The 115,343-nt window shown below is 66.0% G+C and carries 103 protein-coding genes and 2 tRNA genes (2 of these 105 cut by a window edge); 51 read left to right on the top strand and 54 right to left on the bottom strand.

Annotated features, from left to right (window positions below):
- On the top strand, positions 1–97 hold the end of the coding sequence (pknB, locus tag ERC79_RS11670) for a Stk1 family PASTA domain-containing Ser/Thr kinase (RefSeq protein ID WP_131578327.1). The gene continues 1,817 nt to the left of window position 1, outside the view; only the last 97 of its 1,914 coding nucleotides appear in the window; its start codon lies beyond the left edge, outside the window; its stop codon occupies positions 95–97.
- Between the two features lie 24 nt (positions 98–121).
- On the opposite strand, the gene ERC79_RS11665 is transcribed toward pknB, so the two are convergent.
- Both ERC79_RS11665 and ERC79_RS11660 read right to left on the bottom strand, forming a co-directional pair.
- Positions 122–787 (bottom strand): aminodeoxychorismate/anthranilate synthase component II, encoded by a 666-nt coding sequence (locus ERC79_RS11665; protein WP_131578326.1) that lies wholly within the window; start codon positions 785–787, stop codon positions 122–124.
- Between the two features lie 33 nt (positions 788–820).
- Positions 821–1,585: a DUF881 domain-containing protein gene (locus tag ERC79_RS11660; RefSeq protein WP_131578324.1), complete on the bottom strand. Its 765-nt coding sequence runs from the start codon at positions 1,583–1,585 to the stop codon at positions 821–823.
- A 173-nt stretch (positions 1,586–1,758) separates the two neighbouring features.
- Here ERC79_RS11660 and crgA point away from each other — a divergent pair, with 173 nt between their 5' ends.
- Together crgA and ERC79_RS11650 are read left to right on the top strand one after the other, a co-directional pair.
- Entirely contained in the window at positions 1,759–2,022 is a 264-nt protein-coding gene (crgA, locus tag ERC79_RS11655) for a cell division protein CrgA (protein WP_131578323.1), read from the top strand.
- Between the two features lie 108 nt (positions 2,023–2,130).
- Positions 2,131–2,613 (top strand): PH domain-containing protein, encoded by a 483-nt coding sequence (locus ERC79_RS11650; RefSeq protein ID WP_131578322.1) that lies wholly within the window; start codon positions 2,131–2,133, stop codon positions 2,611–2,613.
- Here ERC79_RS11650 and ERC79_RS11645 read toward each other — a convergent pair.
- Positions 2,610–3,575, bottom strand: coding sequence for a rhomboid family intramembrane serine protease (locus ERC79_RS11645; protein ID WP_131578320.1), 966 nt, complete (start codon positions 3,573–3,575; stop codon positions 2,610–2,612). The two genes, ERC79_RS11650 and ERC79_RS11645, sit on opposite strands and share 4 nt — an antisense overlap.
- Positions 3,576–3,604: 29 nt before the next feature.
- Positions 3,605–4,126 (bottom strand): peptidylprolyl isomerase, encoded by a 522-nt coding sequence (locus ERC79_RS11640; RefSeq protein ID WP_131578319.1) that lies wholly within the window; start codon positions 4,124–4,126, stop codon positions 3,605–3,607.
- 94 nt (positions 4,127–4,220) lie between these two features.
- Here ERC79_RS11640 and ERC79_RS11635 point away from each other — a divergent pair, with 94 nt between their 5' ends.
- Complete coding sequence (locus ERC79_RS11635; RefSeq protein WP_131578318.1) at positions 4,221–4,406, top strand: hypothetical protein; 186 nt, start codon at positions 4,221–4,223, stop codon at positions 4,404–4,406.
- Positions 4,407–4,414: 8 nt separating this feature from the next.
- Here the strand turns inward: ERC79_RS11635 and ERC79_RS11630 are convergent, their stop codons facing one another.
- Together ERC79_RS11630 and ERC79_RS11625 are read right to left on the bottom strand one after the other, a co-directional pair.
- Positions 4,415–5,674 (bottom strand): lipase family protein, encoded by a 1,260-nt coding sequence (locus tag ERC79_RS11630; protein WP_131578317.1) that lies wholly within the window; start codon positions 5,672–5,674, stop codon positions 4,415–4,417.
- 27 nt (positions 5,675–5,701) lie between these two features.
- A complete protein-coding gene (locus ERC79_RS11625; RefSeq protein WP_242676532.1) occupies positions 5,702–6,964 on the bottom strand; it encodes a TetR/AcrR family transcriptional regulator in 1,263 nt (420 codons plus the stop codon).
- A 566-nt stretch (positions 6,965–7,530) separates the two neighbouring features.
- Here ERC79_RS11625 and ERC79_RS11620 point away from each other — a divergent pair.
- Entirely contained in the window at positions 7,531–7,905 is a 375-nt protein-coding gene (locus tag ERC79_RS11620) for a nuclear transport factor 2 family protein (RefSeq protein WP_131578314.1), read from the top strand.
- A gap of 180 nt (positions 7,906–8,085) precedes the next feature.
- On the opposite strand, the gene ERC79_RS11615 is transcribed toward ERC79_RS11620, so the two are convergent.
- The 12 genes from ERC79_RS11615 to dnaA all read right to left on the bottom strand — a co-directional run bounded on the left by ERC79_RS11615 (position 8,086) and on the right by dnaA (position 22,926).
- Positions 8,086–8,158: transfer RNA gene (locus ERC79_RS11615), tRNA-Ala, on the bottom strand.
- 164 nt (positions 8,159–8,322) lie between these two features.
- Positions 8,323–8,396, bottom strand: a tRNA-Ile gene (locus ERC79_RS11610).
- Positions 8,397–8,471: 75 nt separating this feature from the next.
- Complete coding sequence (locus ERC79_RS11605) at positions 8,472–9,563, bottom strand: DUF3566 domain-containing protein (RefSeq protein ID WP_131578312.1); 1,092 nt, start codon at positions 9,561–9,563, stop codon at positions 8,472–8,474.
- A complete protein-coding gene (gene gyrA / locus ERC79_RS11600; RefSeq protein ID WP_131578311.1) occupies positions 9,564–12,077 on the bottom strand; it encodes a DNA gyrase subunit A in 2,514 nt (837 codons plus the stop codon). It lies immediately after the preceding gene.
- Positions 12,078–12,183: 106 nt separating this feature from the next.
- Positions 12,184–14,217, bottom strand: a complete 2,034-nt coding sequence (gyrB, locus tag ERC79_RS11595; protein WP_131578308.1) for a DNA topoisomerase (ATP-hydrolyzing) subunit B — start codon at positions 14,215–14,217, stop codon at positions 12,184–12,186.
- A 231-nt stretch (positions 14,218–14,448) separates the two neighbouring features.
- A complete protein-coding gene (locus ERC79_RS11590) occupies positions 14,449–15,387 on the bottom strand; it encodes an alpha/beta fold hydrolase (RefSeq protein ID WP_131578306.1) in 939 nt (312 codons plus the stop codon).
- Positions 15,388–15,427: 40 nt separating this feature from the next.
- Positions 15,428–16,549 (bottom strand): PDR/VanB family oxidoreductase, encoded by a 1,122-nt coding sequence (locus tag ERC79_RS11585; RefSeq protein WP_131578304.1) that lies wholly within the window; start codon positions 16,547–16,549, stop codon positions 15,428–15,430.
- On the bottom strand, positions 16,546–17,448 hold the full coding sequence (locus ERC79_RS11580; protein WP_131578302.1) for a metal-dependent hydrolase: 903 nt from the start codon (positions 17,446–17,448) through the stop codon (positions 16,546–16,548). The genes ERC79_RS11585 and ERC79_RS11580 overlap by 4 nt, the downstream gene beginning before the upstream one ends.
- A gap of 127 nt (positions 17,449–17,575) precedes the next feature.
- Positions 17,576–18,145 (bottom strand): DUF721 family protein, encoded by a 570-nt coding sequence (locus ERC79_RS11575; protein ID WP_131578300.1) that lies wholly within the window; start codon positions 18,143–18,145, stop codon positions 17,576–17,578.
- Complete coding sequence (gene recF, locus ERC79_RS11570) at positions 18,142–19,368, bottom strand: DNA replication/repair protein RecF (protein ID WP_131578298.1); 1,227 nt, start codon at positions 19,366–19,368, stop codon at positions 18,142–18,144. The genes ERC79_RS11575 and recF overlap by 4 nt, the downstream gene beginning before the upstream one ends.
- Positions 19,369–19,605: 237 nt before the next feature.
- Positions 19,606–20,790, bottom strand: a complete 1,185-nt coding sequence (gene dnaN, locus ERC79_RS11565) for a DNA polymerase III subunit beta (RefSeq protein ID WP_131578296.1) — start codon at positions 20,788–20,790, stop codon at positions 19,606–19,608.
- 537 nt (positions 20,791–21,327) lie between these two features.
- Positions 21,328–22,926 (bottom strand): chromosomal replication initiator protein DnaA, encoded by a 1,599-nt coding sequence (dnaA, locus tag ERC79_RS11560; protein ID WP_131578294.1) that lies wholly within the window; start codon positions 22,924–22,926, stop codon positions 21,328–21,330.
- 696 nt (positions 22,927–23,622) lie between these two features.
- Between dnaA and rpmH the strand changes: the two genes are divergently transcribed.
- The 6 genes from rpmH to rsmG (ERC79_RS11530) all read left to right on the top strand — a co-directional run bounded on the left by rpmH (position 23,623) and on the right by rsmG (ERC79_RS11530) (position 27,015).
- Positions 23,623–23,766 carry a 50S ribosomal protein L34 gene (gene rpmH / locus ERC79_RS11555; RefSeq protein ID WP_081880771.1) on the top strand — a complete coding sequence of 48 codons (144 nt, stop codon included), beginning with the start codon at positions 23,623–23,625 and terminating at the stop codon, positions 23,764–23,766.
- A 26-nt stretch (positions 23,767–23,792) separates the two neighbouring features.
- On the top strand, positions 23,793–24,170 hold the full coding sequence (gene rnpA, locus ERC79_RS11550) for a ribonuclease P protein component (RefSeq protein WP_131578292.1): 378 nt from the start codon (positions 23,793–23,795) through the stop codon (positions 24,168–24,170).
- Positions 24,171–24,238: 68 nt separating this feature from the next.
- The gene (yidD, locus tag ERC79_RS11545; protein ID WP_242676878.1) at positions 24,239–24,505 is read left to right on the top strand and encodes a membrane protein insertion efficiency factor YidD; all 267 of its coding nucleotides are present in this window, start codon (positions 24,239–24,241) and stop codon (positions 24,503–24,505) included.
- Positions 24,506–24,580: 75 nt separating this feature from the next.
- The gene (gene yidC, locus ERC79_RS11540; protein ID WP_131578288.1) at positions 24,581–25,660 is read left to right on the top strand and encodes a membrane protein insertase YidC; all 1,080 of its coding nucleotides are present in this window, start codon (positions 24,581–24,583) and stop codon (positions 25,658–25,660) included.
- A gap of 21 nt (positions 25,661–25,681) precedes the next feature.
- On the top strand, positions 25,682–26,233 hold the full coding sequence (locus ERC79_RS11535; protein ID WP_131578286.1) for a protein jag: 552 nt from the start codon (positions 25,682–25,684) through the stop codon (positions 26,231–26,233).
- A 95-nt stretch (positions 26,234–26,328) separates the two neighbouring features.
- Positions 26,329–27,015: a 16S rRNA (guanine(527)-N(7))-methyltransferase RsmG gene (gene rsmG / locus ERC79_RS11530; RefSeq protein WP_131578284.1), complete on the top strand. Its 687-nt coding sequence runs from the start codon at positions 26,329–26,331 to the stop codon at positions 27,013–27,015.
- Between the two features lie 94 nt (positions 27,016–27,109).
- Here rsmG (ERC79_RS11530) and ERC79_RS11525 read toward each other — a convergent pair whose 3' ends face one another.
- The gene (locus ERC79_RS11525; protein WP_242676531.1) at positions 27,110–27,949 is read right to left on the bottom strand and encodes an alpha/beta fold hydrolase; all 840 of its coding nucleotides are present in this window, start codon (positions 27,947–27,949) and stop codon (positions 27,110–27,112) included.
- A 1,318-nt stretch (positions 27,950–29,267) separates the two neighbouring features.
- Between ERC79_RS11525 and rsmG (ERC79_RS11520) the strand changes: the two genes are divergently transcribed.
- The 4 genes from rsmG (ERC79_RS11520) (at position 29,268) to ERC79_RS11505 (ending at position 33,062) form a co-directional block, all read left to right on the top strand.
- Positions 29,268–29,948 (top strand): 16S rRNA (guanine(527)-N(7))-methyltransferase RsmG, encoded by a 681-nt coding sequence (gene rsmG, locus ERC79_RS11520; RefSeq protein WP_131578282.1) that lies wholly within the window; start codon positions 29,268–29,270, stop codon positions 29,946–29,948.
- Between the two features lie 70 nt (positions 29,949–30,018).
- Entirely contained in the window at positions 30,019–31,026 is a 1,008-nt protein-coding gene (locus ERC79_RS11515) for a ParA family protein (protein ID WP_131578279.1), read from the top strand.
- A 2-nt stretch (positions 31,027–31,028) separates the two neighbouring features.
- Positions 31,029–32,138 carry a ParB/RepB/Spo0J family partition protein gene (locus tag ERC79_RS11510; RefSeq protein ID WP_131578277.1) on the top strand — a complete coding sequence of 370 codons (1,110 nt, stop codon included), beginning with the start codon at positions 31,029–31,031 and terminating at the stop codon, positions 32,136–32,138.
- Positions 32,139–32,375: 237 nt separating this feature from the next.
- Complete coding sequence (locus tag ERC79_RS11505) at positions 32,376–33,062, top strand: GNAT family N-acetyltransferase (protein ID WP_131578275.1); 687 nt, start codon at positions 32,376–32,378, stop codon at positions 33,060–33,062.
- A gap of 56 nt (positions 33,063–33,118) precedes the next feature.
- Here the strand turns inward: ERC79_RS11505 and ERC79_RS11500 are convergent, their stop codons facing one another.
- The 7 genes from ERC79_RS11500 to ERC79_RS11470 form a co-directional block, all read right to left on the bottom strand.
- On the bottom strand, positions 33,119–34,306 hold the full coding sequence (locus ERC79_RS11500; RefSeq protein WP_131578273.1) for an N-acetylmuramoyl-L-alanine amidase: 1,188 nt from the start codon (positions 34,304–34,306) through the stop codon (positions 33,119–33,121).
- A 143-nt stretch (positions 34,307–34,449) separates the two neighbouring features.
- Complete coding sequence (gene trxA, locus ERC79_RS11495) at positions 34,450–34,773, bottom strand: thioredoxin (protein ID WP_131578271.1); 324 nt, start codon at positions 34,771–34,773, stop codon at positions 34,450–34,452.
- A gap of 68 nt (positions 34,774–34,841) precedes the next feature.
- Complete coding sequence (gene trxB, locus ERC79_RS11490) at positions 34,842–35,831, bottom strand: thioredoxin-disulfide reductase (protein WP_131578269.1); 990 nt, start codon at positions 35,829–35,831, stop codon at positions 34,842–34,844.
- A gap of 176 nt (positions 35,832–36,007) precedes the next feature.
- Positions 36,008–36,601 carry a TetR/AcrR family transcriptional regulator gene (locus tag ERC79_RS11485; protein ID WP_131578267.1) on the bottom strand — a complete coding sequence of 198 codons (594 nt, stop codon included), beginning with the start codon at positions 36,599–36,601 and terminating at the stop codon, positions 36,008–36,010.
- Positions 36,602–36,631: 30 nt separating this feature from the next.
- Positions 36,632–37,363, bottom strand: coding sequence for an ABC transporter ATP-binding protein (locus ERC79_RS11480; RefSeq protein WP_131578265.1), 732 nt, complete (start codon positions 37,361–37,363; stop codon positions 36,632–36,634).
- Complete coding sequence (locus ERC79_RS11475) at positions 37,360–38,487, bottom strand: ABC transporter permease (protein ID WP_131578263.1); 1,128 nt, start codon at positions 38,485–38,487, stop codon at positions 37,360–37,362. The genes ERC79_RS11480 and ERC79_RS11475 overlap by 4 nt, the downstream gene beginning before the upstream one ends.
- A 189-nt stretch (positions 38,488–38,676) precedes the next feature.
- Positions 38,677–39,672, bottom strand: coding sequence for an NAD-dependent epimerase/dehydratase family protein (locus ERC79_RS11470; protein WP_131578261.1), 996 nt, complete (start codon positions 39,670–39,672; stop codon positions 38,677–38,679).
- Positions 39,673–39,768: 96 nt separating this feature from the next.
- On the opposite strand from ERC79_RS11470, the gene ERC79_RS11465 reads away from it, so the two are divergent.
- On the top strand, positions 39,769–40,383 hold the full coding sequence (locus ERC79_RS11465; RefSeq protein ID WP_131578259.1) for a TetR/AcrR family transcriptional regulator: 615 nt from the start codon (positions 39,769–39,771) through the stop codon (positions 40,381–40,383).
- A gap of 6 nt (positions 40,384–40,389) precedes the next feature.
- On the opposite strand, the gene ERC79_RS11460 is transcribed toward ERC79_RS11465, so the two are convergent.
- The 5 genes from ERC79_RS11460 to ERC79_RS11435 form a co-directional block, all read right to left on the bottom strand.
- A complete protein-coding gene (locus tag ERC79_RS11460) occupies positions 40,390–41,148 on the bottom strand; it encodes a hypothetical protein (RefSeq protein ID WP_131578257.1) in 759 nt (252 codons plus the stop codon).
- Positions 41,149–41,212: 64 nt separating this feature from the next.
- A complete protein-coding gene (sigM, locus tag ERC79_RS11455; RefSeq protein WP_131578255.1) occupies positions 41,213–41,794 on the bottom strand; it encodes an RNA polymerase sigma factor SigM in 582 nt (193 codons plus the stop codon).
- Between the two features lie 60 nt (positions 41,795–41,854).
- Positions 41,855–45,559: a murein biosynthesis integral membrane protein MurJ gene (locus ERC79_RS11450; RefSeq protein WP_131578254.1), complete on the bottom strand. Its 3,705-nt coding sequence runs from the start codon at positions 45,557–45,559 to the stop codon at positions 41,855–41,857.
- Positions 45,560–45,810: 251 nt separating this feature from the next.
- Positions 45,811–48,270, bottom strand: a complete 2,460-nt coding sequence (locus ERC79_RS11440) for a DUF6049 family protein (RefSeq protein WP_131578251.1) — start codon at positions 48,268–48,270, stop codon at positions 45,811–45,813.
- Positions 48,267–48,821: an NUDIX hydrolase gene (locus tag ERC79_RS11435; protein ID WP_131578249.1), complete on the bottom strand. Its 555-nt coding sequence runs from the start codon at positions 48,819–48,821 to the stop codon at positions 48,267–48,269. Before ERC79_RS11435 ends, ERC79_RS11440 begins: the two co-directional genes overlap by 4 nt.
- Positions 48,822–48,933: 112 nt before the next feature.
- On the opposite strand from ERC79_RS11435, the gene ERC79_RS11430 reads away from it, so the two are divergent.
- The 16 genes from ERC79_RS11430 (at position 48,934) to ERC79_RS11355 (ending at position 66,417) form a co-directional block, all read left to right on the top strand.
- On the top strand, positions 48,934–50,403 hold the full coding sequence (locus ERC79_RS11430) for a CCA tRNA nucleotidyltransferase (protein ID WP_131578248.1): 1,470 nt from the start codon (positions 48,934–48,936) through the stop codon (positions 50,401–50,403).
- Between the two features lie 263 nt (positions 50,404–50,666).
- Positions 50,667–52,706 (top strand): putative Ig domain-containing protein, encoded by a 2,040-nt coding sequence (locus tag ERC79_RS11425; RefSeq protein WP_131578246.1) that lies wholly within the window; start codon positions 50,667–50,669, stop codon positions 52,704–52,706.
- A gap of 213 nt (positions 52,707–52,919) precedes the next feature.
- Positions 52,920–53,327: a helix-turn-helix transcriptional regulator gene (locus ERC79_RS11420; protein ID WP_131578245.1), complete on the top strand. Its 408-nt coding sequence runs from the start codon at positions 52,920–52,922 to the stop codon at positions 53,325–53,327.
- Positions 53,324–54,097 (top strand): molybdate ABC transporter substrate-binding protein, encoded by a 774-nt coding sequence (gene modA, locus ERC79_RS11415; protein ID WP_242676529.1) that lies wholly within the window; start codon positions 53,324–53,326, stop codon positions 54,095–54,097. Before ERC79_RS11420 ends, modA begins: the two co-directional genes overlap by 4 nt.
- The gene (locus ERC79_RS11410; protein ID WP_131578244.1) at positions 54,094–54,903 is read left to right on the top strand and encodes an ABC transporter permease; all 810 of its coding nucleotides are present in this window, start codon (positions 54,094–54,096) and stop codon (positions 54,901–54,903) included. The genes modA and ERC79_RS11410 overlap by 4 nt, the downstream gene beginning before the upstream one ends.
- Complete coding sequence (locus tag ERC79_RS11405; RefSeq protein WP_131578242.1) at positions 54,900–55,994, top strand: ATP-binding cassette domain-containing protein; 1,095 nt, start codon at positions 54,900–54,902, stop codon at positions 55,992–55,994. Before ERC79_RS11410 ends, ERC79_RS11405 begins: the two co-directional genes overlap by 4 nt.
- Before the next feature lie 231 nt (positions 55,995–56,225).
- Positions 56,226–57,167, top strand: a complete 942-nt coding sequence (locus tag ERC79_RS11400; protein WP_131578241.1) for a sugar ABC transporter permease — start codon at positions 56,226–56,228, stop codon at positions 57,165–57,167.
- Positions 57,164–58,072, top strand: a complete 909-nt coding sequence (locus ERC79_RS11395) for a carbohydrate ABC transporter permease (protein WP_242676528.1) — start codon at positions 57,164–57,166, stop codon at positions 58,070–58,072. Before ERC79_RS11400 ends, ERC79_RS11395 begins: the two co-directional genes overlap by 4 nt.
- A 73-nt stretch (positions 58,073–58,145) precedes the next feature.
- Entirely contained in the window at positions 58,146–59,531 is a 1,386-nt protein-coding gene (locus ERC79_RS11390; protein WP_131578238.1) for an ABC transporter substrate-binding protein, read from the top strand.
- Entirely contained in the window at positions 59,528–60,259 is a 732-nt protein-coding gene (locus tag ERC79_RS11385) for a glycerophosphodiester phosphodiesterase family protein (protein WP_131578236.1), read from the top strand. Before ERC79_RS11390 ends, ERC79_RS11385 begins: the two co-directional genes overlap by 4 nt.
- 331 nt (positions 60,260–60,590) lie before the next feature.
- A complete protein-coding gene (locus ERC79_RS11380; RefSeq protein WP_131578235.1) occupies positions 60,591–61,157 on the top strand; it encodes a hypothetical protein in 567 nt (188 codons plus the stop codon).
- 547 nt (positions 61,158–61,704) lie between these two features.
- Positions 61,705–62,604: an alpha/beta hydrolase gene (locus tag ERC79_RS11375; RefSeq protein WP_131578233.1), complete on the top strand. Its 900-nt coding sequence runs from the start codon at positions 61,705–61,707 to the stop codon at positions 62,602–62,604.
- 67 nt (positions 62,605–62,671) lie between these two features.
- On the top strand, positions 62,672–64,141 hold the full coding sequence (locus ERC79_RS11370; protein ID WP_131578232.1) for a 2-hydroxymuconic semialdehyde dehydrogenase: 1,470 nt from the start codon (positions 62,672–62,674) through the stop codon (positions 64,139–64,141).
- 52 nt (positions 64,142–64,193) lie between these two features.
- Positions 64,194–64,625: a RidA family protein gene (locus ERC79_RS11365; RefSeq protein WP_131578230.1), complete on the top strand. Its 432-nt coding sequence runs from the start codon at positions 64,194–64,196 to the stop codon at positions 64,623–64,625.
- A 56-nt stretch (positions 64,626–64,681) separates the two neighbouring features.
- Complete coding sequence (locus ERC79_RS11360; RefSeq protein WP_131578229.1) at positions 64,682–65,602, top strand: tRNA U-34 5-methylaminomethyl-2-thiouridine biosynthesis protein; 921 nt, start codon at positions 64,682–64,684, stop codon at positions 65,600–65,602.
- Positions 65,599–66,417: a tRNA U-34 5-methylaminomethyl-2-thiouridine biosynthesis protein gene (locus ERC79_RS11355; protein ID WP_131578227.1), complete on the top strand. Its 819-nt coding sequence runs from the start codon at positions 65,599–65,601 to the stop codon at positions 66,415–66,417. The genes ERC79_RS11360 and ERC79_RS11355 overlap by 4 nt, the downstream gene beginning before the upstream one ends.
- 129 nt (positions 66,418–66,546) lie before the next feature.
- On the opposite strand, the gene ERC79_RS11350 is transcribed toward ERC79_RS11355, so the two are convergent.
- Positions 66,547–68,034: a glutamine synthetase family protein gene (locus tag ERC79_RS11350; protein ID WP_131578225.1), complete on the bottom strand. Its 1,488-nt coding sequence runs from the start codon at positions 68,032–68,034 to the stop codon at positions 66,547–66,549.
- 293 nt (positions 68,035–68,327) lie between these two features.
- Here ERC79_RS11350 and ERC79_RS11345 point away from each other — a divergent pair, with 293 nt between their 5' ends.
- Positions 68,328–69,224: a MurR/RpiR family transcriptional regulator gene (locus ERC79_RS11345; RefSeq protein WP_131578223.1), complete on the top strand. Its 897-nt coding sequence runs from the start codon at positions 68,328–68,330 to the stop codon at positions 69,222–69,224.
- Between the two features lie 59 nt (positions 69,225–69,283).
- Here the strand turns inward: ERC79_RS11345 and ERC79_RS11340 are convergent, their stop codons facing one another.
- Positions 69,284–70,063 (bottom strand): IclR family transcriptional regulator, encoded by a 780-nt coding sequence (locus ERC79_RS11340; protein ID WP_131578221.1) that lies wholly within the window; start codon positions 70,061–70,063, stop codon positions 69,284–69,286.
- 250 nt (positions 70,064–70,313) lie between these two features.
- Between ERC79_RS11340 and ERC79_RS11335 the strand changes: the two genes are divergently transcribed.
- On the top strand, positions 70,314–71,108 hold the full coding sequence (locus ERC79_RS11335; RefSeq protein ID WP_131578219.1) for a fumarylacetoacetate hydrolase family protein: 795 nt from the start codon (positions 70,314–70,316) through the stop codon (positions 71,106–71,108).
- A gap of 13 nt (positions 71,109–71,121) precedes the next feature.
- On the opposite strand, the gene ERC79_RS11330 is transcribed toward ERC79_RS11335, so the two are convergent.
- Together ERC79_RS11330 and ERC79_RS11325 are read right to left on the bottom strand one after the other, a co-directional pair.
- Positions 71,122–72,444, bottom strand: coding sequence for an MFS transporter (locus ERC79_RS11330; RefSeq protein WP_131578217.1), 1,323 nt, complete (start codon positions 72,442–72,444; stop codon positions 71,122–71,124).
- Between the two features lie 9 nt (positions 72,445–72,453).
- A complete protein-coding gene (locus ERC79_RS11325) occupies positions 72,454–73,401 on the bottom strand; it encodes an NAD-dependent epimerase/dehydratase family protein (protein ID WP_131578215.1) in 948 nt (315 codons plus the stop codon).
- Between the two features lie 140 nt (positions 73,402–73,541).
- On the opposite strand from ERC79_RS11325, the gene ERC79_RS11320 reads away from it, so the two are divergent.
- From ERC79_RS11320 to ERC79_RS11305, 4 genes are read left to right on the top strand one after another with little or no spacing between them, the layout of a single operon-like run.
- Positions 73,542–74,234, top strand: coding sequence for a TetR/AcrR family transcriptional regulator (locus tag ERC79_RS11320; protein ID WP_131578213.1), 693 nt, complete (start codon positions 73,542–73,544; stop codon positions 74,232–74,234).
- 60 nt (positions 74,235–74,294) lie between these two features.
- Positions 74,295–74,684: a rhodanese-like domain-containing protein gene (locus tag ERC79_RS11315; protein ID WP_131578211.1), complete on the top strand. Its 390-nt coding sequence runs from the start codon at positions 74,295–74,297 to the stop codon at positions 74,682–74,684.
- A gap of 23 nt (positions 74,685–74,707) precedes the next feature.
- Positions 74,708–74,992, top strand: a complete 285-nt coding sequence (locus ERC79_RS11310) for a DUF2892 domain-containing protein (RefSeq protein ID WP_131578209.1) — start codon at positions 74,708–74,710, stop codon at positions 74,990–74,992.
- Positions 74,993–75,045: 53 nt separating this feature from the next.
- On the top strand, positions 75,046–75,651 hold the full coding sequence (locus ERC79_RS11305) for a YqgE/AlgH family protein (RefSeq protein ID WP_131578207.1): 606 nt from the start codon (positions 75,046–75,048) through the stop codon (positions 75,649–75,651).
- A 57-nt stretch (positions 75,652–75,708) separates the two neighbouring features.
- Here the strand turns inward: ERC79_RS11305 and ERC79_RS11300 are convergent, their stop codons facing one another.
- The 5 genes from ERC79_RS11300 to ERC79_RS11280 form a co-directional block, all read right to left on the bottom strand.
- The gene (locus ERC79_RS11300) at positions 75,709–77,238 is read right to left on the bottom strand and encodes a long-chain fatty acid--CoA ligase (RefSeq protein WP_131578206.1); all 1,530 of its coding nucleotides are present in this window, start codon (positions 77,236–77,238) and stop codon (positions 75,709–75,711) included.
- A 30-nt stretch (positions 77,239–77,268) separates the two neighbouring features.
- The gene (locus ERC79_RS11295) at positions 77,269–78,027 is read right to left on the bottom strand and encodes an enoyl-CoA hydratase (protein ID WP_131578204.1); all 759 of its coding nucleotides are present in this window, start codon (positions 78,025–78,027) and stop codon (positions 77,269–77,271) included.
- Positions 78,024–78,518 carry a MaoC/PaaZ C-terminal domain-containing protein gene (locus ERC79_RS11290; protein ID WP_131578202.1) on the bottom strand — a complete coding sequence of 165 codons (495 nt, stop codon included), beginning with the start codon at positions 78,516–78,518 and terminating at the stop codon, positions 78,024–78,026. Before ERC79_RS11290 ends, ERC79_RS11295 begins: the two co-directional genes overlap by 4 nt.
- 137 nt (positions 78,519–78,655) lie before the next feature.
- Positions 78,656–79,816, bottom strand: coding sequence for an acyl-CoA dehydrogenase family protein (locus ERC79_RS11285; protein ID WP_131578200.1), 1,161 nt, complete (start codon positions 79,814–79,816; stop codon positions 78,656–78,658).
- Between the two features lie 104 nt (positions 79,817–79,920).
- Positions 79,921–80,772, bottom strand: coding sequence for a CoA transferase (locus ERC79_RS11280; protein ID WP_131578198.1), 852 nt, complete (start codon positions 80,770–80,772; stop codon positions 79,921–79,923).
- A 94-nt stretch (positions 80,773–80,866) separates the two neighbouring features.
- Between ERC79_RS11280 and ERC79_RS11275 the strand changes: the two genes are divergently transcribed.
- A complete protein-coding gene (locus ERC79_RS11275) occupies positions 80,867–81,499 on the top strand; it encodes a TetR/AcrR family transcriptional regulator (RefSeq protein WP_131578196.1) in 633 nt (210 codons plus the stop codon).
- Positions 81,500–82,304: 805 nt separating this feature from the next.
- A complete protein-coding gene (locus ERC79_RS11265) occupies positions 82,305–83,900 on the top strand; it encodes a hypothetical protein (protein WP_242676527.1) in 1,596 nt (531 codons plus the stop codon).
- Positions 83,901–84,365: 465 nt separating this feature from the next.
- Here the strand turns inward: ERC79_RS11265 and ERC79_RS11260 are convergent, their stop codons facing one another.
- Positions 84,366–85,751, bottom strand: coding sequence for a glutamate decarboxylase (locus tag ERC79_RS11260; RefSeq protein WP_131578192.1), 1,386 nt, complete (start codon positions 85,749–85,751; stop codon positions 84,366–84,368).
- Between the two features lie 107 nt (positions 85,752–85,858).
- Positions 85,859–86,845 carry a bile acid:sodium symporter family protein gene (locus ERC79_RS11255; protein ID WP_131578189.1) on the bottom strand — a complete coding sequence of 329 codons (987 nt, stop codon included), beginning with the start codon at positions 86,843–86,845 and terminating at the stop codon, positions 85,859–85,861.
- Positions 86,846–86,929: 84 nt separating this feature from the next.
- Here ERC79_RS11255 and ERC79_RS11250 point away from each other — a divergent pair, with 84 nt between their 5' ends.
- Positions 86,930–87,772, top strand: coding sequence for a LysR substrate-binding domain-containing protein (locus tag ERC79_RS11250; RefSeq protein ID WP_131578187.1), 843 nt, complete (start codon positions 86,930–86,932; stop codon positions 87,770–87,772).
- Positions 87,773–87,823: 51 nt separating this feature from the next.
- Here ERC79_RS11250 and ERC79_RS11245 read toward each other — a convergent pair whose 3' ends face one another.
- Together ERC79_RS11245 and ERC79_RS11240 are read right to left on the bottom strand one after the other, a co-directional pair.
- Positions 87,824–88,777 (bottom strand): DUF1648 domain-containing protein, encoded by a 954-nt coding sequence (locus ERC79_RS11245; RefSeq protein ID WP_131581021.1) that lies wholly within the window; start codon positions 88,775–88,777, stop codon positions 87,824–87,826.
- A 62-nt stretch (positions 88,778–88,839) separates the two neighbouring features.
- Positions 88,840–89,235 (bottom strand): SdpI family protein, encoded by a 396-nt coding sequence (locus ERC79_RS11240; RefSeq protein ID WP_131578185.1) that lies wholly within the window; start codon positions 89,233–89,235, stop codon positions 88,840–88,842.
- A 123-nt stretch (positions 89,236–89,358) separates the two neighbouring features.
- On the opposite strand from ERC79_RS11240, the gene leuS reads away from it, so the two are divergent.
- Positions 89,359–92,229 carry a leucine--tRNA ligase gene (gene leuS, locus ERC79_RS11235; RefSeq protein WP_131578183.1) on the top strand — a complete coding sequence of 957 codons (2,871 nt, stop codon included), beginning with the start codon at positions 89,359–89,361 and terminating at the stop codon, positions 92,227–92,229.
- 69 nt (positions 92,230–92,298) lie between these two features.
- On the opposite strand, the gene ERC79_RS11230 is transcribed toward leuS, so the two are convergent.
- From ERC79_RS11230 to ERC79_RS11220, 3 genes are all read right to left on the bottom strand, one after another.
- Positions 92,299–93,810, bottom strand: coding sequence for a lipase family protein (locus ERC79_RS11230; RefSeq protein WP_131578180.1), 1,512 nt, complete (start codon positions 93,808–93,810; stop codon positions 92,299–92,301).
- Positions 93,811–94,000: 190 nt separating this feature from the next.
- A complete protein-coding gene (locus ERC79_RS11225) occupies positions 94,001–94,684 on the bottom strand; it encodes an SDR family oxidoreductase (protein ID WP_131578178.1) in 684 nt (227 codons plus the stop codon).
- A gap of 22 nt (positions 94,685–94,706) precedes the next feature.
- Complete coding sequence (locus ERC79_RS11220; protein WP_242676526.1) at positions 94,707–95,069, bottom strand: hypothetical protein; 363 nt, start codon at positions 95,067–95,069, stop codon at positions 94,707–94,709.
- A 173-nt stretch (positions 95,070–95,242) separates the two neighbouring features.
- Between ERC79_RS11220 and ERC79_RS11215 the strand changes: the two genes are divergently transcribed.
- Together ERC79_RS11215 and ERC79_RS11210 are read left to right on the top strand one after the other, a co-directional pair.
- Positions 95,243–96,580, top strand: coding sequence for a glycogen debranching protein (locus ERC79_RS11215; RefSeq protein ID WP_131578176.1), 1,338 nt, complete (start codon positions 95,243–95,245; stop codon positions 96,578–96,580).
- 74 nt (positions 96,581–96,654) lie between these two features.
- The gene (locus ERC79_RS11210) at positions 96,655–97,389 is read left to right on the top strand and encodes a glycoside hydrolase family 25 protein (protein WP_131578174.1); all 735 of its coding nucleotides are present in this window, start codon (positions 96,655–96,657) and stop codon (positions 97,387–97,389) included.
- Positions 97,390–97,406: 17 nt separating this feature from the next.
- Here the strand turns inward: ERC79_RS11210 and ERC79_RS11205 are convergent, their stop codons facing one another.
- From ERC79_RS11205 to ERC79_RS11195, 3 genes are all read right to left on the bottom strand, one after another.
- Complete coding sequence (locus ERC79_RS11205) at positions 97,407–99,503, bottom strand: PhoX family phosphatase (protein ID WP_131578172.1); 2,097 nt, start codon at positions 99,501–99,503, stop codon at positions 97,407–97,409.
- Positions 99,504–99,638: 135 nt separating this feature from the next.
- The gene (locus ERC79_RS11200; protein WP_131581019.1) at positions 99,639–101,240 is read right to left on the bottom strand and encodes a glycosyltransferase family 39 protein; all 1,602 of its coding nucleotides are present in this window, start codon (positions 101,238–101,240) and stop codon (positions 99,639–99,641) included.
- Positions 101,241–101,374: 134 nt separating this feature from the next.
- Positions 101,375–103,168: a hypothetical protein gene (locus ERC79_RS11195; protein ID WP_242676821.1), complete on the bottom strand. Its 1,794-nt coding sequence runs from the start codon at positions 103,166–103,168 to the stop codon at positions 101,375–101,377.
- Between the two features lie 581 nt (positions 103,169–103,749).
- Between ERC79_RS11195 and ERC79_RS11190 the strand changes: the two genes are divergently transcribed.
- Positions 103,750–105,342, top strand: coding sequence for a hypothetical protein (locus ERC79_RS11190; protein WP_131578168.1), 1,593 nt, complete (start codon positions 103,750–103,752; stop codon positions 105,340–105,342).
- On the top strand, positions 105,339–106,901 hold the full coding sequence (locus ERC79_RS11185) for a glycosyltransferase (protein WP_131578166.1): 1,563 nt from the start codon (positions 105,339–105,341) through the stop codon (positions 106,899–106,901). Before ERC79_RS11190 ends, ERC79_RS11185 begins: the two co-directional genes overlap by 4 nt.
- A gap of 81 nt (positions 106,902–106,982) precedes the next feature.
- Here ERC79_RS11185 and ERC79_RS11180 read toward each other — a convergent pair whose 3' ends face one another.
- The 4 genes from ERC79_RS11180 to ERC79_RS11165 form a co-directional block, all read right to left on the bottom strand.
- Positions 106,983–108,041, bottom strand: coding sequence for a cellulase family glycosylhydrolase (locus tag ERC79_RS11180; RefSeq protein WP_131581017.1), 1,059 nt, complete (start codon positions 108,039–108,041; stop codon positions 106,983–106,985).
- Positions 108,042–108,185: 144 nt separating this feature from the next.
- Entirely contained in the window at positions 108,186–108,917 is a 732-nt protein-coding gene (locus ERC79_RS11175; RefSeq protein ID WP_131578164.1) for an amino acid ABC transporter ATP-binding protein, read from the bottom strand.
- Between the two features lie 4 nt (positions 108,918–108,921).
- On the bottom strand, positions 108,922–110,724 hold the full coding sequence (locus tag ERC79_RS11170) for an ABC transporter substrate-binding protein/permease (RefSeq protein WP_131578163.1): 1,803 nt from the start codon (positions 110,722–110,724) through the stop codon (positions 108,922–108,924).
- 14 nt (positions 110,725–110,738) lie between these two features.
- Positions 110,739–111,533 carry an LLM class F420-dependent oxidoreductase gene (locus tag ERC79_RS11165; RefSeq protein WP_131578161.1) on the bottom strand — a complete coding sequence of 265 codons (795 nt, stop codon included), beginning with the start codon at positions 111,531–111,533 and terminating at the stop codon, positions 110,739–110,741.
- A gap of 140 nt (positions 111,534–111,673) precedes the next feature.
- Here ERC79_RS11165 and ERC79_RS11160 point away from each other — a divergent pair, with 140 nt between their 5' ends.
- The 5 genes in view from ERC79_RS11160 to ERC79_RS11140 are tightly spaced (at most 1 nt apart) and all read left to right on the top strand, a layout consistent with a single transcriptional unit that may run on beyond the window.
- On the top strand, positions 111,674–112,438 hold the full coding sequence (locus ERC79_RS11160; protein WP_131578160.1) for a GntR family transcriptional regulator: 765 nt from the start codon (positions 111,674–111,676) through the stop codon (positions 112,436–112,438).
- The gene (locus ERC79_RS11155; protein WP_131578158.1) at positions 112,435–112,872 is read left to right on the top strand and encodes a phosphonate C-P lyase system protein PhnG; all 438 of its coding nucleotides are present in this window, start codon (positions 112,435–112,437) and stop codon (positions 112,870–112,872) included. The genes ERC79_RS11160 and ERC79_RS11155 overlap by 4 nt, the downstream gene beginning before the upstream one ends.
- Complete coding sequence (gene phnH, locus ERC79_RS11150; RefSeq protein WP_131578157.1) at positions 112,872–113,456, top strand: phosphonate C-P lyase system protein PhnH; 585 nt, start codon at positions 112,872–112,874, stop codon at positions 113,454–113,456. The genes ERC79_RS11155 and phnH overlap by 1 nt, the downstream gene beginning before the upstream one ends.
- 1 nt (position 113,457) lies before the next feature.
- Positions 113,458–114,582 (top strand): carbon-phosphorus lyase complex subunit PhnI, encoded by a 1,125-nt coding sequence (locus tag ERC79_RS11145; protein WP_131578155.1) that lies wholly within the window; start codon positions 113,458–113,460, stop codon positions 114,580–114,582.
- On the top strand, positions 114,582–115,343 hold the 5' end (the start) of the coding sequence (locus tag ERC79_RS11140) for an alpha-D-ribose 1-methylphosphonate 5-phosphate C-P-lyase PhnJ (RefSeq protein ID WP_131578154.1). 1,086 nt of this gene lie beyond the right edge of the window; 762 of the gene's 1,848 nt are visible here — the first part of the coding sequence; the start codon lies at positions 114,582–114,584; its stop codon lies off the right edge, out of view. Before ERC79_RS11145 ends, ERC79_RS11140 begins: the two co-directional genes overlap by 1 nt.

Raw genomic sequence — 115,343 nt, 5'->3', positions numbered from 1 at the left:
CGGGAAGGTCCTGAGCCAGCAGCAGCAGGCCGGATCGGACGTGGCGAAGAATTCGCCGCTGTCGGTGAGCGTCGGCGCGTTCGGCATCCCCCGCTGAGGCCCGCCGAGACCCAGCCGGAGGTCAGCGCGTGAGTGCGTCCCCCAGCGAGCGGGCGACCTCGTCCTCGAGCGTCGCGACCAGTGTCTCGGCGGGCGCCTCACCGCACACCCCGAGCCAGTTCGCGAGCATTCTGTGACCGCCCTGCGTGAGCACAGACTCCGGGTGGAACTGAACGCCGTGGATCGGCAGCTCGCGATGGCGCATCGCCATGACGATGCCGCTGTCGGTGTGGGCGGTGACCTCGAGTTCCTCGGGAATCGTGTCCTCGCGAACGGTCAGCGAGTGGTAGCGGGTGGCGGTGAACGGGTCCGGCAGCCCGGCGAGCACGCCGACGCCGCCGTGATGGACGAGGCTGGTCTTACCGTGTAGCAATTCCGGCGCCCGATCGACGGTGGCACCGAACGCGGCGCCGATCGCCTGATGCCCGAGGCACACACCCAGCAGCGGCGTCTTCGCTGCGGCACACGCGCCAACCAGCGGCATCGTCGCGCCGGCGCGCTGCGGCGTCCCGGGACCGGGGCTGAGCAGAATACCGTCGAACTCGGCCGCAGCGGACGCGATCGCATCATCCCCGGTCAGTCGGGGGTCGTCGTTGCGCCACACGTCCGCCCGCGTCCCGAGCTGGCCCAGATACTGCACCAGGTTGAACACGAAGCTGTCGTAGTTGTCGACGACCAGGATGCGCATGCAAGCAGCGTAATGCGCAGTACTGTGCAGTCGTTACGCGACTGGGCGCGCGAACTCGGTATGCAGCTGCCCCGTGTATGCCGGAACCGACAGATGGTCCGACTCCTGCTGCGCGTAACCGAGCCCGTACCGCACCGCATACTGCTTGAACGTCCTGATGCCGGGCTCGTTCGCCAGCGTCGCGGCCAGCCGGGTCGGATTGCCGAGCGCGGTCACCACGTACGGCGGGCTGTACGTGCGCCCGTGCAGCAGCAGCGTATTACCAATGCAGCGCGGCGCGGACGTGCTCACAATTCGCTGGTCCTGCATCGCGACCGCCTCCGCACCACCGGCCCACAACGCATTGAGCACGCTCTGCACGTCCTGCTGGTGGACCACCAGATCGTCCGGTGCGGCACCAGCCGGGTACCTGCCGTCCGCATCACGGGGCGCATCCGTGAGGGTGACCACGACACCGGGCCCGCTGAGCGCGGTCAGACCGGCTGCCTCCGCCGGCCCACGGCTCTCCCCGAGCACTTCCGCAACCCGGGTATCGGTGCCGGCAGCGCTCTCCTGCAGATTCAGGACCTGCGCCGCAAGGCGATCACGGGTGCTGGCGGCGGCGTCGACCTCGGTTTGCGCTCGACGCACCAGATCGGAAAGCCGGGCCGAGTCCGCGGCCCGCAACTCGTTGCCATGGGACACCTGCCGGGTCGTCGCGAGCAGTAGGCCTGCCACCAGGCAGACCACCAGGACGGCGACCGGCCAGAAGCCGAACCTCAGGCGTCCACCCCGCGGCTCTTCCTCGACGTCGGGCACCCTCGACCACCACTCCCCACCATGGACGATTCGGCGCGGGACCGGTCCTGGCTGTGCTTGTTTGAGTTAGCGTGTATTACACAACAGGTAGTGCCGAATGTACCCTGTCCGCCCGGGCGGATCCGGATACCTGAGGTCCGCCGCGTTTGTCCATCCACACGAATAAGGACGCCATGCCGAAGTCGAAGGTCCGCAAGAAGACCGACTACACGATCAATCCCGCGAACCGCACTCCGGTGAAGGTCAAGGCGGGTCCGTCGAGCGCTCTGTATGTGTCGGTGATGCTCGGTGTCATGCTCGTCGGACTGGCATGGCTGATTGTGTATTACCTGGCCGGTGAAGACCTCACATGGATGAACAACCTCGGCGCGTACAACTTCCTGATCGGCTTCGGGTTCATGGTGGTCGGCCTGATCATGACCATGAAATGGCGTTGACCAGCAAATTCACCACACCCATCGAGTTATCCACAGCTTCACAATTACGCGGATGTTATTCATCCCCAGTGTGGATAAACCCTGTGGATAACGAGGGTAGTTGTGCACATGCCTGAGGATGAACTCGATCTCGAACCTCCGCTGGAGTGGTCCACGCCATTGGCCGCGGTGGGCGCATTGATCGTCGGCGCGACGGTACTGGTGGGCGGCACGTTCCTGACGGGCGTCGATGCGCCCGGCCGTTTCCTTGCCGCAGTGGCCGCAGTGGGGATGCTCGTCCTCGCCGGGCTGGGTGCCCGGCAGCGACCCAAGCTGGCGGTCGTGTCGCTCGATGGCGAGTCTGCGGTTGCCGCGACCCGGCTGACCGGGCGTCGCGTGTACCGGCGCGCTGACATCCTGCGAATCCGCATCGTGCGCTATCCGCGGCTGGGGCGCCGGGTGCCGATGCTCGAGATCGACGCGGTGGACCCGGACGGCGCCGAACGGCTACTGATCTTCGGACGCTGGGACTTGGGGGCCGATCCGAACGTCGTGTTCGATGCCCTGACGGTGCACGGGCTGGTGCCCCCGGAGGCTCGGGCGTCGGACTAGGCGAGGCCCATCTGATCACGCAACCCGACGACACGCAGCGCGATCAGACCCGCCACCAGCACGCCTACCGCGGCAAGGCCCACCCAGCCGAGAGTTCGGGACCGGGCAAGATCGGCGGCGGTGCGCTGACCGGTCGGCGCGTACACCAGCACGGCGGTCGCGGCGGCGCCCACCACGAGTCCACCGATGTGCCCCCACAGGGAGATGCCTGGGACCGTGAGGCTGATCACGATGTTGAGGCCGATCACCGCCAGGATCGGATTGGCGCTTCGGCGCATTCGCAGCAACAACACCGCTTGAGCGCCCATGATCCCGAAGATCGCGCCGGACGCTCCGGCGGTGAACGCACCGAGCGACTCGAACGTCAGAGCCGAGGCCGACCCGCCGAAGAGTGCGAGCAGGTAGACCGCCAGGTATCGACTCCGCCCGAGCACGAACTCGGTGTCCCGGCCGAGCACCCACAGCGCAAACATGTTCACGGCCAGGTGGACGAGGCCGAAGTGCAGGAATCCGCTGCCGAGCAGCCGGATCCATTCGCCCTGGGCCACCAGGTCGGGCGCGAGCACCAACCGGCCGAACAGCGGCGAATCGAACGTCGCGACACCGGTGAACCGGTTGATGACCCCGCCGCCGTTGTCCATCAGAGACTTGGCCTGCAGCGCGGTGATCGCGAAGATCAGCACGTTCAGCGCCATCAGCGCATACGTGACGACGGGCGTCGGGTTCTGTGTGCGGATCTGCGCGCCGGAGACGGTGCGGGCCTGCGGCATCTCCCGCTGACCGGCGGCGACACAGTCGACGCACTGATGCCCGACAGACGCGGCACGCAGGCAGTCAGGGCACGCCGGGCGGCCACAACGGGTGCAGGACAGCGCGGTGGGGCGATCGGGGTGGCGCACGCACCTCGGCTGAGGTGGCGGGGTGCCCTCGCTCGCCGCACCACCCCAGCCGGGGTTCGTCATCTGTGAATCCTTCGCTCTGTGCGGTGGTACTACGCGACGGTGATGCTGTTGATCACGACCTCGTCGACCGGGCGGTCGGAGCGATCGACGGCGGTGGTGGCGATGGCGTCGACGACCTTCTTCGACTCCTCGTCCAGCACCTCACCGAAGATGGTGTGACGACGGTTCAGGTGCGGGGTGGGACCCACGGTGATGAAGAACTGCGAGCCGTTGGTACCCGGACCGGCGTTCGCCATGGCGAGCAGGTAACCACGGTCGAACTGCAGCTCCGGGTGGAACTCGTCGCCGAACTTGTAGCCCGGGCCGCCGCGGCCGGTGCCGGTCGGGTCGCCGCCCTGGATCATGAAGCCGTCGATGACGCGGTGGAACACGGCACCGTCGTAGAACGGGCCGGAAGCCTCGCCCTTGGCGTTCTGCGTCGAGTACTCCTTGGAACCATCGGCCAGGCCGACGAAGTTCTCGACGGTCTTCGGCGCGTGGTTACCGAACAGGGAGATCTTGATGTCGCCACGGTTGGTGTGCAGCGTTGCGGTAGCAGTCTGTGAAGTCACCCCCCTATCGTGCCATTACCGCGCTTGCGGCGACCACGAACACCGCGGCGACGACACGACGGCATCGGCACGGCGGCTGTGCGACAGTGGAGCCATGACGCGTGCGACCAAGACAACCTCCGCCCCGACGCCCCCGACCGGGCGCCGCATGCTGATCGGCCTCGGTGTTGCCGTCGCGGCAGCCGGTGCTGTCGCGAGGGCGCTCACCCGGCGTCGCGAGATGCCCCCCGTGGCCGCCGAGCCGCCATCACTTACCGATTCGCGGCCCGCTTCCGCCTAGCCCGGTCATCATGCCGAGCAGTTGTTCGGCGCGGGTCTGCCGGCGAATCGGTCGGTAAGCCACGTCACCGACTCCGGCGCCCCGAGCACGTAGGGCAGTCCGTGATTGACCGCAAGTCCGGGCGTGACCGGGGGTAACCCGTTCTCGGAGAACTGGACTGTCGTGCCCCTCGCACACCAGTCTGCGGCGAGCTGCCTGGCCTGGTCGAACGGGACGATGTCGTCATTGGTGGCGGCCTGAATCAGCACCGGCGCTTGCGGGGTGCGGTTGCCGATTCGCTGCTCCGCGAGCAATTCAACGGCCAGCGGTTGACGCGCGAGCACGGTCGACAATGACTCACCGGTGCGGGTGAAGTCCGCGCTGCGCTGGTAGCCGTATCGAGTCAGCGTCTCCGCGACGCACTGGTCTTGTACGTCCGCGAGCATCGCGCGACCTCGCTCGTTGGTCTCTGCCTCGATCAACGGCCTCGACTCCGGATAGGCCTGCGCGATGCTGTTCAGCGCGTATCCGATCGCACCGGTCAGTGAGGTCCCGTCGATTCTCTCGAGAGTCGCGGCGAGGTCGGCCGGCGGGGCGCCGGCGTAGGCCCCGCGCACGTCCAGGTCGGGTGCATACTCGGGGGCCAACTCGACCGCCGCAGCCGCCGCACCACCGCCCTGCGAGTACCCCCAGAATCCAACCGGACCGTCCGCGACAATCCCGGTTCCTGGAAGTCGTTTCGCAGCCCGGGCGGCATCGAGCACCGCATGTGCCTCCGACGCCCGATTGACATACGTATGGATCCCGGGGGTCCCGAGTCCCTCGTAATCGGTGAGCACCACCGCAATACCGCGGGAAAGCAGCGCGTTCACGAACACCGCCTCGTAGGACAGCCTCACGTTGGCCGGTGGACTGTACTGAACCACACCACCGATCGTCTTGGACGGCGCACACTGGTCGCCCTGTCCCTGGGTACCAGCGGCCATGCTCACCAGCGGTCGCGACCCCGGCCCCGGCCACGGCAGAGCCGGATCGAAGTATGTTCCGGTGATCACATTGGGCACACCGTGAGTGTCGTTGCTTCGATACATGATTCGGGTCGCATCAGCGGGAAATGTGCCGGCCTGCCACGCGAGCGGCATCGGCTCGCTGCGGATCAGATCACCCGCAGCGCCCGAAGGCACTTGTGCCGGCGGCAGGTAGAAGTCCGGATCCGCCGTCGCCGAGGGCGCAACCACCACCGTGACCGCGACCGCCATGACCACGGCCGCCCACCATTTCCCGCTCATGCTTCCCTGCTCCTGTCCCGGTGGGTGCTACTTGGGTGATGCACCCCACAGCACCGTCTCGAGGTTGTATCGAGTCAAGCGGTCCACCGAGACTCGCGGTAATCCATTTGTGGACCAAAGGATTTCACCGATGCAATGGAACACCAGCCGACCCGAGCCCGGCATCGTGATGCTTCCATCGCGGACGCCCGCAGTGAACGCTCGATCCCACACCCGCAGCGACTTGCGGCCGTCCTTCTTCAGGAAGTCGAAGTGCTCCTTGCTGGTCAACATCGCCCACGACCTGAGGATCACCACTTCGGCGTCGAACCGCTTGCCGGCCGCGCTGCGCATCCGGATCAACGCGTCGACGGTCTCGAGCGGCGTTCCCCCAACCGAGGCGATCTCGTCGTGTGCCTCCCGCATCCGGGTCGAGAACCGCTCCAGGATCGCGACCAGGATCGCCTCCCGCGAATCGAAGTGGTGATACAGGCTGCCCTGTGTGAGTCCGACGGAGTGCGCTATGTCCCGCGTCGTCGTCGCATCGAATCCGCGCTCGGCGAAGACGAAGCGTGCCGCATCGAGAATCCGATCCTGCTTGTCGGAGTGAACATTCCGGTCTTCACGGTCCCACGAAGCGATCACACGGCGGGCAACACGCGCCGCGTCCGATTCTGACAGGTCCGTATCTGCCGGCTTGGTGGTCAAACCGTCGAACAGTATGTCGATCGTGCACCCGGCCACTTTTCGGGCGGAGAAGCCGGTGGGCGTCAACGTCGCGCTGTGTGCCAGCGCGACGCGGAGCACCTCGCGCAGAAGACGCACATCCACCTCGGGTCGGAGGGCACCGGCAGTTTCGGCCGCCCGCACCAGCGACTGCCACTTCTTGTCCGCTACCCGGGGCTCGGCCACGAGCAACGCCGCCAATTCCTCGTCACGGGTTTCCGGGACACCGAGGCACACCTGTAGCGCACCAGGATGACGTGCAGCGGCGTCGGCTATGTCGAGGGCGAACCGGCGGATTGCCTCGACGGGTGAATCGGCGGGATTCACCGGGCGTTGTACTGCGTCGGCTATGTCGTTGCACAGGTCGCGCACCATCGTCGCGGCCAGTGCCTCCTTGGAATCGAAGTGGTAGTAGAGACTGCCGGCGAGCATTCCGGTGTCATTCGCAATGTCCCGCATCGATGTCCCGGTATAGCCCTTGACTGCAAACAGCTCCGAAGCTGCGGCCAGAATCTCCGCGCGTTTCTCGGTACGTGGTTGTCTTGCATCGGCAGCCGTGACTACCGCCCTCCCTGTACGACTCACTGCTTCCCCCTTGTTCGTCAGACTCAACGGTCGTTTGCCAGACCGCCCTCGCTCCGCATCGCCCGTCCCATCGTCAACAGACGAACCAATGCGGGCATCCCCTGCCACACTCCATGATCGACCTCGACGTCCCCGAACGTCAGCGAGATCGACGAGAGAGCGCGTCGATTGCATCGGCACCCCGAATACCGACCACGCCCCCGCGAGGTGGTCTTGCCACCGCGCGAAAGCCGGATCTTCGGAGCGTACGTGTTCACGGAACGGCAGGCGTCCATTCGGACGCAGGACACGGACAATTTCAGCAAGAACAGGTTCTGGCGCCGGGACTGTACACAGCGCCAGCGTGGCCACAACGCCGGCGATCGACACGTGGCAGTCGGCGGGCGTCCCACAGGCACCGCAACGACCTCTGACTCCTTGTGCAGCTCCGCGCGGGCGCGTGCCCCGACAACGAAACTGAACCACCCCCCCAACTTCGCCGATCACGGTGCAGGAATCCGAGCCCCGCACGGACCGCACTCGACTACCCTCACAACTAGAACAAGTTCTAACTATGGAGGAACAGTATGGCTGCGTCGCCCGAGAGCATTCGCAACACCGTCGACAGCTACATCAAGGCCGTCGCGACCGGCACCGCCGACGACGTCCTGGCCCTGTATGCCGAGGGCGCGACGGTCGAGGATCCCGTGGGCACCGAGCCGCGCACGACGCGCGAATCGATCCGCGAGTTCTACGCGATCATCGAGCCCATGGACCAGGAGGCCGAGCTGGTGACGCTGCGCATCGCAGCCAACACCGCTGCCTTCCACTTCCGCCTGATCACCAAGCTCGGCGATCAGACACTCGAGATCGCCCCCATCGACATCATGGAGTTCGACGACGACGGCAAGATCGTCAGCATGCGCGCGGTGTGGGGCCAGGACGACATGATCACCGGCTGACCCAGCCGTCCAACGGCCCTGCCGCGCGCAGATTCGTGCCGCGCGCGCACGATCGTGCGCGCTGCGCGCGAGGATGCGCGCGGCAGCCGCCGCCCCATCACGGCACCTGAGCAACACCTGAACGCAGAAAAGCCACCTTCTCGTTTCCGGGAAGGTGGCTTTGCCCTGCGAACTATCTTGTGGAGCCTAGGAGATTCGAACTCCTGACATCTGCCTTGCAAAGGCAGCGCTCTACCAACTGAGCTAAGGCCCCGTCTGCACCGGTCCGATTTACCGAATCAGCGACTGGTGACCTCGTGCCAGACGTCCTCGCCGCGTCGCTTGGAGAGCAATTTGGCGAGGCCGAGTGCTACCAACAATCCGGCTCCTGCGATCAGGACGAGCCTCATGTTGGTGACCCTTCGTTGGCACGGGGAGTGGGCCTAGGAGGACTTGAACCTCCGACCTCTTCGTTATCAGCGAAGCGCTCTAACCGCCTGAGCTATAGGCCCTCGAACCGGGCAGAAGATTACCCCACCGAAGACGCGGATACCAAAACGGCTCCGGTGGGGCACGGTTTCACCTGGTCAGTCGGGGTCAGCCAAGGTGACCTGTACTCCACCAACCAGGTCGGAGCACAGGTTGTAAATGAACGACCCGATCGTCGCGAGCGCTGTGAGAAGAACCACATTGATCAGCCCGACGAGGGCCGAGTAGCCGAACACCTGACCGGAGGTCACCAGACCGCCGCTGTTCGACTCGGACACGATGTCGGTGAAGGCGTTGTTGAGCCGGTCCCACACACCCATGCCGTCGAGCACGATGTACAACAGGCCGACGGCGACCATCCATACGAAGAACAATGCCACCGAGATCACCAGTGACACCTTCAGCGTCGACCACGGGTCGATTCGGCGCAGCTGCACCGTCGCCCGCAGCGTGTCGCCGTCGGCGACAGGCGCCCCTGTGAGCGCCGCGGACGCCGCCTTCCGTGCCGAACCCGGCGCACCGGTCGGATGCTTCACCGCGGACAGGTCGGGCATGTCCTTCGGTAGGTCGGTGCGGGCAATGCTCCGCGTCGGCCCGTCGATGACCGCAGCCTTCGCCCTGGCGGTTTCCTTGGCTGCCGCCTTGGAGCCGGGCGCTGCCCCGGCCGCACCGGAAGCCGACGGAGCACCGACGGGATTCGGTCCAGCCGGCGGCTTCGGGGCGGCCGGCGGCTTCGGGGCGGCCGTGCCCGTGATGACCGGTCGACTCGACGCCGGCTTGCCCGTGCCGGTCCCACCATTGGTTCCGGGCTTACCGGGACCGGTCTGCGCAGGCGGCTTCGGGGGTCCGGCGGGCGGTCGCGAGCCTGCGGATGACGGACCCGCGACGGGCCCGCTCGGTCGGTTCAGATTGGTCTGCGGCTCACGCTGTTGCCCCCGCTGCCACGGTGGCGTCGGCGCCGACTTCTGCGATGCCGGACCGGAACCCTGAGCTGGACCCGCTGCCGCCGCACCGTCGGCGGGCTTGTCGTCCAACGACTTACCCACCGACGGCCTGCTGGGCGCGGGTTGCTTCTGCGACCCCGCCGCAGCGCCCGGCGGGGTCGGCTTCGACTGCTCCGAAGGCTGCCGCTCGGCGGCCTTCGGAGGCGGTCCCTGCTTACCCTCGCCGGGCTGTTGGGGAGTACTCAACTAGGACTCCTTCGCTCCATCGTCCGAGCCCGTAGCGCCTTCTTCGGGCTCATCGGCGTTGCGCGCGATTGCGAGCAGGGTGTCGCCCTCCCCGAGGTTCATCAACCGCACGCCCTTGGTCTGACGGCCTGCCTTACGCACCTGCTTGGCGGCGGTACGGATGACACCGCCGCCCGAGGTGATCGCGTACAGCTCGTCGTCGTCGTCGACGATGACCGCACCAACCAGGGTGCCACGTTTCGGGTCGTACTGGATGGTGAGAACACCCTTTCCGCCGCGACCCTGTGCCACGTAATCCTCGATGGGCGTGCGCTTGGCATAGCCGCCGGACGTCGCGACCAGCAGGTACGTGTCGTCACGGACGACGTTGAGCGAAAGCAGCTCGTCGTCCTGGTTGAACCGCATGCCCTGCACACCGGAGGTGGCTCGGCCCATCGGGCGCAGCGCCTCGTCGGTGGCGGCAAATCGGATCGACTGACCCTTCGCCGACACCAGCAGCAAGTCATCGTCGGACGAACACAGCACCACGCCGACCAGTTCGTCCTCACCGCGCAGGTTCACCGCGACGATGCCGCCGCTGCGGTTGGAGTCGAAGTCGGTGAGCTTGGACTTCTTGACCAGGCCGTTGCGGGTCGCCAGCACCAGATACGGGGCGTCCTCGTAGGTCTTGATCTGGATGATCTGTGCGATCCGCTCGTCCGGCTGGAACGCCAGCAGGTTCGCGACATGCTGACCTCGGGCGGTACGGCTCGCCTCGGGCAGCTCGTACGCCTTGGCGCGGTATACCCGGCCCTTCGTAGTGAAGAACAAGATCCAGTCGTGGGTGGAGCTGACGAAGAAGTGCTTGACCAGATCATCCTGCTTGAGCCCGGCACCCTGTACGCCCTTGCCGCCACGCTTCTGGGAGCGGTACAGGTCTGTCCGGGTGCGCTTGGCGTAGCCCGTCTCGGTGATCGTGACGACCACGTCCTCGCGGGCGATGAGGTCCTCATCGGTGACGTCACCGTCCGCTGCGATGATCCGGGTGCGGCGATCGTCGCCGTACTTGTCGACAATCTCGGCGAGCTCGTCACGGACGATCGCGCGCTGACGCTCCGGCTTGGCCAGAATGTCCTGGTAATCGGCGATCTCGAGTTCGATCTCGGCCAACTCGTCGATGATCTTCTGCCGCTCGAGGGCCGCGAGACGACGCAACTGCATCGCGAGAATCGCGTCGGCCTGGATCTCGTCGACGTCGAGAAGTTCCATCAGACCCGCACGCGCGATGTCGACAGTCTGCGACGCGCGAATGAGTCGGATGACTTCGTCGAGCGCGTCGAGCGCCTTGACCAGGCCGCGCAGGATATGGGCCCGCTCCTCGGCCTTGCGTAGCAGGTAACGCGTGCGGCGGACGATGACTTCGAGCTGGTGGGTGGTGTACAGCCGGATCATCTGGTCCAGGCGCAGGGTGCGGGGCACCCCGTCGACGATGGACAGCATGTTGCAACCGAAGCTGGTCTGCAGCTGCGAATGCTTGTAAAGGTTGTTGAGTACCACCTTCGCGACAGCGTCCCGCTTGACGACGACGACGATGCGCATACCGACACGGTCCGAGGACTGATCCTCGATCTTGGAGATACCGGCGATCTTGCCGTCGCGCACCTGTTCGGCGATCGAGGTGATCAGGTTGTCCGGGTTGACCTGGTACGGCAGCTCAGTGATGACGATTTGAGTGGCGCCCTTGTCGGACTCCTCGATCTCCACCACGCCGCGCATCCGGACCGATCCACGGCCGGTGCGGTAGGCGTCCTGGATACCCTGGCCGCCGACGATCAACCCGTAGGTCGGGAAGTCGGGTCCCTTGACCCGCTCCATGACCGCGTCGAGGGTGGTTTCTTCGTCGGCCTCGTGGTTGTCGAGCGCCCAGTAGATGGCCTCGGCTACCTCGCGCAGGTTGTGCGGCGGAATATTGGTGGCCATACCGACCGCGATGCCGCCGGAACCGTTGATCAGCAGGTTCGGGATGCGGCTCGGGAGAACCGTCGGCTCCTGCGTCTTGCCGTCGTAGTTCGGCGCGAAATCGACTGTTTCGTGGTCGATTTCGCGCACCATTTCCATGGCGAGCGGGGTGAGGCGGCACTCGGTGTATCGCATGGCGGCCGCGCCGTCGTTGCCGCGAGATCCGAAGTTGCCCTGGCCGTCGACCAGCGGGTAGCGCAGCGACCACGGCTGCGCCATGCGCACCAAGGTGTCGTAGATCGAGCTGTCGCCGTGAGGGTGATAGTTACCCATCGTCTCGGCGACCGGGCGGGCGGACTTCACATAGCCGCGGTCCGGGCGATAGCCGTTGTCGTACATCGCATACAGCACACGGCGATGCACGGGCTTGAGTCCGTCGCGCACGTCGGGCAGCGCACGGCCCACGATCACGCTCATCGCGTAATCGATGTAGCTGGACTGCATCTCCTGCTGAATGTCGACCGGTTCGATCCGATCGTGCGACGGTTCCTCCGGGGGCAACGTCGTGTCGGTCATGAGCTCACTTTCTGATCAAAGTCGTGGGGCCGCTGCGCGGCCTGTGCGTGGTAAGCGAGTTCCTGGACTCGTCAACCACGCACGGGCGCCGAAGGCGCCTGCCTACTTACACGTCGAGGAAGCGGACATCCTTGGCGTTGCGGGTGATGAAGCTGCGACGCGCCTCGACGTCCTCACCCATGAGCACACTGAACAGCTCGTCCGCAGCGGCGGCGTCGTCGAGCGTCACCAGACGCAGCACCCGCGCGCTCGGATCCATCGTGGTCTCCCACAATTCCTTGGCGTTCATCTCGCCGAGACCCTTGTAGCGCTGGATGCCGTCGTCCTTGTTGATCTTCTTGCCGGCCGCCAGACCCGCTTCGAGTAGCCCATCACGCTCGCGATCGGAGTATGCGAACTCCGGCGGGGCGCCCTTCTGCCACTTGAGCTTGTACAGCGGCGGCTGGGCCAGGTAGACGTGTCCCTGTTCGATCAACGGACGCATGAACCGGAAGAGCAGCGTCATCAGCAACGTCGAGATGTGCTGGCCGTCGACGTCGGCGTCCGCCATCAGCACGATCTTGTGGTAACGCAGCTTGGAGATGTCGAACTCGTCGTGGATGCCGGTGCCGAAAGCGGTGATGATCGACTGGACCTCAGTGTTCTTGAGGACGCGATCGATGCGGGCCTTCTCGACGTTGATGATCTTGCCACGCAGCGGCAGGATCGCCTGGTACATCGAGTCACGGCCGGACTTGGCCGAGCCACCGGCGGAGTCACCCTCCACGACGTAGACCTCGCACTTGGAGGGGTCGTTGGAGCGGCAGTCCGCGAGCTTGCCGGGCAGGCCGCCGATGTCGGTGGCACTCTTACGGCGAACAAGCTCACGCGCCTTGCGGGCCGCAGTCCGGGCCTGCGCCGACGAAACCGCCTTGTTGACAATCACCTTCGCGTCCGCGGGGTTGGCCTCGAACCAGTGCGTCAGGTGCTCGTTGCATGCCTTCTGCACGAACGACTTGACCTCGGTGTTGCCGAGCTTGGTCTTGGTCTGGCCCTCGAACTGCGGTTCGGCGACCTTGACGGAGAGGATCGCGGCGAGACCCTCACGGATGTCGTCACCGGTCAGCTCGGCGTCCTTCTCCTTGACGAGCTTCTTGTCCTTGGCGTACTTCTTCACCACCAGGGTGAGCGCCGATCGGAAGCCCTCCTCGTGCGTGCCACCCTCATGGGTGTTGATCGTGTTCGCGAAGGTGTGCACGGACTCCGAGTAGCCGGAGTTCCACTGCATCGCGACCTCGAGCTCGTGGCCGGTTCCCTTCGCGGTGAACCCGACGACGGAGTTGTGGATCGGCTGCTTGGTGCGGTTGATGAACCGCACGTAGTCTTCGAGACCGCCCGGGTAGTGGTAGACCCGAGACTTGACCTTGGGCTTCGGCGCAGCCGCCTCCGCCTCGACCTCGGTCGCAGTCTTGGGCGCCTCCGCCGTCTGGCTGACGACGTCGTCGGTCACCTCGTCCGGGGTAACACGCTCATCGGTGAGGGTGATGGTCAGTCCCTTGTTGAGGAACGCCATCTCCTGCAGGCGACGAGCGACCGTCTCGAAGTTGTAGACCGTGGTCTCGAAGATCTGCGGGTCCGACCAGAAGCGGATCGTGGTGCCGGTCTCGGACGTAGGCTCGCCCTGCACCAGCGGACCCGGCTTGGCGTACGTGTACGTCTGGAACCAGTGGTAGCCGTCGACCTTGATATCGACTTCGACCTTGGTCGAGAGCGCATTCACGACCGAGATACCGACGCCGTGGAGACCGCCGGACACCGCGTACGCGTCGGAGTCGAACTTGCCGCCCGCGTGCAGCTGAGTCATGACGACCTCGACGGTGGGGGCACCGGAAGCGTGCATCGCGACGGGGATACCGCGGCCGTCGTCGACGACCTGGATGCCACCGTCCTCGAGCATGGTCACCTCGACCTTGCTCGCATAGCCGGCCATCGCCTCGTCGACCGAGTTGTCGACGACCTCCCAGATCAGGTGGTGCAGGCCGCGTTCACCGGTGGAACCGATGTACATGCCGGGACGCTTGCGGACGGCTTCCAGCCCTTCGAGAACGGTGATGGAGGAAGCGCCGTATGTGTTGCTCTTGTCTGACTTCTGGGCAGCCACGGGTGGGTAGCTCTCCTTCTCCGTAGTGTGCCGACACAGCTCTACACTGCGCTCCGAAGGAGAGTGGCCGAGTGTTACCGCAGCCACACACAACGAGGCACCGCGAGCGGGGTGTCGAGATTCGCCGCTAGTTACCCGGCCATCTTACTTGTCCTCACCGACATACAAGGCACCTAACACGCCCCCAGCTGCCCCACAGGCGACTTTTCTCGGGCCCCAGCGGGTAGGACCCTAGACCGGACCGACCTCAGCGCTGTCCGCCGCAGCACCCCCACGAAGATCATCAACGAACTCAGCCGTCAGTCTGGCCACGTCGCGGCCGTGCGAGATCGGCGACCAGTGTCCGGCTGGCAGCTCCCTTCGACGCAGGTCCGAGACCCACTGCCCGATGTCCTCATAGCTGACCGGACGAACCGCCCGGTCCTGCCGGTTGAGGATCAACTGCACCGGAACAGCGGTGCGGCGCTCGCGCGGGTGGAACAGTCGCGGCCGGATGTTGGCCCGGTAGCGCTTGAGGCCGGTCACCATGTCCGACCGCAGCGACGGCGCCGGCCGGACCAGCGCAGGGTCCAAGCGGTCGAACAACCGCAGGAACGTCGGCCAGATCCGCCACAGGCCCAGCCGGAACGGCAGAGTGCCGAGCACCGGGATCTGGAACAGGAGGGTGTACGCCGACGCCGCGGCCTGCGATAACGGCCCCGCCACTCGGCCCTGTGCGAGCGAACGCCGCATCCACCCACCCAGGTGATCGAGGTTCGGCCCCGAGATGGACGTGTACGACGCGATCCGCATCTCCGCACCCGGCTCACACACCGCCTCCCACGCCTCGACCGCACCCCAGTCGTGCGCGAGCACGTGCACAGGCGCATCAGGGCTGACGGCGTCGATCACCGAGGTCAGGTCGCGGGCCAGTTCCTCGAGTCGGTACGCGGATACTGCCGTCGGTGAGGTACTCGCACCGGCACCGCGGGTGTCGTAACTGACGATCCGGAACCGGTCCTCGAGATGGGCAGTCACGGACCGCCACAACTCGTGGGTGTCGGGCCAGCCGTGCACCAGTACCAAAGTCTCCCCGTCCGGGTTGCCCTGCTCGAACACCGCGAGCTGGACGTTGCCGCGGGTCACGAGGCGAAGCCGGGGCTGCGTCTCGCCGGAGTGGATCCCGCTCATGAAAGTTCCTCCCGCTCAGAAGTTCGGTCCAGATCAGGGGTCATAGGTCGAGCGTCAAACGACCACCTACGGACCGGGACACGCAGATCAGCATCTCGTCCTCTTGCTCCTGCCGCGTCAACCGCGTCTCGCGATGCTCGGGGGTTCCCGACAGCACGTGCACTCGGCACGTGCCGCAGAAGCCCTGCTGACAGGAGTAGCCGACGCCGGGCATCCGGTTCCGGATCACCGCGAGCGCCGACTCGTCGGCCCGCACGGGCAACACTTCGCCGGTACTCGCCAGTTCCACCTCGAACGGAGTTCCGTCGAGAACTGTTGGCGCGCCGAACCGTTCGAAGTGCAGGGCCGTGGCGCCGGTATCGGCGAAACGGTCCCGAACGGCGTCGAGCATCGGGGTGGGTCCGCAGCAGTACACCGCTCCCCCGGCCGGTGCCCGCCGCAGCAGTTCTCCCGCGGTGGGCCGACCGAACTCGTCATCGGGTCGAACAAACACTCGTTCGGATTCCCATGTCTCGATCTCGTCGAGGAACGGCATGGATTCGCGTGAACGACCGGAATAGACGAACTGCCAGTCGATTCCGGCTGCGCGGGCGGCCCGGACCATCGCGATGATCGGGGTGATGCCGATACCGCCGGCGACGAACAACGCGCTGCCGGTCGGCACGAATGGGAACCCGTTGCGTGGCCCACGCACCGTGACAGCGGTCCCCGGGAGGAGACCGTGCATCTCGATCGAGCCACCGCCTCCTTCGGGGATGGATCGGACGGCTATCCGGTAGCGACCGCGGTCGGCAGGGTCGCCGCACAAAGAGTACTGCCGACGCAGGCCGGACGGCAGGTGGAAGTCGAGATGGCACCCGGGCTGCCATGCGGGTAGATCGCCGCCGTCGACAGCCACGAAGGTGAGCGCGGCCACGTTCTCGTCCGCGGCGACGATCTCCCGGTCCGCGACTACCAGTGTCATTGCGCTATCCGGGTTGTGACCGGCTACGGCCGGGTCGTAGTCGTACGCGGTGAGCACCCGCAGGTACTTGTCCGCAACGGCCTCGACGATCTTCATCGCGCGGTCCGGCCGATCCCGACCGCGGATGTCGGACGGGGCCGCCGGTCGGGTGAGGGCGTCCTGCCCGATGACGAGGTCACGGGCTCGCGACAGCCTCACCGGACTGCCGCCCGAGCCGCCGGTGAGGACGCCAGGTAGGCCACCGCCTGCGCGGTCGACCCTTCCTTGCTGGGGTGGTAGTCCCGTCGGAAGTAGGTGGACATGCGGCGCGCCAGTTCCCTTGCGGTAGGCAAAGTTCCGCGTCGCCCGGCCGATACGAAGTCGGAGAGGTGCGGACGCCGACGCCGCGGCGACCAGTTCGCCAGCTCCGGATCGTGCCACATCAGGTACCGGGTGCCACGCACCCAGAGCCATACGATCATCGGCGTGACCACGAGCTGCGTGCGGATCCGCCGGGACTCACGCTTGTCGAAGTAACGCATCACGTCATAAGCGACACACCGGTGCTCGACCTCCTCGGACCCGTGCCAGCGCAACAGGTCGAGCATGGTCGGGTGGGTGCCGGCACGGTCGAGACCGTCGGCGCCCAGCACCCAGTCGCCGAGGAACGCGGTGATGTGCTCGATGGCCGCGATGATCGCGAGCCGCTCGATCAGGTGGTTCTCGGCGCGGCGACCGGTGAGCGGCTTGGGGCCGAGCACCTTGCTGAACGTCCAGTGCATCTGCTCCGTGAACGGCGCCGGATCCAGGCCGTTCGCCTTCAGATGGACCAGCACGCCCGTGTGTGCGCTGGAGTGCATCGCCTCCTGGCCGATGAAACCGACGACGTCCTCGCGCAGCCTCTCGTCCTGAATCAGTGGCAGTGCCTCTTTGAAGGTGTCGACAAACCAGTCCTCGCCCGCCGGCAGCAGCAGGTGCAGCACGTTGAGCACGTGCGTGCTGAACGGGTCGCCGGGAATCCAGTGCATCGGCAGGCCGGTCCAGTCGAACTCGACGTTGCGGGCCTGCAACAGGATGTGCTCCGGCTCGTCGAGGACCCGCGGGTGCGTTTCGGACATGACGCCTCCCAGTTACTCACTCAGGCCCGAACCGCAAATCCCAGCCGAAGCAGGGAGCGCTGTGAGCCAGTTCACTCACCAAGTGAGTTAAATGTAACATGGAGTATCAGACAGATCCAGGGTCCGCTCAGCCGTAGGTATCGCGGGGTCCGCGACCACGGACATGGCGTTCACCCTTACGCCAGCTGGGCGCGGTCGGGCCGGTGATCCGCAACGACGTCACCACGCCGTGCCCGACGGCGGCCGCAATCTTCGCGAGAATCTGCGATTGCATCATCCGGAGCTGGGTCGCCCATGCCGTGGATTCCGCGGATACGCTGAGCACGCCCTCGCGCAGGCCGGTCGGTTCGGCGTGTGCCGCAATGTCCTCACCTACCACCTGGGTCCAACGACCCAGCACCGTGCCCTCGGACACCCTCGTCGACCAGCCGCGCTGCTTCGCGATCGCGCCGGTCAGCGCACCGAGTGTCTGTGGATCACGATCGTCGGGACCCGGGCCGGACCAGCTGCGCCGACGCCGCCCGCGCACCGCCCGGATACCGCCGCCTCGCGGCGACGACCGGCCCTGTCCCACGGACTTGCCGCTGGCCTTGGCCGCGGCGCGGGCCTCCTCGAGCGCGCGGCGCGCCAGATCTATGCCCTTGAGTTCGGGTTGTGGTGTTTCGGGGCGGAGCTCGTCGCCCGATTCCTCGGTCATCGATCGTCCCCCGTCGTCGTGACCTCGTCGAACCTGGTGAGCCGCGAAATGCGGCCACCGTCGGTGTCATGTGCCTCGACGGTGAACCGGGTCGCGGTCAACTCGTCCGGCAGGTCCTCGGTCACCGCGGCGGTGATGAGGACCTGCTCGGCCTCGGCGGCGACAGAGGCGAGCGCGGTTCGTCTACGCCGGTCCAGCTCAGCGAAAACGTCATCGAGCATCAGAACCGGGTCGCTACCGTCAGCACGCAGCAGGAAGAAGGCCGCCAGCCGCAGCGACAGTGCGAACGACCACGATTCACCATGGCTGGCAAACCCTTTCGCAGGATGATCGCCAAGGTACAGCTCCAGGTCGTCACGGTGCGGACCCACCAGGCACACACCGCGCTCGATCTCCTTGGAACGCATCACCGACAGCTCGTGCAAGAAGCTCGCCTCCAGCAGTTCCAGGTCATCGCGTTCGGGTTCCCTTGCAGGATCATAGAATTCAGGAGGGAGAGAGGAAGCGAGGCTGCTACGGTAGCGCACCCCGGCCGGCCGCGACTCCGGTGCGATCGACCGGTACGACGCTGCGAGGTGCGGAGCCAGATCGTGTACCAGCCGCAGCCGAGCCTCGAGCAACTGGGCGCCGTGCATCGCCAAGTGTCCGTCCCAGACATCGAGAGTGGCAAGAGCGTTCTCGCCGTCATTCGAACGGGCTCCGCGCCGCAGCGCGCCACCGGCGGTCTTGAGCAGTGCCGAACGCTGTCGCAACACCTTGTCGTAATCGGCACGCACCGCGGCCATCCGCGGAATCCTGGAGGTGAGCAGCTCGTCGAGGAACCGGCGCCGTTCCCCGGGATCCCCGCGCACCAGTGACAGGTCCTCGGGCGCGAACAGCACCGTCTGCAAGATCCCGACGAGCTCGCGCGGCCGACGCGTCGGCGACTGGTTGATCCGCGCGCGGTTGACCTTCCCGTCATTGATCTCGATGTCGATCCCGAGCTCACGACCATGGTTGACCACCAGAGCACCGGCATAGGCCTGGGGCGCCCCTGCCCGGACGAGCGGTGCGTCCGTGGACACGCGGTGCGAGGAGAGCGTGGACAGGTACCCCAGCGCCTCGAGCAGATTCGTCTTACCGTGGCCGTTGCGACCGACGAACACCGTGCAGCCGGGCTCGAGGTCCACTGTGACGCCATCCCAGGACCGGAAGTCTCGGAGGGAGAATTTGCGAACGAACACTAGCTCTCGGACGCCGTTCCCAATCGTGGCGAACGGATCGTCTGCCCGCCGAACCCCGAATCCTCCGCGAGTGGACCTCGGCCGCTGACCTCCGGCGGGCGGTACCCGATGATGTTGCGACTGTGTGCCCACGGCCGCGCGCTCAGGCCGAATCTCGTCTTGCCCAGTCCGACCAGTCCGAGCTGCATCGTGAGATGTCCCTCCCCTAGTGGGTGAATCGTGCCGGGCTCGAGTGACTCAGCCGGGTAGGCGCACGGGCATCAGCAGATAGGTGTACTCGCTCTCTGGCGCAGTGAAGGCGCCGGAGTCGCCTCGCTCGGGCTCGTCCTCACCGGCGGGACGCAGTACCGCGGGACGGCTCGGAGTGGTGAATCCGAACAGGACCCGCTCCGAGTGCAGGGAGCCGAGCCCGTCGATGAGGTAGCCCGGGTTGAACGCGATGGTGAGGGGTTCACCCTGGAAATTCGCCTCGAGCGCTTCCTCGGCGCGGCCGGCATCGTCGCCACCGGCCGACAGCAGTAGACCGTCGCCGCTGAACTCGAGCCGCACCTGCGCACCTCGCTCGGCGACGAGCGCGACGCGCTTGATGGCCTCGACCAGTGGCGCCACTTCTACGGTTGCCATCGCAGTGTGTTCGGGCGGGAGCAATTGCCGGAACTTGGGGAACTCTGCATCGAGTAGGCGGGTGGTGGTGCGGCGACCGTCCGAAACGATGCCGAGCATGCCCTCGGTACCGACCGACGAACCAGCACCGAGCGCGAGTTCCACGGGCGAAACGGTGTTGCCACCCAAAGTCTTCGCGGACTCGGACAACGTCTTTGCCGGAACCAGGACTGCGGCGGATGTGTCAGGGGATGCCGGCATCCACTCGAGCTGACGGACTGCGAGCCGGAACCGGTCAGTGGCCGCGAGCACGATGGTGGTGCCCTCGATCTCGACGCGGATACCGGTGAGCATCGGCAGGGTGTCGTCCTTGCCGGCTGCGACGGCGACCTGGCCGACAGCCTCCGAGAACAGTTCCACGGGTAGCGATCCGGTCTGCTGCGGCAGGGTCGGCAGCTGCGGGTAATCCTCTACCGGCATGGTGGGAAGCGAGAATTTGGCGCTGCCGCACGTGATGAGCACGCGGGTGCCGTCGAGAGTTACGTCGACAGGCTTGTTGGGCAGCGATCGGGTGATGTCCGCGAGCAGTTTGCCGGAGACCAGAACCTGGCCGGAGACGGTGACTTCGGCAGAGACACGCACCTGAGCGGAGACCTCGTAGTCGAAGCCGGAGACGGTCAGGCCGTGCTCGTCGGCACCGAGGAGCACACCACCGAGAACCGGCACCGGGGGCCGTGAGGGCAGGCTACGCGCGACCCATGCGACGGAATCGGCGAAGTCTTCCCGAGCAACGCGAAACTTCATACTTCCAAGCTCCATCGCTCGGGTGTTCCTCTCGGTAGGCATGGACATCTCTTCAACGGCGGTATGGGGCTGCGTTTGCAGTCTGACACAGCGGCCGCAGCACACCGTATGCCTTCGAGGCCCGAGTTGGAAAGCCGATGCCCGGCATCTCGAGACCCTCGAGGAGGGCTGTGAACAGCAGCTGTCCCCAAGGCTTGTTTTCAAAGAACTTCTTCAGAGAAGACTTCAATAACAGTAATAGGCACTGTGGAATCTGTGGATGAACCCCTGAAGGCCCTGGCCTCGCATCCTCGAGACATGGGGACGTCTCGAGGATGTACTCGAGGACGAATCGGCGCCCCATGTGGACACCTCGAGACTGTTCGAACTTTTCCCGCAGTTCTCCACAGCGATTCCATCTTATACACATACTTATCCACAGATGTGAATTCTTTGTCGGGCATGTCTCGAGTCACTCGGAAGACACGACATCCGCACGGCAAAACGCCGTGCGGATGTCTGCGAGCGGAGCAACTGACAGCCCCTGACACGCAGGGCAGGTGAGCGCTCGACTCAGCTCTTGGAGCGCTGCTTGATGCGGGCGGTGAGTTCCTGGACCTGGTCGTACACCTTGCGCCGTTCGGTCATTTCCTTGCGGATCTTCTTGTCCGCGTACATGACTGTGGTGTGATCGCGGCCGAATGTCTGACCGATTTTGGGCAGCGACAGGTCCGTCAGCTCGCGGCACAGATACATCGCGATCTGCCGAGCCTGGGCCAGTGGCCGGGCCTTACCAGGGCCACACAGGTCGTCGATCGAGATATTGAAGTACTCGGCGGTCACCGCCATGATCGTTGCCGCGTTGATCTCGAGCGCCGCCGAATCAGGCATCAGATCCCGCAGCACCACTTCGGCGAGGGTGAGATCCAGTGCCTGACGGTTGAGGGATGCGAAGGCGGTCACGCGAATGAGCGCACCCTCGAGTTCGCGGATGTTGCGTTCGATCCGGCTGGCGATCAGCTCGAGGACGTCGTGTGGGACGTCCAACCGGTCCATCCGGGCCTTCTTGGACAGGATCGCGATCCGCGTCTCGAGCTCCGGCGGCTGGACGTCGGTGATCAGGCCCCACTCGAAGCGGGTTCGCAAGCGTTCCTCGAGGGTGGCCAGTTGCTTGGGCGGGCGGTCGGACGACACCACTATCTGCTTGTTCGCATTGTGCAGCGTGTTGAAGGTGTGGAAGAACTCTTCCTGGATACCTTCCTTGCCCTCGATGAACTGGATGTCGTCGACGAGCAGGATGTCGGTCTCGCGGTAGCGCCGCTTGAAAGCGACCTTACGGTCGTCGCGAAGACTGTTGATGAAGTCGTTCGTGAACTCCTCGGTGGAAACGTACTTGACGCGCATCCCGGGGAACAGCCGCTGGGCGTAGTGCCCGGCGGCGTGGAGCAGATGTGTCTTGCCGAGACCAGAGGCACCCCAGATGAACAGGGGATTGTAGGCCCGAGCCGGTGCCTCGGCGATCGCGACCGCCGCGGCGTGCGCAAATCGGTTGGAGGCGCCGATGACGAACGTGTCGAACGTGTATTTCGCATTGAGGCTGTTGGCCCGCGTGGCCCCGGTAGACGGTCCGGCGGGTGGTTTGGTGAAGTACGACGGCCACGATTCGTGCACGCTGGCCAGCGCCTCACGATCGTCATCGACTTCCTCGTGATCGGCGTCGGGTGCTGCCACTTCTCCTGCACCCATACCCAGGTGTCGGCGCCGGAAGGCGCCCGATTCGGTGGTCTCGGATCCGGCGTGCGAGTACCCGGTGCCGGTGTAGACAGCGGCCGAGACCTGCTCACTGTCTCGAGACACAGGTTCGGGTTCATCGGTGGCGGAATCGTGCTCGGATGGCGGGGCGATGCGGACGCCGAGTCCCTCGACCTTCTGGCCGAGATGACGGTTGAGGGCACGCAGGATCGGCTCGCGGAGATCGCGTTCTATCGCTTCCTGTGCGAGCGGGGACGGGACCGATAGAAGAGCGAATCCCTGGGCGTACGTCAGCGGCTTGACCAGGGCCAACCATGCTTTGTGTGCCTTGGTCAGCGGCGTGCCGTCACCGGAGTCGGAGGTTAGCTCTGCAACTACGTCGATCCAGACATGCGCCAAGGCGTTCGGATCGTCGTTCACTGTGCGTCCTCCCCGTGTGCGGGCTTGCCGGCCCGGCGCCGTGGTTGTCGGTTGAGCTCCCCCCGGTGAGGCTGGACCCCGTACTGGGCAACGAATATGCCACCTGATCATTGTTTCCACACAATTATCCACAGATGTGGACAACACTCGAGTATGAGGCCGGCTCGGGTCGCGCATTGACGCTGACCGGAGGGTCATGGCTCTCACCTGGCGGAATGCTCCGGTGAAGTGAGTTTGTGGCGCTGGTTGCGTCGGTTCGGGCCGGACGCGTGGGTGTTAGTTGCCTAACAGTCCCGGCTCTCGAGTGTCGCCGGGATTCGAGACGAGTGACGCTCAGGACCTACGGTGGCGTCGCTCGTTTCGGTAAGACCATAGAGGAACGGTAGCAACCGCGAGGTTTGTCCACAGTGATTCCGAGCAACTCGGTGTAACCGTCTCGCAGAGGTCCCACAGGCCTGTGTCGCGGGGCAGGCTGGGTGCCGCGATGTGTGGCGACTGGGCGCGGGCGGGAATCGGGGATCGGCACCGGTTTGACCTTGCCGGTGACGGTCAGTACCCTCGAACAGTCACCCGATGGTGGAGGATGTGCGCTGGCTCTGGTCCGCACGTCTGTCCCGATCGTCGGGGCATCAGAGTTTCCACAGAAATGTTAGACCGACGCCGACCGGCGTCACCGAGCTTCGAGGAGTGTTGACCGTGGCCAAGGGCAAGCGGACGTTCCAGCCGAACAATCGCCGCCGCGCGCGCGTTCACGGCTTCCGTCTTCGTATGCGGACCCGTGCGGGTCGTGCAATCGTTTCGGCGCGTCGCCGCAAGGGCCGCGGCGAGCTCACCGCCTGATCCGAACCTGAGTTCGGGAGCTCGGGGTGTTACCTGAGCCGTACCGCCTGCGCCGGCGTGTGGATTTTTCCGCAACTGTGCGCCGCGGGCGTCGAATGGGTAGACGAGACCTGGTCGTCCACGCTCTCGAGCGTGGACAGGCCGAGTCTTTGGTGAGTCATGGCGGGCCCCGTTTCGGGCTCGTCGTCAGTAAAGCTGTCGGACCGGCGGTGATTCGACATCGAGTCGCCCGCCGGTTTCGTCATATCTGTGCCGGGTTGGTCGATACCGTTCCGGTGGACACCGATGTGGTGATTCGCGCGTTGCCGGGTTCAGCGACTGCCAGTTCCCAGGAACTCGACAAACAGCTGCGTTCCGTGCTCGAGAAGCTGAATCTTCTCGCCGGTGCAGGTACCCCCGCATGAGCAATGAAACCGACGAGGCGCGGACCGAATCCGGTCCGCGCTCCTCGTCGTTTGTCGTCACTTCGTGGATGACGCTGCGTTCCCTGCCCGCAAGAGCCCTCATCTTTCTGATCGAGCTGTACCGGACGTACGTGTCCCCCCTGCGCCTGCCTACGTGTCGGTTCATGCCGACGTGCAGCGAGTACGCGGTCGACGCGCTACGGACCCACGGTGCAGTGAAGGGTTCGGCGTTGAGCGTCGTGCGGCTGGTGAAGTGCGCGCCCTGGCACCCTGGTGGGTGGGATCCCGTCCCGGAACGACGTGGACGGCACATCCATCATGCGAGTCCGGAATGATGCGCCGCGCTTGCCCGATACTTGCCCAACACCACGGTGTGGTGAACGTGGACGAACAGAGGAGTACTTAGAGCCGTGCTCGACATCATTTACTATCCGGTGTCCGGGATCCTGTGGGTCTGGCACAAGGTGTTCGGCGCCGTTCTCGGAGCTGACAACGGATTCGCGTGGGCGCTGTCCGTCATGTTCCTCGTCTTCACGCTGCGCGCCATCCTCTACAAGCCGTTCGTGAAGCAGGTGCGCACTACGCGGCAGATGCAGGAACTGCAGCCGCAGATCAAGGCGCTACAGAAGAAGTACTCCAAGGACCGCCAGCGCATGGCGGTCGAGATGCAGAAGCTCCAGAAGGAGCACGGCTTCAACCCGATCATGGGTTGCCTGCCGGTGCTGTTGCAGGCGCCGGTGTTCATCGGCCTGTTCCATGTGCTGCGCTCGTTCAACCGCACAGGCGAAGGCTTCGGCCAGCTTGGTATGTCGGTCGAGGAGAACGCCAACACCGCGAACTACTTCTTCAGCTCGGCCGACGTCCAGTCGTTCTTGAGTGCCCGCCTGTTCGGCGCCCCGATCTCGTCGTACATCACGATGCCGAAGGAGACGCTGCAGTCGTTCGGTGAGTACGGCACCGTGCCGACGGTCCTGAACGTAGCGGCAGTCTCCATTCCGCTGATGGTGATCGCATCGATCGCGACGCACTTCAACTCGCGGGCATCGGTGGCTCGTCAGAGTGAGGCTGCCGCCGCCAACCCGCAGTCGGCGATCATGAACAAGCTTGCGCTGTGGGTGTTCCCGCTCGGCGTGCTCGTCGGTGGCCCCTTCCTGATGATCGCGATCCTCCTGTACTGGGTGTCGAACAATATCTGGACCTACGCGCAGCAGCACCTGGTGTTCCGCAAGATCGACTCGGAGGAAGACGCCAAGAAGCGGGCCGCGCTCGAGCGTCGTGCCGACAACGCACCCAAGCCGGGTGTGCGCCCGTCGCTGGACAAGAAGAAGGGGGCGCAAGCCCCTGCCGCGAGCGACGACGAGGTGCAGGCTGATGACACCCCCGAGGCTCGAGATGCGTCCGGAAGCGGTGGATCGACGTCCCCGCGGCAGAAACCGAAGCCACGCCCGGCTGCGAATCGCCCCAAGAGCAACAAGCGCAAGCGGCGCTGACCTCGAGAAGAGAGAACGACGATGACCAGTGAGCAGGACACCGCCCGGGCCGGTGAGAACAGGGAGGGCACAGACGTGGTACTCGAGACTCAGAATGCGGAAACCGATGTCGAGGACGATCTGATCGAGGAAGGCGAGATCGCTGGCGACTACCTCGAGCAGCTGCTCGACGTCCTGGACTTCGACGGTGATATCGACCTCGACGTCGAGGGTGATCGTGCAGTTGTCAGCATTGACGGCGGCGACGACCTGGCAAAGCTGGTCGGCCGCAAGGGCGAGGTGCTCGATGCGCTACAGGAGCTGACTCGCTTGGCTGTGCAGCAGTCGACCGGCGAGCGTAGCCGCCTGATGCTCGACGTAGCTGGCTGGCGTGCCGGACGACGCGAGGAACTCAGCGCACTGGGTAAGGCCGCCGCGGAGCGCGTTCTAGCGTCTGGTGAGCGCGAGGAGCTGACCCCGATGACGCCGTTCGAGCGCAAAATCGTGCACGACGCCGTCGCGAAGGTCGCCGGCGTCTCCAGTGAGAGCGAGGGCGCCGAGCCGTCCCGCCGGGTGGTTGTACTCAAGGATTGACGGACATCGTCCGGTGTCGAGGCCGAGGGGCCCGCGGGTGTCGCACCGCGGGCCCCTCGGCTTTTCTCTTGTTGGTTGGTGGTGGGTTGGGAAGGATGTTTCACGTGGAACTGGTGGATGAGCAGTGGGATGTTGTCGGTGCGGTTGCTCGGGTGTTCGGTGAGCGGGCGTCGTTGGCGGAGGCGTATTACGCGTCGTTGGCGTCGGATGGTGTGGTGCGGGGGTTGATCGGTCCGCGGGAGGTGCCGCGGTTGTGGGTGCGGCATGTGCTCAATTGTGCGGTGGTGGGTGAGTTGGTGGGGGCGAACGAGTCTGTGGTGGATGTGGGTTCGGGTGCGGGGTTGCCGGGGATTCCGTTGGCGATTGCGCGGCCGGATGTGCGGGTGACGTTGGTGGAGCCGTTGTTGCGGCGGTCGGTGTATTTGCAGGAGTTTGTGGATTCGGTGGGGTTGTCGAATGTTTCGGTGGTTCGGGGGCGTGCGGAGCAGGAAGGGGTGGTGAAGGAGGTTGGTGGTGCGGATGTGGTGACGTCGCGGGCGGTGGCGCCGTTGGAGCGGTTGGTGCGGTGGTCGCTGCCGTTGGTGCGTGTGGGTGGGAGGATGTTGGCGTTGAAGGGTTCGAGTGCGGCGGAGGAGATTTCCCGTGACCGTGCTTCCCTTGGCCGGTTGGGTGCTGGCAAGCTGGAGGTTGTCGAGTGTGGTGTTGGTGTGTTGCCGGTGCCGACGATTGTGGTGAGCGCAGAACGCGTCCCGCACCACCGGCACCGCAGTCAACGCCACTGACCTGACCCTGATCCGACGGGTCACCCATCGCGGTCGGCGCCGACCCGACTTGTGACCCACTCCCCTACCCCGGACGGATGGGCAAACGGTCCGATCAGCCCCCGACGAACGGCGCGACGAACACACACGGCACGGGCCGCGGATGTTCCGGATCGAGGGCGTTGAGCACGTGGCCGGCGGTGACGCGGGATGCCAAGAGCGCGATATGGTCCGAGTAGTCCTGCGAACAGCCGTCCTGAACCACGATGTTCGTCGCGTTGGGGCCCTCCACGTAGCCACTGGTGTACGGCAAGATCCCCTCGTCATAGCGGGTCATGATGTTGGTGTAGGTGACTTCCGGCGCAAACAGGCCACCCTCGTGCAGCTTCGCAATGAACTGTGATTCGGGCAGGAACTGGAGACATGCCTGGCAGAACGGCAGCATGCCACGGGCGTCGTCGGTGCCGAGACCGAGAATCGTTGCGCCACCGTCCGGTCCGATGAGTGCACTGCCGTTCCAGGCCGGACCGAGTGAGATGTACTTGTCGACCTTGGCTGCGCCGCCGAGGTACTTGACGAAGTAGTTGGGCACTACCGATCCTTGCGAGACACCCAGGATGTCCACGCGTGCCGCGCCGGTCGCCGCGAGCACCTCGTCCACGAAGGCGCCGATCTGGGCCGCGCTGTCCTCTGCGCGGATCATTCCCCCGATTGCGCTGATCGGGTACGGCTGGTCTGCGTAGTTCCCGAAGGTCGGCGCAAAGACGCAGTAGCCCTCGTTGGCGAGCAACGGTGCAAACGTGGTCCAGTTGTTGAGTCGATTGCCGGCAGTGCCGTGGACGAGCACCACGGGGTTCGGGTGGTCCGCGGTCGGCCGGCACGACCAGTCGTTGGATCCGGTTGCCGACCCGCCGGAATTGGTGAACTCGTCCTGAACGAAGAGGTTGGAGGGCACCGAGTACGTGGTGTCTTCGCTTGGATCCCCCGGTTCCTACTGCGGCGGCGAGGGCCGTCAGAACCACGGCCACCACGATCCGTCACTCCCGTCGGTTCGATCTGCTGCTTCTCGACCGTTGCATCGCCCGTCCTCTGTCGAATCTTGTTGATGAGTCGGTACGACCTGGACGTCTGATGTGGTGTGGTTTTGGTGATCCAGGTGTTTCACGTGAATCATGCTGGGGTGCACCGACAGTCACCGTATTACCCCGGATGGGGTTTTGTCCGAATTCAGTACCCACCCACGGGTATCAGTCCATTTCGTCACTGTGACAATCTAATTAGTGGAAGTCATTGTGCTGTGGCGACTCTGCCTAGTCGTGAGTCGCTCCTCTCAACCCCGGGCGCGGAAGTCTCGCCGCATTGGAGATCAGGGTGCCTACGACTGTGAGTGGGCACCGAATGCGGTGAACGGAGAGAGTCGACGAGTAGCCGATGATCGATCGGAGATGGAATAGGCGAGATTGCCGCCGGACGTCGAACCGATGATGGAGGGGCTCATCGCCTAGGTGCATCCGGTGAACTTGGACATCCCCGACTAGCTCGATCCGGTGCAGGAGATCGTCAAGCGATTCTGCTGATTTCGTCGACACCGCCGCATTGGGCACGCGGGCCGCGATGGGCCAGGCTCAGTGTAGGACGGACGGTTGAGAGTCAGCGTGTGGCCTCTTCTGTTGGTGAGTGGTTGGAGGCTGAGATGCCCCGCCGATGTTTCACGTGAATCACGACCATCGACCCCTTCCCTCCCCTGTCGTTGAGGCGGCGCCCGTCCGCGATTCTGGCGCCAGGCAGTTCCACAGGTAGGGATCGCGGACGAGTTTGTGCATCGTGGAGGGGAATCCGCTCATGTGCACCCCGTGCCCGCGTTGAGACTTCACTTCTCGACGCTTCCAGGCGGGTCCGAAGCGCATCCGTGCTCAGGTCGGAGCCCGGCGGTTGGAGTATCGCGGGTGCTCGACTTCCACGCGGCGCCGACCGGTCCGTCGGTCTACCCGTCTGCCCGACCGCCTTGTGCTCGGGATGGCGGCGACGGCCGTCGCATCGGAGCTCAGGTCGAGGGATCCGGCCGCCAGACCTCCGTAGTGTGCGTGTCGAATGTTCTACGTGAAACATCGACGGGCGATGCAGGAAGATGCGTCGGTCAAGGCGCCCACTGGCGTGACCACTCCCCTCCCCTACCGAGTCATGTGGCCCGGGGGTCGCCGGATCCCGCGTTTCAACCGTCGCAGCGGATTTGGGGTAGCCCAAGTTTGTTGGTTGGTGGTGGGTTGGGAAGGATGTTTCACGTGGAACTGGTGGATGAGCAGTGGGATGTTGTCGGTGCGGTTGCTCGGGTGTTCGGTGAGCGGGCGTCGTTGGCGGAGGCGTATTACGCGTCGTTGGCGTCGGATGGTGTGGTGCGGGGGTTGATCGGTCCGCGGGAGGTGCCGCGGTTGTGGGTGCGGCATGTGCTCAATTGTGCGGTGGTGGGTGAGTTGGTGGGGGCGAACGAGTCTGTGGTGGATGTGGGTTCGGGTGCGGGGTTGCCGGGGATTCCGTTGGCGATTGCGCGGCCGGATGTGCGGGTGACGTTGGTGGAGCCGTTGTTGCGGCGGTCGGTGTATTTGCAGGAGTTTGTGGATTCGGTGGGGTTGTCGAATGTTTCGGTGGTTCGGGGGCGTGCGGAGCAGGAAGGGGTGGTGAAGGAGGTTGGTGGTGCGGATGTGGTGACGTCGCGGGCGGTGGCGCCGTTGGAGCGGTTGGTGCGGTGGTCGCTGCCGTTGGTGCGTGTGGGTGGGAGGATGTTGGCGTTGAAGGGTTCGAGTGCGGCGGAGGAGATTTCCCGTGACCGTGCTTCCCTTGGCCGGTTGGGTGCTGGCAAGCTGGAGGTTGTCGAGTGTGGTGTTGGTGTGTTGCCGGTGCCGACGATTGTGGTGAGCGCAGAACGCGTCCCGCACCACGGTCGCCGGCACCGCTAGGTTGCGGGCATTCGAGCGGTCGACAGTCGAGAATTACGTTATGAGTGGTCACCAAGCGAAGGAGCAGTAGATGTCGGCTGGATCTGAATCCGCCGTTTCACGGGAAGCGGTTTCACGTGAAACCGATGCCCCGTCCGACTCGACGAGCGGCAGTCGAGACAAAGACTTCTCCCACTCCCCCTACGCCGGAATCTCCCTCGCGGACACGCCGATCGGCGCGGCCGCTCAGCGTGCGAGTCAGGTGTTGCACCCAGGGTCGGTGACCCTCCCGAAGCCGCCGAAGCGGCGGGTGTTCACTATCGCCAATCAGAAGGGTGGCGTCGGCAAGACCACCTCGACGGTGAATCTGGCGTCCGCGCTGGCGATCCAGGGCCTCACCGTCCTCGTCGTGGACCTCGATCCCCAGGGCAATGCGAGCACAGCACTCGGTGTCACCCACACGTCGGGAACGCCGTCGAGCTACGAGTTGCTCCTCGGTGAGGTCACCGCGGCCGAGGCGATTCAGCAAAGCCCACACAACGAACGGCTCCATTGCATTCCCGCGACGATCGATCTGGCCGGTGCCGAGATCGAACTCGTCTCGATGGTGGCTCGCGAAAACCGGCTCAAGAACGCCCTCTCCGAGACGGCACTTGCTGACATCGACGCCGACTTCATCCTCATCGATTGCCCGCCGTCCCTCGGCCTGCTCACCGTCAACGCGATGGTGGCAGCGCGGGAGGTGCTGATCCCGATTCAGTGCGAGTACTACGCACTCGAGGGCGTCGGACAGCTCCTGCGGAATATCGAACTGGTGCAGGCGCATCTCAACCCGGAACTGCACGTCTCGACGGTCCTACTGACGATGTACGACGCGCGCACCAAGCTTGCTGACCAGGTCGCTGAGGAGGTGCGTAAGCACTTCGGCAGTGCGGTGCTGCGCGCGGTCATCCCCCGCAGCGTGAAGGTGTCCGAGGCGCCCGGCTACGGGATGACCGTCCTCGACTACGACCCGGGTTCACGGGGCGCGATGAGCTACCTCGACGCCGGCCGCGAACTTGCCGCACGCGGAATGTCCACCACGACGCAGGAGCAGTAGAGATGGCGCAGACACGAAAGGGAGGCCTCGGACGCGGCCTGGCGGCACTCATTCCGACTGGTCCTGCCAACGGCGGTCCCGGGCTGGGCAGCGCGGCCGCCGACGTCATCATCGGCACCGCGACACCCGCGGCCGCCACCACCATCGATTCGGATGCGGCCGAGGCGCCCGCGCCCAAGGCGACGAAAAAAGCGGCTCCGAAGGACGTGGACCGGGAGGCGAAGCCGGCGTCCGACGACACCGTCGCCGTCGCCCCCACGCCGACGCCCGCGGTCCGCACGGGCGACGAGCCCCTCTCCCCCGCGGGTGCCGTGTATCACGAGATCGCACCACATCTGATCGAGCCGAATCCCAAGCAGCCTCGTCATGTCTTCGACGAGGAGGCGCTGGGCGAGCTGGTGCACTCGATCCGTGAGTTCGGTCTGATGCAGCCGATCGTCGTCCGCCGAGTCGGTTCCGACCGATATCAGCTCGTCATGGGCGAGCGTCGCTGGCGGGCCAGCCAGGCTGCCGGGCTCGAGACGATCCCCGCGATCGTTCGGGACACCGCCGATGAGACCCTGCTGCGTGACGCCCTGCTGGAGAACATCCACCGGGTGCAGCTCAACCCGCTCGAAGAGGCTGCGGCATATCAGCAGTTGCTCGAGGAGTTCGAGGTCACTCACGAGGAGCTGGCGGCCCGCATCGGACGGTCCCGGCCCGTCGTGACGAACATGATCCGGCTACTCAAGCTGCCGATCCCAGTGCAGCGCCGGGTCGCGGCGGGTGTGCTGTCCGCTGGCCACGCTCGGGCACTATTGTCACTCGAGGCGGGTGCGGATGCCCAGGAGGTCCTTGCGGCCCGGATCGTCGCCGAGGGTATGTCGGTCCGGGCGACAGAGGAGGCGGTGATGCTCGCGAACCGGGAGGGGCCCGCTCCTGCCCCGGCTGCCAAGCGGCGTCCGATTCAGATGCCGGGCCTGCAGGATGTCGCGGAGCGGTTGTCGAATTCGTTCGACACTCGCGTCACCGTCAGTCTCGGTAAGCGAAAGGGCAAGATCGTCGTCGAGTTCGGTTCGGTGGATGACCTCGAGCGGATCGTGACCATGATGGAGCAGCCGAAGGCTGACTGAGAGTGTTCGAGGCCCGTATCGGAAGTCCCGGTAGATATGTCACAGTGACGCTATCGCCATCGACTCATGGGGTGGGCCGCCCGATTCTCGCGAAAGTAGCTGTATCACAAGATTATTGGGAAGCGCACTCTCGACGCCGAGCCGTAAGCGGAACTATCCCCTACTCTGTAGGTGATAGTTCCGCCACGGTGAGGGGCAGAACTATCAGGACAGCGGTTAGGGAGGCTGGCTTACACAGTGTCGACTAGCGTCACGTCACTCACACTGGACGGTCTGGACAAGCTGTCCTCACACGCGCGTCGCTGCGTCTTCTGGGAGATGGACCCGGTAGCCGTCCGTAGTTCGCGTAGATTCTGCGATCCGGAGTTCGAGAAGGAAGCATGGCTGTCGATGGTCATGCTCGAATGGGGTTCGTGCGGTCAGGTCGCTCTCGTTGATGACAAGCCGGCCGGTAGCGCACTGTATGCGCCGCCGAATATGGTCCCGCGATCGGATCTGTTTCCCACGTCCCCGGTCAGTGCGGACGCGATTCTCTTGACCACCATGCGCCTCGAACCCGTCGCCGAAGGCAGCGAGCTGGGGGCCACTCTGATCCAGGCCGCTGTCGGTGACCTGGTGCGACGTGGCGTTCGCGCCCTCGAAGCGTTCGGGATCCGAGACGAGACCTCCTCCCCTACCGGAGTTCCGTCCGCCACCGCGGCGCGCGAGTGCTCACCGCAGGAGTGCATGATCAGTGCCGACTTTCTGTCGGACGTCGGATTCGAGGTGGTTGCGCCGCATCACCGGTTCCCGCGGTTGCGCCTCGAGCTCGACCGCGACCACCTGTGGAAGGCGGACGTCGAAGCGGCGCTGGAGCGGCTCCTGGAGACCGCCGCGCTATCGCTAGTCGACATCGGGGAGAAAACGGCTGTAGGAGCCCATTAGGGGCCTCTGTGGCCGTGCCCCGTTTGCGCCTGTTCCTGATGAATGTCCTCAGGAACTCAGCGGGCCAGTTCCTCGGCCAGTAGTTCCGCGAACGTGAACGTTCCGGTCGGAGCATCGTCCTGGCCCAGCAGGTACAGGCGCTTGACGGCGATCAGGATCGCCTCGGCGATCGTGTCGCGGCTCCGCGGGTTCGTCAGCACCGAAACGTCGGAATCGTTTGTGAGATAACCGATGTCGACCTGAACGGTCGGCATGTTGGTGATACGCAACAGATCCCACGTGCGACCGTGATTTCGACAGTCCCGCAACGGAGTTCGCGCCACTATTTCACGCTGGATGAATCCGGTGAGAATCTGTCCGATCATGGACGTCGAGCCGTGCGAGTTCCCGAAGTGGAAGCTGGCCACCCCGCCGGCCGCGGGACTGGGGTTGCTGTCACAGCGCAGCGAGATCATCAGATCGGCGTCGAAACCGTTTGCGGTCTCGGCCCGCGAGGCTTCCGTGGGGTTGGTCCCCTGCGATCGGGACAGGAAGGTCTCCATCCCGGTGGCAGCCATCCGGCCTTCGAGGCGGCTCGAGAGATCCCACAGGATCTCGGCCTCGCTCATCGGACCGTTCGGGGTCTGCACAATCATGCCGGTGGCATCGCCGCCGAGACCCGGATCGATCACGATTCGCTTACCGCTCAGCTGCGGTCCGGACCGGCGGACCAGCTCCTCCTCGCTGATTGCGTGAGGAGAGCCCCCGGACACTCGGGTGCCGAGCAGCTCGAGCGACCGTAGGGTTGCCGGCCCACAGATGCCGTCGGCGGCGATGCCGATTTCGCGCTGGAACGAGCTGAGCGCCTCGTGTGTCTGTGGCCCGAAGTAGCCGTCGACGCGGCCGATATAGAACCCCAGATCCTGTAGCCGGGTCTGCAGGGCGGCGACATCGTCGCCGTACAGCGGCGCCGACAGCTGGTAGATGAGGGTGCGCGCGCCGAGCCGGTATGAGGCCTCCTTCAGCGACCGGTAGGTCGCCGCGCCGACGATACCGTCGACGAGGAGCCCACGCTGCTGCTGGAAAGCACGGACCGCGGAGTCCAGGTGATGATCGAACATCGCGTCGGGTGACACCCAGTGCGAACCGTTGACGGCCTCACGGTGCCTCTCAGCGATGCCGTTGTGCAGGAATCCCAGGCCGGTCAAAGTACCCCGAATCTCGGCGACGGCGGGGCCGTGATCGCCGTGACGGAGTAGCTGCATGCTGGAGGGCCTTTCGTTGCTGACGTCGATCGATTCTCTCAGACGGCCGTGCCATATAGGCAATCCAGTAGGCCACAGTGTGACTAAGGCTGTAGTGGCAATCAGGTCACGCTGTGGCCTACTGGGCCGACCTAACGGACGAATCAGAGAACGCCGGCGAGGTCCTTGAGCAGGGCGGCCTTGCCCTTTGCGCCGACGATCGTCTTCACCGGCTTGCCGCCCTGAAACAGGATCATCGTGGGAATGGACATCACCTGGAAATCGCGTGCGGCACCCGGATTCTGGTCGATATCGAGCTTGGCGACAGTCAGCTTGTCGCCATGCTCACCGGCGATCTCCTCGAGCACCGGGGCGACCATCTTGCACGGCCCGCACCAGGTGGCCCAGAAGTCGACGAGCACGGGCTTCTCGGATTCGAGAACCTGCTGTTTGAACGACTCGTCGTTGATGGTGATGGTGTTCGCCACGGGATCCTCCTGGGATGTGGGAATGCGGGATCTGAGAATGGAACGGATGGAGCTCGAAAACTCGGGTGTCAGGACTTGACGCTGACGGGCTCGCCGGCGGCGGCGAGGGTGTTCTCGCTGATGTCGCCCTGATCGGCCAGCCAGCGCTCGGCGTCGATCGCCGCGGAGCATCCGGTGCCGGCTGCAGTGATCGCCTGGCGGTAGGTGTGGTCCACCAGGTCACCGGCCGCGAAGACGCCCTCGATCGAGGTTGCGGTGGTCGGCGACTGCACGCTCACATATCCGGCGTCGTCGAGGTCCACCTGGCCCTTGACGAGCTCGCTGCGCGGATCGTGACCGATCGCGACGAACATGCCGGTGACGTCGAGCGTGGACTGCTCACCGGTGACGGTGTCGCGCACCACCAGACCGGTGACGCTGTTGTCGCCGAGGACCTCGACAGGCTCGGCGTTGGTGAGGAAACGGATCTTCTCGTTCGCCTTGGCCCGCTCGAGCATGATCCGGGACGCACGGAACTCCTCGCGGCGGTGCACGAGGGTGACGCTGCGGGCGAACTTGGTGAGGAACGTGGCCTCCTCCATCGCCGAGTCGCCGCCACCGACCACGACGATGTCCTGGTCGCGGAAGAAGAAGCCGTCGCAGGTGGCGCACGCGCTCACGCCGCGGCCGAGGAGGCGCTCCTCGCCGGGGATACCGAGGTAACGCGCAGCGGCGCCCATTGCAAGGATGACGGCGCGGGCGTAGTAGGTCTCGCCGTTTGCGACAACCTTCTTGATCGGCCCGTCGAGTTCGAGTTCCTCTACGTCCTCGGTGCGGATGTCGGTACCGAACCGCTTGGCCTGCTCACGCATCTCGTCCATCAGGTCCGGGCCCATGATGCCCTCGCGGAAGCCGGGGAAGTTCTCCACCTCGGTGGTCGTCATCAGGGCGCCGCCGAACTGCGTGCCCTCGAACAACACGGGCTCGAGCTCGGCGCGGGCCGCGTACACGCCGGCCGTGTATCCGGCCGGTCCGGAGCCGACGATGATGAGGTCACGGACTGTGGTCGGAGTAGTCATGCGGGCCTTCCTGTTGCCTGTGCTGCGGGCATTTACGTACCTGATCTCCCGAAACCCGCGCCGGGTGGCACAGTCTGTGGAGTCGGCTAGGTCAACAACAGATTAGTGGGTGTTGTTCCCATCGTCCCGGTGCCACGTGTCGCCGTGACGCGGTGTTCCAGCGGTCGCGCGGTGTTTCACGTGGAACATTCACCCAACTGTTTGACGTACGGGCGGATCAGCGCGGCCGTGGTGCGCCGGACGTTCTCGACGTCCTCGCCGCGTTCGATCTGGCGGGTGGCCGCATGCAGGACGGCGTTGATCAGATCGGCCGTGGCCGGGACGTCCTCGACTCCGAGTGCCGTGAGTGCCTCGACCAGCGGGGTGATCAGATCGTCGTGCATCGCGCGGCTTTTCGCATCGAGTTCGGGCCCCGGTGCAAGCTGAGCCAGAGCCGTCGCGATCGCGTGCTCGCCCTCCGCCACCAATACGAGGTTCGCGTCGATGTAGGCCAGTACGCGGCATCCCGGGGTGTCGGCGTCGGACATCGCCTCGGATACCCGGGCCGACCACCGCGGGAAGGAGTCTTCGATCAAGGCCTCGAGTAGGTGCTGCCGGGACTTGAAGTATTGGTACATGCTCGACCGTGCGAGCCCGGCCCGCGCGGCGACTTCGCCGAACTGAGGGACCTCTGTCGCATCCTCGGAGAGCACGGCCCGTGCGGCGTCGAGGAGGGCACGTTGTTGCGCGGCTCGATGCTCACCGACGGTGGGTGCATTGATCCGCGGCACATGCCCTCCTCGCTCGCTGTGAGTTCCGGATTACCGGGGCGCGAGCCGTCCGTCCGTCATCTCGACCACGCGGTCGCAATAGTCGAGCACATCGTAGTCGTGGGTCACCATGACGGTTCCGACGCTCGATTCCCGCGTCTCCTGTGCTAGCAACTTGACGATCTCATGGCTACGGGCCCGGTCGAGTGCCGCGGTGGGCTCGTCGACCAGCAGCAGTGACGGCGATGCCATCAGCGCGCGAGCGATGCCGACCCGCTGCCGCTCGCCGCCCGACAACTGATCGGGGCGACGGTCGGCCCGGTGACCCAGACCCACCTGTTCGAGCAGCTGCAGCGGATCGCGGAACGTTCTGCCCTTGGTGCTCCCGAGGTGCGACACCAGACGCAGCTGATCGGCCGCCGTCAGTGACGGGATCAGGTTGCCACTCTGGAACACGAACCCGATGTGTCGGAGCCGGAACCTCGCGGCCTCGGCACGCTTCATCGTGAGCAGGTCGTGTCCACCGACCCGGACACTGCCCGAATCGGGGGCGGTGAGCGCACCTGCGACAGCGAGCAGGCTCGACTTGCCCGAGCCCGACGGGCCGACGACGGCAACCATCTCGCCGGGGCGGACCATCAGGCTCACCGCGTCGAGTGCGGTCACGGTCTGCTCGCCGTCCCCGAGGCGCAGATTGGCGTCGACGATCTCGAGGGCAGCAGTGTCGACGGCGGTGCCGGTGGTGGTCACGGTGGAATTCTCCCGATTTCCTTGTGTGCTCATCGTTGTCCTCCCAGCGCGTTCAACGGATCGACCGAGGCGATGCGGACGATGGCGACTGCGGCGCCGATCAGTCCGAGAACTGTCAGCAGAATTGCGGCCACAGCCACGGCGCCGGGTTCGAGCAGGAACGGAACTCCCCCGCCGATCAGCGAACCGAAGCCGTAGCCGACGGCGGCGCCGACGGCTACCGAGCCGAGAAGCAGGATGAACGCCTGCGCCAGACCGTCGCGTAGTAGGTAGCCGGTGGACGCACCCATCGCACGCATGACCGCGATCTCGTGCTTGCGCTGGATCGTCCACACCGTGAAGAAGGCGCCGACGACGAGCGCGGAGATTGCGTACAGGAACACCTTGATCAGATCGAGGGTCATCGTCTCGGCGCTGAATCCTGGCGACGATGCAAACGAATCCTCCAGGGACACAGTCGAAGTGCCAGCCGCTGCGTCGCCCGCGGCATAGTCGATGGTGGTTCCGGGCTGGGCGTGCAGCGCCACAGCGGTGGCCTCGGTCAATGACTGCGCAGGCATCTCTTCGCCTGGACGGACACCCGCGTGCAGTTCACGCCAGGTGTCGATAGGCACGTACGCGACATCGACGTGGCCGAATGTCTGCTTACCGCCTGTGACGCCGACGACCTTCAGTTCGGTGCCCAGACGGTCGATGGTGACGATGTCGCCGAGCGCGACGCCGGTGTCGAGTGCGCTCTTACTGATCACGATGCCGTCGGGTGCGTTCAGTCCGGAACCGACGGCGGCATCGGGCGCCAGGAAAGAGTCGGCCGGCACCCCGAACAGTGCAAGGTCGATCGGCAGGCCCTTGTCGTTGTGCGCGTTGACCAGCATGTTGCCGAACGGCTCGGCCGCTGCGACGCCGGGCTGTTCACGCCAGGCCTCGACTTGCTCGTCGGTGACGACACTGCGGGAGAAGGCCGAGTCGGTCTTGGTGCCTTCGTTGAAGGCAAATCCGGCAACCGGGGTCGCCTTCAGACCGGAGACGCCATCCTCGACCAGTCCGGAGGACAGGCCCGACAGCAAAACCATCAGTACCGAGATGAGCGCGATCACGCCTCCCATCAGACCGAATCTGGATCGCGCGAACCGCAGTTCTCGCAGGGCGAGGAACATCACAATCTCCTTGTCGAATCCGGCCGCCCGAATTTTCCCGACGGCATGTCGGCAAAATATACCAACGCAGTGTCGGTAAAACTCGGTGGCCTTCCCCGGACCAAGAACTAGCTACCCCGGTGAGATGCAGCGCATCGATGTTGCCGTCGGACTCGATCAGGCGGGCCGCTGGAGCTCACACCTGGTCTTCTAGTCCAACACCATCGTGTTGTCGTGCCGGACCGAGGCAGTCAGGGCATCACGCACAGGCCGCCACGTCAGACCTAGTTCGGACAGCGTCCGCGAGTCGTCCGTGGGGACGGCTGCCGTCAGTAGCCAGGCCGCTTCATAGCTCATCCCGGCGCTCAGTGGAAGGATCTTTCCGACGACGTCCGCTGCGCGGCCCACGCCGCGGAACACGCTCGGGGCCAGCGGTATACGGCGGATACGTCGTCTGGATGCGTACTCGAGGATGTCGATCAACTCGTTGAACGCGATCAGTTCGCCGCCGCACATGTAGCGCCGCGGTCCTCGGCCCGGGCGCATCGCGGCGGCGTGCACATCGGCGACGTCCCGAACGTCGATCATCTGCATCCCGCCGCGCAGTCTCGGGGCGACGCCGGCGCGAACCATGGGGGTCCAGCCCGCGGCAGTCACCCCGCGGATCCCGCCGAGCCCCGGTCCCACGACGCTGGCCGGGTACGTGATGACCACGGGTGCGCCCGCGTCCTGTAGCGCCCGTGCGATCAGGTCGGCCGCCGCCTTTGTGCGCCCGTATGCGCTGCGGCCCGGTGCGGTGGGGCTGTCCGGTCCGATCGCCGGATCCGGTGACGGGAACAATGCGCTGTAGCTGGCCACGTGCACGATCGGATCGAGACCGAGCGCGGCCGCCCGGGTGAGCAGCGTGGTGGTGGCCGCGGTGTTGACCTCCCACATCAGCCTCTCGTGGCGATCGTCGGTGCCCACCACCGCGGCCGCGTGCAGGACTGCGTCGCAGCCGTCGAGCAGTGTGGCGATCACGGTGACGTCTCGAATATCGCCCTGCAGTACCTCGACACGCGCGGCTGCGTCGCCGAACAATGGCAGGATCGCTGGTGCCGACTCGCTCGGATGCACGAGCAGCCGGACCTCGTGGCCCTCGGCGAGCAGTGCCTGCGTCGTGTGCGCGCCGATGTACCCGGTCCCGCCCGTCACCGCGATCTTCATAGGTTCCCTCCCGGGTCGTGAAATTTACGGTACCACTGGACTCGTAAGAGGTGCCTTGTGGCGCGACTGGCCGTCGTGTCCGACAATTCCAGGACGATGAGCGCACAAACGATCGACAACACGCCGGCTTCCGGGCGGCCCCGGGATCCCCGGATCGACGCCGAGGTCCTGGCAGCGACCCGTGATTTGCTCCTCGAGGTGGGCTGGGAACAGCTGAGCCTGCGCGCAATCGCGACACGAGCGGGGGTGAGCCGGGCCGCCATGTCGCGTCGGTGGACGTCGAAGGCGCATCTGGTGCTCGACGCCCTCCTCGGCGCCACCCCGGATCTAGAGCCGTTCGAGGGCACCGATCGCGCGGGTTGGATCGACTGGGTCGTCGCCGGTAGCGCTGAGCTGTTCTCCCGGCCAGATGTCCGAGAGGCGGCGCCCGGGCTCCTCGCGGCTATCCGCGACCACGAAGACCTGCGCAACGCGCTGTGGCGGGGGTTCAGCGGGCCGGCCACCGCGTTGTTCGTCGCTCACGGCAGTGAGGCGGCGACGGAGCAGGAGCGGGAGCGGGATCTGCTCGACGCCAAGGCCGTCCTGGTGCTCGCGGCCGGCGCCGCCCTGTTCTCGAGCTTGATTGCGCGTGAGGACGATACGCCCGAATTGCGGGCGCGGGTTCGGGAGCTGCTCATGCCGGTCTCGGCTGGTACGAGTGCGGACGACTGAGCCGGCTCAGTCGATCTCGGTGCGCGCGAACAACTGCGGCTCGGCGGCGGAGCATCCGAGGCCGACGACCACCGCGGTCAATGCCGGGGGCCGGGGGCCAGCGACGAGGATGAGCACGGCTCCTTCGCCCTGGAAGCGGACCTGCCGCGAGCCCAGCACCGGACGGGTTCGCTCGATGCCGTTGGCCTGCAGGCACGCAGTGCGGACATCGGCCTTCTCCAACTCGCCGAGGTCCTCGTTCTCCGCGGCGGCCTTGTCGCCGATCAGCGCCAGTACCTGATCGTCGTCGAGATCAGCGCTGAGGTTGGCAAGGGACGGCGTGGGCACGGTGGTCGATGGTGCCGCGATGGCTGGTGACTTCGGGTCGGCCCCGTCGAGTGTGGTGAGTGCGAAGACAACCCCGACAGCCGCGGCCATGGATGCAGCGGCGACGCTGATCCAGGTGAGGGCGCGACGCCTGCCGAATGCGTCTGCGAGGGGGGTCGCCGTAGCGGGTGCGGGATGCTGCAGACCCAGCGCCGCATCGATCCGTGCGGCGACTTCGGATGGGATCGGGGACTCGACGCTGAGATCACGGCCGAGTTCGCCGAGTCGGCAGGAAACTGCGTCGAGTGCCGCCAGAACCTCGACCGCGGCCGGATCCTGGCGGACGAGCGGCCAGAGGCGGCTGCTGACGGACTCGGACAGGACACCCGCATGCAGATCGGCAAGGAGTTCCGCCGAGAACGGGGGGCCGAGCAGTTCTTCGCCGTCGTAGACCGTCATCCCACCTTCTACCCGCACATTCCGGGGCACGATTGTGCCTTCAATTGGTTCAGACGCCGCGAGATCACGTTCGGTTCCCTACATCCCGCAAGTATTCCAAATGGGATGCAAGCTTCACCCGTGCTCGGGCACAGCGGCTCTTCACGGTGCCCTCGGGCACCCCGAGCCGGGCGGCCGCCTCGGCCACCGAGTAACCCTCGAGGTCGACGGCGACGATTGCGGCCCGCTGTTCCGCCGACAGCCGCATCAGTGCACCGTCGACGAGCAGTGACAGCTCCCGCTCGGCAATGTGGTCGCGGTCCTCACGTGGGTCCTCGGTCTCGTCCGCGGACAGCGACACCGTGGGCCGCACACGGTTGCGCCGGATCCGGTCCAGGCATGCGTTCACCACGATCGTGTGTAGCCAGCTCCGCACGGCGGCATCCGCCCGGAACGATCCCGCCGTGCGGTGCGCGGAGAGCAAAGCCTCCTGCAGCGCATCCGCGGCATCGTCGACGGTGTAGCTCGTTCTTCTCGCAACATGCCAAAGGTGGTCGTAATGCCTGCTCAACAGCTCCGCGAAGGCCCCTTCGTCACCTGACGCGTGTGCTGCCAGCAATTCGGCATCGGACATTCCAGCCTTGGCGACCCCCCTGAAGATTCGCACGGGCGGATGTTAACCGATCAATTGCCCGCAGTGCAGACCTGGGCACTGCGGGAGGAGCGCTCAGGGAGCGCCGGTGAACGACACCTCGGCGATCGAGGTCTGATTCTGTCCGTCTGCCGAGCTGAGTCCGGTGATCCACACGAGGACGTTCTTGGTGGCACCCTCCGAGGTCAGAGGGATGTCCGTCACGCCGCTTTTCAGCTCTTGGCGGCCGATCACCTGTGTCTGGTCGAGCGTGGTGTTCGGCGACGGTGCGGTGCGGATCTCGACCCTTGTTCCGGGGCTGGGTGAGGTGATCTGCACCTTCGACAGATTTTCGGCCTCCGGCAGGGTCAACATCAGGCCGACCCCGTTCTTCAGCGCCGGGAACGGCTGGAAGTAAGCGTCCGTGCTCCATACCGTTGCCGGGTCGCCGTCGATCGCGAGCCCGGCGGTCGCGGCCGCGTCCGGGGTCCCCTGCGGTGAGAAGACTGTGACACCGGTCGGCTGAATCGGCCTGGCCACGGGCGGCGCCATCGGTGAGGGAGCGGCCGACGAGGCCGGGGCCTCCGCGCTTGTCGTAAGCCCGAGATTCTGGTTGGTGAGTGGCTCGTCGGAGTTACCGCCGGCCAACAGGTTCGCGAGCCACCAGCCGATCAACGCCAGCACCAACACGGTGACGGCGCCGAGCGTGACGAGCGCGATGAGCGTGCGGTTGGACTTGAGCTTTTCGGCGGCCACGGCTTCCGGATCAGCCAGTGCGTGGCTGTCGCTGCCGGGGACGCGCTGGCCGAGGCGCAGCGCCGGCATGAGGTCGGTCTTCTGGTCGACTACCGACGCTTGATCGAGGATGTGCTGGACCGTGGCAGCCGCCCGGATACCGCTGTCGCCGCCGAGTGCGCGGACCGCGACGGCCGAGATTTCGAAAGGCACCTCGGGACGGATCACACGGGGTTCGACGGGCCGGCCGGCCGCGTCGACCTCGGCGGGCCGCATGCCGCCCAGCTCGATGGGTGTGGCTCCGGCCGGACCGGATCCCGGCTCGCCGAGCGGCCACCGGGCAGTGATCAGCGCGTAGAGCATCGCGCCGAGTCCACGGACGTCGGACGCCGGATCGGCGTCCGACAGGGTTGCGGGGAACGCCAGCACGGCGTCGCCTGCAGTGCTGATCCGGATGCGGTCCGGGTGGTCGATCGAGAGCGCACTGCCGCCGCGGTGCGCCGCCTCGGCTGCTGCAGCCAGCGCCCGGACAGCCCGGGCCGCACCGATCGGGGACGGTTCGGTGTCCGCCATTTCGCGCAACGAGCGGCCCGGCGTCCACTCGGCGACGACGATGCCGCCGGAGCTGCCCCGCACCACGTCGAGCACGCGCGCGAGTCCAGCTGTATTGATGCGACCGAGTCGCAGCGTGCGGGACAGGATGGCCTGCGGACCGTCCGGGCCGGAGGCTGCGGGTCCGTCGGCCTGCTGCTCGGCATCGACGAAGGTGAGCGCGACCTCGCGGTCGAGCTTGGTGTCGAGTGCCTGCCAGAACTCGAGGCCGCGGGCAGAGCCGTGCGGTGCGAGTAGCCGGTATCGGCCACCGGCCACGGATGCGCCGGGCATCAGCTGCGGCCCGCGTAGCGGCCGACGGGGCTGCGGGCCCGCGCCGGCTACGCGAAGCGGCGGAAGCTGCGGTGACCCGATCGGGAAGACACCGGTGTCCATGTCCAGGTCGCGGCGTCGCGGCTGGGAAGTGTCAGGATTCTCGGAAGTGTCTGTTGTAGAACGGTTTTCGGAGGAAGCCGAGTTGGACGGTGTGCTTTCCGATGCGGCCGTGTCGACCACCTTGGTGCTCCCGCCCTCGACGTCAGTAGACGTGCCAGTTCCCTTGTCGGCACCGTCGTCGTCGCTCACACTTGCTCCTTCAATGAACTCGTCGGGAATGAAGTCGCCACCGACGTATGCCTCGCTGCGTCCAGGGTACGGGAGACCATCCGGTCTATCGAGCGACCGTGGGAGGTCCCGGATTACCGGAATCAATTCGGTATCAGCCTCGTACGGCGAGGTGATGGCGACCGTCGCGGGTGTCTCCCCTGCTGCCGCGCCACCCCCGCGGAGCCCCGGAATCCGCCGTCGGACCGCGACGGTGATGGCGACGACCTCCGGCACCTTTGCCAGCCACATCAGAATGAAGGTGACGATCAGCATCAGTGCGCCTGTGATCGCGACCCTGATCATCGCCCCGGGGCCGTCGAACGACTCGGACAACCGCTCGAGCCCCAGTAGTTTGTCGGCTGCGAACATCGCGACCGCACCGGCCGCCGACGCGAGCACCACCATCCATATCGTCTTGCCGACGTTGGCCATCTGCAGATTGCCGAGACTGCGGTGCAGCAGGTATCCGCCGATGAATGCACCGGCGACGAAGGCGAGTCCGTTCGCTGCGCCGAGCAGGATCACCACCTGCTGATTGTTGGACGCAACCAGCGGGGTGAGGGCGGACAGCGCGATCTTCACACCGGTGATGCCGAGGATGATCCAGGTCGGCGTCCAGGCCTGTTCTCGCGCGTAGAACACGCGCAGGTGGATCAGTACCAGCGAGTACGGGATGAGCGTGAACGCCGACCAGCTGACGGCCTCGCCGAGGCGTTCGGCGTTACCGGCCCCGAAGTTGCCGTAGCCGTACAGTGCATGCCCGATCTGCGGTCCGGCGAACGTGAGGAACGTGATGACCGGAATGAGCGCGATCATGGTCAGGCGGGTCGCGACCGACAGGTCGTCGACCACGGCGGGCGTGTTGTCGTCGGCCGCGTTGCGGCTGAGGCGCGGCATGATCGCCGTCAGCACGGTGACGCCCAGGACGCCGTACGGCAGCTGTAGCAGCAGCCAGGCGTTGGTGTAGATCGCCGGCCCGGCCTCGTCCGCGTGAGCCGAGACGCGCGTCGCGAACACCATGCCGGCCTGGCTGATCAACACGTAGAGGACGATCGCGACCGCCATCCCGCCGAACATCTTGAGACGATCGTCGATGCCCCACAAGGGACGCAGTGAGATGCCCTGGCGGCGAATCGCGGGGAGCAGACTGGTGGCCTGGACGATGACGCCGGCGGTGACGCCGAGGCCCAGGAGCAGCAGGTGCGGATCGGTGATCCGGACCGGGTCGAGCGAGATCTCACCCGGTAGCAGCCAGTACCCCGCGAGGATCGCGAGCACCACCAAATTGTTCAGGACCGGCGCCCAAGCGCCGGGTTTGAACTCCTGCCGGGTGTTGAGGATCGCGGTGAGCAGCGCCGACGTTCCGTAGAACAGAATCGCCGGCAGCAGCAGGAAGCACAGCGCCGTGGTGAGCGCTGTGTTGACCTGGCCGTCTTCGGGCAGGAAGACATATGTCGTGAGGATCGGTGCTGCCGCCGTCGCGAGTAGCGCGGCGGTACCCAGTAGCGCGATAGCCGCGGTGAAGAGTCTTCGGACGAACGCCGCACCCTGGTCGGAGTCCTCTTTCTCCGCCCGGACCAGTACCGGGACCACGATTGCGGTGAGTACCGCGCCGAGCACCAGCTCGGAGATCATGTTCGGGATCTGGCTTGCGACGGTGAAGGCACTGGCCACGGCCGGGCCCAGCGCAGTCAGCAGCAGCAGCTGCTTGAGAAAGCCGGTCATGCGGCTGATCAGCGTCGCGAACGCGATCGAGCCGGTGGATGCGAGCAGTCCGGGGTTCTTCCGTGGCGGTTCCGGGTTCGTGGCCGCCGGCACCGGTGCGGGTACGGACGGTGCCGGGCGGGCCGGGACCGTTCGGGGTGGCATGGGCCGGGGCGCGCCGGGCGGGAATTGGCGCGGCACACCTCGTTGCGGGACCGGTCGCTGCGCGCCGGGTGGCATGGGGCGGGGGCCACCGGGTGGCATGGGGCGGGGGCCGCCGGGTGGCATGGGGCGCTGCGCGCCGGGTGGCATGGGGCGCTGCGCGCCGGGTCGCATCGGCGGGGGACCCTGGGGGCCGCGCTCCCACGGGGCGGGACGTGCAGACGACCGATCGCCCTCGCCGGGAGAGTTCTCGGTCATGGACGTTCATACCCTTCGTCGGCTCGATCCGGCTGGCCCCGGAACCGGTGCCAGAGACGTCGCCCGGCGAGGAACAGCAGGAGTGCACCAGCACTCGCGGTAATTATCGCCAATGCCTGACCGTACGCGTTCGACCGCACCGTGACAGAGGTCTGTTCGCCCAGGGTCTGGCCGTTTTCGGTGGCCAGGGAGAAACTGACGACCATGGTGCGCGAGTCGGCCACCTCGGCCGGGACCTGCAGCGACCGACTGCCCCTCGGCGGCAGCTGCTGCGGGCCGATGTCGGTGATGTGCATCTCGTCCGGCGCATCCACCCGCAGTTGCACGGTGATCGCCACCGGCAGGTCGTTGCGCGCCACAAGCAGTAGCGGGCTCTGCTCCGACGCGAGTGTGTACACCCCGCCAGGCGCGAGCACCGTAACCGACGCGTACATGCCGTCGATCGTGGTGGTGACGGCGTCGACGCGAGTGTGGGCGGCGTCGTCGGCTTCGGTCGTCGCCGCGACGTCCTGATCGCGTCGGCCGGACAGACTCATCGCCCGAACCAGGTCCTCCCGCAGCGGCGCCAAGAACCGGGTAGGCGTCAATGGCACCTGGGGATCCTCGACCAGCGCCTGCATCAGGTTGAAGATTCGGGGCGCCTGCGCCGCAACCGCCCATTCGATCGATTCCGGGGTGCCGTCGAGGATCGCTCGTTGGGGGTATGCGAGCGATGCGATCTCCGGGGAGGAGGGCCGTTGCTCGGCGACCTTAGCGAGGGGGCGCGGCGTCGCGAGACCGGATCTCAGCAGCGTCGAGACGGTGGAAAGCACCGTTCCGGCCTCGTCACCGTCGACTGACCACTGCTGTGGCGGCACGATCAGCATCGAACGGTCGGTCGTTCGGTCGGCGGCACCGGACGGCTTACCGGACTTCTGCAGAGACGACCAGGTCACCGCGCCCAGGGCGTCCTGGAGTCGGGCGGTGCGCGAGTCCCGGTCCAGGTTGTAGCGAGCGCGCTCGGGCACATACGACGGCGTCTGCGGGTTCGCCCCCACTGCGGCCAGTGCGGCGGCGGTGGAGACGTCGAACAGGGCAGCATTCACGGTGTCAGCGCCCGCTCCGGCGATAGTGACCGCGTTGCCCGGTGGTGCAGTGGAGTCGACGGCGTTCGCCGCGAGCAATGTGGTGGTAGGCCCGAGCTGGTGCAGCATCTGGGCTGCGGAGTTGTCGAGGACGCCGGCATCTGGCCAGGTCAAACCTCGCAGTGAGGTGACTCCGAGGATCGAGTCGACAATGTCGGCCGGCGCCTTCAGCGCGGTCGTGGTGAGGATGGGATCGGCGACTCGGCTCAGTGCGGCGATGTCGGCCTGCGCGAACGGGACTGCTGTGACGCACATGCCGCGGGCGAGCGTTTCGAGGCGGTCGAGCCACGCGGCGGCGGCGTCCCTCCCACCGCCTTCGTGTGCCGGGCCCTCGGGACGTGCGGAATCGTCGACGACGAGATAGCCCCGCGTCATATTGCTGACCGTGATCAGCAGGTCCGGGTCTACGGCCAGACACATGCTGTCGGCGAGCCGGCGATCGCGGTCCACATCCGGACCGGTTGCGAATTCGGCGGCGCCGAGTAGTTGGTCCAGCCGCCCCCCTTTGGCGAGGGAACCGGCGAGCTCGTCGTCGACCAGCCGGACCTTCTCGGTCATCGAGCCGGGAACGCCGGCCGCGAGCCGCGGTGCGTCGGCCAGCGGCCACAGCATCGTGACTGCGAGTGGATCGGTGGTGTCAGGGGGAACGGGTGCGGTGGGTGATCCGGCGGTGTCGGAGCCCTGCAGTTCGGTGTCGGTGGTGTCGGGCATGCGTGGGAGGCCGAGCACCGGGAGCAGGAACCGGGCGTCGTCGAGGCGTGCCTGTCCCCCGTACTCGGGGGTGCCGTTGACGTTGACCAGGAGCGGATACACGCCGGGAGCGTCGATGCCGAGGGCCGGCCCGGTGAGCGATCGCAGCGGCAGTGACAGCGTGAACTGGCTCTGCTCACCCTCGTCGAGCGCGGGTGCCACTTGCACGAACGGCCCGACGACGTCGAATGCGCCCTGGTCGAGGTCCAGCGAGGTACGCAACTCGTCGCTCGAGTCGACGGGCGCGGCGCGCTGTAGCCGGACACCGATATCGGTCACCGGCCGGTCGCCGACGTTCGCGACTGTGCCGGACACGGTGACCGTCGGCTCGCTGCTGGTGGTGACGGTAGCGGGGGTGACGGCGTCGATCCGCAGTTCGAGGAACTCGGGTTGGGTGCGGGATTTCGTCAGCGACGATCTCGTCGAGGACGGTGTCCGCTCCTGGCTGGTGGCCGACTCGGCCGTTGTCGTCTGGGCGGATGCCGGCGCCGCCACGGTGCCTGCCGACATCAGGACGAGCGTCAGCGTCGTCAGGACCGCGGCACCGTATCGACGCCAGGCCGGACGCGATGCCAATGTCATTCCGCGTCGGTCCCCCTGGCGCGCGAGGGTTCCATCTCGGCGATGAGTTGCCCGGCGATCTCCGCGAGCTTGCGTTCGTCGGCATAGGCGAGGCGGGAGTCCAGTTCGGACAACGGAACCCAGGCCACCTCGGTGACCTCGATGTCGGCGTCCGACAGCTCGCCGCCCAGCGAACGCATCAGATAGTGGTGGACGGTTTTGTGGACGCGTCGGCCCTCGGTGACGAACCAGTAGTCGATGCTGCCGAGCGATGCGACGACGGACCCCTGAATGCCGGTCTCTTCGGCGACCTCACGCGTCGCGGTCTGTTCCGCGGTCTCGCCCTGCTCGATATGACCTTTCGGTAGCGACCACAGCAGCCGGCCCCGGCGGTCGGTGCGCCCGATCAGTGCCGCGCACAGCTTGTCCTGCGGGCCTCCCAGACCGTTGACGACCAGGCCTCCGGCGGAGGTTTCGCGGACGGTGCGCATGTGAGGAGTGCCGGAATCGCCGCCTCGGCCCCGCCGCCGCGAGGAGCGGCGGTTGCGGTTGGCACGTTCGGCGGCTGACACCTCATTGATCGTAGTTGACGCACCGTGCGGGCCCGGACTCCCACGCCAGCGCGCGTGCGGGCTTGCTGCATGCGCACTCGGCTATTTGTCGACCTCGGTAAGGTTTGCTGACGTGAATGCCCCCATCCCCGATGCTGACCGGCGCGCCCGACTGATGCGCGGTGCGCATGAGACGCTGAGCAGCCTGTCGGACGTCTTGACCCCGCTCGGGCGCCGGTTCGCGGACGCGGGCCATGAGCTGTACCTGGTGGGCGGAAGTGTCCGCGACGCGGTGCTCGGCCGCCTCGGCACCGATCTCGACTTCACCACCGATGCCCACCCGGAGCAGGTGCAGGCGCTGCTGCGCGGCTGGGCCGACAATCAGTGGGACACCGGAATCGCGTTCGGGACGATCAGCGCCGCCAAGGGTGCGGAGCAGATCGAGATCACCACCTACCGCACCGACACCTACGACGGCGTCACCCGGAACCCGGAGGTGCAGTACGGCACCACCCTCGACGAGGATCTGGTGCGCCGTGACTTCACCGTCAACGCGATGGCGGTGCGGGTTGCGGGCGATGGCACCCTCGAATTCGTCGACCCCCTCGGCGGCATGGACGCGCTGCTCGGCGGCGTCCTCGACACCCCGGCCGCGCCGGAGATCTCCTTCAATGACGATCCGCTGCGGATGCTGCGCGCTTGCCGCTTCGTCTCCCAACTCGGGTTCACCCTCGCGCCGCGGGTGCATCAGGCGATCGTCGACATGGCCGGGCAGATCGACCGGATCACCGTGGAGCGGGTGCACACCGAACTCGACAAGTTGATCCTCGGCGAGTATCCGATCGACGGCATCAACGTCATGTGCGAGGCCGGGCTGGCCGAGCGCATCCTGCCGGAACTACCGGCGATGAAGCTCGAGATCGACGAGCATCACCAGCACAAGGATGTGTACTGGCATTCGCTGACGGTGCTCAAACAAGCGATCGACCTCGAGGACGGCGACCCGGACCTGGTGTTGCGCTGGGCGGCGTTGCTCCACGACATCGGCAAGCCGGACACCAAGCGCAACGAGCCCGGCGGCGGCGTCAGCTTTCACCACCACGAGGTCGTGGGCGCCAAGCTGGTCCGGAAGCGGATGCGGGCGCTGAAGTACTCCAAACAGATGGTCGACGAGGTGGGCCAGCTGGTATTCCTGCACCTGCGTTTCCACGGCTACGGCAAGGGGCAGTGGACGGATTCGGCGGTGCGTCGGTACGTCACCGATGCCGGCGATCTGCTGCCGCGGTTGCACAAGCTGGTGCGCGCCGACTGCACCACTCGGAACAAGCGGCGGGCCGCGGCGCTGCAGGGCACGTACGACGATCTCGAACAGCGGATCGCACGGATCGCCGAGCAGGAGGATCTGGCCCGGGTGCGGCCGGACCTCGACGGCAACGCGATCATGGAACTTCTCGGGATTCCGGCCGGCCCGCAGGTGGGCAAGGCATGGAAGTTCCTCAAGGAACTGCGCCTGGATCGCGGTCCGCTCGAGCGGGACGAGGCCGAGGCGGAGCTGCTGAAGTGGTGGGCGGAGCAACCGGAAAACCCGCAGCCGACGAGCTGACGCTCGCTGGGCGCGACGCGAAGGCGTTGCGCTCCATGGGGGTTCTGTCGCTTTTCGACCGGATGTCGTCTTCGGGTCGGTTCGCATTCAGATGGCCGGGGCAGCCTGTGGCGGGCGGGAGATCACCCGTACCCGGCCGGGCAGGCCGGGAGGCCAGCCTCATGGAGGAGCGAACCTTGTTCGAGAACCCCACGGATCGACGACCGGAGATCCCGTGCAGACAAAGAATCGGCGACCGCTTTCCGAGTCCGAGAGGAGCCGCGGTGCTGACGGCGTCGATCGTCTTTGCCGGTGCACTCGCCCTCGACGCCCCACCGGCCGCGGCGGCCGATGGTGACCCCACCGACAAGGTGGTGCTCGCCGAGGACTTCTCCGCGGGGACTCTCCCCGGCGGATGGACCAGTCATCGCGGTGCCTGGAAAGTCGAGGACGGGCGCCTGGTCGGCACCTCGGTGGGTGGCGAGCGTGCGCGGGTCTCCTTCGGTAGCAGTTACGAGAACTATCGGTTGGAAGCAACCGCCAACTTCCTGCAGGTCGCGAACGACTCGCGCTGGCTCAACCTGGCCGCCGACTACCACGGCGCCGAGGACTACGGCTCGGTCTTCGTGGTGCGCAGCAACACCAAGGCGAGCAACGGTCTCGAATACGCCGTGAGCGAGGCACCGGGTGCGGCGTACTCGTCACCCGTCACCGGCCCCGCCGGCGTCTCGCTGGGCACGGGCGAGACGCACGCGCTGTCACTCGAGGTGCGCGGCGGCCACGCGGTCCTGTCCATCGACGGAACCGAGTACCTGACGACGAACGACATGTTCCGTGCCGACGGGACCCTCGGCCTCGTCGTCAACAATGCGACCGTCGCCTTCGACGACATCAAGGTCACGCAGCTCGCTCCCGAGGAGACCTCGCCGGGCGAGTCCACGATCAAGGGCTTCGCAAAGAATCTCAACGGGGGGTCCTGGGACGCCGGCCATGTACAGGGCATAGCGGTGGACCGGGAGAAGGGCCGCATCTACTACTCGTTCACGACGCTGCTGGTGAAGACCGATCTCGCGGGCAATGTCATCGGTACCGTCGGGGGCTTCACCGGTCACCTCGGTGATCTGGACTTCAATGAGTCGGACGGCCGCGTATACGGGTCGTTGGAGTACAAGGATCAGAAGGCGTTCTACATCGCCGTGATCGACGTGGACGCCGTCGACCGCGTCGGCATGGAGGCGCAGAACTCCGGCATCGTCAGGACCGTCCACCTCGACGAGGTGGTGGCCGACTACACCGCCGACATGGACGGCAATGGTGTCTTCGACGGCAACACCGGGAAGACGCCGGATCACCGGTACGGCAGCAGTGGCATCGATGGGGTGAGCTTCGGACCGCAGTTCGGCTCCACCGGCGGCCCGCAGTTCCTGACCGTGGCCTACGGCATCTACTCGAACCTCGACCGGACCGACAATGATCATCAGGTGCTTCTCCAGTACGACACCAGCAACTGGGACGCGTATGCGAAGCCGCTCGTCGAGGCGGACCCGCACCGAAGCGGCCCGGAGGGTGTCGCGGGTAAGTACTTCGTCCGCACCGGAAACACCACGTACGGGGTCCAGAACCTTGCGTACGACGATCTCCTCGGGCGCTGGTTCATGGGCGTATATGCGGGCGCCAAGCCCGGATTCCCGAACTACACCCTGTTCGCGGTGGACGCGGCCACGGCGCCCGTCCGCGGTGAACTCGTCGGTACCGGGGGTGACCAGGGGATGCTGATCGCGCTCGCACCGGACGGCCGGACACACGAGGCAACCGGTATCCGCGGTTGGATCCAGAAGGCGGACGTCGGCATGGAGTCACTCGGCGACGGGCTCTTCTACCTCGCGCGTAACCGTTCCGCCGGCGGGATGCAGACCGCAGACATCACTCTCTACCGGTGGACCGGTGACGCCTCGGCGCCGTTCGCGCTGGTGAACAGTGAGAGTGAACTTCACCGGGAACCCGTGATCACCTCGGCGACAGCGCCCGGCGGGCAGGTCGGCGCGGCATACACGCACACCTTCACCGCGTCGGCGTTTCCCGCGGCAACGTTCTCGATCGCTGCCGGATCGGTGCCCGAGGGCCTCGATCTGGACGACAAGACCGGCATCCTGTCCGGCACGCCGCGCGAGGCCGGCCGGACCACGTTCACGGTCGCTGCGGACAACGGCGTCGGCCGGGCAACCCAGATCGTGACGGTCGAGGTCGCTCCCGAGGACGGTCCGGGGAGTGTCGGGTGGGGTTCCGGTTCGTTCGGATCCCTCTCGGGTTCCACGGGCCGGTGAGTCCTGCCCCCCGGGCATCCGCCACTGACTGCTGATACGCCCGACCGGGTGACGTCCCAGACTCGACGGGGTGGTCACCCGGTCGAGTCGCGTCTGCCAGCCGTTCCCGGCTACTCCCGGCTACTCCCGGCTACTCCCGGCCACAACCGGGCGCGACGCATGCGCGGGTAGAATCGATTGAATGTTCCGCTTCTGCGGACTTAGAATCCCGGAATGCCAGACATCCGGATACGTGACGCCGCCCAGTTGCTCGGCGTCAGTGACGACACCGTTCGCCGCTGGGTGGACGTCGGCACACTTTCCGCGCACCGGGACGGCGCAGGCCGCATGGTGGTCGACGGTAAGCAGCTCGCCGAGTACGCGCGGGCCAACGCGGCGCCGACGCCCGAGAACCCGCTCGGGGTGGGCAGCTCGGCCCGGAACCGATTTGTCGGCCTGGTTACCCGGGTTGTCGCCGACGGCGTGATGGCCCAGGTCGAGATGCAGTGTGGACCGTTCGCCGTCGTCTCGCTGATGAGCGCGGAGTCGGCGGCCGAGCTGAAGCTCGAGCCCGGAAGCGTCGCGGTGGCTGTGGTGAAGGCGACGACCGTCATCGTCGAGACGCCGGGAGTGGTGTCGTGAGACGCGCGCGGATCGTGATCGCTGCGGCCGCGGCGGCCATCACGACGGTGCTCGCCGGCTGCAGCGGGTCGACACAGGCTGGGGCGGGTCCGGACGCCGACTCGATCACGGTGTTCGCCGCCGCGTCGCTGCGGTCCACGTTCACCGAACTGGGCCGCCGCTTCGAGGAACAGCACCCGGGTACCCGGGTGCTGTTCAACTTCGCGGGCTCGTCCGATCTGGTAGCCCAGCTCGACCAGGGCGCGCACGGTGACGTGTTCGCGTCCGCGGACACCGCGAACATGACCAAGGCGGTCCGGGCGGGACTGACGTCGTCGGATCCGGTGAACTTCGCGACCAATCTGCTGACCATCGTTGTGCCGCCGGACAATCCGGCGAGCATTCGATCCTTCGCCGATCTGGCCCGGCCGGACGTCGAGGTCGTCGTCTGTGCGCCGCAGGTCCCGTGCGGCACCGCGACCCGCAAGATCGAGGACGCGACCGGGGTGCGCTTGTCCCCGGTCAGCGAGGAATCCTCGGTCACCGACGTGCTCGGCAAGGTCGTCACCGGCCAGGCAGATGCCGGTCTGGTCTACGTCACCGATGCCGCCGGTGCGGTCGGCAAGGTTGCCTCAGTCGACTTCCCGGAGTCCGCTCGTGCGGTCAACACCTACCCCCTCGCCGTGCTGAAGGACTCCGGCGATCCGGGATCGGCGGCGCAGTTCGCGGCGCTCGTCACCGGCCCGGAGGGACGGGCGGTCCTGGCCGAAGCCGGATTCGGCACACCGTGATCGGGCGGCCGCAGGTACGTAGCGTCCCCGCGGGCCTGCCGGCGTGGATCTACATACCTGCGGCCGCGGGGAGCCTGCTGGTGGTGCTGCCGCTGATCGCGATGCTGGCAGGAGTGGACTGGCCCAACTTCTTGAACCTGGTGACGTCCGAATCATCCTTGGCCGCTCTGTTTCTCAGCGTGAAGACGGCGTCGATCAGTACGGTGCTGTGCGTGCTGCTGGGCGTTCCGATGGCGATGGTGTCGGCTCGCTGTTCCTTCCCGGGCCTCGCGGCGCTGCGCGCGTTGGTGCTGCTCCCACTGGTGCTGCCGCCGGTGGTCGGGGGTCTCGCGCTGCTCTACACGTTCGGCCGGCGTGGGCTCATCGGACAGCACCTCGAGGTGCTGGGCATCCAGATCGCATTCTCGACCACTGCGGTGGTACTGGCGCAGACCTTCGTCGCGCTGCCCTTCCTGGTGATCAGCCTGGAGGGCGCGCTGCGTACCGCGGGGCGGCGATACGAGTCGGTCGCGGCGACGCTCGGCGCCCCGCCCACCACCGTGCTGCGCCGGGTGACGCTGCCGCTGGTCCTGCCGGGTCTGATCTCCGGTGCGGTGCTCGCCTTTGCACGTGCACTCGGTGAGTTCGGGGCGACGCTCACGTTCGCCGGCAGTCTGCAGGGCGTCACTCGGACACTGCCGTTGGAGATCTACCTGCTACGCGAGACCGACCCGGAGGCCGCGATCGCGCTATCGCTGCTGCTGGTGCTGGTGGCCGTCGCAATCGTTCTGGGGGTTCGTACCCGGCGCGCGGTAGGTGCGCTGTGAGCGGACTGACCGTCCGGGCACGGGTCGCCGCTCGTGGGCTCGACGTCGACCTCGTGGTGGCGCCGGGTGAGGTACTGGCCGTTCTCGGCCCCAACGGGGCCGGCAAGTCCACGTTGCTCGACGTTGTTGCGGGGCTGCTGCACCCCGATGAGGGCCGGGTCGAACTGGGCGGACGTGTGCTGACCGATACCGTGGAAGGTGTTGTAGTACAGCCGCATCGGAGATCCGTGGCGCTCCTCGCGCAGGAGGCACTGCTGTTCCCGCACCTGACTGTCCGCGAGAACGTCGCGTTCGCACCGCGCAGCGCGGGTACGAGCCGTTACGCCGCACACGCCGTGGCAGCCCGGTGGCTCGGCGAGGTGGACGCGGCAGACCTCGCCGGCCGGCGCCCGCGGCAGCTGTCCGGCGGACAGGCGCAGCGGGTCGCGGTGGCGCGCGCACTGGCCGCCGAGCCCGAGCTGCTGTTGCTCGACGAGCCGATGTCGGCGCTCGACGTCGGCGCCGCTCCGGCGGTGCGTGCCCTGCTACGCCGCGTCCTGCGCGCCGGGAACCGGACCGCGATCCTGGTGACTCACGATGTGCTCGATGCGCTTTCGCTGGCCGACCGGGTAGCCGTGATCGAGTGCGGGCGAGTGGTCGAACAGGGGCCGGTGGCGCGGGTCCTGGCCCGTCCGCGCAGTGGTTTCGCGGCACGGATCGCGGGCATCAACCTGCTGTCGGGCACGGTGCGTCAGGGCAGCCTCGACACCGTCGCCGGCAGGGTGTGCGGCATCACCGAGGACGGCTTCGGTGACGGTGAACACGCTGTCGCGGTGTTCGCCCCGACCGCAGTCGCGGTGCACAGGGAGCCTCCGGAGGGAAGTCCGCGAAACAACTTCCGTGTTCGAATCGCCGAGATCGAAAGTCGCGGGAATGTGGTCCGCGTCCGCGCCGACGACCATCATGACGGCACAGCGGGGCTGATCGCCGATGTCACGGCCGTCGCGGTCGCCGCACTCGACCTGGTGCCCGGCGTCGACGTCTGGTTCGCCGTCAAGGCGACCGAGGTGGCGATGTATCCAGGTGGGAGCGGTCCCCTCCCCATCGCGTAACACGTCGGTTCCGTGCTGTTCGCGAGATCGACAGTTCTTCATCCCGAGTTTGGCGCAGATTCATCGGTACTCGTGCATCGCGTCATTTGGCGCCAATAACTTTCACGGCATCGCTCGTTGCGGGAAGAGTCGCGCGACGATGCTCCGAGACGCGAGCTGGGTCCGGTGAGACGCCACCTCTCGGGATCATTACGAATTCAACGTGAATGCCAATTGGAAGGTCGATGTCCGGTGACTTCGGTCAGTGTTCCCAGAGTCGAGCCGCGGAGCTCGCCGCCTACCAGTGAGAGTCGACGCCGTCGACAGCGGAAGAACCTGCTGTGGTTCCTGCTGCTCGCGGGGCCCAACATCGCGCTCCTGCTCGTGTTCGTCTACCGGCCGCTCATCCTGAGCTTCTACTACTCGACTCTGCAGTGGAACATGGGTTCTGCTGCAGCGAGATTCGTCGGCCTGGACAACTACATAGCCTGGTTCTCGGATCCCTCGTCGAGCACCACCCTCGGCGTCACCGCCATATTCACGGTGGCTACCGTTGGCGGCTCGCTGGTGCTGGGCCTGTTGCTCGCGCTGCTCCTGAACCAGAAGCTGGCCGGTCGTGGGATGGCTCGGATGCTGGCCTTCATCCCCTACGGCCTGTCGGGGATCGCGGTCGGCATGCTGTGGCTCTACATCTTCGACCCACGGTACGGGCTGCTCTCCACGCTGCTGGAAGCCGTCGGCCTCACCTCGCCACAGTGGTACACGGAGTCGCCCTGGGCTTTGGTCATGCTGATCATCGTCTACCTATGGAAGCACGTAGGCTACGTCGCGATCATCTATCTCGCTGGGCTGCAGTCGATTCCACAGGACATGCGCGACGCCGCCGCACTGGACGGTGCCGGCCGGTTGCGGACCTTGAGGTCGGTGATTCTGCCACTGCTGGGCCCGGTCTCCTCGTTCCTGGTGATCACGATGGCGTTGAGCTCGCTCCAGTCCTTCGATCTGATCCAGGCAATGACGCAGGGCGGACCACTCGGCAGCACGACGACGTTGATGTACCAGATCTATGTCGACGGCTTCCAGACCGGCCGCGCCGGGTACGCCTCTGCCACCGCCACGATCCTGTTCGTCCTGCTCCTGGTTATCACGGCATTCCAACTGAGGGTTATGGATCGGAAGGTGCACTACTCGTGAGTACTATCCTCGAACGGCCGCGACCCGTGGTTCGGGAGCCGGTTCCGGCTCCCCCACCGGCCCGCAGGGTCCGGAGGTCGCCGGTCCACAGTGTCGGTCGCTCCGGGCTCTACATAGCAGTGGTCCTGACGGTTCTGGTCATGTCGATTCCGATGATCTGGATGGTGCTGGCCAGCTTCAAGACCGAGGCAGAGCTGAGTACCCTTCCGCTGCAGTGGCTTCCGGAGGCTTTCAACCTCGACAACTACCGCCAGGCGGCTACCACCATCCCCCTCGGGCGGATGTTCCTCAACAGCGTTCTGCTGACCGTCCTCGGTTCAGGTTTGAAGGTGATGTTGGGCCTGTGCTGTGCCTATGCGCTTGTGTTCCTGGATATTCCGTTCAAAAAGTTCATGTTCGCGCTGGTCCTCTTCACGCTGTTGATTCCCGCCCAGATCACGATCATCCCGAACTACACGCTGGTCGCGTCGCTGGGCTGGCTCAATACCTACCAGGGCATCCTGGTTCCTGGACTGGCGAGTGCTTTCGGCACCTTCCTGTTCCGTCAGCACTTCCTCACCCTGCCCGCCGCAGTACTCGAGGCCGCCGAGATGGACGGTGCCGGACACTGGCGGCGCCTGTGGCGGTTCGTCGTGCCGATGTCGATCCCCACTGTCGTTGCGGTATCGCTCGTCTCGTTGGTCGGCGAGTGGAACGAGTACCTGTGGCCTCGCCTGGTCACCGACAGCACGGACACGATGCCGCTGCCCGTCGGGTTGACGCTGCTGCAGGACATCGACGGGATGAACAGCTGGGGCGTGCTCATGGCCGCCACGGTGATCGTCACGATGCCGATCGTGGTGGGCTTCCTGATCCTGCAAAGGCGCCTCGTCGCAGGCTTCACCGCCGGCGCCACCACGGGCTGACGCCCCCGCTCTTCCCTCGACCGACACAACTATGCCCATCTGTACGCATACGAAATCGACAAGGAATCAAACGATGTCGTGGAATCGACGCTCCGACTCCCCCCTCTGGACCCCCTCGCGCAGAGACTTCCTGCGCATCGGCGGGGTGAGCGCGCTCGGCCTCATGGCTGCGGCCTGCGGCGGCCCGAGTGTGGGCGGTGACGGCGGTGGTCCCGCCGCAGCAAGCGGTACCGACTGGTCCAAGATCACACCCGCCTCCGAGATCACCTGGTGGAGCAACCATCCGGGTAAGTCGAAGGAGATGGAGGAGGGATTCATCGCGGCCTTCAACAGTGAGCATCCCGAGATCCGGGTAAACCTGGTGACTGCGGGCGCCAGCTATGACGAGGTCGCGCAGCGCTACCAGGCAGCGGCGGGCACCCAGGATCTGCCCGATCTGGTGATCGCTTCCGACGTGTACTGGTTCCGGTACTTCATCAACGGGCAGGTCATGCCGCTCGACGACGTCTTCGAGTACCTCGAGGCAGATACCGGGGACTTCGTGAGCACTCTCTACGAGGACTATGCGTACCAGGGTTCGCACTGGGCCGCGCCCTATGCCCGCTCGACGCCGCTGTTCTACTACAACAAGGCACACTGGGCCGCTGCCGGGCTGCCGGACCGCGGACCGGCCACATGGGACGAAATGGCCGAATGGTCGACCGCGTTGCGCAAGGTCGTGCCTGCCGACGGCGCGCCGCTGGGGCTGAGCCTGGGGCCATCCTGGTCGGCATGGTGGTTCTCGAACATCTTGTGGGGCCGGGGTGGCGCCTACAGCAACGAGTGGGATGTCTCCTTGGCGACGCCCGAGGCTATGTCGGCCGGCAACTTCGTTCGCGACATGTACAAGGGGCCGAAGGCGTTCGCGTCCGTCGCGTCGGCGAACCTGACCGCCGACTTCTCGGCCGGACTGTACGGCGCGGTCATCGGCTCCACGGGCAACCTGTCCGGTCTGCTCTCGGCGGCCAAGTTCGACCTGGGTGCGGCGTACCTGCCCGACGGTCCGGTTCCGGGCCGCAATGTGCCGACCGGCGGCACTGGTCTGGCTATCACGGCGTCCCGCACGCCGGAACAGCAGCTTGCTGCGGCGATGTTCCTGAAGTTCATGACGAACGCAGAGAACACTGCGAAGTTCTCAGTCGGAACGGGCTACATGCCGGTGCGTACCTCCGCCATCAACGGTGCGGCGATGAATGCGGTCTACGCCAAGAAGCCGCAGTACCGGATCTCCGTCGACCAGTTGCAGGAGAAGACACGCTCGCAGGATTACGTGCGCGTCTTCGTCCCCGGCGGCGACCAGATCCTCACCGACGGCATCGAGCGGTTCGCTCTCGAGGGTGCGTCGGCCGAGACCGTGTGGCCCTCCGTCACCCCGCGCCTACAGACGGCGTTCAAGGAGAATGTGGAGCCGTACCTGTGACCCGGCCGTTGATCGTCGCGCACCGGGGCAATTCCTCGGTGGCTCCGGAGAATACGATGCTCGCCTTCGGTTCGGCCGTTCGAGCCGGTGCCGACATGATCGAGATCGACGTCCACGTCGACGGTGATGGCACCTTCGTCGTGATCCACGACGACACCGTCGACCGGACCACCGATGGAACCGGTGCTGTCCAGGCCCTCAGCACTGAAGACATTCGTCGTCTCGACGCGGGTGCCGGGTTCGCCGTGGATACCGCGGGTCAGCGGGTGCCGCTGCTCACGGATGTCGTCGACCTGATGGTCGTGCATCCGCACCTGCGATTGCTCCTCGAACTCAAGGGCGACTGGGAGCCGGACCAGGTGAAGCAATTACTCGGCGTCCTCGAGCCCGTCCTTCCCCGTGTGCTGCCCCAGAGTTTCTACGTGGCTACCGTGCGTGCGCTCGGCGAGGTCGCACCCGATGCACCGCGTGGTCTGCTCGTGCTGGGAATCGACGAGGCCGTGATGGCGTTGTGCGCGGATCTCGGTGTGACGGCATGTAATCCGTACGTCGGGTTCGTGCGGGAGAATATCGGTGTCATCGCCGACCTGCACGCGGCGGGGCTGCAGACCTTCGTGTGGACGGCAAACGAACCGGAGCAGTGGCGTCTGCTCGTGGACGCGGGCGTGGACGGTGTGATCACCGACCGCCCGGACCGTCTGGGCGGGTGGCTCGACGCCGTCCAGTAGTCCCCCGCTTCGGCCCCGCGCCGGGCCCTGACCTCGGCCGAATGCCACATACGTCTACTCGAACCGGACGTATGTGGCATTCGGCCGTTGGGGCTCGCCAGATTCCCCAGTCCTGGGGCGCACGTTCCCGCCACCCAGGACTGGTTCGCGCTGGAGTCGAGCCCATCGAATCTTCGGCCTGCCCCGCTCCGATTCTGACCGTTGCCGCAGAAGTACGTGACGCTGCCGTACTTCGAGCGCTACTTGCCCGCGGGGAATCAGTCAGCGCCCGGCCCCCAACTCCGTTCGGTTGCGGCGGAACCGTGTCGGTACCGGTTACGTCCAGGTAGGTATGGGATCTCTCGAGTACTGGTTCGGCACCGGCGACTGTCCGCCGACGGTGTGGTCCTCGGCTGCCGATGTCGACGTGGACGGAGTCGGCGGGTTCGACGCGGTGCGACTGGACTTCGATGGGGACGGACTCACGGACGACGCGATGTGGGACTGCGATGGTGACGGTGCGGCGGACCGCGCGGTACTGGACTTGGGCGATCCGGCCGTCCGATACTTCGCGGACCCGGCCCGCGATGGTGTGTGGGGCCGTGAGGTCGCCCGTGACAGCCCCGCTGAGCGGACGCAACCGCAGATCGGTGAGCGGTTCGCTCACCCGGACCAGCCGAAGCCCGGATCGGTTCGATGGATGAGCCTCGACTACGACGGTGACGGCGCGGTGGACGACGCGTCCGCCGATCTGGACGGAAACGGCACGCACGACGTCGTGCTCCTGTCCATCCGGGATCGACTCCGGCACGACACGGTGCTGGTCGCGGAGGAAGAGCAGGGGCGAATGACCGTACGGCTGAGCGACACCGACGGCGACGGGCGTCTCGAGACGGTGCGCCGGGGTGTCCAGCCGTAGGGCAAGGAACTGCGTTCGGGTCCGTCGCACATGTGTCCTGGTTCGGTACTGGTTCGGCGATCGCGCAAGCCCGTACTGATCGGTGCGCACCTCGGGCGGCGGCAGAATTCTTTCGTAATATCTATTCCGTTCTGTGTCAGATCATGTAACGTACGTTACGTTCACGGTCCGACGGGAGGTGAGAAGTGGGGTCGCTGGAGCACCCAGCTTGTATGTCGGCCCCGCTTTGCGGAGCCGGGCGGCGAAGTCGCCGGGGGCTGCCCGGCTCTCGGCCAACGTCGAACCGCGCACACTGCCTTCGCGTCATCCGGGTATGCACTATTCGGGTGGAATGGACAGTGCCACAAAGACTTCGATCTCCTGCGCGTCGTGAGTGCCGTTCTGGCGCAAGCGACTTTCGTCAGGCACATGGTCCGAAGAAGCTCGGGTGCCTGCCGACGGATGTTCGAGTTTCGGCACGAGCCACTCGCCGCTCCTTGCGCTGAGGCGCGCCCAGATCTCCACGCCTTGGTCCCACGTACACAGCCCCACTCGAAGGAGCCAACTCATGACGACACCTCTGTATCGACAGTTCCGAACCCAGGCAGAGCTGGATGCCGAATACGACATAGAGGCGACAGTTCCGGACTTCTCTTTGTATGCAGGGGATTTCGTTCAAAGAAGCGAGAGGGTACGAAGCGAAGGGCGAGTGCTGCTCGATATCCGGTACGGAAGTGACATCGACGCGAACTATGACGTGTTCCTGCCCCCGTCCTCTTTCGAGGGCCCCCGACCGACGCTGTACTTCGTGCACGGCGGCTACTGGAAGGCGACCACCAGCAAGGTCTGGAGCTACATCGCAGAGGGATTGTGCAGCCGCGGGTTCGTCGTCGTGGTGGAGAACTATGCCCTGTGCCCGCGAGTGACCATCGATGACATCGTTCAGCAGCATCGGGAGGGCTTCGCCCACTTCTGGAACCACCTCGACGACTATGGGGCCGACGGTGACCGAATCGTCCTGGCTGGTCACTCTGCCGGCGGCCATGGCGTTGCAGCACTGCTCCAGACCGACTGGGCCGCCGACTACGGTCTGCCCGCAATCCCGTATGCCGGTGCCATCGGCGTGAGCGGCGTCTATGATCTGCGACCCCTACCGCACAGCTTCCTGGGCCCGCTGCTACAACTCGATCCGGACACGGCAGCGAGGTTGTCGCCGGAGCTCGATCCGCCAGTTCGGCTGCCCGCCGTCGCATTTGCCTACGGCAGTCAGGAGCCCAGTGAATTCCAGAGGCAGACAGTAGATTTTGCTGCGACGCTCGCCGCGAGATCCGGGCAGTCCTTCGAGGTGCTGGAGATCGAGGCCAATCACTTCGACATCCTCGACCAGCTTGCGAACCCGAACGGTGTGCTCGCCGAGATCGTCGCTCGCTTTGCGGGCGTCGAGAGTGTCGTAGAGCAGTCGAACTAGCAGTCGCTGTCACAAGCAGCTCCGCATGCTCTCGGAGTAACTCCCATCGAAGAACGGCAATTGAAATATGAACTCCGATAAATGGATTCGAAACTTCGTCGACGGCGCATTCGTCGACCCGGAATCTGGGTCCAGCTTCGAATGTATCGATCCCGCCACGGGTCGGGCACACGCCTCGGTACACGAGGCGGACGAGGCTCTCGTCGATCGTGCGGTACAGGCCGCCCGCCGGGCATTGGACGGCGGGTGGGCAGACAGCCCGGTGCGTGAGCGGGCGGCACTGTTGAGGAGGGCCGCCGATCGGATCGAAGAACGGTTCGAGGAGTTCGTGGCGGCGGAAGTCGCCGACACGGGAAAACCCATCACCCAGGCCCGGGAACTCGATGTGGCTCGCGCTGTGGCGAACTTCCGTGCATTCGCCGACATCGTTGCCGCAGCCGGTCAGGAATCGTTCATGACCGACCTGCCGGGCGGTCGTCAGGCACTGAACTACGCCATCCGCAAGCCGCTCGGTGTGGTCGCGGTGATTGTCCCGTGGAACCTCCCGTTGCTCCTGTTGACCTGGAAGGTTGCTCCTGCACTCGCGTGCGGAAATGCCGTCGTGGTGAAGCCGAGTGAGGAAACACCCTCCACTGCTACGCTTCTCGCGGAGATTCTGGACGAAGTGGGGTTGCCGGCAGGTGCGTACAATGTTGTGCACGGGTTCGGCGGGAACTCGGCCGGCGAGTTCCTGACCGCTCACCCCGGAATCGACGGCGTCACCTTCACCGGGTCCTCGGCTACCGGATCGCGCGTCATGCAGGCCGTCGCTCCGCGGGTGCGTCCGGTGTCCTTCGAACTCGGCGGAAAGAACGCGGCCGTGGTGTTCGACGATGTCGACCTCGACGAGGCCATCGCGGGTCTGACCCGATCGGTGTTCGCCAACACCGGGCAGGTGTGCCTCTGCACCGAACGCGTGTACATCCAGCGCGCAATCTTTGACGACATCGCTTCCGGTCTGGTGGCGAGTGCCGAGCAACTGAAGCTCGGCAACCCGCAGGATCCGGCAACGACAACCGGGCCCTTGATCTCCCACGCCCATCGGCGCAAGGTTCTCGACTATTTTGCGCTCGCCGAGGAAGCGGGCGCCAAGGTCCTCACCGGTGGCGGTGTGCCCGACGTCGGCGCCGACCTCCGCGGTGGTTCGTGGATCGAGCCCACGCTGTGGACCGGGCTCACCAACACCGACCGCGCGGTCCGTGAAGAGATCTTCGGCCCCGTAGCAGCACTGATCCCGTTCGACACCGAAGAAGAGGCGATCGCGCTGGCGAACGACACCGAGTACGGGCTCGCGGCAGCGGTGTGGACCAATGACCTCCGTCGAGGCCACCGGGTGGCCGGACGAATGAATGTCGGTATCTCTTGGGTCAATACGTGGTTCACCCGTGAACTCCGCTCCCCGTTCGGTGGTGCCGGCCTTTCCGGTGTCGGTCGCGAGGGCGGCGAGGCCTCGCTCCACTTCTACACCGAACCGACCAACGTCTGCGTCCAGCTGTGAACGGCCGATCCGTGCACGCCGATCAGAACATCGCAATTCGAAGGATGACGAAATGAGCCGAACCCGAGTCATCGAGAGGCTGGCGAAGCCGCGTGGGCGGTTTCCCCATGTCAAGGTCGCCGGAGACTTCCTGTACGTGTCGGGCACCAGTTCCCGTCGCCCCGACAACACGTTCGTGGGAGTCGAGGTCGACGAAATGGGGTGCACCGATCTGGACATTCGCTTGCAGACCAGAGCTGTGATCGAGAACCTGCGGGAGGTACTCGGCGAATTCGGAGCCGAGCTGTCCGACCTGGTCCAGGTCACCACCTATCTGGTGTCGATGAATGACTTCGGTGGCTACAACGAGGTGTACGCCGAGATGTTCGACGAATCCGGCCCCACCCGTACGACTGTCGCAGTTCACCAGCTGCCGCATCCGCATCTTCTCATCGAGATGCAGGGTGTTGCCTATCTTCCCGCCGGTGCAACTGTCACTTCATAGGTCAGTGCACGCAGCAATCGTTACGTGCGTCCGTTCCGACAGAGAAACGAGGAGTCATGGGAAAAGGACAGATCGTGGCCGGCTACCTGGCCCCGCATCCCCCGCATCAGGTCTACGGAGAGAATCCGCCACAGAACGAGCCGCGCTCGCAGGGTGGTTGGGAGCAGCTCCGATGGGCCTACGAGAGGGCACGCGCATCGCTGGAGGCCCACCAGCCCGACGTGCTGCTTGTCCACACCCCGCACTGGGAAACTACTGTGGGACATCACTTCCTGGGTGTGCCGAACCTGAAGGGGAAGTCGGTTGATCCGATCTTCCCGAATCTCTTCCGATACAACTTCGATCTGAAGGTCGACGTCGAACTCGCCGAAGCGTGCATGGAGGAGGCCCGCGCGGCGGGACTGACTTCCAAACTGATGACCAACCCCGACTTCCGCGTCGACTACGGCTCGATCACCACGCTCCATATGATGCGTCCGCAGTGGGACATCCCGGTGATCGCCATCAGCGCGAACAACTCCCCGTACTACCTCAAGATGGAGGAGGGTCTCGAGGAGATGGACGCCCTCGGAAAGGCGACTCGCCGGGCTATCGAAGCCACGGGCCGTCGTGCGGTCGTGCTGGCGTCCAACACCTTGTGTCACTTCCACTTCGACTCCGAGCCGGAGACTCCTGAGGACATGACGCGGGAGCACCCTCAGAACTGGGAGGGTTACCAGTGGGACATGCGCTTCATCGATCTGCTTCGCAAGGGTAGGACTCGAGAGGCTGTGGAGATCATGCCGCAGTTCATCGAGGAGGCGTTCGCCGAGCTCAAGTCCGGCGGATTCACGTGGATGATGGCCGCCCTCGGATACCCGGAAATTCCTGCGGAGCTGCACGGCTACGGAACTGTGATCGGCACCGGCAACGCGGTCATGGAGTGGGACATGGATTCGGATATCGCCCGTAAGACCCTGGCAGGAGTGCAGGCATGAAATCGAACGTGAAGTCGGCGTACCTCATTCCGGGAAGCCCTCTCCCGCTTCTGCGATCGGATGCAGTCGGGTTGCGTCCCATCGTGGAAGGACTCGATCGCGCTCGCAAGTCCCTCGAGGCGGCGGCGCCCGACACCGTGATCGTCTACTCCACGGGCTGGATCGCCGTGGTCGACCAGATGTGGCTCACGCGTCCGCACATGACCGGCCGCTTCGTCGACGGGACGTGGCACGAGTTCGGCCACATCGACTGGGAGATCGACGTTGCTGTCCCGATTGCGGAGCGCGCGATCGCCTCCACCGAAGCGTTCGGGATCAAGTCGCGTGGATGTGATTACGACGGATTTCCGATCGACGCGGGAACGATCGTCTTCTCCAAGTCGATGAATGCCACGGCGTCGATCCCGCTGGTCGTGACCTCGAACAATCTGTACCACGATTGGGAGATCACTCGAAAGATCGGGCAGGTTGCCGTAGAAACTGCAGCAGCACAAGGGAAGACGGTGTCCATCGTCGGCATCGGTGGGCTGTCCGGATCGATTTTCCGCGACGGTGTCGACTTCGACAACGATCGGATCTATTCGCCGGAGGACGACGCGGCCAACGGGAAGCTGATCGAGCTCGTGACGTCAGGCGATGTCGAGCGTCTCGAGGCTTATGTCCCCGAGTACTCGAAGGTTGCGCGTGCGGACATGGGCATGAAGCATCTGGGCTTCCTGCTCGGGGCGTTGGGTGGCACGTACTCGAGCGCCGAATGCCTCGGCTACGGACCGTTGTGCGGCTCCGGCGGCGCGGTGGTCGAGTTCACCCCATAGTCGCGATCGTGGCGAGGGCATGGCAGGGTCTCCGGCAGGCCGGCCATGCTCCTCACCCGCGATGGTCCTCGTCCTGATCGGCATGAAATCGACTGCTTGTCAGAGAGTTTCGCGACAGGTTCGCAGTCATCAGTATCGTGTGAAGTACTCGCGGTGTTCCCAATCGGTCACTTCGTCGGGGTGCTGCTCCCACTGGGGTTCGGCCTCGAGGAAGCGTTCGATCTCGGAATCCTTGACGGTGAGAAGCCACTCGATGTAGTCGTCGCCGAATTCCCGCCGGAAGAACTTGCTGTCCCGTAGTTCGTCGACCGCTTCCATGAGTGTCGTCGGAAGCCGGGGTCGAGACGTTGCGCTGTAGGGTGCGTTCTCGCGGGGGCCCGGATCGGTGCGGTTCCGGATACCGTCCAGACCGGCCGCGATCTGGCTACCGATGTAGAGATACGGGTTCGCCGCCGGTTCCCCGACGCGATTTTCTATGCGCGAGCTGGAATCTCCTGGGGATCCGATCACCCGGCACATTGCGGCCCGGTTGTCGTGACCCCAGGTGGCCCGGTCGGGCGCTAGCGAGTAGGCGCGTCGGCGGCGATAGCCGTTGACCGTGGGTGTGGTGAATACGGAGGCTGCTCGCGCGTGCTCGAGTATTCCGCCGAGGAAATGCAAGCCCATCGGTGCGAGGTGCTGATTCGATCCCGGTGGGGCGGCGAAGAGGTTACGTCCCGTGTGATCGCTGATGCTCTGGTGCAGGTGCCAACCACTCGCGCAGAACCCGGGTAGCCCGGGCGCGGCCATGAAGGTCGCATGCAGTCCCATCCGTGCACTGACCTGTTTGACCATGGAGCGAAAGAGAACCGCGGTATCGGCTGCCGCCAAGCCGTCCATCGTCTCGAATGTGACCTCGATCTGTCCGGGTCCGAGCTCGATCTCGACCGTACGGATGGGCATTTTCAGGCGCTGGCCGTAGTCCACGACCGCGGCCAGGAAGCCGTCCAGCCTGTCGTGGTCTTCCTCGCTCTGGTAGGCGTATCCGCGTGTGACGGCTTCGACGATCGGCGGTGTCGGTGGCCGGCCCTGGCCGCCGAGTTCCTCGGGAGCAAGCTTTTGATCGAGGACGCGTGTCACGTAGAACTCGATTTCGAGGCCTGCCACGTATTCGAGGCCCTCTCCCCGCATTCGTGCGAGGAGCTCCTCGAGTTTGTGTCGAGCGTCGAAGGGGACGGGCCTGCCGTCGGCCGAGTACATGTCGCCGAGGATCCACGCGGTTCCGGGTGACCAGGGCAGTTCCCGGAAGGTGCGTGGATCGGGCACGAGAATCACACCGGGTAGCCCGGTCGTCTCATGTGGAGATGCCGTGCTCGCGGGTTCGAAGGGGTCGCGAACGAATCGTTCGCCGGAATCGAAGTTGAACTGGGCAGAACTGAAGTCGAGGCCGTCGGTGAGGACGGATGGAAAGACCGCGGGTGTCACCGCCTTGGTACGCAGCTTGCCCTGCGGATCGGCAGTGCTGACCCGTACCGTCCGGATGCCGTCCGCCTGAACTCGGGCGAGGATGTTCCTGGCTTCGTCGCGCTGGTTCTCGTTCCACAGGCCATGATTCTCGATGAAACCCCGACTCGGCATCTCCACTTCGGTAACTCCTCCTGCACGCCGGGCCGTCGGGTGATATCAGTGTCGCTGAGGTCCGTTCGTGCCGGTAATTGTCAGGGACTCTATCTCGCCGGTTCGGTAGCCACAAGGACGGTTGGGCTGCCATTGTTGCAGTAGCCCAGAGTAATTCGGTGGTGGATTGCACCTGCCGGGCCAACTGTGTTCCGTCGCCGGTGTCGAGCCCGGCGGACGGGACGGATCGGCGCGGAATCGGGTGCGTACGAGGTAGCAAGGAAAGGTGCTACCTGACGGTAAGATGGGCGTCCATGGCAGACGCACCGTCGACGGATCCCACTGTTGCCGAGAGGATTCGCAAAGTTCGCCGATCCCTGGCGCCGGCTGAGCACAAGGTAGTCGCAGCACTTGTCGACAACTATCCGACGGCGGGTCTGGGATCGATTGCCGAGTTGGCGACTGCGGCAGGAGTCAGTGGGCCGACTGTGCTCCGGCTGATCGGCAAGCTGGGCTTCGATGGGTATGGCGCGTTTCAAGCGGCGCTGCGGCAGGAAGTACAGACCCGGTTGTTCTCGCCGGTCAGTATCTACCCGCCGACCGGTACCGAGTCGGGGGAAGACTCGCCGCTCGCGACTTCGGAACGTATCTACACCGAAGGAGTGAGGACCACGCTGCAGTCGATCGACGAGCGTGAACTCGACGGGGTGGTGTCCGCGCTGACCGATCGCAACCGCAACGTCGTGACGATCGGGGGGCGATACAGCACGGCGCTCGCCGCGCACCTTGCCCAGTACCTGCACATGTTGCGCGACGGGGTCGACTACGTGCCCCCCACCTCGGCCGCGAAGTTGAGTGCGCTCATCGACATTGACGCGGATACCGTCGTCGTCGTATTCGACTATCGGCGATATCAGCAGACCGTCGTCGACTGGGGCGTCGCGGCCGTCGAGCGAGGAGCGCACCTGATCACGGTCACCGACGCGTACCTGTCGCCCCTGGCCAGCTATGCGGATTCGGTTCTGACCACAAGTCACGTCGGGCTCGGTCCGTTCGACTCGATGACCCACGGGTTCATGCTCGTCGAGATTCTGATCGCCCTGTGTACACAACGCCTGGGTGAGCCGGCGCGCAAACGCCTGGCTGCCTTCGAGGAACTGCAGGTTGCGGAGGAATCGGCGCGGCAACCGCGCAAGACTTCGGCAACGTGAAACCGGCGCGCCGGTTGGTTCAGGCTGACGCCACCGACACGTGCCTCGACGGCGGGACTTCAGGCGTCGATGGCGGCCAGTGCGCGGGCGATCGTGAGTGCGGTGGTGTGAACCGCGGGTGCGACACGGCGGATGTCGACCTTGCCGATCCATCCGGACGCGGAGACCGCGGCAATCGGCGGATCATCGCCGACACGTACGGAACTGGCGACACATGCGACGCCCGGCGCCGATTCCTCGTGTTCGTACGCGATGCCGGTCTCGGCGATACGGCGGAGCTGTCGGACAAACGGTGCGGGGAGCGTCACCGTGCGTGGGCCCACCGGGGTGAGTCCCGCGGCCAGGACGGCGTCGAGCACCTCGGGTGGTGAATGCGCCAGCAGCACCTTGCCCACTCCGGTTGCGTGGGCAGGCAGCCGGCCCCCGACGCCCGAAGGTAGCCACGGTGCGTCCCGGCCCCGGAGGATCTCGACGTACACCACCTCGGTGCCGTCGAGGATCGCCAAATGCACAGTCTGCCCGGTGGCCTCGCGGAGATCAGCGAGGAACGGTAGCGCGATCTCGCGGACCGAACGGCGCCGTGATGCGCGTTCGCCGAGCTCGAACAGCTTGAGCCCGAGTCCGATCTGGCTGCCGCGCCGCTCGACGAATCGCTCTCGCTCCATGTCCTTGATCAGTCTCGACACGGTTGCCTTGGGTATTCCGGTGCGACGGGCGAGCTCGTTGATTCCGAGATACGTGTCCGATGGGCCGAATGCCGTGAGAAGTTCCGACATCCGCCGAACGACCGATGTCGGTTGGTCACGCGAAGCCGAACTGTTCCGTTCTTCGGGACTCATTCATTGATTATCGCGCTGCGCCGCTGCATAGTACAAACTGCAGTCGGATAACGACGCCGGCCGATTCAACCGTTCGACGGGGCCCACGGAACGCGGCGCGCCCCGATACTGAACTCACAGCGAAAGCTCTTCTTGCCGCATATGATTCACGCGAGCCGATTGCCTCGTCCGGTGAGCGGGAAGACCTGATGATCGATGTCGCGATCGGCCTCGTGGCACCGCGACCCACCAGTAAGGAAGTAGCCATCCCATGAGTGTTGCCCCCACGACCTGGACTATCGAATCCGCCGCCGAGGTGCTGCTGAACGCCGAGGAAACTCGCTGCGATCGCCACCCCGTCACGGAGGACTGGCCCGGACTCGATCTGACCACCGCCTACCTCGTTCAGGACGAACTGATTGCCCGCAAGGTGGCGCAGGGCGAAAAGGTGATAGGCGTCAAGCTCGGATTGACCTCGGTGGCGAAGCAGCAGCGGATGGGCGTCAACTCGCCGCTGACCGCCGTTCTCACCGACCGGATGGTTCTCGAGGAGGGAAGCCCGATCCCGATGGCCGAGTTGATCCATCCGCGGGTCGAGCCCGAGATCGTATTCGTGCTCGGCGAACGTCTCGAGGGTCCCGGTGTAACGGCGGAGACGGCGTTGGCTGCCGTCCGGTCCGTGCGCGCCGGGATCGAGGTCATCGACAGCCGGTACATCGACTTCAAGTTCACCCTCCCCGACGTCGTCGCCGACAACGCGTCCTCGTCGCGATTCTTCTTGGGCGATGTCGAGCGGGACCCGAGCGAACTCGACCTGGTGATCGAGGAGTGTGTTCTCAAGATCGACGGCGCTGAGGTCGACCGCGCCACCGGCGCAGCCGTACAGGGACATCCCGCCGAGGCGCTGGCTCTCGCCGCAAACTCTCTCGCTGAGCGTGGGCTCGCTCTGGAGGCGGGGTGGATCATCCTCACCGGAGGCATGACGGATGCCGTCTTCGTCGAACCGGGTCATCCGATCGTCGCGGAGTTCACCAACCTCGGTTCCGTCACCGTCGTAGGCGAATGACGTTGGTCGTCGCCTAGCCCGACTCCGGGATCGGGCGTCGTGAGTTCACGCCGATGGCAACCAGGCCCAGCACGTAGACCCCACCGGCCGCGAGCACCAGTCCGAGCGAGTGTCCGTCGGGTTCGATGACGGTGGCCGCCGCGGCCAGAGCCGCACAGAATGCGATGTTGAAAACCGTGTCCTGCAAGGCGAACACCTGACCGCGGCGGTCGTCGTCGATCTCGATCTGCATGGCGGCGTCGCCGGTGAGTTTGATGGACTGGCCGGCGAACCCGAGGAGGAACGCGCCCACGAGCAGCAGCGGTTGCCACAGTGTGGTGATCAACGTCAGCTGCACGGCCGTCGCGAAGACCAGCCCGAGGGTGACAGTCCGCGGTCGGCCGAGACGCGGAATGATCCATGGCGTCGCGAGTGCGGCCAGCAGCATGCCGGATGCGGTGGCCCCCACCGCGACACCGAATCCGGCGAGGCCGCCGGGCAGTGCCGTCCCGGAATCGGGTCCACGCAGGATCAGCACCATCACGAGTGTGTTCACGCCGAAGACGATGCGGTGGGTACCGATTCCGATCATCGCGGTGGTGACGCCGGGCGACTGCCACACTGCGATGCCGCCGGTACGCAACCCGCCGAGGACGGCGCTGATGGTGCCGAGTGTGGCAGTGGACCCGGCGTCATCGTCGACTACCGGCCCGAGGGCGCGCCGGCCGAACTTGCTTACCGCCCACGCCGCGATCACCGACCCGAGAGCCCCGACCGCCACTGCGGTGCCGGAGCCGACATCGCCCTCGCCAACTACTTCGATGACCGCGACCGCTGTACCCGCGCCGATCGCGGAAAACGCCGAACCCACGGTCGCGAGCACCGAATTTGTTGGCACAAGCCAGCTTTGGCGGACAACGTGAGGAAGGGACGCCGAGACGCCAGCCAGCACGAAGCGGCTGACGCCGATTGCGGCGAGTGCCAGCAACAGCAGTGGTGTCTCGCTCGCACCCGCGAACAGCAATGCCGCGGTGACGAGGATCAGACTGCCGCGCAGCAGATTCGCCCACAGCAGGACGGCACGGCGATCCCAGCGGTCCAGCAGTGCGCCGGCGAACGGTCCGATCACTGAATACGGAAGCAGCAATACCGCGAATCCCGCCGCGATTGCGATCGGCTCGGGCTCACGTTCGGGGTTGAACAGGATGGCCCCGCCCAGGGCGGCTTGGAACAGCCCGTCGCCGAACTGGCTCGCGAACCGAACGGTGGTGAGCCGCCCGAGGCCCGGCGAGTGGCGCAGCGTGGTGACGGCGGCCTCGCACGTCTGCCGGACAGACGATGGATTCCATTTGCGCACACGGTGACCCTATCGGGCGGCCACCGTGTTCGACTCGCTCTGCCACCACCGGACCGTCGCCTCCGCAGCTTGCTCCAACGGGGTCGGTGCCAGTCGGAGCAGGTTCTCGCTGCGGCGGGAGTCCATCACGAACGGCGCCTCGAATTGGTACAGCGTTTCGGCCAGCTCTCGGGTCGGTCGGTGCACCGACCCGACGGTGCGCAGCAGCCATCCGGGCAAGGTGCCTACCTTCGGTGCGGGCACCCGCGCGGCCTGCGCGAAGGCCTCCACCAGCTGCCGCTGCGTCATCGCGGGCGTGGTCGGCGCGTGCAGCACCGTGTTCCACAGCGCCGGGTGGTGAGCGGCGGTGATCATCGCCGCCGCGAGGTCGGGCACGTAGGTGAACGAGTGGGCGACGTCGGCGCGGCCCATCACCCGGATCGTCTTGCCGTTGAGGACCGCGGGCACCATTCGTTCACCGGCGTGTGCGTGACGAACGTGCGGTCCGAAGAAGTCGGACGCGACCACACTGACCGTTGGTGTCGGGTGCGCCGCACGGGCCGCGAGCAGGCGCGCCCGGACCCCGAGTTTGCCGGTGGTCGCGGTGCGGGGGTTGTCCTCGGTCATCGGCCCGTCCGGGCGGCCGTAGGAATACAGACTCTCCGGGAACACCACGACGGCGCCGATCTGCTGCGCGGCGGCGAGCACCGTTTGTTCGGCTGTCGGGAGTTCACGTTCCCACGTTGCGGCGTCGTACTTGGAGCCGTGGATGCAATGGAAGACGGCCGCGGCGCCATCGAGCGCGTTCGCGAGTGCCGCGGGATCGGAGACGTCCACTCTCCGGCGGTTGATCCGCGGATGGTCCGGCCCACTGCCCGAGCGGGTCAGCACCCGGACGTTGTGGCCCGCAGCGGCCAGTTGCTCGGTGACGGTCCAGCCGACGGGTCCCGCGCCGGTCACTACCTGCAGATTCGACATGACGTGCCCGCTTTCTCGAAGGGATTTCAGATTCGAGAGCACCGCTCTCTTTTTCAAAGATGCATGGGTCCATCCACTCCTGTCAAGAGCAGTGCTCTCTTTTGTTGACAGCGCTCTCATTTCTCGGGCAGGGTGGGCATATGACCGGTACCCCCCGCGAACGCGCCCGCGAGCAGACGCTCGCCGAGATCACCCGGATCGGACGCGAGCACCTGGCCACGGGCGGTGCGGCAGCCTTGTCGCTGCGCGCGGTCGCGCGCGATCTCGGCGTCGTCTCGTCGGCGGTGTACCGGTACGTCGCGAGCCGCGACGAGCTGCTCACGCTCCTCGTGATCGACGGGTACACGGAACTCGGTGCGGAGGTGGCTGCTGCCGTCGCTGCGCTCCCTGCCGCCGACCACCGCGGTCGCCTGCATGCCCTTGCCTGCGCGGTGCGCGCGTGGGCGCTCCGCGAACCCGCCCGGTACGCGCTGCTGTTCGGCAGCCCGGTGCCCGGGTATCACGCGCCGGCCGACCGGACGACCGGTCCGGGTACACGCGTGATCGTCGCGCTCGTGAGTATCGTCGAGGCCGCATACGCGGCGGGGGCGCTCGCGGTGCCGCGGACGCCGATCGACCCGAGTCTGTCCGCCGACCTCGATCGAATTCGCGCCGAGATGGAGCTGACGGTGCCCGACGAGGTGCTCGCCCGTGGCGTCATGGCCTGGGCGGCGCTGTTCGGTGCGGTGAACTTCGAGGTGTTCGGGCAGTATGGCGCCGGTACTTTCGCCGATCCCGCGGTGCTGTTCGAACATCATCTGGCGGTGCTCGACCAGCTCCTCGGGCTGGCGTAGCGGTGTCGGACCGTGGTCGACAACACGTCGACCACATACCCATTGGGGTATACGGTGAGGATGAAACGACCCCACAGGGGTCTGGAGAAAGCGAGCAGGGTGGCTCTACTGGCGAAGTTCACCGGCATCTTCCGCAGGTCGTACGGCATCGTCGATGTCCACGCGGCGAGAGAGCTCGTCGGGAAGGGTGCCGTCCTGCTCGACGTGCGCTCGCTGCCCGAATGGGACTCGGGCCACGCGTCCGATGCCTACCACCTGCCGCTGCACGAGGTCCTCGAGAGCGGTCTCGATGTTGCGGCCGGCCGACCGGTCGTCGCGATCTGTCGCTCGGGTGGGCGCTCGGCCAGCGCGGCTCGCATGCTGTCCCGCCAGGGTGTCGAGAGCTATTCGGTGCGCGGCGGGATGGGTGCGTGGCGTCGAGCAGGACTGGAAATCACCCCACCGCACTGAACGTCCCAGAAGGAGTCGTGACAATGGCATTGCCGAAGCATTCCGGTTGGACCGTCGAGCGCATCGTTCCGCTGCTCGGCGGATCCGTGGTCGGCACGAGCCTGCTACTCGGCCGCGCACACTCGCCGAAGTGGCGTGCGCTGACGGCCTTCGCGTCCGCAAATCTGGTTCTCTACGGCGTCGTCGGCTGGTGTCCGATGAGCCTGGTGTTGCACAAGCTCGGGGTGCCGCGTACCGGGTCCTGCAGGGTGCCCGCGTCCGGGACGGTCGCATTGCCCGAGAGCGGCGGCGAGAGCGATTCGGTGTAATCCGTTCGCGTTCGCATCTCCCGTCCGGGGCCCGTCGATGAGATGATGGCCCGGTGGCGCACTCGGAGGAACCTGAGGACCGCACTGCCCCGGCACAGCCGACGGTGCGGCCGGGCAGCCTGCTGGTGTCGTCGACGGATCTGACCGAGCCGACGTTCCGTCGGACGGTCGTCTACGTGATCGAACACAACGACGCCGGCAGTCTCGGCGTCGTCCTCAACCGGCCCAGCGAAACCTCCGTGCAGGAGGTGCTCCCGCAGTGGGCCACCCTGGCCGCCCGGCCGCAGGCGCTGTTCGTCGGCGGACCCGTCACCCGTGACGCTGCGCTGTGCCTGGCGACGCTGCGCACGGGTGCCGACATCGCCGGTATTCCGGGACTGCGCCGGATCGACGGCCGGGTGGTCATGGTGGACCTCGATGCCGATCCCGAGCCCATCGCATCGGTGATCGAGGGGCTGCGGATCTTTGTCGGCTACGCCGGGTGGACACTCGGCCAGCTCGACGCCGAGATCGAACACGATGATTGGATCGTGTTGTCGGCGTTGGCTTCCGATGTGACCAGCCCGGCGCGTACCGATGTCTGGGGTCAGGTGCTGCGTCGACAGCCGCTCCCCCTCGCACTTCTTGCGACGCACCCGATCGACATCGAGCTGAACTGAAGCGTCGCTACTTCGGGCCACCTCCTGCGGATCGTCTGCTCAGGATTGTCGGTTCCGTCAGTCGGATTCGCGGACCTTCGCGCGGAGGACGTGCTTGAGGATCTTTCCGGACTGGTTCCGTGGGATTTCGCCAATGACCAGATCTCGGGGCAGCTTGTAGTCGGCGATGAACTCGGCAGCGTGGGCGCGCAGCCCGTCGAGTGAGATCTCGCGGCCCGGCATCGGCGTCGCGACGGCGACGATGGTTTCGCCGAACGTGTCGTCGATACGGCTCACGACGGCCACATCCTGAACATCCGGGTGACTGGCCATCGCATTTTCGACCTCAACGGAGTAGACGTTCCGTCCACCGGTGATGATCATGTCCTTGATGCGATCGACGATTGTGATGAAGCCGTCCGCATCACGCACCGCGAGGTCTCCGCTGTGCAGCCAGCCGTCGCGAATGGTGTCCGCGGTGGCCTCGGGATTGTTCCAGTAGCACTTCATGACGGTCTCTCCGCGGACGATCATCTCGCCGGTCTCACCCGTGGCGACGTCGTTGCCGTCGGCGTCCACCAGCCGGACTTCGGCGTTGCTGATGGCCGACCGCCCGGTTGCGTCCGGGCGTGCCTCGACCTCTTCGGGCGTCAGGTAGATGCCGGTGGGGCCGCCCTCGGTCTGGCCGCACAGCTGGTAGAAGGCGACGTCGGGCAGGGTTGCGACGAGCTTTGCCACCGCACTCGGCGGCATCGGAGCCGCACCGAAGAAGCCGAGACGCCAGGACGAGAGATCCCGCTCCGCCAGGTCGGGGACGGTCAGCATCAGCTGATACATGGTGGGCACGCCGAGGAACACGGTGATCCGATGCTTCGTGATGGCGTCCAGCACGGCCGTGGGCTCGAACGCCGGCAGCACCACGTGGGTGGTGCCGATGGAGAAGCCGGCAATCACGAAGAGGACCAGTTCGGCGCAGTGGTACATCGGCGCAACATGCAGATTGCGGTCGAACGAATTCATGCCGATCGTGGTGACCGAGTGCCCCACCCAGAGGATCCGGTGATGATCGAACAGCGCGCCCTTGGGCTGTCCGGTGGTGCCGGATGTGTAGATGATGATGCAGTCGTCGTCCTCGCGCACCTCGACACCGGGTTCCGTATCCGGCATCGATGCCGCGAGCTCGCCGATGTGCGGGAACGCGTTCTGGGCATTGTCGAGGCCCAGGATGGTGAGCGGGACTGCCGTCGGCTCGAGCTTGTCGAGGCCGGTGACGGCGTCGATCACCGCGGAACCGAACAGAAGCACCTTGGCGCCGGAATCGTCCAGGATGTATCGCAGTTCGCGGGAGGTGCTGCGCGGATTGACCGGAACGAAGATCGCGCCGATCTTGTACGCCGCATACATCGCGACGATGAAAAGATCGGAGTTGTTCGACATCAACGCAACGCGGTCGCCCTTGCGCACCCCGAGCTCGATGAGGGCGTGGGCGTGGCGGTTGACCTCGTCGTCGAGCTGCCGGTAGCTACGTTCTGTGCCTTCGAAGATCAGTGCAGTTCGGTCGGGATGACGCCGCGCGTTCAGTGTGAGTTGCGCTCCAACAGTGGCCATTTCGCTCTTTCTTTCTCGTTCTGTGCAGGCTCAGGAAAAATTGGGTGGACGTTTGCTCATGACTGCGGACGCGCCTTCTGCGAAATCCGCAGTCGCCATGAGTTCGATCTGGCCGGATCGTTCGCGATCGAGGGTCGCGTCGATGCCCGGAATGCTCGCCGCGACGAGGTCGCGTTTGGTCAGCTCCAGCGCCCTGCGCGCCCCTGTCGCGAGCCTGGCGGCCACGGCAGCGACGTGAGTCGAGAGTTCCTCGGCGGGAAGGGCGCGGCCGATCAGGCCCGTCCTTTCCGCGTCGGCGGCCGAGAGCCGCTCACCGAGCAACGTCATCTCCGACACCCGAGCCCGGCCGATCGCCGCCGTGACGAGTGCGGTGGAGCCTCCGTCGGGCATGAGTCCGACGGAGGTGAACGAGAGCGCGAAGTAGGCGTTCTCGGCCGCATAGGTGAGGTCGGCCGCGCAGGCCAGTGCCACGCCGAACCCGACCGCAGGACCGTTGACCGCGGCCACGACGGGTACCGGCGACTCGACGATCGCGCGGATGACGCCGTTCGCGATGTCCATCACGTCATCGGGGGACGCGCCGCTCATCGAGAGAAGGTCTGCGCCGCTGCAGAATGCCCGCCCAGACCCGGTGAGCACAATCGTGCGGACGTCCTCACCGGCCGTGCGGATCACGCGGCCGAGCTCGGACAGGGTCGGAAGATCCACCGCATTCATCCGATCCGGACGATCGATCGTCACGCGCAACACGCGGCCCGCCAGGTCGGTGGACGTTCTGATGCCGCTCATCGGCCGGTCACCGCCGTCGGCCGGCATCCGACGTATGCATCCATGACAGCGGTGAGGACCTCCGCGCCGTGCACATTGCGGACCTGTGCAGATGTGGTGACCAATGCTCGCTCCTTCTCGGTTTCGAATTGAACGTTCTCGATCGTGATCGCCCCGGTCAGCTCGTCGCCCGGCCGCACGGGGCGGAGGAAACGCACGTCCCGTAGGGCGCGCCCAGCGATCACGTTCCATTCGCCGATCACTGCCGCAACCGCGAGCTTCTGGAAGATCGAGACGGTGTGCAGGCCACTCGCGATCAGACCACCGAACGGGCCGTGGTCGGCAGCCTCCGCGTCGACGTGGAACCACTGAGGATCCCACTTCGATGCGAAATCGATCAGCTCGTCAGTGGTGACGAGATGCGTTCCGAGCTCGTAGCTTCGGCCCGGCTGAAGCTGCTCGGCGTGCAGTGTGTGCGTGCGGTCGTGGGCGCGCGTTCCGGAGGAAGTCATGCGGACCTCTCGTGTGTGCGATCGCCTGCACACGCCGCTGTCGGAACGCGCGTCTTCTCGGAGACGTCGACGGGAGAACCCGATGTATCCATGTGGTGTCCTTCGAGGTCGAGCGGGATGGGTTCAGGCTGGACGGATTACAGCGAGCGGCTGATGAGTTCCTTCATGATTTCGCTTGTGCCACCGTAGATTTTCTGTACTCGGGCGGCGGCGTACATCTGCGCGATCGGGTACTCCATCATGTAGCCGTACCCACCGAAGACCTGGAGGCAACGGTCGATGATCTCGACCTGCTTCTCCGTCCCCCACAGCTTCGCCATCGACGCCGTGGCCGCGTCGAGGGTTCCCTCGATCTGCCGCTGAATGCAATAGTCCATCAGCGTCTTTCCCGCCAAAACTTCGGTCTTGCATTCGGCAAGAACGAATTTCGTGTTCTGGAAGTCGAGAATGGGCCGTCCGAACGCCTGTCGCTGCTTGGCGTACTGGATGGCCTCGAGTACGGCCGCCTCCGCCATGGCTACGCCGCCGACGCCGATGATCAGGCGCTCGCGATGCAGCTGGTTCATCAGCTGGAAGAAGCCCTGCCCCTCGATACCGCCCAGCAGGTTCTCCGCCGGGACCCGCATATCAGTGAACGACAGTTCCCGGGTGTCCTGCCCGTGCTGTCCGATCTTGTGCAGCACTCGACCGCGCTCGAATCCCGCGAGTTGTGCGGTTTCCGCGACGAACAGCGAGATTCCCCGTGCGCCTGCGGATGTGTCCGTCTTCGCGACGATCACCAGCAGATCGCAGTGTGAGGCGTTCGAGATGAACGTCTTCGATCCGTTGATCACGTACTCGTTGCCCTCACGGACCGCGGTGGTACGAACCGACTGCAGGTCGGATCCGGTCCCCGGCTCGGTCATTGCGATCGCCAGAACACTCTCGCCGGTTGTGGTCTTCGGTAGCCACCGCCGCTTCTGTTCCTCGGTGGCGTAGGCAGCGATGTAGTGCGCGACGATCGTCGAGTGGACCGCGTACCCGAAAGCGGTGTCGTGGGCGAGAGCGATCTCCTGTTGCACGATCGCCTCGTGGCCGAAATTGCCGCCACCGCCGCCGTACTGCTCCGGTATGTCCAGGCACAGCAGGCCCGCTGCGCCGGCCCGGTTCCAGAAGTCCCGGTCGACCTCGTGCTGGGCCGCCCAGCGCTCCTGGTTCGGGGTGGCTTCCTTGCGGAGGAACTCGGCCGCGTGCTTGCGTAGCGCCGACTGGTCCTCGGTCTCCCACGGGGAGTGGTAATCGGGAAAGAGTTGGGGCATGGTCTCTACCTTCCGGTGAACTCGGTTGTGCGCTTCATGCGGACCGCTTTCCTGCCCTCATGGCTGCCCGCGGATCGGATCGCGACGGGGATGTTGCGCCTCTGTCAATTCGTCTCTGCTCGAGGAGATTCACGGATTCCGGCCAGAGGAATGTCCATGCGTTGGGCGATTTCCTCCCACTCGTTCGTCGTACGTGTGGCCAGGACGTTCGCGATCTCCTCGTGGGTACCGTTCACCCCCAACGCCGCACGAGTCCGGGTCCAGAAATGCGGCTCTATGGCCGCCAGGGCAACGTGACCGTCGGCCGTGGCGTAGATGCCGTACGCCGGGTTGGCACCGCTGAGTGGAGCGTCTGCGCCCATCAACCCGTACCGGACTGCGGCACCCGCGTGCTCGGCTGCGTCCTCGAGCACGACCCGATGATGGCTTCCCGTAGCGGAATTCGTGGACGTCATCAGTCCGAGCAACGCAGCAGAGACGGCTCTCTCGGCTCCGAGGAAGTCGACGATCGGCACAGTCGGCATGGTCGGTGGCACGAGTGTTCCGTGAGCAGCCTGATACGTCAGGTCGTGGCCGGGCAGTTCTGCCTGTGGCCCGTCGTGTCCGACGATTTCCACGTGCGACAGGTGCGGATGTGTCTTCGCGAGTTCGGCAAGCCCGAGATTGCGCAGCGCCGATGGGCGCATCGAGGTGACCAGCAGGTGGGCGTCGGCAAGCTCGGCGTCGAACTGTGCCCGGTCGGCCGGGTCCTTGAGGTCGAGTGCCACGATCCGCTGACCCTTCGCGAGCTCGTCGTACCACTGCGGTGTCGCGAACCGCAGTGGATCTCCGGCCGGCGGCTCGACCTTCACCACCGAGGCGCCCAAAGCGCACAGCCGTGCCACGGCGAGTGGACCGGGCAGGTTGATGGCGAGCGTGACGACACGCACGCCCGCGAGAGGTTCGGACTGTGACATGGATAACTCCCTCCGTCGCTATACAAATGTACCGCCAACTATGCATATGTAAAGGGCTGCGAGCGACTTGTATGATTTCCGCTGATAGGAGGGGATGTCCATGGACGATCTACGCGTGAGTGACGAGGATCTGACCGCGAAGGCGCGGATCCGGAACGCGGCACTCGAGCTGTTTGCGGAGCAGGGGGCAGATCGGGTCTCCATGCGTGCCGTCGCGGCGGCGGCAGGTGTCACCGTCGGGCTCGTGCAGCATCACTTCAAGACAAAGGAGGGCCTGCGGAACGCGGTCGACCAACTCATCGTCGACTACCACGCGCAGGCAATCGCGCAGGCTCCGGACGAAGGGAGCCCGGCGCACATCGCGGCCGCCCGCGACCGGTCCGTACGACACATGTTCGAGACCCATCCGGCGGTGGTGAATTACGTACGACGAGCGATGCTGGATCCGGCGAGTGACAACGGTCGACTTTTCGCCCGGCTCACCGATCTCAGCCGCAGCGAGATCGTCAAAGCGCGGGAGTCCGGTCTCGCTTCCACGCACCGGCCGGAGTCCACGCAGGTCATCGAGATCATGGTGCGACAGCTCGGACAACTCTTCCTGCAGCCCATGGTCGACGTGATCTGGGATCGGCTGTCCGGCCCGAATGCACCCGCCGACGACAAACCCGAACTCACGGTGTCGATTCGACGTCCCGACCGGGTGGCGCCGGGACGCTCCGACGACTGATAGAACGACGAGAGGACCGCCTGCAGCAGGTAATTGGGCGGACCCACAGCAAGTGCCGGGAGTGCCCGAGGGTGGCGTGGACGGTGCGGGAACTGCCATATATGGGACACTCGTCGCTCTGAGGCTTGCTCGTTCCACTTACCGTCGGGTCCCGCTCGCGTACACCCCGGATGATCCGGACGCCGGCCTACGGAAATGGCTGCGAACGTATGCGAAGGACAATCCGTGCCACGGGTTCCGGCGGGCCTGGTAAGCACTTCGTGCAGGGCGGTACCCCCACCCGGGAGTCGCTGTTGAACATCGTCGAGTGGTCATCACCGCGAGCGGCTCGCCCGTGAGCTGGAAGACTGTTTCGCGGCGGCGGGTGGTCCTCAGGTGGTGCTGCGGATGGACAACGGACCTGAGTTCATTTCCCAAGCACTGCAATCGTTCTGCTCCGGACGGGTGGGGTTGTCGTACATCCCTCCGGGCAGACCGTGGAACGACGGCCACACCGAGTCATTCGACAATCGTCTGTGACGGGAGTGCCTGAACCGCAACCACTGGACGAACCTGCTCGACGTGTCGTCATCGGTGACTTCAAGCGCGAGCACAACACGCCGCACCGTCACTCGGGCCTGGGTTACCTGACCCCGGTCGAGTACGCTGCCCGATGCAGTCACCGGCACTTCTCGGTGGCCTGCTCAGCCCGCCGCCAATTTCTCCAATTCGTAAGTCTCTGGACATTCCCAGGTAATTCAATGATGACAGACAAGGAGGAATAGTGCACAGGCGCTTCTTATCGGCATTTGTTGCATCTATTTTCTTGGCATTCCCGATGACCGCGGGGGCGGCCCCGCTGACGGGTTCGCTGGGCAGCGGATCCTTCGATTCGGGTTCCCTGAGCGGTTCCTTGGGCTCATCCGGGTTCTGGGGCTCACTTGCCCCCGATGAGAACCAGACATACGAGGAGTTGGATCCGACCTCGGGGACGCTCATCGCGACCAACGGGTTCCAGGTCGGCCGCGACGGATTCAAGTTCGAGAACTGGAGCGATCCCACCCCGGAGCACCCCCGGGGGCTGACGCCGCAGTCCATGCAGACGCTGTACGGAGACGAGATCTGCGCGCGCGTCGTCAACGGGGAATGCGCCCTCACCGCGACCGGTCAGGCGCTGCAGGCCGATCTCGATGATTTCCTGTCCGGCGGCCATTGCTACGGCTTCGCCACGGCGTCGGGGCTGTTCGCCACCGGTGTCGTCGTCAAGGGTGACTATCTGGGGCCCGGCACCACCGTCTTCGAGAATGACCCGACGGACCGGCTCGACGGGCTGATCTCGAGGTACGCCGTCACGCAGTTCTCCTCTCCGACTACCGATGGCACGACGAAGAACTCGGTGTCGGAGACGCTCGGCAAACTTCGGGCGGCGTGGGCCCGGGGCGATGACTACGTGCTGGGGGTCTATGGAGAGCCCGGAGGGCATGCGCTCACGCCGATCGCGCTGCGCGATCTCGGCAAGGGCAAGACGGGGATCGTGGTCTACGACAACAATTTCCCCGGGGTCGAGAAAATGGTGGTCACGGACCCCGGTGCCAATACGTGGTACTACACTGCCATGCTGAACCCGAGCACGCCCGCGTACCTGTTCGTCGGTTCGCCGGAGAATCGGATGGACCTGGCCGAGTTGAAGCCGTCGACGCAGGTTCAGGAATGCCCCACCTGTGTCGACGGTGATGCGTCGGTCCTGGTGCTGGTCAAGGACAACTCCACGAACGCGGATGGCACGGTGGTCGACTCGGACTTCGAGGTCCAGCGGCCGGGCGGCGGCGATGTCCCCGGCCTCGAGGTCCGGCCGCTCCTCAACAACACGAGGGCTGCGCTGTTGAGCGTTCCCGCGGCCACGGCATTCGAGATCAATTTGGTGGGCGCGACCGCCGGCGCGACCGCCGACTTCGACATCTCGCTCTACGGGGAGGGCTGGTTCAACGAGATGGACAGCATCGCGTTGCGGCCCGGCGACTCGGCCACGGTGAGCGTCGATCAGAGCCAGCGCAAGCTCAGCCTGACCGGGTCCACCGTGCTCGAGCCGGAGACGTTGTTCGCGGCGGAGCAGGCGGACTGGTCGGTGTCGACGAAGTCGCGGGGCTTGCGGCTGCAGCCGGGCAGCACTCTGTCGGTCGAGCGCGACGCGAACGGTGACCTCGTCTACGGCCTTGTCGGCGGCGCCGAGTCCGGCTCGTTGCTGATGGGCGTCAAGCGGACGGACGCCGTCGGGGATCGGGTGGTCAAGACCAACGGCCCGGTGGCACTGCCCGCGGGGGCGGAGGCTTCGGTGCCCGTCAACGTCTGGGACGGGGTCTCGCCGTTGGCGGTTCGAGTCCTGGGCGTGGGCGTGGACGTGCTCTACCCGATGAATTCGTAAAGCCACATGCAGAGGCCGCGCCCACCTGCCAGGTGGGCGCGGCCTCCGCATCTCTGGTGAGGGCGCGCGCTCAGCTACACCTGGCCCCCGTCGAGTCAGCTGACCGATGCAGCCACGAGCACCACCCGGTGGCCCGTGCGATCGACTGAGATCGGTGCCAGTCACAACCTGGCTCCAGAACCGGATGGACCGATTATCGGGGACCTGCCACTGTCACCTCGCACTCCTGTCCGGACGGTCCAAAAGCATCGAAAACCGTTACGAAGGTCAGCGCGAATGATTGCCGCCCCGTTGGGCCGAACATTGCACCAGGGCCTGACAGATCGCAGATAGACCTCTCATACGGTTGGACAGATTCGACAACAACGTCGGCCGGACCTTCGATCGATCGGGCTGTGCCCTCCTGACAGCAGCGGCATGGTCGACGAGATTGACGATGCCCGCCGGCGTGCAGGAGCTGCGTGTCTAGTGTGCGAAGTGCTGGGCCTGAGAGCTGATTGCGACATCGTCCCGGCGCAGGTAGTTGCACACCTCGAGGATGTCGTCGAACAGCAGGCGGGCGAGGTCTGCGCTGAAACCCTCCCGGACCACGATCCGCAGCACCGCGACGGCGCTGGCGCTGTCGGGCATCGTGTAGGCCGGCACCTGCCAGCCCCGGGCCCGCAGCTCGTGCGATACGTCGAAGACCGTGAATCCGGGCTGGCCGACGAGTTCGAACGCGAGCACCGGGATGGCCGAGCCATCACTGATCACCCGGAAGTCACCTTCCTCGGTGAGCCTGCCGCTCAACCACATTGCGGTGCTACGCAGCGACTTCATGATGTTGCGGTAGCCGGCGTGCCCGAGGCGCAGGAAGTTGTAGTACTGGCCCACGATCTGGTTGCCGGGCCGCGAGAAGTTGAGGGTGAAGGTGGGCATGTCGCCGCCGAGGTAGTTGACCCGGAACACCAGTTCCTCGGGTAGTTGCTCACTGTCGCGCCAGACCACGAACCCGATACCGGGGTAGGTCAGGCCGTATTTGTGGCCGCTCACATTGATCGACACCACACGTGGAATGCGGAAGTCCCACAAGAGATCCGGGTCGAGAAACGGCACCACGAAGCCGCCGCTGGCGGCGTCCACGTGCAGCGGGACGTCGGGGCCGCCGCTGGCCGCGATCCGGTCCAGAGCCTCCGCGATCTCCTCGACCGGTTCGAGCTCACCGGTGTAGGTGGTGCCGAGGATCGCAACGACGCCAATGGTGTTCTCGTCCACCGCCGCCGCTACCTGTTCGGGCGTGATCACGTAACGGCCCGGCTCCATCGGCAGGTACACCGGTTCCACATCGAAGTAGCGGCAGAACTTCTCCCACACCACCTGAACGTTGCTTCCCATGACCAGTCTCGGCTTGGTCGCGTCGAAACCCGCGCGCTCGCGGGCCTTGCGCCAGCGCCATTTGAGCGCGAGCCCGGCGAGCATCACCGCCTCGCTCGAGCCGATCGTCGAGACGCCGGTCGCCGACGCCGGGTCGGTGTCGGAGAGCCCGGGTGCGTTGAACAACGCCGCGACCATGTTCACGCAGCGCTGTTCGATCGCGGAGGTGGCGGGGTACTCGTCCTTGTCGATGAGGTTCTTGTCGAACGTTTCCGCCATCAGCGTGCCCGCCTCGGGATCCATCCACGTCGTCACGAACGTCGCGAGATTCAGCCGCGAACTGCCGTCGAGCATGAGCTCGTCGTGGATGAACCGATAGGCGGCTTGCGGATCCATCTCATGACTGGGCAGGCGCAGCGCGGGAATGGGGTTGGTGGCCAGGCGTCCGGTGTAGGCGGGAGAGATCACATCGCGGGAATGATGGTGGTGCTTGCTCACGTTCGCCTCCGTAGCTTTCGATCGCACGCACTCGGCCGGATCGGCGAGCGGATCGTCACCATTGAACCGGAAGGCGAGCCGCTTCGCGTGCGAAGCGAGAGGTTCGGTCAGCTCGTGACGGATTCCGGGTCAATACGTTTCGCGTACCGCTGCGCGAGTGCCGCACACACGATGAGCTGGATCTGATGGAAGATCATCAGCGGGAGCACGATCAGGCCCACCGGCTGGCCGGCGAACAGGACCGATGCCATCGGTAGCCCGGTGGCGAGGCTCTTCTTGGAACCGCAGAAGATGATGACGATCTGGTCCGGCAGCGAGAATCCGAGCCGCTTTCCTGCGAACGCGGTGATACCGAGGACGGCTGCGAGGATGCCGCAGCACACCGCGACCACCACGGCGATCTCGACAACGGTGACGGTGCTCCAGATGTGCTCGTTCATGGATTCGCTGAACGCGGAGAAGACCACCAGCAGGATCGAGCTGCGGTCGACGAGCTTGGTCGGCTCGGCGTACTTCGTCAGCCAGTCGATCACCAGCGGCCGGATCAGTTGACCGATCATGAACGGCAGCAGCAGTTGCAGCACGATGTTGATCACCGACGAGAAGTTGACCGTGGCCTCGCCGGGGGTGTTCATCAGCAGGATTACCAGCAGTGGGGTGACGAACACGCCGAGCAGGTTGGACAGCGATGCGCTGACGATGGCGCCGGCGACGTTGCCCCTCGCGATCGAGGTGAACGCGATCGACGACTGCACCGTCGAGGGGACCAGGCACAGGTACAGGATGCCGGTGTAAATCTCGTCGGTGATGACGGTGGGCACCAGGATCCGTAGAGCCAGGCCGATGAGTGGGAACAGCACGAACGTTGCCGCGAACACGATGGAGTGCAGCCTCCAGTGCTTGAGCCCCTGGAACGCTTCCGCGGGGGACAGCCGGGCGCCGAACAGCAGGAACAGCACGCCGATCGCGATTTTGGTCGTCCAGTCGAGGACCGTCTGGGCAGTTCCGGAGGCGGGGAAAAGGCTCCCCAGGATCGCCACGGTGATGATCGACAGGATGAATCCGTCGATGTAGAACCTGCTCAGAAACTTCACCGGTTAACGGTATATCGCCTGACTTTGATCACGAAAGTCGTTCGACGCGTTAACTGTGATCACGTTTCGTGATATTCAGAGAGCATGTTCGATCCGGTATTGCTCAAGACGTTCCTCGCGGTCGAGCAGGAAGGCGGGTTCACTGCGGCCGCCCGTCGGCTAGGTCTGCGCCAGTCGACGGTGAGCGGGCACATCGCCCGGCTCGAGCGTGCAGCCGGGCGCGAGCTACTCAGCCGCGACACTCACACGGTGGAACTGACCGCCGACGGCACCGCGATGGTCGGGTTCGCCCGATCGATCCTCGACGCGCAGGAACAGGCCAGTCGCTACTTCGCCGGGTCGACGCTGACCGGGCGGCTGCGATTCGGGGCCGCGGAGGACCTCATCGCCAAGGGGCTGCCGCAGATCCTGCGGGAGTTCCGGCGCAGCCACCCCCTGGTGGACCTGCAGCTGACGGTGGGGCTGAGCCGGACGGTGCATGCGCAGCTGCGGGCCGGTGACCTGGACCTCGCCTTCGTGATGCGTCGGGCCGGGGAGACGCACGGCGACCTGGTCTGGCGGGACCGGCTGGTGTGGGGTGGGACGGCCGAGTCGGAGTGGGATCCCGCGTTGCCGGTGCCCTTGGTGGCCTATCCCCCGCCCAGCATCACCAGGGTGTGTGCGCTGGGGGCACTCGAGAGGGCCCGTCTACCCAGCCGCATCACATGCCTGGTGAACAGCCGGGCGGGACTGCGGGCGGCGGTCGTCGCGGGCCTCGGTGTCATAGTGCACGCCAACGCGCTGTTGCCGTCCGAGCTGCGACCGGTCGGCGAGCGGCTGGGCCTGCCGGACCCTGGTTACGTCGAGTTCGTGCTGCTCACCAGGGCCAGTACGCCCAACAAACCCGAGGCGGCATTGATGGAGGCCATCCGGGCGTCTGCGTTCTGAGATCCGGGCACCTCGAAGTGGGCGCGCCGTGACTGTTCGAGCGTGGACTGTTCAGGCGTGCCGGAGCCGAGCGTCGGCGAGGGTATTGAGGGTGCCGGCCATCTCCTCGGCCCGCGGGCTGGTGACGGTCAGACGCTGGCCGCACGCCGTCGTCAGGACCAGCGCCGGTCCCGTCCGGGTGACGACGCCGTAGTTGCCGCGGCTCTTCGTTCGCAGTCCCCAGCCGCCGAAATCGTCGAAGGGGCGCACGACTTCCACGCGGGCGCCGACGACCTCCTCGACGCCGTAGTCGAGCACCGTCATTCCCATGTTCTGGACCCGGATCCCGGCGTCGTCCACGACGACCCGGAACCGCAGGAGCGCCAGGAGCAGCGCGGCGGTGGGCAGGAATACCGCCAGCGGCCACCACTTGTCTGCCCACAGACACACGCCCACTGCCGGCGCCGCGACGATCAGCGCCAGGACTGCCGTTCCGCCCGCGCTCACCCCCACCTGGTCGACGATCGGTGCCTCGACGGGGCACCGGGGCAGATCGGCAGGGGGCGGTTCGCTGGCGGCGGTACGGATCCGGAAGTCCTGCAGCGACGCGGCCCCGAGCATGCCGACGATCGCGCCCAGCACAACGCCGAGGGCCAGGGATTCCATCGGTAGTCGTACATCCGCTACCGACTCCAGGTCGAGCTGGCTGATCAGCATCGTCACCTGCAGTGCCGACATCAGTCCCACGACCGTGAGCCCGACCACGAGCATCACCCGGCGCATCATCAGCTGGGCCTGAGCGAGGGATGCGATCGCGCAGCTGCCGCCGCCGACGAGGACCGTGACGAGCGCAAACGCCGACGCGCTGGCAGAAGGGGTGGTTAAGCCGTCCGGGGAGTTACCGGACCAGTGAGTGGCTATCTCGGCGGGTAGCCGCGGCCCGAGCAGGTGCGTCAGCACTACACCGCCGATCGCGACGAGCCCGGGGACGATGATCCCGAAGAGGACACCGGCCGGGTCGATCATGCGCGGGGCGGGCTGTGGGAAAGCGCCCGGTATGGGTGAGGTCACACCGGGGATTCAACCAGTCAGGCCGGTTCGCACGCGCCCTTGAGGCTGCAGGCACCGCAGGACGTGCCGCAACCGCTCGTGTCGGGCACCGCGCCCGCAACCTTGGAGCCGAGCGTGCCTCCGGCCGCGACGGTGAACAGGGCGGCGACAACCACGACGATCGCCGCGATGACCCCGGCCACGGTGGGCAGGATCAGGGTGGCGACACCACCGATGGCCAGCACGCCGGCGCCGCCGAGCATGCTGGGGGCCGCGACCTTGTTGGCCAGCGCAAATGTCTCGTCGTCGCGTAGGGATTGAGGGGTGCGCACTCCGGCCCACCGGTTGCGCGGCAGGCGTCCAGCTACTGCAGCGATGCCCAGTCCAGCGAGGGCGACAGCGGCGACGAACAGCACGAGCGCAACGATGACCACGCCTCTACGATACGGACGGCTGGACTGGCAGGTGTTCCTGGGTGCAACTGGCTGTCGTCGGGGTTCGCCGACGCTTTACCCTGGTTGACGGAATTCCCGTCATCCAAGTAGATAGCGACCACAGTGACCGAGCCAGTGCAGAACGCCCCCGCCCCGGACGACTCGACGCCGCAGCACCGCTACACCGCGGAGCTTGCCGGGCGGATCGAGCAGCGCTGGCAGGACCTGTGGAGCGAGCGCGGGACGTTCAACGCCCCCAATCCGGTAGGTCCGCTGGCGCCTGCGCCGAGCGGAGCGACGGGCGCCGCGGCCGCAGTGCCCGCCGACAAGCTGTTCGTGCAGGACATGTTCCCTTATCCGTCGGGTGCAGGTCTGCACGTAGGCCACCCGCTCGGCTACATCGCCACCGACGTCTTCGCGCGCTATCACCGCATGCAGGGCCACAACGTCCTGCACACCCTCGGGTACGACGCGTTCGGTTTGCCGGCCGAGCAGTACGCGGTGCAGACGGGCACGCATCCGCGTACCACCACCGAGGCCAACATCGCGAACATGCAGCGTCAGCTGCGCCGCCTGGGTCTCGGCCACGATGAGCGGCGCTCCGTCGCGACGACGGACGTCGACTTCTACCACTGGACGCAGTGGATCTTCCTGCAGATCTACAACGCGTGGTACGACACGGCTCAGGGCAAGGCGCGCCGCATCTCCGAGCTCGAGGCGGAGTTCGCTTCGGGCGAGCGCACTCTCGAGGACGGCCGCGACTGGGCGTCGCTGGACGTTGTCGAACGCGCTACGGTACTGGACTCGTATCGCCTGGTGTACCACTCGGATTCGATGGTCAACTGGTGCCCCGGTCTGGGCACCGTGCTGGCCAACGAGGAGGTCACCTCGGATGGCCGCAGCGAGCGCGGCAACTTCCCGGTGTTCCGTAAGCACCTGCAGCAGTGGATGATGCGCATCACCGCGTACTCCGACCGCCTGGTCGACGACCTCGAGTACCTGGACTGGCCGGAGAAGGTCAAGTCCATGCAGCGCAACTGGATCGGGCGCTCGCACGGCGCTCAGGTGAAGTTCGATTCCAACGGCCACGACATCGAGGTGTTCACCACCCGCCCGGACACGCTGTTCGGCGCCACATACGTGACGCTGGCCCCCGAGCACGAGTTGGTCGACCAGTTGGTCGACGCGGAGTGGCCGGAGGGTGTCGACCCGCGCTGGACCGGTGGCGCGGCCACCCCGGCCGAGGCCGTGGCCGCGTACCGCAAGGCGATTGCCGCCAAGACCGACCTCGAGCGCCAGGAGAACAAGGAGAAGACCGGCGTCTTCCTCGGCTCCTACGCGGTCAACCCGGTGAACGGGAACAAGGTTCCGGTGTTCACCGCCGACTATGTGCTCACCGGGTACGGCACCGGCGCCATCATGGCGGTTCCGGGACACGACCACCGGGACTGGGAGTTCGCGACCGCGTTCGGCCTGGACATTGTCGAGGTCATCTCCGGTGGCGACGTCACCGAGGCCGCGTACACCGGTGACGGTCCGCTGGTGAACAGCGACTACCTCAACGGCCTGAACGTCGCAGACGCCAAGAAGGCCGTCATCGAGCGGCTCGAGGCGGAGGGCGTCGGCAAGGGCACCATCCAGTACAAGCTGCGCGACTGGCTGTTCGCGCGGCAGCGTTACTGGGGCGAGCCGTTCCCGATCGTGTACGGCGCCGACGGCGTCGCGCATCCGCTGCCCGAATCTGCTCTGCCGGTGGAACTTCCGGAGGTGGAGGACTACGCTCCGGTGTCCTTCGATCCGAACGACGCCAGCTCCGAACCCTCTCCCCCGCTCGCGAAGGCGTCCGACTGGGTCAACGTCGAGCTGGATCTCGGTGACGGGTTGCAGGTCTACCGCCGCGACACCAACGTGATGCCGCAGTGGGCCGGCAGCTCGTGGTACCAGCTGCGCTACATCGATCCCACCAACACCGAGCAGTTCGTTGCTCCCGAGAACGAGGCCTACTGGACCGGTCCGCGTCCGGACATCCACGGTCCGAACGATCCCGGCGGCGTCGACCTGTACGTCGGCGGTGTCGAGCACGCGGTGCTGCACCTGCTGTACTCGCGCTTCTGGCACAAGGTGCTGTTCGACCTGGGCTACGTCAGCTCCAGCGAGCCGTACCGCCGCCTGTACAACCAGGGCTATATCCAGGCGTATGCCTACACCGATGCGCGCGGTGTATACGTGCCCGCGGACGAGGTGACCGAGGAGGACGGCAAGTTCTTTTACCAGGGTGCCGAGGTCAAGCGCGAATACGGAAAGATGGGCAAGAGCCTCAAGAACTCCGTTGCGCCGGACCAGATCTGTGACGAGTACGGCGCCGATACCCTGCGCGTCTACGAGATGTCGATGGGTCCGCTGGACACGTCGCGGCCGTGGGCGACCAAGGACGTCATCGGTGCGCACCGCTTCCTGCAGCGGGCGTGGCGCGTCGTCGTCGACGAGGAGACCGGTGACCTGCGCGTCACCGATGCCGAGGCGTCGGAGGACACGTTGCGTGCCCTCAACAAGGCGATCGCGGGCGTCGGCGAGGACTACGCGGCGCTGCGCGACAACACCGCGGTGGCCAAGCTGATCGAGTACACCAACCACCTCACCAAGGAGTACCCGGCAGGTGCCCCGCGGGCTGCGGTGGAGCCGCTCGTGCTGATGATGGGCCCGGTGGCCCCGCACCTCGCCGAGGAGCTGTGGTCGCGGCTCGGACACACCGAGTCCCTGGCGCACGGTCCGTTCCCGACCGCCGACGAGAAGTGGCTGGCCCTGGACACCGTCGAGTACCCGATCCAGGTCAACGGCAAGGTCCGCAGCCGCATCAGCGTCGCCGCCGACGCCGCACGTGAGGACATCGAGAAGATCGCCCTCGCGGACGAGAAGATCGTGGCACTGATGAACGGCGAGGATCCCCGCAAGGTGATCGTCGTCCCCGGCAAGATGGTCAACATCGTCAAGTAGGCGCTACGCGCCTGTGCGCGTTTTCGGTGGCTGGAGCCACCCGAACCGCGCACAGGCGGCGCAGCCGCCTCAGCACTCGGACGGTGCGGGTTCCCCGCGAAGGCGGGCGTCGATCCAGTCGAACGCCCCGGAGTTCCCGAGGGCCTCGCCGAGCAGGTGCTCACCGGGCACCTGCCGGTACACGGCACGGACGCCGTATCCACACTGCTCCTCGAACAGGTTGCGAGCGCCCAGCGCGGGGATCCAGAACTCCTGCCCGCCGTTGTAGATGTACAGCGGCGTGCCGGATTTGCGGTCCGCCATCTTCATCTTCTGGTAAATATCTTGTGCAACAGGAGAGTTCAGGGCGCGAGGGACATTCGCCAGCGCCTCGGCCGGTATGCCGGGGATCCCGGCGAAAGCGAGTGTGCCCACACACTGATCCTTGACCGGAGAGACTGCCAGTTGCTGCCCGAGACTGTTGATCAGGGGAAGGATTTCAGGCCGCTCCCGTGAAATCCCGAATACTGCCGCGAGGAAGAGTCCGCCGGCGAGGTTGCCGTTCATGGTGCGTCCGAGCATCTCGAAATCGGCAGGCACTCCGCCGAACGCCGCGCCCACGATGTCGTCGGCAAGTTCGGGAGCGTACGAATCGATCAGCTTGACCGCGCCGCTAGCGGCAATCGACCCGCCGGAGTAGCCCATCATCGCGAGCTTGCTGTTGCCGAATTCCGCCGGGTACAGGTTGCGCATGCCTCGGATGGTGTCGAGTATCGAGTGCCCGGCGACGAACGGTTCCGCATACGCCATCCGGGGGCCCTCGTGGTCCGGTATCAGTACGGCGTAGCCGCGTTCCTCGGCTTTGGCCGTGACGGGCCGGAGCAATTCGATGAAGTTCATCGACGGATTGACCCCGTTGGCAAGGGTGTAGGAGGGGGTGCAAGCGCGCCCGAGCCCATTGATCGGCACGTTGTTGACCAGCACCGGCCGGGCTCCGGGTCCGGCCCAAGGCGTTGCGGGGACCACGAGCGTCGCGGTCGCAAACGACGGTGCGCCGGTCGCATCGGTGCTCTTCACTTTGAACTGCCGTACCTCGCGCACCGGCCCGCGCAAGAACTGCTGGGCGACCGGTGTCACGTAGCGGGTCTCGATGACTTGGCCGTTGGCCATCCCCGGCAGGCCGGGTGGATACTCGTCGAAGAAGGGTTCGCCCAGCGGCGACGGCAGCATCTGTGCGCGCAGGGTCTCGAGGGGCGGTGGAGCCAGGTCCGGTTCCGGAACTACCGAGCCGACGACGCCCGGCATCCACGAACCGAATGCCGACCTGGCGTACGAGGCAGTCCCCCAAGAGCCGGTGATCGGCGTCGTTCCGTTCGAGGCGGTTCCGTCCGAGCCCGTACCGTCGGTCAACGATCCGGGGCCGATGAACCCTTGTCCAGCAGCGCTACCGGTGGACCCCACCCCGCCGATGCTGGTGTTCGGCAGACTGCTGCCGCTCGACTGTGCGACAGCTGTGCCTGCGGCACCGCCTCCGGCCAGGACGGTCGCCGTGACTGCGGCGACGAATGCCCGGCCCCAGAATCCCCCATGCTGGATTGGCATGCGCGGGACGCTAGCACCGCTGCGTCCCGCCTCGTGTCGCTTCGGTGGTTTGTCAGAAGTGTCCGAACGGCCGGGGCCGAGCGATGTGGGGCGCGAGCCGATTCGCTTTCGCGCTCAAAGTCGTTCCACAAGAATGGGTTCAGTGATCCGGGTCAGTTCCGAGGTCCGCGTTGCGGCGACGGTGCCGAAGCTAGTGCGGCATCGGACGCAGGACGATCTCGGTGGGGTGCCCGTCCCGCGGCGTCTCGACGGCGCACCGGACCGCACTCGCCACGGTCGTCGGGCTGAGGAATTTGCCGGCGTCGTACTCGCCGCCCTCGGCCGCGACGATCGCCCGCTGCATGTCGGTGTCGATCCGTCCGGGGTGGATCGACGTCACCCGCAGCGTGGGTTCTTCGAGCCGCAGCGCATCCCCGAAGGCTCGCAGGGCGAACTTGCTGGCCGCGTACGCTCCCCAGCCGGCATTGGCGCGCAGTCCCGCTCCGGAATTGATCAGAACGACATGCCCGTTCGCGGCGCGCAGCGCAGGAAGCAGCAGCCGGGTGAGCTCGGCTACCGCTATGACGTTGGCCTCCAACGTCTGCCGCCACACTTCGGCGGGTGTCTCCGCGACCGTGCCCAGTTCCGCGACGCCCGCGTTGTGCACCAGCACGTCGAGGAAATCGATATCGGCGACGGCGTCCGCCACCGCGACATGGTCGGTGAGGTCGACGGGCCACGGCGCCGCGCCCAGCTCTCCCGCGATCGGTTCGAGAGACTCGGCGCTGCGGCCCCCGAGGATCAGGTGGTGGGTGGGGGCGAGCTCGCGGGCGATCGCGGCGCCGAGACCGCGGCTGCCACCCGTGATCAGGGCTGTCGGGTTCGGGTAGGGCATGCTTCCGAGGGTAGACCGATGACTATCCGGCGGGCGTCGTGAGCGTCGGCTCGACGGGCGCCGCTGCGGGAAGTTGGGGTCCGCCGTTGGGTAGCGGAGGGGCCGGGTTGCCGAACGGCCCGTCGCCGAACGGTCCGCCGCCGAAGGGCTCCGGCGCGCCTGGTCCGCCGTTGGTCGGCGGCGCTGTCTCGTGTTGGGGTATGTAGCCGAACGAATTCGTCTGCTGCAACCCTGTGTCGGTGGTAGACGACGATGGCGCCTGCGAGGACGTCTGGAGCGTGGTCTCGGCCGTGGCGAGAACGCCGATTGCCCCCGCGCCCAGCACCGCCGCGCCGGCGAACGCTGCGACCACCCGGCCGTGTCTGTGCCGCCGAACTGATGTCATGTTGTCATTTGGGCTCATCGCATTTCTCCGAGCCATCGAGAACTTCGGGTACTCCTTCAGCATGGCACCATTGCGCATCTCGTGCAGATAGCGGACTTGGAGAACCGGTGGGCCGGCGGGTCGGTTGCTCGCCTGGACGCGCGCGATCGGCAGGAGAGTCGCAGAATGAAACGATGATCGACCCCGGATTCACGCCCACGCAGCTCGCCGCGCGTGCCGCTTACCTCCTGCGTGGCAATGACCTGGGTTCCATGACCACCGCCGCGCCCCGGCTGTACCCGCACATGTGGAGCTGGGATGCTGCGTTCGTGGCGGTGGGTCTGGCGCCGCTGTCCGTCGAACGTGCGGTGACCGAACTCGACACGCTGCTGTCGGCGCAGTGGAGCAACGGAATGATCCCGCACATCGTGTTCGCCAACGGGGTAGACGGCTACTTCCCCGGTCCGGCGCGGTGGGCATGCCGGCAGCTGGCGGCACACGCACCGGCCGGTGTCGACACCTCGGGCATCACCCAGCCGCCGGTGCACGCGATCGCAGTGCAGCGGATCCTCGATCACGCCCGTCGGCACGGCCGCAGCACCCGAGCGGTCGCGGAGGAGTTCTTGGACCGGCGCTGGCCGGACCTGATGCGCTGGCACCGCTGGCTCGCCCACGCCCGGGATCGCGACCAGAACGGCCGGATCATGCTGTACCACGGCTGGGAGTCCGGTATGGACAATTCGCCACGCTGGGATGCGGCGTACGACAACGTGATTGCCGGTTCAGTGCCGCCGTATCGACGCGAGGACGTCACCGTGGTCACCGACGCCTCGCAGCGCCCGACCAACGGCGAGTACGACCGGTACCTGTGGCTGCTGGAGGAGATGAAGAGCGCCCGGTACGACGACGACGTACTGCCCGCGAAGATGAGCTTCGCGGTGGAGGACGTGTTCGTCAGCGCAATCTTTTCCATGGCATGCGATGTGCTCGCGGTGATCGGCGAGGAGCACTCCCGCCCCAATTCGGATGTGCGCGAGCTGTACTACTGGGCCGATCACTTCCGCAGGGGCGTCGTGGCAACGACGGACGAGCGGACCGGTGCGGCCCGGGACTTCGATCTGCGGTCCGGCCGGTGGATCAGCACCGAGACGCTGGCCACGTTCGCACCGTTGCTGTGCGGCGGGCTCGATCGGCAGGCCGAGCGCACGCTGCTGCACACGTTCGAGGGTCCGAGGTACTGCAGCCACCCGGATCTGAGGTACGCGCTGCCGCCGTCGACTTCCCCGGTATCGCGCGACTTCCGGTCGCGCGAGTACTGGCGAGGCCCGGTGTGGCCGGTGATGACGTGGCTGTTCTCGTGGGCATTCGCGCGGCGCGGCTGGGCGGAAAGGTCGCTGCTGCTGCGAGCGGAGGGGTTGCGTCAGGCCGCGGATGGCACTTTCGCCGAGTACTACGAGCCGTTCACGGGCGAACCGCTGGGCAGCATGCAACAGTCGTGGACCGCGGCCGCGGTGCTCGACTGGCTGGGCTGACCTCGGCCGCTGGCTGGGCTGACCTCGGCCGCGAAAGTCACGCGCGCGGAAGGCGAGTCATTTACGCTCGGCCGATGCCGAGGAAATCAGGTTGGTCACTTGCCCGCATCGCTCCGCTCCTGCTCGCCGGTGCCGTGACGCTCGCTGCCCCGGCGGCCGCCATCGCGAATCCGCAGGGACCCGACGTGTCGTCCTGGCAACATGGCAACGGCGCACCGATCGACTGGTTCCAGGTGCGGGGTGCGGGTCAGGAGTTCGCGATGGTCAAGGCCACCGAGGGCCTGTTCTACACCAACCCGTACTTTGCTCAGGACTCGATCTCGATGCGCATCGCCGGCGTGGCGCGCGGCGCGTATCACTACGCTGATCCCTCGACCTCCCCCGAGGCGCAGGCGGCCTTCTTTGCCGCTACGGCGCTCGCGGTCAACCAGATCGGCGGCATGCCTCCCGTTCTCGACCTCGAGAGCACCGGCGGGTTGGCCGCGCCGCAACTGATCGATTGGACGCACCGCTACCTCAACGCGGTTCAGGCGATCACCGGACGCACGCCGATCATCTACACGTACCCCAACTTCTGGCGGACCGCGATGGCGAACACCAACGAGTTCACCCGGTACCCGCTGTGGATCGCCGATTACAACGGCCGTAACGCGCCGGGGCCGCTGCCGGGTGGCTGGCAGAACTGGGCGTTCTGGCAGTACACCGACAGCGGCCGGCTTCCGGGCATCAACGGCAACGTCGATCTCAACGTCTACAGCGGCTCGTTGGGCGACATCAACGTGTACGCCCGCAACTTCTTCGGTAGCTGACCGCTGCGGGTCGAGTCTCAGGAGCCGATCCGACCCCCACCGGACTTCCACACGGCCACGACGGACGGCCGGGGCTGTGTGGTGCCGCCGTCGGGCCAGTGCGACGACGGGGCGTCGATGCTCGCGCCGTCGGTCTCACCGGGATGCTGCACGCACACCACGACACGCTTCTCGTCGATGATCGGGCCGCACGTCTCGGCACCGATCGGGACGGTCAGGAACTGCTTGGTCTCGCCGCGGCGGTCGCCGTCGAGTACCACCGAGAACAGGCCGTCGTTCGACTTCAATGCGTTGCCGTCAGTGGAGATCCACAGGTTGCCGTGCGGGTCGAAGGCGAGGTTGTCCGGGCACGAGATGGGGCTGACCTGCGACTTGTCGAAGCCACCGAAGTAGGTGTCAGCGGTGGCAGGGTCGCCGCACACCAGTAGCAGGTTCCATGTGAACGATGTGCCCGCGTGCTGGTCGTCGATCTCGAGGACCTGGCCGTTCTTGTTGTTGTTGCGCGGGTTCGCGGTGTCGGCGGGTGCCTTGGCCGGCTCTCCTCGCTTGGTGTTGTTGGTCAGCGCAACGTAGACCTTGCCCGTCTTCGGATTGGGCTCGAAGTCCTCGGGCCGGTCCATCTTGGTCGCACCCACCTTGTCTCCCGCGAGACGGGTGAAGACGGCGACCTCGTCGGCGCTCATGCCGTCGACGAGGGACTCGCCACGGCCGTCCTCGCCGGTGCGCAGCAGCGGAATCCACTGACCGGTACCTGCGAACACTCCGGATGGCGGCAGCGTGCCGGAGCCGTCGATTGCCTCGGGGGCGTCGCCGGTGAGCTTCGCGACGTACAGTGTTCCCGCGTCGAGCAGGGTCATGTTGTGCCGCATCGCGGCCCGGCTGTTGCCCGGCTGGATCTTGCGCGACGAGACGAACTTGTACATGTAGTCGAAGCGCTCGTCGTCGCCGCTGTACGCAACGACGGTACCGTCCGCGGTGACGTGGATGGTTGCACCCTCATGCTTGAAGCGGCCCATCGCGGTGTGCTTGACCGGCGTCGACGACGCGTCCCACGGGTCGACCTCGACGACCCAGCCGAACCGGTTGACCTCGTTGGGTTCGGCGACCACGTCGAAGCGGGAGTCGAAACGCTCCCACTTACGCTCGGACTCGTCGCCCGCGATCCCATAGCGCGCGAGCCGGGCCGCGGTCGTCGGATCGGTGACCCAGGCTGCTGCGGCAAAGTACTGGTTGAAGTTTTCCTCTCCGGAAAGCACTGTGCCCCAGGGGGTCAGTCCACCGGCGCAATTGTTGAGCGTGCCCTTGACGAGCCGGCCGGTGGGATCGGCGGACGTGACCAGAAGTGGGCTACCCGCGGCGGGGCCGGTGACAGCGAACTCGGTGAGCGCCGTGATGCGGCGGTTGTATCGTCCGAATTTCGGTGTGAGACGGCCCGATCCGGGCTCTCCTTGCACCTCGACGACGGAAAGTCCGTGATTGGCCCAACCGATGCGCACCTGCTCGGCGGTGGGGTTTGCCTTGTTGTAGCCGCGGAACATGAAAGGCTCGGTGGAGTATTCGTGGTTGACCACCAGCAGGTAGCTGTTCGGCTGGCCCTCGATCGGTAGCAGACCGGCGAAGTCGTTGTTGAAGCCGAACTGCTTTTCGGCGGCGGCCGCAGTCTGGTTGTCGAAGTCGAAGGCCGGCGCGTCCGCGAACAGCGGGTCACCCCAACGGATTACCACTTCCTGCTCGTAGCCGGCGGGTACCACGACGGCGTCCTGCTTGTTGGGGGCGACCGGGGCGAAATTCGTGCCGGGCATGACCGAACCGCTCGCAGAACCCGTTCCGAGAGAACCTGTTCCGAGGGAACCGAAGTCCAGCGAACCGGGTGCTGCGGCTGCACTGTCAGCGAAGACGGTGCCGGCCCCGACGGCGAGGACGGCGGCCGCGCCGCCGCGCAGGACGCCACGGCGGCTGACGGCGCCGCGGACGATGTCGCCGAAGTACTCACCGGTCGAATCGTTGGGAACGTCGTGTGCGCAGGCGTTTCCGCACTTGTACTGGCAGGTGATCGAGGCGCGCGAGGACATGCCGTCGTGCTTGACGAACAGCGCGAGTGGTTTGAGGCTCACCGTGGACTCCCGAGATCGTTGCGGACACGCCGACAGGCGTCGGCATCGCACGCACTGTAGAAGCTGGGAACGAGGCGCCGGCGACGTCTTGATGAACGACCGGACAACGGGGGTTGGAGGTTGCGTGTCTGCTGGTCAGCCGCCCGGAGTGAGCTGTCCGGTGACCCGGTACAGTCGCCACATCTCCGGCTCGGTGCCGCCGTCGTTGCGCATCTCGAGAACCAGGGCCCCGACGCCGCCGGAGCCGGTCTCGAACATCGTCGGGTAGCGCCGGTTGACCGCGTCGGCGATGCCGCGCTTGGTGTTCGGCACGGCGAGAATGTACTGCACGCCGTGCCCCGCCGGGTCGTCGAGAATCTTCGTGAAGTCGGTGTCCGAGGTGATGACGAACTGCTTCGGATTGTTCGACGCCGTCACCACCGCGAACCCCTCGACGGTGTCGAGCAGCACGGAGCCGTCGGGCAGATTCAGGGCGTCGAGATACTCGGCGATGCGCCGCTCGGCCCCGAAGGTGCGCAGGATCGCGAGTTCGGCGGGGTCCTGCCTGCCGGGGACTATTGCGCTGGCGATCGAGTGTTCGAGCGCAGCCAGGCGGGCGTTACCCATCGCAACGGTCGTGATCGCGGTCGAACCCACCAGCATGGACACCGCGAGCGCGACCAGCGGCGACGGTCCCGGATTCGGCGGGATAGGCCGCGGGGGCGGCGCCGCGTGGCCGGGTCGGTGCGAGATCACCGGCGCACGGCTCGGGGCGAGCAGCACGACGAGCACGAACGCCAACGGGATGATCGTGATGTAGAAGCGCAGGAACGGAAACGTCGAATCCATCAGGTACAGAAGCGATTGGGTGCCCAGCACCGAACCGAAGAGCGCGACCGGAACCAGAATCTCGGCGTCGCGCCGGCGGATCGCGAGGATGGCCGCGGCGAGGAGCAGCACCGGCAATGCCGGTGCCAGAACTGCCATCTCGGAGAGCGAGAACAGCGCCCGCTCGACTGCGGTGGTGGTGTTTCCCCCGGCCTGTTCGAGAATCGCGCTGTTGCCGTAGACCGACGAGAACTGTTGGAACGCCGTGCCGGTGATCAACCAGCTCGTGAGTGACCATGCGACGAACGCGGCGACACCCGGGGCCACCACGAGTGCGACGTCGATGGCGGCCGCCCACCAGCTGTCGCCCCGCGCCGGCTGCGCCGTCGGTCGGTACCGCAGCAGGCTGATCAGGCCCACCAGGGCTCCGGCCACGAACATCGGGGCGATCGCGTCGTATCGGGTGAGGTATGCGAGGGCGAGCGCCAGCCCCGCGGTGATCAGGTCGTGCACGCCGTCGCTGCGGATCCATCGGATCAGCCGTCGTACCGCCCAGCACACGAAGAACAGGAACGGCGCCTCGCTCATGCCATTGGCCGCGTACATCACGATCATCGGGTTGAGCGCGAAGAGCGCCGTCAGCACCACCACCAGTACGGTCGAGCAGCCGCGGTCGCGGGCGATGCCGCGGACCTGGATCACAGTGCCTGCCATGAACGGCGCCGACATCGCCACCGCGGTCAGGTTCCAGCGCAACAACTCTGGCCACCAGTGTCCGAGGAAGCCGAGTGGCAGCTGCGCGAACGCGGTCAGCGGGGTGAACACGAAGCCGATCGCGGCCAGGTGCGGGTCGCGGCTGAGCAGCACTCCGGACACGGCAGCGACGCGAGAGAGCGAGTCGGTGAAGATGAAGCCGATCCCGAGGTTCATCCACACGCCCACAGCAAGGTAGGCGGCGGTGATCACCGTGAACAGTGCCCAGGGCTTACGTGGCGCCCGGCTCTGCGCTGCGCCCTGGAGCCCGGCGGGAGGAATCCCCGCTGGGCGCCGGGGCGTCGTGGACGTCACGACCTCCGTCGGCGCAACCACACCGCCGCACCGACCACGAGCACGGCGAGCGCCGCGGTGCCCACTGCGATAGCTGCGACGGTCCCGGCACCGATGCCCGAATCGTTCTGGTCCTCGGCCTGTGCGGTGACATCGGTGACCCGAACGCCGATCGCGAAGGGCTGGGCGTCCCGCGGTCCGATCAGGACGTCGCCGGTGAGTTTCGGGAACCGCGCCGGGTCGGCATCGAGCCAGCCCAACAGTGCGTCGAGGTCGCCCGGCGCGCCGTTCGACGACGCCAGCACCACCGTGCGGTTACCCGTCTCGAGAACCTGGACCGAGCCGTACGGCGTGCTACCGGTGACGCCTCGCAGCGCCAGTAGTGCCGGGTCGGCCGATCGCAGCGGCTGGTCCACGGATGGCGGAACGTTGCCGTCGGCGGCGATCAGGATGGCAGGCAGGGTGCCCGTCGCCGCCTCGGTGAGCGGGCGAACCCGCGGCTGCAATGGCAGATAGCTGGCGCGCTGCATCTGGACCAGCAGGCGGTTGGCGCGCACGAGGTCGGCGAGGTTGTTGCCGCCGAGTCCGACGTCGACGGTGGGCAGCATGGTTTGCGGCAGCGAGGCGAATCCGCCTGGCAGCGGCGGCGTCGCCAGCCGCGACGAGATGGTGCTGCGCGGGTCGACCGTCAGAGACGACGCGTCGCTGGTGCCGCATTGGAAGTCGCCGGTGATATCGAGCGCCACCGTGAGGGTCATGTAGCGCGAGAGCAGGTTGTTCGGGACGTTTGCGTGGACGTCGAACTTGCCCGACGAGTCGAGCCCAGCGCTCGCGAGCTGCATGCTGCCGAGGCTGACCGTGAGGATGCCGCTGCGCGATGTCGGCAACGGGACATACGTGCCCAACAGGTGTGCGGACAGGTCGCGGATGGGACGGCCCAACTGCGTCTGGTTGATCTCGATCGGCACCTCGATGTGATTGAGACCCGACGCGGTGAGCGAACCGATGTTCAGCTGGTCGAACGACACGACGTCCTGCGCCACTTCGGGCACTCTTTTGTCCGGTGTCGCGATCGCCCGGCTCGCCGCCGCGTAGCCGTCGAGGTTCGCAATGAACAGGTCGACCTGCGAGGACAGGGCCGTGTCACTGCCCGTGAGGCGCAGCAGCGGCATCCCCGACGGCGTGTTCTGCAGGCCGATCCCCGCCGGCTCCCCGTCACCGAGGACGATGCTGCGCTCGAAGAGCGCGGGCGCGGGGTCGGGTAGCACGCCGCCGGCCGGTAGCGCGGTCAGTTCGATGCGGGTGGACTGGGCGCCGTAGTGGTTGGCGATCGACGTGCTGAGCTTCAGCGCGGCGTTCTGCTGCGCCTGCGACGCGTCGTCCGCGACGTGGATCGTGAGCTTGCGCAGGATCGGCGGCAGGAACTCCGCCGGGGAGGACGGCTGCTTCTCGACGCCGTCGTAGATCACGGCGGCGTCACGCAGTGTCATCGGTGCGAACTGACTGCGGTCATAGCACCGGTTGTCTATCGGAATGTAGTGACTCGCGATCGACAGTGTGACGGTGCGATCCACCACCCTGAGCCCGTCCAGCGGTACCTGCAGTGGGATGCCGGCTTCGGTCGCGGCGGGGATCTCGAGACGCTGCACGGTCCGTCCGTCGGAGCGGATCTCGAGCCAACCTTCACGGAAGTCCATTGGGGTCGAAAGGGTTCCGGTGAGGCGCTGCGCATTCAGTCCGTCCGGCACGGGAAGTGCGACAACGACGGGCGTCGAGTCCGATGTGAGCTCGAGCTCTGGACTGCGCCCCAACTCGGACAACGTAACTGACTGTCCGGTAACAACTGTCGGACCCACGGTCTCCTGCGCGGTGGCGATCGCGGCGGTTGGGACAAGTGACGCAATCGTGACAAGTGTGGCTGTCGCGAACGTTGCGACTGTTCGTCGTCGTGGCGTGTGGCGGCGCGCCTCCGCAGCGGTCCCCATGCAGTCTCCCGTGTTGTGCTTCTCCGTCAGCTACCGGCCTCCGGTCGACGAGTGGATCGACGCCGGTCGGCTGAACGAAGCAAAAGGGACTCGAATCCCTTTGCACGCAACAGTGGTCCATCCGGACCGGCAACAGCGCTAACCTTCGCTCGACGCAATCTAACCATGACAAGTCGTCAAACGAACGTTTGAAAATTGATCTTTCATCTGTGTAGTTCCGGTGGGGTTCGTCGGCACACATCGCGGATCGCTACGGTTGACCGTACCCGCGCGCTGACGATGGTCCAAGATAGTTGAGAGAAACAGGTCGGTATGGCCAGAGTGCTCGCCGGTCACGGAATCGTCACGACCACACATCTGTTCGATATTTTCTCTGTTCGACTTCTTCGACGGGAAGGGAATCCGAAATGACGCGAGCCACTCCGGGTGTCGACCCCTCATCCGTCCACGATGCGGCGGCCGACGAGGTGCCGAGCAGTTCAGCCCTGCAGGCCGAAGCCACGCCCGTCGAACTCGAGAGTCGTCCGGACACAAGTGGGTTCGTACGATCTACGAGCTTCTCGATCACGGCTCGGTGGGTGGTGATCGGGCTCAGCTCGCTGGGTGCGTTCTGGCCGTCGGTGGTGCGCACCGCCGAGGACCTGCGCGGTGGCGACCTGCTGGGCTACATCTTCGTGATGCCATTCCTCGCAGCCGTCGCGGCCATCGGCATCGCACGCCGCCGCACCGGTGAACTCCCGATCCACGACCGTCAGATCGACAGCATCGTCGGCGGCATGGGAATGGTGCTCGCGGTCGCCGTCCAGTGGTTGCTGCTGCCCCGCTACGCCGAGCAGTTCAGTCTCTTGCGGATCGATCTGCTGTCGTGGTTGTTGTTCGTCGTCAGCGCCGCAGTCCTGCTCTTCGGGCTCCGACCCGTCGGTCGTTTCTGGCCGGTATGGCTGATGGTCGTGGTCATCGCGCCCCTCCCCTATCGGATGGTTGTCGTGATGCTGGGCGGCCAGTCGCAGCACGTGAGCGTCGTGCTGATATTCCTCGCCGCCGCAGCAGTCGCGATCGCGGTGGGGCGGACCCGTCGCCGGGGCGTCATCGGTGCCATCGCGACCGTCGTCGTCGGGATCGCGGGACTGGTGTTCATCTGGTTCGTCTTCCCCGACGCGCCGCGTCCGGTCGTGCAGTTCGTGCCGGCGGGGGTAGCCGCGGTGACCGTGGGCCTCGGCATGTACCTGCAGCACGGGTACCTGTTCAGCGACCGGCGTGCCGCGTACTCGGTAGCGCCGAGACGGCCCACCGCGGTCGGATCCGGCCTCGTCCGTTCCGGGCTGGTAGTTGTGGCGGTCGCGGTCCTGCTGTCCTTCTTTCCGCTGCCCGACCCGCCGTCCACGGTCATCGCTCAGGGTCCGCCGAGAATCAGTCTCCAGCTCACCGTCCCGAACGGATGGAAGCAGGAGAACGAGGAGCAGTTCGATTGGGCCGACCGGTTCTTCGGGCGGCACGCGACACTTGTCCGGCAGACGATCGTCGCGAACGACGGCAACTCCGATTGGGATGCGCAGTCGCGTCCGCGCCGGGTCGTGATCGACACGCTCGATACCTGGCGTCCAGCGTCTCTCACGGTGTACCCCACCGACACGCTCTATCGGCTCACCGACGCACGGCGCAGCCCCGCCGTCCCGGTGGATCTGGGACACGGCGTACAGGGCGAACTGTCCACGATCGTCGACGAGAATGCCCTGCTGACGTGGAGTCTGCTTTCGTTCACGTGGATGCGCGGAGGATTGGCTCAGCGCGTCAACCTCATCACCGTCGACGACCACCGGCCCGACGCGATTTTCCCGCAGCCCCGGCCGTCGATGGCGTCCGACGTGACGAACACGCTCAATGTCCTGTTCCGGGGCAACGCCGTCACGGTCGACGAAAACCCGCAGTACAAGGATCTCGACATGCTCACCGTCCTCGGGACGCAGCTGGTGGACGCGCAGTGGAAGGTGGACCAGTGACCGTCGACAAGTCGGAGAAGGCCACCGACGCGTTCAAGGCCGCGGCACTGCAGGACGCCGTCGACGGGCTGCGCGAGCGCCATCCCTTGGCGTCGGCATCGGTCGCGTTCGTACCGTGGCAGCGTAACCTCGGCATCGCCCTGGTGCTGATCGCCGGAGTGTGCGTCGCATTCTTCCCGATCGGGACGATCACGGTGCTCACGGCGGTCTGCACTGTCGCCTACGTCGCGACGATGATCGACCGGCTGATCATCTTCGGGCGGGGACTCGACCGGGACGCGATCGTCACCGTCACCGACGAGCAGGCGCGGGCGATACCGGATGACGAACTGCCGACGTACACGATCCTCGTGCCCGCGTACGACGAGACCGAGGTGATCTACGACCTCGTAGCGGGCATGACGGCAATCGAGTATCCCCGTGCGAAGTTGCAGGTCCTTCTGCTGCTCGAGGAGGACGATTTCGGCACCGTCGAGGCCGCGAAGGACGCGATCGCCGTGCCGGGTGGTGAGATCGTCACAGTGCTTCTGGTGCCGGCCGCGCAGCCACGCACCAAGCCCAAGGCATGCAACTACGGTCTGCACTTCGCCACCGGCGAGATCGTCACCATCTATGACGCCGAGGACAAGCCGGACCCGTTGCAGCTGCGTCGGGTGGTTGCGACGTTCGAGCGTCAGCCAGACGATGTCGCGTGTGTACAGGCCAAGCTCGCGTACGACAACGGCCGCCAGAATCTGCTCACCGGCTGGTTCACCGCCGAATATGCGGTGTGGTTCAACTTCCTGCTGCCCGGTCTGATGAAGTCTCGGTCGCCGATTCCGTTGGGTGGCACGTCGAATCACCTCCAGCGTTGGGTGCTCGACGAGATCGGTGCGTGGGACCCGCACAACGTCACCGAGGACGCCGATCTGGGTGTGCGTATCGCCGCGTCCGGGTACTCGACTGCGGTGCTCGACTCGACCACCATCGAGGAGGCCAACAGCGATCCGATCAACTGGATTCGGCAGCGGTCCCGTTGGTACAAGGGATATCTACAGTCGTGGCTGGTACACGTCCGCCGGCCGGTGCAGGCATGGAAGGCCTTGGGGCCGATCAGTTTCATCCGGTTCACGCTGCTGCTCGCCGGCACCCCGATCATTGCGTGCCTGAACCTCGTGTTCTGGTTCATCACGCTGACGTGGCTGCTCGGCCAGCCGTTGATCGTGGCAGAGGTGTTCCCGCCGTACATCTACTACGGCGCGCTGATCTCGCTCGTGTTCGGCAATGCCGCCGCGATCTACATGAACGTCGTCGGGTGCCGTGAGAGCGGCAACACGCACCTGCTGCTGGCCTGCATCACCGTGCCGATCTACTGGCTGATGATGAGTATTGCCGCCGCCAAGGGGTGCTGGCAGCTGCTGCGTAACCCTTCGTACTGGGAGAAGACCTTTCACGGTCTCGGAACGCCGAACACCTCGGGTCCGGCCTCGCCTGGTCCGGCTGCGGACCGGGCGCCGGATCCCGGCGCCACGAGCGAAACGGGTGAAACGGGTGAAACGGCACCAGTCCGCACTCCCTGACCCCCGCGTTCTGCGCACTTGTCGTTGATTCTTGCGCCTTCGATCAGCGATGGGTGCGCAAAACGCGGAGGGGCGGACTGGTCAGCCGACCGTGTTGAACCCGGCCATCAGCGGGAACAGTGGGTCCTCGACCCCGACGTCCATCGTGCACTCGTTCGGCCGGGGGTCCGGTACGAACGCCCACAGCAGTGCGCCGGCGGTGCCGGCGGCGCGCTGGCCGGTGATCTTCTGGCCAATGCTCGACGCGCGTGCCGGCAAGGTCTTGCACGAACCGGCCAGCTCACCGATCTCCGCCACCACCAACGGTTTTCCGGCCGCCTCGGCCTGATCGATCCGGCGCGCCAGACCGTTCCACTGGTCGCCGGGCAGTGCGATGCCGTCGGCGCCGTAGTCGTGATACTGCACGAAGTCGACGTTGTCCGACTCGCTGACGTATTGGTAGTCGTCGCCACCGGTTCCGCACTGGCCGCCGCCGATCAGACCGGCAGTGATGAGATGGTCGGGCGCGATCGACTTGATCTCGGCGCCGGCTTCCTCCATGAAGTCACGCAGCACCTGCGCGGCGTCCGTCGGGCAGGTGCGCACCCACCAGTCGCAGTTCCCGTTCACGCACTCGCCGGGATCCGGTTCGCCCACCAGCTCCCAGGCCGCGACCACGGGCGAGTCCTTCCACCGCTCCACCGCGGTCTGGACCCAGTCCTCGAACGTGAGCCGGGTGCCGTCCTGGTCGTCGGTTTTCCAGCCGCCCACGTACCACTGACGGTCCTTGAACTCTTCGTTCTCACAGGCACCGTCCTGTGCCGACAGGACCGGGATGATCATCTGATCGTGGGCCTCGGCCTCTGCGAAGACCGCGTCCATCGCTGTGAAGTCGATTTCGCCGGTGTACTTGTTCGTAGCGAGTTCCTGGAACGCGTTGAAACGCGTCAGCGAATGCGGGGGCAGCGAGTCGAAATAGCTGGGCAGATCGACCATTGCGCCGCAACCGCGGTTGACGGCCCAGTTGGTCGACAGTTGGTAGGCGTTGAATCCCGCGGGCCACCACTTCTCCCCGTCCAGTCGCAGGCCGTCCACCGATGCCGTCACGCGACCCTCGGAGGCGGGAGCGGGGGGCAGCCCCGCTCCGCAGTTGGCAAGCATTACCACCGACAGCACACCTATCAGTAGCCATCGCAATCTCGGTGACCTGTTCAGAACTGCCTCGTTTCCTCAGGGCGTGGTCTCCGGACAGAATTGGAAGGTCCACCGATCGACCACGACGCTCGGCCCCAACTGAGCATCACACTAGAGAACTTCGGACAGAAATGTCTGCAGTCTGGGCGTCGACGGTCTGTCGAACATTTGGTAGGGAATGCCGGACTCGACGACGACACCGCGATCCATGAACACCACAGTGTCCGACACCGATCGCGCGAATCCCATCTCGTGGGTCACCACCACCATCGTCATACCGCCCTTCGCGAGGTCGGCCATCAATGCCAGTATGCCCTTGACGAGTTCGGGATCGAGCGCCGAAGTTGCTTCGTCGAAGAACATCACCTGCGGCTTCATCGCGAGCGCCCGGGCGATCGCGACGCGTTGTTGCTGCCCGCCGGAGAGGTTGCCCGGACGGGAATCAGCCTTGTGCACCAGCCCCACCAGTTCGAGCTGTTCGAGCGCGAGTTCTCGCGCCGCGTCCCTCGACAGCTTTCGCAGCTTGCGAGGACCGAGCGCGATGTTGTCGGCGACGGTCCGGTGCGGAAACAGATTGAAGTGCTGAAACACCATTCCGATCCGTTGCCGCAGCCGGTCCGGGTTGTCCTGCAACACCGAACGGCCATCGAGGAGGATGTCGCCCTCGTTCGGTTCGTGCAGCCGGTTGAGGACGCGTAGCAGGGTCGACTTGCCGGAGCCGGACGGCCCGATCACCGTGACGGTCTTGCCGGCGTCGACGTGCAGGTCCACCCCACGCAGCACCTTGTTGGTGCCGAACGCCAGATGCAGCCCGGTTCCGGTGAGTGAGACGGAATCGTTCACGCCATCAGCCCCTCTCCACGACGATCGCCTGATCGAGTTCGTCGAGCGTGCCCGACGTGTCCGCCCGTCCGGTCCGCAGGCGCCGATCGATGAAGTTCACCAGGTGCGTCAGCGGGATCGTGAGTGCCAGGTAGAAAAGACCGGCGGCCACCAGCGGCGACAGGTTTCCGGTCTGGGCGTTGAGATCGCGGCCCACGGCGAACAGTTCGCGCTGGGTGACCAGCAGGCCGAGGAAGTAGATCAGCGACGAATCCTTGATCAGAGAGATGAACTGGTTCATCAGCGCCGGAAGCACCCGCCGCACACCCTGGGGGATCACGACCAGTGTCATCGAACGCCGGTACGAGAAACCCAGAGCGCGAGCCGCCTCCATCTGCCCGGGTTCGACACTCTGAATCCCGGAACGGAAGATCTCGCCGATGTACGCGGCGGCCAGCAGGGACAGCGCCACGGCACCCAGCCAATACGGATTGTTGCCGGTGAGGCCCTTCACCACCGGACCGAGACCGAGGCCGACGAGCAGAATGATCACCACCGCCGGAAGACCGCGGAAGATGTCGGTGTAGACCCGGGCGGGCCAGCGCAGCCAGCGGGTCCGGGAAATCCCCGCGACCGCGAGCAGCATGCCGAGGGCGGTGCCGGCGACAGCCGATGCCACGGCCAGGATCAGAGTGTTCGGCAGACCGGTGCGCAGTAGGTCCGGAAAGGCGCGTTTGTACAGCTCCCAGTCGAAGAACGATTCCCCGAGCTGCTGCAGCGTCGATTTCGGTTGCGCAGCAGCTACTTCAGTACCCTTAGTCGGCTCCGCCGCGATGGCGGCGAAGTCGGGCAGCTGTGGCTCCGGTGCGGCCTTGCTACCCGGCTTCCAGCCCGCGGGTAGTTCCCGCGGCACCCAGTCCGAGTAGAGCTGCGACCACGTCCCGTCGGCGATCACTGAATCGAGCCCGGCGTTGAGCGCGTCGATCAGCGGCTGGTGATCCTTCGCGACCGCCCAACCCACATAGTTGTTGAGGCTGAACGTGTTCTGCACGATCGATGCGGGATCTCCCGGTGTGATCGCGCCCTGCGCCTGCTGCGACGGTGCCACCCATGCATCGATCTGCCCGGTCTTCAGATTCGCGTACGCGGTGTTGAAGTCCGGGAACTTCACCGGGTCGAGTCCGAGGGTGCGCACGACGTAGTCGTCCTGCACGGTCCCTTGCACGACACCGATGCGCGTCGATGAGTCGAGATCCGAGAAGCCTTTGATCACACTGCCGTTCGGCACCACCAGAGCGAAATAGCCGAAGTCGTAGCCATTGGTGAATCCGACCAGTTCGCGGCGGGCATCGGTGGTGGTGATCGACGACGACCCCACGTCGAAGCGGTGGCCCGCCACCTGTGCCAGGAGTCCCGCGAAGTCGGTCCCGACGAACTCCACCTGCAGCCCGATCTTCGTGGCAACCGCCCGTAGCAGTTCGTTGTCGAAGCCGGTGAAGACGTTCTGCGAGTTGACGCAGATGCTCGGCGGTGCGTCGGAAAGCGTGCCGACGGTGAGTGTGCCGGGCGTGACGAGGCCCAGCTTTGCGGGATCGATCGTGCTGAGCGGCAGCGTGCCGGGCGTCGTGTACTTGTCCTCGGCGGCGGCCGCGGCAGCCGAGTCCAGGTTGCCCGGCAGCGCGGTGGCACTGTCGAGTCCGGGCGGAGCGCACAGGTCACCGGCCGATTCGTCGTGCCCCGGCGAGCACCCCGCGAGGAGGAGCGCGAGCAGCACTGCCGTCAGCACCCCCGTCACCGCCCCGGATCGGGAAGCGGTGACGGTGGACATCGGACTGCTGGGGCCTACGCGAGGCCGGACAACTGCGGTGGGGTGTATTCGTCGCGCCAGGTGAGGGCTTCATGCAGCGTCGTGAGGTCGTAGTCGGGGCCGCTCGAGTTCACCGTGAACAACGTGACCCCGGCATCGACGTACGCCGCTGCCAGGTCGGTGCCCGGCCACCATGTCGAACGTTCGATCTTGTGCGGATCGCGCTGGACGACACCGCAGTGCTCGCCGAGGATCGCGGACTTGCGGACGAACTCGTCCCGTTCGCCGAATCCGTGCCAGATGTCGGCGTACTCGGCGACCAGACGCAGCGTCTTCTTCTCGCCGCTACCGCCGATCAGGATCGGAATATCTCGGGTGGGAGCCGGATTGAGCCTCCCGAGGCGGGAGGTGATGCGGGGTAGGTACTCCCCCAGCAGCTTGATCCGGGATCCGGGAGTGCCGAACTCATAGCCGTAAGCGTCGTAGTCCATTTCGAACCACCCGGCGCCGATACCGAGGATCAGTCGTCCACCGCTGATGTGGTCGACGGTACGGGCCATGTCGGCCAGCAGGTCAGGATTGCGGTATCCGGCGCAACTGACCAGCGCGCCGATCTCGACCCGTTCGGTCTGTTCGGCCCACGCCCCGAGCATTGTCCAGCACTCGAAGTGCGCACCCGCGTGATCGCCGTACAGGGGAAAGAAGTGGTCCCAGTTGAAGACGATGTCGGCGCCGGCCTCCTCGGCGCGCAGCACGGCGTCGCGGATCATGCCGTATTCGGGTGCGTGCTGGGGCTGCAACTGGATGCCGATTCGCACGGGACGGATCATCTGCCGCACTCCTTCGAGGTGGATAGCCGACACAGCCACGGTAGCCCGAGCCGACAACTTGCACTTTCGTTCAGCAGTGTTTCCCCTGCGGTTACCGTCACCGCAGTTGTCCGTACAACCCGGATCGCAACAGTATGGTCATGACCGAATCTCGGTACCGTGACATTGCGGACGTGCTGGAACGCGAGATCGCAGACCTGCCGCCCGGAACACGACTCGACAGCGAACATGCGCTGATGAAGCGGTTCGGGGTGGGGCGATCCGCCGCCCGCAGCGCGGTGCAGGAGTTGGAACGGCGCCTGCGCGTTCGCCGGATCCAAGGCTCCGGCACGTTCGTCAGCGAACGGATCGACTACGTCATCTCCCGCGACCGCCGACCTTCCTGGCACCGGACGGTGCGAGAGGCGGGCGGGGTGCCGCGAACGGTCGTCCTCGACCACCGTGTCGCCCCGCTCGAACCGGACTGCGCGAGCCTGCTCGAGGTTCCGGTCGGCACACCGGCGCACCGCCTGGTCCGATCCAGCTACATCGACGACATGATCGCCGCATTCAGTTTCGAATGGATCACTCATGATGCGATCCCGGATCTCTCGGTCGGAATGCGCGTGGAGGAATCGCTGGACGAGGTGCTGCGGCAGATGGGGCACGTGCATTCGGTCCGGTCCTGGTGCCGGACCGCATCCGACATCCCGCCCGCCGACGTCCAGGCGCGGCTCGAGCTCACGACGGCGGTGCCGGTGTGGGTGGTCGAGTCGGTCAACCGGGACATCGACAGCGGCGTGGCACTCACCTACAGCAAGTCCTGGATGCGCGGTGACTCCGTCCGAGTCGTGATGGAGATCGGTGAACCGGCCGCCCGCTTCAGCGTCACCCCGAACGAAACGAAAGAGGTTGTACCGCAGTGATAGCCCACGAATACAGTCGCGAGCGAGTCGCCGAGCTTCTGGCCGACGCGCCGGAAGACGAACTCGTCGACCTCGCCGATGCTTGTCTGGCCGACGGCATCGAGCTCGCGGTCCTCACGGCGCCGGAGGTCGGATCGGTGGCCGCCCAGGTGCGCGAGCCCATCGCTCACGACCACTTCTTCCTCGGCGATGTGCTGGCCTGCCGTGCGGAGGTGAGTCTCGGCGGCGTCCGCGGGTGGGCGATGCGGCTGGGCGACAACCGCTCCGCCACCCTCGCCGCCGCGATCTGCGACGCGGAGATCGTCGCCGAACGGCCGCAGGCTGTGCGAGTCCTCGAGCTGTGTGCCCGCGTCGAGGAGATCCGCCGACTCGCCGAGGCCGACGAGTGGGCACAGCTGGCCCCGACCATCGTCCAGTTCGAGGAGTTGACCTGATGACCGAGACTCTCACCGCCACTGCGCTGTGCGCGGGCCTGAACCCGGACCTGGCGCAGCGGGTGTACCGCGCGATCGTGGACGCCTTTGCCCGGCCCGGGATTCCGGTGACGTTGCCCGACACCGCCTTCCCTCCGGTGCTGCTGCCCACGCTCGCGCTTGCGGATCTCGAGACCGGCGTACACCTACTGGGTGCGGGCGAGTGGGACGCGGTGGTTGCCGTCGCGACCGCCGCGCCGACCGTCGACCTCGAGGATGCCCGGTTTGTCACCGCCGTTCGGCGACCGACCGCGGAGGAGTTCGGGTCTGTCACGGTGGGAACCCCGCTGAGCCCGGAGTCGGGCGCGACCGTGATCTGTGCGGTGGACGCTCTGACCGGTGGCGACACCGTCGAGCTCACCGGACCGGGGGTGCGCGGCTCCGTCGGGTTCGCGCCCACCGGATTCGATCCCGCGCTGTGGACGGTTCGGAACCGGCTCGTCGCTGGCTTTCCCGCCGGGATCGACCTGCTGTTCGTCGCACTAGACGGAGGACTCGTCGGCCTTCCCCGCACCACCGTCGTCGCCACCGGAAAGGCTAATTGAGATGGGATATTCGGGAGCACGCGGCGGGCTGGACGCCATCCTCGCCGCCGAGTCCCTGGTCCGCGGGGCCAGGAACCAGGACCCCGCACCGTGGCTGACCACGGAGCAGATCACCGGCCGCATGCGGCTGGCCGTGGACCGGGTGATGGGTGAGGGCAGTCTCTATCACGAGGAGACGGCGGCGGATGCGTTGCGTCAGGCAGAGGGCGACGTCATCGAGGCCACCCACCTGGTCCGCGCACACCAGTCGACGTTGCCGCGGCTGGCGGTGAGCGAGCCGATCGACCCGGACGAGATGGTGGTTCTGCGGCGCATCGTGCCCGCGCACCGCACGCCCGACGGCCCCCAGCTGCTGGGCCGGACCAGTGATTACACCGGCCGGATCCTCGACCGGAACGCGGGACCGGACGGGTCGACGGTGACCGAGAACGAGGTCGACCGCGCCGAACGCGATCTCTCGCAACGACATCCGCGCAGATTCTCCGAGATGCTGCGGGAGATGGACCTGATGGTCGACAGCCGACCGGTCGACGGCCAGCTCCCGGAGTCTCCCTTCGACCTCTCGCGCCACCCGGCCCGGCCCCCGGCCCCTCGCTCGGCGATCCTGGCCAGCATGGCCCGCGCCGAGACCGGGTCGCTCATCGGTACCTGGTACCGCTCGATCCTCGGACCTGAGGGCAACATCCACGAGGTCACCCTCGGCGAGGTTCGGCACGGCAGGCTGCCGTTGCGGGTAACGCATCCGCATACCGGGAAGCCGTTGCAGCTCGGATACATTCGTGCCTCCGAGTGCGAGGCGATCGAGGATCTCGATGGGCCGGACGAGGACCGCGGCCGGTTCGACGTCGGCTACGGACTCTGCTTCGGCCACAACGAGCGCAAGGCGATCGCGATGGCGAACCTCGACATCGCGTGCCGGCGATTCGGCGACGCGGACGGGCTCGAGCAGGTGCTGCTGCTCACCACCGACGGCCTCGATTCGTGTGGCTTCCTCGAGCACCTCAAGTTGCCGCATTACGTGACGTTCCGGTCGATGATCGACCGCAAGCGGGCCGTCCGCGGCGTCGACGGCGGTATCGACGAGATCGCCGAGCGGCACACCGAACCCATCGGAAGGACCTGCTGATGACCATCACCGACACCCGCGAAGCCACCACCACGGTGGCGGCACTCGGATCCCTCGACGACGGTGCCCACGTGCGCGGCATCCTCGACGAGGGTTCCAAGCGGGAGATCCGGCGAGCCACTCTCGCCGCAGTCTGCGTCCCCGGCTACCAGGTGCCCTTCGGGTCCCGCGAGATGCCGGTCGCTCGTGGCTGGGGCTCCGGAGGACTGCAGGTCACTCTCGGACTGCTCGGGACCGACGACACCGTCAAGGTCATCGACCAGGGTGACGACGACGGCGTCAACGCCACCAATCTGCGCCGGCTGATCGTCGCCAGCGAACGCTGCGAGCAGACCCAGGACACCCGTGAGTGCACGGTGGTGCAGAGCCGACACCGGATTCCCGAGGAGCCGCTTGTGGAGGGCCAAACCCTGGTGCTCCAGGTTCCGGTCGCGGAACCGCTTCGTGGCGTGGAGAAGTCGGTGCGCGAATGCGCCCGCATGCACGCGGAGGCGGACTACTCGACGATCTGGGTGAGCCTTTACGAGGACCTGGTGCGCAACGGTGTCGTCACCAAGACCACCGGCTACCCCGTCCTCGTGAACGGCCGGTACGTCATGATCACCACCCCGATCCCCCGCTGGGACGTGCCGCGACTGGACAACTCCCCGCACCTGTCGCTGTTCGGCGCGGGTCGGGAGAAGCGCATCTTCGCGGTCCCGCCGTACACCGACGTACAGCCGCTCACCTTCGACGACGTCCCGTTCGAGGTGGAGGGCGAG

The organism is Rhodococcus sp. ABRD24 (assembly GCF_004328705.1).
Taxonomy (GTDB): Bacteria; Actinomycetota; Actinomycetes; order Mycobacteriales; family Mycobacteriaceae; genus Prescottella.
This window is presented reverse-complemented; position numbering and strand designations above follow the sequence as displayed.

What these genes read in the sequence shown, in the direction of transcription:
- ERC79_RS11370 (WP_131578232.1), top strand. Translation starts at nt 62,672, where the DNA reads ATGAACTCCGATAAATGGATTCGAAACTTCGTCGACGGCGCATTCGTC.
- ERC79_RS11300 (WP_131578206.1), bottom strand. Translation starts at nt 77,238, where the DNA reads ATGGCCACTGTTGGAGCGCAACTCACACTGAACGCGCGGCGTCATCCC.
- ERC79_RS11295 (WP_131578204.1), bottom strand. Translation starts at nt 78,027, where the DNA reads ATGAGCGGCATCAGAACGTCCACCGACCTGGCGGGCCGCGTGTTGCGC.
- ERC79_RS11470 (WP_131578261.1), bottom strand. Translation starts at nt 39,672, where the DNA reads ATGAAGATCGCGGTGACGGGCGGGACCGGGTACATCGGCGCGCACACG.
- dnaN (WP_131578296.1), bottom strand. Translation starts at nt 20,790, where the DNA reads ATGGAGCTTGGAAGTATGAAGTTTCGCGTTGCTCGGGAAGACTTCGCC.
- ERC79_RS11360 (WP_131578229.1), top strand. Translation starts at nt 64,682, where the DNA reads ATGGGAAAAGGACAGATCGTGGCCGGCTACCTGGCCCCGCATCCCCCG.
- ERC79_RS11580 (WP_131578302.1), bottom strand. Translation starts at nt 17,448, where the DNA reads ATGTCCGAAACGCACCCGCGGGTCCTCGACGAGCCGGAGCACATCCTG.
- ERC79_RS11510 (WP_131578277.1), top strand. Translation starts at nt 31,029, where the DNA reads ATGGCGCAGACACGAAAGGGAGGCCTCGGACGCGGCCTGGCGGCACTC.
- ERC79_RS11215 (WP_131578176.1), top strand. Translation starts at nt 95,243, where the DNA reads ATGATCGACCCCGGATTCACGCCCACGCAGCTCGCCGCGCGTGCCGCT.
- trxB (WP_131578269.1), bottom strand. Translation starts at nt 35,831, where the DNA reads ATGACTACTCCGACCACAGTCCGTGACCTCATCATCGTCGGCTCCGGA.
- ERC79_RS11635 (WP_131578318.1), top strand. Translation starts at nt 4,221, where the DNA reads ATGACGCGTGCGACCAAGACAACCTCCGCCCCGACGCCCCCGACCGGG.
- ERC79_RS11310 (WP_131578209.1), top strand. Translation starts at nt 74,708, where the DNA reads ATGGCATTGCCGAAGCATTCCGGTTGGACCGTCGAGCGCATCGTTCCG.
- ERC79_RS11630 (WP_131578317.1), bottom strand. Translation starts at nt 5,674, where the DNA reads ATGAGCGGGAAATGGTGGGCGGCCGTGGTCATGGCGGTCGCGGTCACG.
- ERC79_RS11190 (WP_131578168.1), top strand. Translation starts at nt 103,750, where the DNA reads ATGACGCGAGCCACTCCGGGTGTCGACCCCTCATCCGTCCACGATGCG.
- ERC79_RS11420 (WP_131578245.1), top strand. Translation starts at nt 52,920, where the DNA reads ATGCCAGACATCCGGATACGTGACGCCGCCCAGTTGCTCGGCGTCAGT.
- ERC79_RS11165 (WP_131578161.1), bottom strand. Translation starts at nt 111,533, where the DNA reads ATGATCCGTCCCGTGCGAATCGGCATCCAGTTGCAGCCCCAGCACGCA.
- ERC79_RS11575 (WP_131578300.1), bottom strand. Translation starts at nt 18,145, where the DNA reads ATGACCGAGGAATCGGGCGACGAGCTCCGCCCCGAAACACCACAACCC.
- ERC79_RS11650 (WP_131578322.1), top strand. Translation starts at nt 2,131, where the DNA reads ATGCCTGAGGATGAACTCGATCTCGAACCTCCGCTGGAGTGGTCCACG.
- ERC79_RS11225 (WP_131578178.1), bottom strand. Translation starts at nt 94,684, where the DNA reads ATGCCCTACCCGAACCCGACAGCCCTGATCACGGGTGGCAGCCGCGGT.
- ERC79_RS11365 (WP_131578230.1), top strand. Translation starts at nt 64,194, where the DNA reads ATGAGCCGAACCCGAGTCATCGAGAGGCTGGCGAAGCCGCGTGGGCGG.
- ERC79_RS11460 (WP_131578257.1), bottom strand. Translation starts at nt 41,148, where the DNA reads ATGACGGTCTACGACGGCGAAGAACTGCTCGGCCCCCCGTTCTCGGCG.
- ERC79_RS11345 (WP_131578223.1), top strand. Translation starts at nt 68,328, where the DNA reads ATGGCAGACGCACCGTCGACGGATCCCACTGTTGCCGAGAGGATTCGC.
- ERC79_RS11375 (WP_131578233.1), top strand. Translation starts at nt 61,705, where the DNA reads ATGACGACACCTCTGTATCGACAGTTCCGAACCCAGGCAGAGCTGGAT.
- ERC79_RS11515 (WP_131578279.1), top strand. Translation starts at nt 30,019, where the DNA reads ATGTCGGCTGGATCTGAATCCGCCGTTTCACGGGAAGCGGTTTCACGT.
- gyrA (WP_131578311.1), bottom strand. Translation starts at nt 12,077, where the DNA reads ATGACCGACACGACGTTGCCCCCGGAGGAACCGTCGCACGATCGGATC.
- ERC79_RS11480 (WP_131578265.1), bottom strand. Translation starts at nt 37,363, where the DNA reads ATGAGCACACAAGGAAATCGGGAGAATTCCACCGTGACCACCACCGGC.
- ERC79_RS11275 (WP_131578196.1), top strand. Translation starts at nt 80,867, where the DNA reads ATGTCCATGGACGATCTACGCGTGAGTGACGAGGATCTGACCGCGAAG.
- ERC79_RS11290 (WP_131578202.1), bottom strand. Translation starts at nt 78,518, where the DNA reads ATGACTTCCTCCGGAACGCGCGCCCACGACCGCACGCACACACTGCAC.
- ERC79_RS11145 (WP_131578155.1), top strand. Translation starts at nt 113,458, where the DNA reads ATGGGATATTCGGGAGCACGCGGCGGGCTGGACGCCATCCTCGCCGCC.
- ERC79_RS11380 (WP_131578235.1), top strand. Translation starts at nt 60,591, where the DNA reads ATGGGATCTCTCGAGTACTGGTTCGGCACCGGCGACTGTCCGCCGACG.
- ERC79_RS11200 (WP_131581019.1), bottom strand. Translation starts at nt 101,240, where the DNA reads ATGAACCTCGGGATCGGCTTCATCTTCACCGACTCGCTCTCTCGCGTC.
- ERC79_RS11325 (WP_131578215.1), bottom strand. Translation starts at nt 73,401, where the DNA reads ATGTCGAATCTGCAGGTAGTGACCGGCGCGGGACCCGTCGGCTGGACC.
- ERC79_RS11230 (WP_131578180.1), bottom strand. Translation starts at nt 93,810, where the DNA reads ATGCCAATCCAGCATGGGGGATTCTGGGGCCGGGCATTCGTCGCCGCA.
- ERC79_RS11245 (WP_131581021.1), bottom strand. Translation starts at nt 88,777, where the DNA reads ATGATCGACCCGGCCGGTGTCCTCTTCGGGATCATCGTCCCCGGGCTC.
- ERC79_RS11170 (WP_131578163.1), bottom strand. Translation starts at nt 110,724, where the DNA reads ATGTCCACCGTCACCGCTTCCCGATCCGGGGCGGTGACGGGGGTGCTG.
- ERC79_RS11315 (WP_131578211.1), top strand. Translation starts at nt 74,295, where the DNA reads ATGAAACGACCCCACAGGGGTCTGGAGAAAGCGAGCAGGGTGGCTCTA.
- rsmG (WP_131578282.1), top strand. Translation starts at nt 29,268, where the DNA reads ATGTTTCACGTGGAACTGGTGGATGAGCAGTGGGATGTTGTCGGTGCG.
- rsmG (WP_131578284.1), top strand. Translation starts at nt 26,329, where the DNA reads ATGTTTCACGTGGAACTGGTGGATGAGCAGTGGGATGTTGTCGGTGCG.
- crgA (WP_131578323.1), top strand. Translation starts at nt 1,759, where the DNA reads ATGCCGAAGTCGAAGGTCCGCAAGAAGACCGACTACACGATCAATCCC.
- ERC79_RS11320 (WP_131578213.1), top strand. Translation starts at nt 73,542, where the DNA reads ATGACCGGTACCCCCCGCGAACGCGCCCGCGAGCAGACGCTCGCCGAG.
- ERC79_RS11475 (WP_131578263.1), bottom strand. Translation starts at nt 38,487, where the DNA reads ATGTTCCTCGCCCTGCGAGAACTGCGGTTCGCGCGATCCAGATTCGGT.
- ERC79_RS11350 (WP_131578225.1), bottom strand. Translation starts at nt 68,034, where the DNA reads ATGCCGAGTCGGGGTTTCATCGAGAATCATGGCCTGTGGAACGAGAAC.
- ERC79_RS11355 (WP_131578227.1), top strand. Translation starts at nt 65,599, where the DNA reads ATGAAATCGAACGTGAAGTCGGCGTACCTCATTCCGGGAAGCCCTCTC.
- ERC79_RS11180 (WP_131581017.1), bottom strand. Translation starts at nt 108,041, where the DNA reads ATGCTTGCCAACTGCGGAGCGGGGCTGCCCCCCGCTCCCGCCTCCGAG.
- yidD (WP_242676878.1), top strand. Translation starts at nt 24,239, where the DNA reads ATGACGCTGCGTTCCCTGCCCGCAAGAGCCCTCATCTTTCTGATCGAG.
- ERC79_RS11440 (WP_131578251.1), bottom strand. Translation starts at nt 48,270, where the DNA reads ATGACATTGGCATCGCGTCCGGCCTGGCGTCGATACGGTGCCGCGGTC.
- ERC79_RS11210 (WP_131578174.1), top strand. Translation starts at nt 96,655, where the DNA reads ATGCCGAGGAAATCAGGTTGGTCACTTGCCCGCATCGCTCCGCTCCTG.
- ERC79_RS11665 (WP_131578326.1), bottom strand. Translation starts at nt 787, where the DNA reads ATGCGCATCCTGGTCGTCGACAACTACGACAGCTTCGTGTTCAACCTG.
- ERC79_RS11465 (WP_131578259.1), top strand. Translation starts at nt 39,769, where the DNA reads ATGAGCGCACAAACGATCGACAACACGCCGGCTTCCGGGCGGCCCCGG.
- ERC79_RS11390 (WP_131578238.1), top strand. Translation starts at nt 58,146, where the DNA reads ATGTCGTGGAATCGACGCTCCGACTCCCCCCTCTGGACCCCCTCGCGC.
- ERC79_RS11220 (WP_242676526.1), bottom strand. Translation starts at nt 95,069, where the DNA reads ATGACATCAGTTCGGCGGCACAGACACGGCCGGGTGGTCGCAGCGTTC.
- ERC79_RS11500 (WP_131578273.1), bottom strand. Translation starts at nt 34,306, where the DNA reads ATGCAGCTACTCCGTCACGGCGATCACGGCCCCGCCGTCGCCGAGATT.
- ERC79_RS11285 (WP_131578200.1), bottom strand. Translation starts at nt 79,816, where the DNA reads ATGCCCCAACTCTTTCCCGATTACCACTCCCCGTGGGAGACCGAGGAC.
- phnH (WP_131578157.1), top strand. Translation starts at nt 112,872, where the DNA reads ATGACCGAGACTCTCACCGCCACTGCGCTGTGCGCGGGCCTGAACCCG.
- ERC79_RS11160 (WP_131578160.1), top strand. Translation starts at nt 111,674, where the DNA reads ATGACCGAATCTCGGTACCGTGACATTGCGGACGTGCTGGAACGCGAG.
- ERC79_RS11280 (WP_131578198.1), bottom strand. Translation starts at nt 80,772, where the DNA reads ATGTCACAGTCCGAACCTCTCGCGGGCGTGCGTGTCGTCACGCTCGCC.
- ERC79_RS11335 (WP_131578219.1), top strand. Translation starts at nt 70,314, where the DNA reads ATGAGTGTTGCCCCCACGACCTGGACTATCGAATCCGCCGCCGAGGTG.
- ERC79_RS11535 (WP_131578286.1), top strand. Translation starts at nt 25,682, where the DNA reads ATGACCAGTGAGCAGGACACCGCCCGGGCCGGTGAGAACAGGGAGGGC.
- ERC79_RS11450 (WP_131578254.1), bottom strand. Translation starts at nt 45,559, where the DNA reads ATGCCACCCCGAACGGTCCCGGCCCGCCCGGCACCGTCCGTACCCGCA.
- ERC79_RS11250 (WP_131578187.1), top strand. Translation starts at nt 86,930, where the DNA reads ATGTTCGATCCGGTATTGCTCAAGACGTTCCTCGCGGTCGAGCAGGAA.
- ERC79_RS11590 (WP_131578306.1), bottom strand. Translation starts at nt 15,387, where the DNA reads ATGAGCGGGATCCACTCCGGCGAGACGCAGCCCCGGCTTCGCCTCGTG.
- ERC79_RS11645 (WP_131578320.1), bottom strand. Translation starts at nt 3,575, where the DNA reads ATGACGAACCCCGGCTGGGGTGGTGCGGCGAGCGAGGGCACCCCGCCA.
- ERC79_RS11620 (WP_131578314.1), top strand. Translation starts at nt 7,531, where the DNA reads ATGGCTGCGTCGCCCGAGAGCATTCGCAACACCGTCGACAGCTACATC.
- ERC79_RS11340 (WP_131578221.1), bottom strand. Translation starts at nt 70,063, where the DNA reads ATGAGTCCCGAAGAACGGAACAGTTCGGCTTCGCGTGACCAACCGACA.